This window comes from Pandoraea sp. E26 (assembly GCF_000681415.1).
GTDB lineage: Bacteria > Pseudomonadota > Gammaproteobacteria > Burkholderiales > Burkholderiaceae > Pandoraea > Pandoraea pnomenusa.
Genome location: NZ_AYXJ01000026.1, coordinates 1 through 114,382, shown reverse-complemented (window position 1 = coordinate 114,382; position 114,382 = coordinate 1). Strand labels below are relative to the sequence as shown.

At 65.6% G+C, this 114,382-nt stretch carries 105 protein-coding genes, 2 tRNA genes and 1 pseudogene (1 of these 108 cut by a window edge); 63 read left to right on the top strand and 45 right to left on the bottom strand.

The genetic code is table 11. The features are described from left to right. A protein-coding gene (groL, locus tag W930_RS0116430; protein ID WP_023594871.1) for a chaperonin GroEL crosses the window boundary here: on the top strand, window positions 1–287 show its final stretch. Its footprint begins 1,360 nt before the window's first position; only the last 287 of its 1,647 coding nucleotides appear in the window; the start codon falls outside the window, past its left edge; its stop codon occupies window positions 285–287. 142 nt (window positions 288–429) lie between these two features. Here the strand turns inward: groL and W930_RS27790 are convergent, their stop codons facing one another. Then, a complete protein-coding gene (locus W930_RS27790) occupies window positions 430–1,407 on the bottom strand; it encodes a LysR substrate-binding domain-containing protein (protein WP_048806420.1) in 978 nt (325 codons plus the stop codon). 102 nt (window positions 1,408–1,509) lie between these two features. Between W930_RS27790 and W930_RS0116420 the strand changes: the two genes are divergently transcribed. Next, complete coding sequence (locus tag W930_RS0116420; RefSeq protein ID WP_023871971.1) at window positions 1,510–2,721, top strand: nitrate/nitrite transporter; 1,212 nt, start codon at window positions 1,510–1,512, stop codon at window positions 2,719–2,721. Between the two features lie 125 nt (window positions 2,722–2,846). Here the strand turns inward: W930_RS0116420 and W930_RS27785 are convergent, their stop codons facing one another. After that, window positions 2,847–3,437 (bottom strand): MarR family winged helix-turn-helix transcriptional regulator, encoded by a 591-nt coding sequence (locus W930_RS27785; protein ID WP_023594874.1) that lies wholly within the window; start codon window positions 3,435–3,437, stop codon window positions 2,847–2,849. Between the two features lie 76 nt (window positions 3,438–3,513). Here W930_RS27785 and W930_RS0116410 point away from each other — a divergent pair, with 76 nt between their 5' ends. Next, a complete protein-coding gene (locus tag W930_RS0116410) occupies window positions 3,514–4,398 on the top strand; it encodes an EamA family transporter (RefSeq protein ID WP_369798661.1) in 885 nt (294 codons plus the stop codon). Between the two features lie 19 nt (window positions 4,399–4,417). Here the strand turns inward: W930_RS0116410 and moaC are convergent, their stop codons facing one another. After that, a complete protein-coding gene (moaC, locus tag W930_RS0116405; RefSeq protein WP_023871969.1) occupies window positions 4,418–4,909 on the bottom strand; it encodes a cyclic pyranopterin monophosphate synthase MoaC in 492 nt (163 codons plus the stop codon). A 349-nt stretch (window positions 4,910–5,258) separates the two neighbouring features. Here moaC and W930_RS0116400 point away from each other — a divergent pair, with 349 nt between their 5' ends. Continuing rightward, window positions 5,259–6,758 carry a M48 family metalloprotease gene (locus W930_RS0116400; protein WP_023594877.1) on the top strand — a complete coding sequence of 500 codons (1,500 nt, stop codon included), beginning with the start codon at window positions 5,259–5,261 and terminating at the stop codon, window positions 6,756–6,758. Between the two features lie 87 nt (window positions 6,759–6,845). On the opposite strand, the gene W930_RS0116395 is transcribed toward W930_RS0116400, so the two are convergent. The 5 genes from W930_RS0116395 to W930_RS0116375 all read right to left on the bottom strand — a co-directional run bounded on the left by W930_RS0116395 (window position 6,846) and on the right by W930_RS0116375 (window position 10,431). Next, complete coding sequence (locus W930_RS0116395) at window positions 6,846–7,505, bottom strand: DUF2946 family protein (protein WP_023871968.1); 660 nt, start codon at window positions 7,503–7,505, stop codon at window positions 6,846–6,848. Between the two features lie 26 nt (window positions 7,506–7,531). Beyond that, window positions 7,532–8,563, bottom strand: coding sequence for a YheT family hydrolase (locus W930_RS0116390; RefSeq protein WP_024788555.1), 1,032 nt, complete (start codon window positions 8,561–8,563; stop codon window positions 7,532–7,534). 16 nt (window positions 8,564–8,579) lie between these two features. Beyond that, window positions 8,580–9,035: a nuclear transport factor 2 family protein gene (locus tag W930_RS27780; protein WP_023594880.1), complete on the bottom strand. Its 456-nt coding sequence runs from the start codon at window positions 9,033–9,035 to the stop codon at window positions 8,580–8,582. Between the two features lie 59 nt (window positions 9,036–9,094). Continuing rightward, window positions 9,095–10,120, bottom strand: coding sequence for a lipopolysaccharide heptosyltransferase II (gene waaF, locus W930_RS0116380; protein ID WP_023871966.1), 1,026 nt, complete (start codon window positions 10,118–10,120; stop codon window positions 9,095–9,097). A gap of 113 nt (window positions 10,121–10,233) precedes the next feature. Next, entirely contained in the window at window positions 10,234–10,431 is a 198-nt protein-coding gene (locus W930_RS0116375) for a zinc-finger domain-containing protein (protein ID WP_023594882.1), read from the bottom strand. A 582-nt stretch (window positions 10,432–11,013) separates the two neighbouring features. On the opposite strand from W930_RS0116375, the gene W930_RS27775 reads away from it, so the two are divergent. From W930_RS27775 to fba, 5 genes are all read left to right on the top strand, one after another. Then, the gene (locus W930_RS27775; RefSeq protein ID WP_369798660.1) at window positions 11,014–11,829 is read left to right on the top strand and encodes an AzlC family ABC transporter permease; all 816 of its coding nucleotides are present in this window, start codon (window positions 11,014–11,016) and stop codon (window positions 11,827–11,829) included. Continuing rightward, window positions 11,826–12,149 (top strand): AzlD domain-containing protein, encoded by a 324-nt coding sequence (locus W930_RS0116365; RefSeq protein ID WP_023594884.1) that lies wholly within the window; start codon window positions 11,826–11,828, stop codon window positions 12,147–12,149. The genes W930_RS27775 and W930_RS0116365 overlap by 4 nt, the downstream gene beginning before the upstream one ends. A gap of 86 nt (window positions 12,150–12,235) precedes the next feature. Beyond that, the gene (locus W930_RS0116360) at window positions 12,236–13,441 is read left to right on the top strand and encodes a phosphoglycerate kinase (protein WP_023594885.1); all 1,206 of its coding nucleotides are present in this window, start codon (window positions 12,236–12,238) and stop codon (window positions 13,439–13,441) included. Between the two features lie 232 nt (window positions 13,442–13,673). Further along, entirely contained in the window at window positions 13,674–15,107 is a 1,434-nt protein-coding gene (pyk, locus tag W930_RS0116355) for a pyruvate kinase (RefSeq protein WP_023594886.1), read from the top strand. A 125-nt stretch (window positions 15,108–15,232) separates the two neighbouring features. Continuing rightward, window positions 15,233–16,297 (top strand): class II fructose-bisphosphate aldolase, encoded by a 1,065-nt coding sequence (fba, locus tag W930_RS0116350; protein ID WP_023594887.1) that lies wholly within the window; start codon window positions 15,233–15,235, stop codon window positions 16,295–16,297. A 30-nt stretch (window positions 16,298–16,327) separates the two neighbouring features. Here the strand turns inward: fba and W930_RS30490 are convergent, their stop codons facing one another. Beyond that, entirely contained in the window at window positions 16,328–16,471 is a 144-nt protein-coding gene (locus W930_RS30490; protein ID WP_155252875.1) for a hypothetical protein, read from the bottom strand. 221 nt (window positions 16,472–16,692) lie between these two features. On the opposite strand from W930_RS30490, the gene W930_RS0116340 reads away from it, so the two are divergent. The 5 genes from W930_RS0116340 (at window position 16,693) to W930_RS0116320 (ending at window position 22,043) form a co-directional block, all read left to right on the top strand. Beyond that, window positions 16,693–18,183, top strand: coding sequence for a hypothetical protein (locus W930_RS0116340; RefSeq protein WP_025250457.1), 1,491 nt, complete (start codon window positions 16,693–16,695; stop codon window positions 18,181–18,183). A 146-nt stretch (window positions 18,184–18,329) separates the two neighbouring features. Then, a complete protein-coding gene (locus W930_RS0116335) occupies window positions 18,330–19,220 on the top strand; it encodes a phosphoribosylaminoimidazolesuccinocarboxamide synthase (RefSeq protein ID WP_023871964.1) in 891 nt (296 codons plus the stop codon). Window positions 19,221–19,236: 16 nt separating this feature from the next. Next, entirely contained in the window at window positions 19,237–19,743 is a 507-nt protein-coding gene (gene purE / locus W930_RS0116330) for a 5-(carboxyamino)imidazole ribonucleotide mutase (RefSeq protein ID WP_023594891.1), read from the top strand. A gap of 41 nt (window positions 19,744–19,784) precedes the next feature. Next, complete coding sequence (locus W930_RS0116325) at window positions 19,785–20,978, top strand: 5-(carboxyamino)imidazole ribonucleotide synthase (protein WP_023871963.1); 1,194 nt, start codon at window positions 19,785–19,787, stop codon at window positions 20,976–20,978. Between the two features lie 3 nt (window positions 20,979–20,981). Further along, complete coding sequence (locus W930_RS0116320; protein WP_024788554.1) at window positions 20,982–22,043, top strand: L-threonylcarbamoyladenylate synthase; 1,062 nt, start codon at window positions 20,982–20,984, stop codon at window positions 22,041–22,043. 150 nt (window positions 22,044–22,193) lie between these two features. Here W930_RS0116320 and W930_RS0116315 read toward each other — a convergent pair whose 3' ends face one another. Both W930_RS0116315 and dacB read right to left on the bottom strand, forming a co-directional pair. After that, window positions 22,194–23,162, bottom strand: a complete 969-nt coding sequence (locus W930_RS0116315; RefSeq protein WP_023871962.1) for a sterol desaturase family protein — start codon at window positions 23,160–23,162, stop codon at window positions 22,194–22,196. 186 nt (window positions 23,163–23,348) lie between these two features. Then, the gene (dacB, locus tag W930_RS0116310; protein ID WP_024788553.1) at window positions 23,349–24,878 is read right to left on the bottom strand and encodes a D-alanyl-D-alanine carboxypeptidase/D-alanyl-D-alanine-endopeptidase; all 1,530 of its coding nucleotides are present in this window, start codon (window positions 24,876–24,878) and stop codon (window positions 23,349–23,351) included. A 528-nt stretch (window positions 24,879–25,406) separates the two neighbouring features. Here dacB and W930_RS0116300 point away from each other — a divergent pair. Together W930_RS0116300 and W930_RS0116295 are read left to right on the top strand one after the other, a co-directional pair. Beyond that, window positions 25,407–26,099 (top strand): response regulator, encoded by a 693-nt coding sequence (locus W930_RS0116300; protein WP_023871960.1) that lies wholly within the window; start codon window positions 25,407–25,409, stop codon window positions 26,097–26,099. Continuing rightward, on the top strand, window positions 26,099–27,526 hold the full coding sequence (locus W930_RS0116295) for an ATP-binding protein (protein ID WP_023871959.1): 1,428 nt from the start codon (window positions 26,099–26,101) through the stop codon (window positions 27,524–27,526). Before W930_RS0116300 ends, W930_RS0116295 begins: the two co-directional genes overlap by 1 nt. A 158-nt stretch (window positions 27,527–27,684) precedes the next feature. On the opposite strand, the gene W930_RS0116290 is transcribed toward W930_RS0116295, so the two are convergent. After that, window positions 27,685–28,086, bottom strand: a complete 402-nt coding sequence (locus tag W930_RS0116290; protein WP_023871958.1) for a hypothetical protein — start codon at window positions 28,084–28,086, stop codon at window positions 27,685–27,687. Window positions 28,087–28,395: 309 nt separating this feature from the next. Here W930_RS0116290 and W930_RS0116285 point away from each other — a divergent pair, with 309 nt between their 5' ends. The 7 genes and pseudogenes from W930_RS0116285 to W930_RS0116255 all read left to right on the top strand — a co-directional run bounded on the left by W930_RS0116285 (window position 28,396) and on the right by W930_RS0116255 (window position 39,108). After that, a complete protein-coding gene (locus W930_RS0116285; protein WP_023594900.1) occupies window positions 28,396–29,940 on the top strand; it encodes a DegQ family serine endoprotease in 1,545 nt (514 codons plus the stop codon). Between the two features lie 105 nt (window positions 29,941–30,045). After that, entirely contained in the window at window positions 30,046–30,492 is a 447-nt protein-coding gene (locus W930_RS0116280; protein WP_023594901.1) for a carboxypeptidase regulatory-like domain-containing protein, read from the top strand. Window positions 30,493–30,916: 424 nt separating this feature from the next. Then, window positions 30,917–31,708, top strand: a pseudogene (locus tag W930_RS31150) (ESPR-type extended signal peptide-containing protein); the annotation flags it as partial. 189 nt (window positions 31,709–31,897) lie between these two features. Then, complete coding sequence (locus W930_RS30155) at window positions 31,898–35,458, top strand: YadA-like family protein (RefSeq protein WP_235195549.1); 3,561 nt, start codon at window positions 31,898–31,900, stop codon at window positions 35,456–35,458. Window positions 35,459–35,540: 82 nt separating this feature from the next. After that, window positions 35,541–36,707 (top strand): DUF2827 domain-containing protein, encoded by a 1,167-nt coding sequence (locus W930_RS0116265; RefSeq protein ID WP_023871956.1) that lies wholly within the window; start codon window positions 35,541–35,543, stop codon window positions 36,705–36,707. Further along, window positions 36,700–37,857, top strand: coding sequence for a DUF2827 domain-containing protein (locus W930_RS0116260; protein ID WP_023871955.1), 1,158 nt, complete (start codon window positions 36,700–36,702; stop codon window positions 37,855–37,857). The genes W930_RS0116265 and W930_RS0116260 overlap by 8 nt, the downstream gene beginning before the upstream one ends. Before the next feature lie 87 nt (window positions 37,858–37,944). Then, the gene (locus W930_RS0116255) at window positions 37,945–39,108 is read left to right on the top strand and encodes a DUF2827 domain-containing protein (RefSeq protein WP_023594906.1); all 1,164 of its coding nucleotides are present in this window, start codon (window positions 37,945–37,947) and stop codon (window positions 39,106–39,108) included. 30 nt (window positions 39,109–39,138) lie between these two features. On the opposite strand, the gene W930_RS0116250 is transcribed toward W930_RS0116255, so the two are convergent. After that, window positions 39,139–40,164: an XdhC family protein gene (locus W930_RS0116250; RefSeq protein ID WP_023594907.1), complete on the bottom strand. Its 1,026-nt coding sequence runs from the start codon at window positions 40,162–40,164 to the stop codon at window positions 39,139–39,141. A gap of 287 nt (window positions 40,165–40,451) precedes the next feature. Between W930_RS0116250 and W930_RS27770 the strand changes: the two genes are divergently transcribed. From W930_RS27770 to W930_RS0116225, 5 genes are all read left to right on the top strand, one after another. Continuing rightward, window positions 40,452–41,069 (top strand): CoxG family protein, encoded by a 618-nt coding sequence (locus W930_RS27770; protein ID WP_023871954.1) that lies wholly within the window; start codon window positions 40,452–40,454, stop codon window positions 41,067–41,069. Beyond that, window positions 41,059–41,589: a winged helix-turn-helix domain-containing protein gene (locus W930_RS31145; protein ID WP_080685149.1), complete on the top strand. Its 531-nt coding sequence runs from the start codon at window positions 41,059–41,061 to the stop codon at window positions 41,587–41,589. Before W930_RS27770 ends, W930_RS31145 begins: the two co-directional genes overlap by 11 nt. A gap of 109 nt (window positions 41,590–41,698) precedes the next feature. Continuing rightward, on the top strand, window positions 41,699–42,346 hold the full coding sequence (locus W930_RS0116235; RefSeq protein WP_369798659.1) for a cytochrome b/b6 domain-containing protein: 648 nt from the start codon (window positions 41,699–41,701) through the stop codon (window positions 42,344–42,346). Between the two features lie 6 nt (window positions 42,347–42,352). Next, the gene (locus W930_RS0116230; RefSeq protein ID WP_023871951.1) at window positions 42,353–43,171 is read left to right on the top strand and encodes a molybdopterin-dependent oxidoreductase; all 819 of its coding nucleotides are present in this window, start codon (window positions 42,353–42,355) and stop codon (window positions 43,169–43,171) included. 59 nt (window positions 43,172–43,230) lie between these two features. Beyond that, window positions 43,231–43,521, top strand: a complete 291-nt coding sequence (locus W930_RS0116225; RefSeq protein WP_235195548.1) for a pentapeptide MXKDX repeat protein — start codon at window positions 43,231–43,233, stop codon at window positions 43,519–43,521. A gap of 159 nt (window positions 43,522–43,680) precedes the next feature. Here W930_RS0116225 and modC read toward each other — a convergent pair whose 3' ends face one another. The 4 genes from modC to W930_RS0116205 form a co-directional block, all read right to left on the bottom strand. Then, window positions 43,681–44,832, bottom strand: a complete 1,152-nt coding sequence (gene modC, locus W930_RS0116220; protein ID WP_023871949.1) for a molybdenum ABC transporter ATP-binding protein — start codon at window positions 44,830–44,832, stop codon at window positions 43,681–43,683. Continuing rightward, window positions 44,822–45,520, bottom strand: coding sequence for a molybdate ABC transporter permease subunit (modB, locus tag W930_RS0116215; RefSeq protein ID WP_023594914.1), 699 nt, complete (start codon window positions 45,518–45,520; stop codon window positions 44,822–44,824). The genes modC and modB overlap by 11 nt, the downstream gene beginning before the upstream one ends. 66 nt (window positions 45,521–45,586) lie before the next feature. After that, a complete protein-coding gene (gene modA, locus W930_RS0116210; protein ID WP_023594915.1) occupies window positions 45,587–46,390 on the bottom strand; it encodes a molybdate ABC transporter substrate-binding protein in 804 nt (267 codons plus the stop codon). A 332-nt stretch (window positions 46,391–46,722) separates the two neighbouring features. Beyond that, complete coding sequence (locus W930_RS0116205) at window positions 46,723–47,388, bottom strand: TetR family transcriptional regulator (RefSeq protein WP_023871947.1); 666 nt, start codon at window positions 47,386–47,388, stop codon at window positions 46,723–46,725. 478 nt (window positions 47,389–47,866) lie between these two features. On the opposite strand from W930_RS0116205, the gene W930_RS0116200 reads away from it, so the two are divergent. From W930_RS0116200 to W930_RS29215, 8 genes are all read left to right on the top strand, one after another. Beyond that, window positions 47,867–49,102, top strand: coding sequence for an efflux RND transporter periplasmic adaptor subunit (locus W930_RS0116200; RefSeq protein ID WP_023871946.1), 1,236 nt, complete (start codon window positions 47,867–47,869; stop codon window positions 49,100–49,102). Window positions 49,103–49,117: 15 nt separating this feature from the next. Continuing rightward, window positions 49,118–52,297 carry an efflux RND transporter permease subunit gene (locus tag W930_RS0116195; RefSeq protein WP_023594918.1) on the top strand — a complete coding sequence of 1,060 codons (3,180 nt, stop codon included), beginning with the start codon at window positions 49,118–49,120 and terminating at the stop codon, window positions 52,295–52,297. Window positions 52,298–52,300: 3 nt separating this feature from the next. After that, window positions 52,301–53,788 (top strand): AdeC/AdeK/OprM family multidrug efflux complex outer membrane factor, encoded by a 1,488-nt coding sequence (gene adeC, locus W930_RS0116190; RefSeq protein WP_023871945.1) that lies wholly within the window; start codon window positions 52,301–52,303, stop codon window positions 53,786–53,788. 285 nt (window positions 53,789–54,073) lie between these two features. After that, on the top strand, window positions 54,074–54,331 hold the full coding sequence (locus W930_RS0116185; RefSeq protein ID WP_023594920.1) for an acyl-CoA-binding protein: 258 nt from the start codon (window positions 54,074–54,076) through the stop codon (window positions 54,329–54,331). A gap of 364 nt (window positions 54,332–54,695) precedes the next feature. After that, window positions 54,696–55,085, top strand: coding sequence for a hypothetical protein (locus tag W930_RS30150; RefSeq protein WP_145929471.1), 390 nt, complete (start codon window positions 54,696–54,698; stop codon window positions 55,083–55,085). A gap of 38 nt (window positions 55,086–55,123) precedes the next feature. Continuing rightward, window positions 55,124–56,029: a PilW family protein gene (locus W930_RS0116175; protein ID WP_023594922.1), complete on the top strand. Its 906-nt coding sequence runs from the start codon at window positions 55,124–55,126 to the stop codon at window positions 56,027–56,029. Continuing rightward, window positions 56,008–56,628 carry a pilus assembly protein gene (locus W930_RS0116170; protein WP_036656015.1) on the top strand — a complete coding sequence of 207 codons (621 nt, stop codon included), beginning with the start codon at window positions 56,008–56,010 and terminating at the stop codon, window positions 56,626–56,628. The genes W930_RS0116175 and W930_RS0116170 overlap by 22 nt, the downstream gene beginning before the upstream one ends. Then, window positions 56,618–57,121: a GspH/FimT family pseudopilin gene (locus W930_RS29215; protein WP_023594924.1), complete on the top strand. Its 504-nt coding sequence runs from the start codon at window positions 56,618–56,620 to the stop codon at window positions 57,119–57,121. Before W930_RS0116170 ends, W930_RS29215 begins: the two co-directional genes overlap by 11 nt. 25 nt (window positions 57,122–57,146) lie before the next feature. Here W930_RS29215 and W930_RS29210 read toward each other — a convergent pair whose 3' ends face one another. The 3 genes from W930_RS29210 to W930_RS0116150 all read right to left on the bottom strand — a co-directional run bounded on the left by W930_RS29210 (window position 57,147) and on the right by W930_RS0116150 (window position 58,494). After that, window positions 57,147–57,692, bottom strand: coding sequence for a DUF3318 domain-containing protein (locus W930_RS29210; RefSeq protein ID WP_025250467.1), 546 nt, complete (start codon window positions 57,690–57,692; stop codon window positions 57,147–57,149). A 13-nt stretch (window positions 57,693–57,705) separates the two neighbouring features. Then, complete coding sequence (locus W930_RS0116155; protein ID WP_023594926.1) at window positions 57,706–58,089, bottom strand: phage holin family protein; 384 nt, start codon at window positions 58,087–58,089, stop codon at window positions 57,706–57,708. A gap of 96 nt (window positions 58,090–58,185) precedes the next feature. Further along, a complete protein-coding gene (locus tag W930_RS0116150; protein ID WP_023594927.1) occupies window positions 58,186–58,494 on the bottom strand; it encodes a YqjD family protein in 309 nt (102 codons plus the stop codon). Between the two features lie 205 nt (window positions 58,495–58,699). On the opposite strand from W930_RS0116150, the gene W930_RS0116145 reads away from it, so the two are divergent. Then, the gene (locus W930_RS0116145) at window positions 58,700–59,338 is read left to right on the top strand and encodes a peroxiredoxin (RefSeq protein WP_023594928.1); all 639 of its coding nucleotides are present in this window, start codon (window positions 58,700–58,702) and stop codon (window positions 59,336–59,338) included. Window positions 59,339–59,546: 208 nt separating this feature from the next. Here W930_RS0116145 and W930_RS0116140 read toward each other — a convergent pair whose 3' ends face one another. Next, entirely contained in the window at window positions 59,547–60,740 is a 1,194-nt protein-coding gene (locus tag W930_RS0116140) for an acyl-CoA dehydrogenase (RefSeq protein WP_023871941.1), read from the bottom strand. A gap of 233 nt (window positions 60,741–60,973) precedes the next feature. Between W930_RS0116140 and W930_RS0116135 the strand changes: the two genes are divergently transcribed. Continuing rightward, a complete protein-coding gene (locus W930_RS0116135; RefSeq protein WP_023594930.1) occupies window positions 60,974–61,822 on the top strand; it encodes an IclR family transcriptional regulator in 849 nt (282 codons plus the stop codon). A 94-nt stretch (window positions 61,823–61,916) separates the two neighbouring features. Here the strand turns inward: W930_RS0116135 and kynA are convergent, their stop codons facing one another. The 5 genes from kynA to W930_RS0116110 form a co-directional block, all read right to left on the bottom strand. Next, window positions 61,917–62,873, bottom strand: a complete 957-nt coding sequence (gene kynA / locus W930_RS0116130) for a tryptophan 2,3-dioxygenase (protein WP_023594931.1) — start codon at window positions 62,871–62,873, stop codon at window positions 61,917–61,919. 17 nt (window positions 62,874–62,890) lie between these two features. After that, window positions 62,891–64,144, bottom strand: coding sequence for a kynureninase (gene kynU / locus W930_RS0116125; protein WP_023871939.1), 1,254 nt, complete (start codon window positions 64,142–64,144; stop codon window positions 62,891–62,893). A gap of 82 nt (window positions 64,145–64,226) precedes the next feature. After that, window positions 64,227–64,901 carry an arylformamidase gene (gene kynB / locus W930_RS0116120; protein ID WP_023594933.1) on the bottom strand — a complete coding sequence of 225 codons (675 nt, stop codon included), beginning with the start codon at window positions 64,899–64,901 and terminating at the stop codon, window positions 64,227–64,229. 252 nt (window positions 64,902–65,153) lie between these two features. Then, window positions 65,154–65,600 carry a MarR family winged helix-turn-helix transcriptional regulator gene (locus tag W930_RS0116115; protein WP_023594934.1) on the bottom strand — a complete coding sequence of 149 codons (447 nt, stop codon included), beginning with the start codon at window positions 65,598–65,600 and terminating at the stop codon, window positions 65,154–65,156. A gap of 8 nt (window positions 65,601–65,608) precedes the next feature. Beyond that, window positions 65,609–66,127, bottom strand: coding sequence for a flavin reductase family protein (locus W930_RS0116110; RefSeq protein WP_023594935.1), 519 nt, complete (start codon window positions 66,125–66,127; stop codon window positions 65,609–65,611). A 160-nt stretch (window positions 66,128–66,287) separates the two neighbouring features. Between W930_RS0116110 and W930_RS0116105 the strand changes: the two genes are divergently transcribed. From W930_RS0116105 to msrA, 10 genes are all read left to right on the top strand, one after another. Further along, complete coding sequence (locus W930_RS0116105; protein ID WP_023594936.1) at window positions 66,288–67,337, top strand: M29 family peptidase; 1,050 nt, start codon at window positions 66,288–66,290, stop codon at window positions 67,335–67,337. Continuing rightward, window positions 67,334–68,143 carry an alpha/beta fold hydrolase gene (locus W930_RS0116100; protein ID WP_023594937.1) on the top strand — a complete coding sequence of 270 codons (810 nt, stop codon included), beginning with the start codon at window positions 67,334–67,336 and terminating at the stop codon, window positions 68,141–68,143. The genes W930_RS0116105 and W930_RS0116100 overlap by 4 nt, the downstream gene beginning before the upstream one ends. 19 nt (window positions 68,144–68,162) lie before the next feature. Further along, the gene (locus tag W930_RS0116095; protein WP_023594938.1) at window positions 68,163–69,407 is read left to right on the top strand and encodes an acyl-CoA dehydrogenase family protein; all 1,245 of its coding nucleotides are present in this window, start codon (window positions 68,163–68,165) and stop codon (window positions 69,405–69,407) included. Between the two features lie 172 nt (window positions 69,408–69,579). Next, window positions 69,580–71,163, top strand: a complete 1,584-nt coding sequence (locus W930_RS0116090) for a class I adenylate-forming enzyme family protein (protein ID WP_024788547.1) — start codon at window positions 69,580–69,582, stop codon at window positions 71,161–71,163. Between the two features lie 244 nt (window positions 71,164–71,407). After that, complete coding sequence (locus W930_RS0116085) at window positions 71,408–72,154, top strand: IclR family transcriptional regulator (RefSeq protein WP_023594940.1); 747 nt, start codon at window positions 71,408–71,410, stop codon at window positions 72,152–72,154. Window positions 72,155–72,191: 37 nt separating this feature from the next. Next, on the top strand, window positions 72,192–72,929 hold the full coding sequence (locus tag W930_RS0116080) for a transporter substrate-binding domain-containing protein (RefSeq protein ID WP_023594941.1): 738 nt from the start codon (window positions 72,192–72,194) through the stop codon (window positions 72,927–72,929). 109 nt (window positions 72,930–73,038) lie between these two features. Further along, window positions 73,039–73,707 (top strand): amino acid ABC transporter permease, encoded by a 669-nt coding sequence (locus W930_RS0116075; RefSeq protein WP_023594942.1) that lies wholly within the window; start codon window positions 73,039–73,041, stop codon window positions 73,705–73,707. Then, window positions 73,704–74,480: an amino acid ABC transporter ATP-binding protein gene (locus W930_RS0116070; protein ID WP_023871936.1), complete on the top strand. Its 777-nt coding sequence runs from the start codon at window positions 73,704–73,706 to the stop codon at window positions 74,478–74,480. Before W930_RS0116075 ends, W930_RS0116070 begins: the two co-directional genes overlap by 4 nt. Before the next feature lie 13 nt (window positions 74,481–74,493). After that, window positions 74,494–75,441 carry a formimidoylglutamase gene (gene hutG, locus W930_RS0116065; protein ID WP_023594944.1) on the top strand — a complete coding sequence of 316 codons (948 nt, stop codon included), beginning with the start codon at window positions 74,494–74,496 and terminating at the stop codon, window positions 75,439–75,441. A 160-nt stretch (window positions 75,442–75,601) separates the two neighbouring features. Continuing rightward, window positions 75,602–76,174, top strand: coding sequence for a peptide-methionine (S)-S-oxide reductase MsrA (msrA, locus tag W930_RS0116060; protein WP_023594945.1), 573 nt, complete (start codon window positions 75,602–75,604; stop codon window positions 76,172–76,174). 36 nt (window positions 76,175–76,210) lie between these two features. On the opposite strand, the gene W930_RS0116055 is transcribed toward msrA, so the two are convergent. After that, window positions 76,211–76,828 (bottom strand): hypothetical protein, encoded by a 618-nt coding sequence (locus W930_RS0116055; RefSeq protein WP_036656012.1) that lies wholly within the window; start codon window positions 76,826–76,828, stop codon window positions 76,211–76,213. A 654-nt stretch (window positions 76,829–77,482) separates the two neighbouring features. Then, entirely contained in the window at window positions 77,483–77,809 is a 327-nt protein-coding gene (locus W930_RS0116045; RefSeq protein ID WP_023594947.1) for a hypothetical protein, read from the bottom strand. A gap of 508 nt (window positions 77,810–78,317) precedes the next feature. Between W930_RS0116045 and W930_RS27750 the strand changes: the two genes are divergently transcribed. Together W930_RS27750 and fabV are read left to right on the top strand one after the other, a co-directional pair. Beyond that, the gene (locus W930_RS27750; protein ID WP_023871932.1) at window positions 78,318–79,856 is read left to right on the top strand and encodes an MFS transporter; all 1,539 of its coding nucleotides are present in this window, start codon (window positions 78,318–78,320) and stop codon (window positions 79,854–79,856) included. A gap of 93 nt (window positions 79,857–79,949) precedes the next feature. Further along, window positions 79,950–81,143 (top strand): enoyl-ACP reductase FabV, encoded by a 1,194-nt coding sequence (gene fabV, locus W930_RS0116035; protein WP_023594949.1) that lies wholly within the window; start codon window positions 79,950–79,952, stop codon window positions 81,141–81,143. 202 nt (window positions 81,144–81,345) lie between these two features. Here the strand turns inward: fabV and W930_RS0116030 are convergent, their stop codons facing one another. The 4 genes from W930_RS0116030 to W930_RS0116015 all read right to left on the bottom strand — a co-directional run bounded on the left by W930_RS0116030 (window position 81,346) and on the right by W930_RS0116015 (window position 86,870). Then, on the bottom strand, window positions 81,346–82,503 hold the full coding sequence (locus tag W930_RS0116030; RefSeq protein ID WP_023871931.1) for a DUF72 domain-containing protein: 1,158 nt from the start codon (window positions 82,501–82,503) through the stop codon (window positions 81,346–81,348). Further along, a complete protein-coding gene (locus W930_RS0116025) occupies window positions 82,500–83,711 on the bottom strand; it encodes a cyclopropane-fatty-acyl-phospholipid synthase family protein (protein ID WP_023594951.1) in 1,212 nt (403 codons plus the stop codon). Before W930_RS0116025 ends, W930_RS0116030 begins: the two co-directional genes overlap by 4 nt. 113 nt (window positions 83,712–83,824) lie before the next feature. Beyond that, window positions 83,825–84,472: a pyridoxamine 5'-phosphate oxidase gene (gene pdxH / locus W930_RS0116020; RefSeq protein ID WP_023594952.1), complete on the bottom strand. Its 648-nt coding sequence runs from the start codon at window positions 84,470–84,472 to the stop codon at window positions 83,825–83,827. Window positions 84,473–84,842: 370 nt separating this feature from the next. Continuing rightward, a complete protein-coding gene (locus tag W930_RS0116015; protein WP_235195547.1) occupies window positions 84,843–86,870 on the bottom strand; it encodes an AsmA family protein in 2,028 nt (675 codons plus the stop codon). Between the two features lie 52 nt (window positions 86,871–86,922). Between W930_RS0116015 and tcdA the strand changes: the two genes are divergently transcribed. Next, window positions 86,923–87,759, top strand: a complete 837-nt coding sequence (tcdA, locus tag W930_RS0116010; RefSeq protein ID WP_023871929.1) for a tRNA cyclic N6-threonylcarbamoyladenosine(37) synthase TcdA — start codon at window positions 86,923–86,925, stop codon at window positions 87,757–87,759. A 255-nt stretch (window positions 87,760–88,014) separates the two neighbouring features. Here tcdA and W930_RS0116005 read toward each other — a convergent pair whose 3' ends face one another. After that, window positions 88,015–89,667 (bottom strand): AMP-binding protein, encoded by a 1,653-nt coding sequence (locus W930_RS0116005; protein ID WP_023871928.1) that lies wholly within the window; start codon window positions 89,665–89,667, stop codon window positions 88,015–88,017. A gap of 412 nt (window positions 89,668–90,079) precedes the next feature. Between W930_RS0116005 and W930_RS0116000 the strand changes: the two genes are divergently transcribed. Both W930_RS0116000 and W930_RS0115995 read left to right on the top strand, forming a co-directional pair. Beyond that, window positions 90,080–90,156, top strand: a tRNA-Arg gene (locus W930_RS0116000). A 95-nt stretch (window positions 90,157–90,251) separates the two neighbouring features. Beyond that, window positions 90,252–90,328: transfer RNA gene (locus tag W930_RS0115995), tRNA-Arg, on the top strand. A gap of 74 nt (window positions 90,329–90,402) precedes the next feature. Here W930_RS0115995 and W930_RS27745 read toward each other — a convergent pair. From W930_RS27745 to W930_RS0115980, 3 genes are read right to left on the bottom strand one after another with little or no spacing between them, the layout of a single operon-like run. Beyond that, complete coding sequence (locus tag W930_RS27745) at window positions 90,403–91,959, bottom strand: efflux transporter outer membrane subunit (RefSeq protein ID WP_024788546.1); 1,557 nt, start codon at window positions 91,957–91,959, stop codon at window positions 90,403–90,405. Between the two features lie 5 nt (window positions 91,960–91,964). Next, window positions 91,965–93,566, bottom strand: a complete 1,602-nt coding sequence (locus W930_RS0115985; protein ID WP_051399214.1) for an MDR family MFS transporter — start codon at window positions 93,564–93,566, stop codon at window positions 91,965–91,967. Next, entirely contained in the window at window positions 93,544–94,872 is a 1,329-nt protein-coding gene (locus W930_RS0115980; protein WP_023871925.1) for an HlyD family secretion protein, read from the bottom strand. The genes W930_RS0115985 and W930_RS0115980 overlap by 23 nt, the downstream gene beginning before the upstream one ends. 102 nt (window positions 94,873–94,974) lie before the next feature. On the opposite strand from W930_RS0115980, the gene W930_RS27740 reads away from it, so the two are divergent. After that, window positions 94,975–95,727, top strand: a complete 753-nt coding sequence (locus W930_RS27740; RefSeq protein WP_024788545.1) for a CerR family C-terminal domain-containing protein — start codon at window positions 94,975–94,977, stop codon at window positions 95,725–95,727. Window positions 95,728–95,804: 77 nt separating this feature from the next. Here the strand turns inward: W930_RS27740 and W930_RS0115970 are convergent, their stop codons facing one another. Continuing rightward, window positions 95,805–96,893, bottom strand: coding sequence for a porin (locus tag W930_RS0115970; protein ID WP_023594960.1), 1,089 nt, complete (start codon window positions 96,891–96,893; stop codon window positions 95,805–95,807). 273 nt (window positions 96,894–97,166) lie between these two features. Between W930_RS0115970 and W930_RS0115965 the strand changes: the two genes are divergently transcribed. After that, entirely contained in the window at window positions 97,167–97,640 is a 474-nt protein-coding gene (locus tag W930_RS0115965) for an Lrp/AsnC family transcriptional regulator (protein ID WP_023871924.1), read from the top strand. 89 nt (window positions 97,641–97,729) lie between these two features. After that, window positions 97,730–98,917 (top strand): alpha-hydroxy acid oxidase, encoded by a 1,188-nt coding sequence (locus W930_RS0115960; RefSeq protein ID WP_023871923.1) that lies wholly within the window; start codon window positions 97,730–97,732, stop codon window positions 98,915–98,917. 80 nt (window positions 98,918–98,997) lie between these two features. On the opposite strand, the gene W930_RS0115955 is transcribed toward W930_RS0115960, so the two are convergent. Together W930_RS0115955 and W930_RS0115950 are read right to left on the bottom strand one after the other, a co-directional pair. Then, window positions 98,998–99,426 carry a hypothetical protein gene (locus W930_RS0115955; RefSeq protein ID WP_023594962.1) on the bottom strand — a complete coding sequence of 143 codons (429 nt, stop codon included), beginning with the start codon at window positions 99,424–99,426 and terminating at the stop codon, window positions 98,998–99,000. A gap of 133 nt (window positions 99,427–99,559) precedes the next feature. Then, a complete protein-coding gene (locus W930_RS0115950) occupies window positions 99,560–100,483 on the bottom strand; it encodes a LysR family transcriptional regulator (RefSeq protein ID WP_023871922.1) in 924 nt (307 codons plus the stop codon). Between the two features lie 306 nt (window positions 100,484–100,789). Here W930_RS0115950 and W930_RS0115945 point away from each other — a divergent pair, with 306 nt between their 5' ends. From W930_RS0115945 to W930_RS0115935, 3 genes are all read left to right on the top strand, one after another. Beyond that, window positions 100,790–102,118, top strand: a complete 1,329-nt coding sequence (locus tag W930_RS0115945) for an MFS transporter (RefSeq protein ID WP_023594965.1) — start codon at window positions 100,790–100,792, stop codon at window positions 102,116–102,118. 151 nt (window positions 102,119–102,269) lie between these two features. After that, window positions 102,270–103,049 carry a substrate-binding domain-containing protein gene (locus W930_RS0115940; RefSeq protein WP_023594966.1) on the top strand — a complete coding sequence of 260 codons (780 nt, stop codon included), beginning with the start codon at window positions 102,270–102,272 and terminating at the stop codon, window positions 103,047–103,049. Window positions 103,050–103,198: 149 nt separating this feature from the next. Continuing rightward, a complete protein-coding gene (locus W930_RS0115935; protein ID WP_024788544.1) occupies window positions 103,199–104,722 on the top strand; it encodes an amidase in 1,524 nt (507 codons plus the stop codon). 71 nt (window positions 104,723–104,793) lie between these two features. Here W930_RS0115935 and W930_RS0115930 read toward each other — a convergent pair whose 3' ends face one another. Together W930_RS0115930 and W930_RS0115925 are read right to left on the bottom strand one after the other, a co-directional pair. Further along, on the bottom strand, window positions 104,794–105,036 hold the full coding sequence (locus W930_RS0115930) for a DUF3820 family protein (RefSeq protein ID WP_023871920.1): 243 nt from the start codon (window positions 105,034–105,036) through the stop codon (window positions 104,794–104,796). A gap of 144 nt (window positions 105,037–105,180) precedes the next feature. Then, window positions 105,181–105,822, bottom strand: a complete 642-nt coding sequence (locus W930_RS0115925; RefSeq protein ID WP_023871919.1) for a LysE family translocator — start codon at window positions 105,820–105,822, stop codon at window positions 105,181–105,183. A 366-nt stretch (window positions 105,823–106,188) separates the two neighbouring features. Here W930_RS0115925 and W930_RS0115920 point away from each other — a divergent pair, with 366 nt between their 5' ends. The 3 genes from W930_RS0115920 (at window position 106,189) to W930_RS27735 (ending at window position 109,807) form a co-directional block, all read left to right on the top strand. After that, on the top strand, window positions 106,189–106,827 hold the full coding sequence (locus tag W930_RS0115920; RefSeq protein WP_024788543.1) for a cysteine dioxygenase: 639 nt from the start codon (window positions 106,189–106,191) through the stop codon (window positions 106,825–106,827). Window positions 106,828–106,886: 59 nt separating this feature from the next. Continuing rightward, window positions 106,887–108,500 carry a rhodanese-related sulfurtransferase gene (locus tag W930_RS0115915; protein ID WP_235195546.1) on the top strand — a complete coding sequence of 538 codons (1,614 nt, stop codon included), beginning with the start codon at window positions 106,887–106,889 and terminating at the stop codon, window positions 108,498–108,500. Between the two features lie 176 nt (window positions 108,501–108,676). Further along, on the top strand, window positions 108,677–109,807 hold the full coding sequence (locus W930_RS27735) for a glycosyltransferase family 9 protein (RefSeq protein WP_023871916.1): 1,131 nt from the start codon (window positions 108,677–108,679) through the stop codon (window positions 109,805–109,807). Between the two features lie 4 nt (window positions 109,808–109,811). On the opposite strand, the gene W930_RS0115905 is transcribed toward W930_RS27735, so the two are convergent. Continuing rightward, on the bottom strand, window positions 109,812–110,354 hold the full coding sequence (locus W930_RS0115905; protein ID WP_063598409.1) for a hypothetical protein: 543 nt from the start codon (window positions 110,352–110,354) through the stop codon (window positions 109,812–109,814). Continuing rightward, window positions 110,351–111,232 (bottom strand): winged helix-turn-helix domain-containing protein, encoded by an 882-nt coding sequence (locus W930_RS29205; RefSeq protein WP_023871915.1) that lies wholly within the window; start codon window positions 111,230–111,232, stop codon window positions 110,351–110,353. The genes W930_RS0115905 and W930_RS29205 overlap by 4 nt, the downstream gene beginning before the upstream one ends. Window positions 111,233–111,660: 428 nt before the next feature. On the opposite strand from W930_RS29205, the gene W930_RS27725 reads away from it, so the two are divergent. Then, the gene (locus W930_RS27725; RefSeq protein WP_023871914.1) at window positions 111,661–112,446 is read left to right on the top strand and encodes an acyl-homoserine-lactone synthase; all 786 of its coding nucleotides are present in this window, start codon (window positions 111,661–111,663) and stop codon (window positions 112,444–112,446) included. Here W930_RS27725 and W930_RS27720 read toward each other — a convergent pair. Both W930_RS27720 and W930_RS0115885 read right to left on the bottom strand, forming a co-directional pair. Then, entirely contained in the window at window positions 112,433–113,146 is a 714-nt protein-coding gene (locus tag W930_RS27720; RefSeq protein ID WP_081814401.1) for an autoinducer binding domain-containing protein, read from the bottom strand. The two genes, W930_RS27725 and W930_RS27720, sit on opposite strands and share 14 nt — an antisense overlap. A gap of 609 nt (window positions 113,147–113,755) precedes the next feature. Then, on the bottom strand, window positions 113,756–114,136 hold the full coding sequence (locus W930_RS0115885) for a DUF1801 domain-containing protein (RefSeq protein ID WP_023871912.1): 381 nt from the start codon (window positions 114,134–114,136) through the stop codon (window positions 113,756–113,758). Between the last annotated feature and the right edge of the window lie 246 nt (window positions 114,137–114,382).

Genomic DNA, 114,382 nt, shown 5'->3' with positions numbered 1-114,382 from the left:
TCGTCACGAACGGTGGTGAAGAAGCCAGCGTCGTGGTGGCCAAGGTCGTGGAAGGCAAGGGTAACTTCGGCTACAACGCTTCGACCGGCGAGTACGGCGACCTGGTGGAAATGGGTGTCGTGGACCCGACGAAGGTCACCCGCACGGCACTGCAAAACGCCGCTTCGGTGTCGGGCCTGATGCTCACCACCGACTGCGCCGTCGCCGAACTGCCGAAGGAAGATGCACCGATGCCTGGCGGCATGGGTGACATGGGCGGCATGGGCGGCATGGGCATGGGCATGTAAGTCTCGCGAGAGACGGCTTGACCGGGCGCCGCGAGGCGCCCACTGCCCGGTCGCAGGGCCCCGTGGTCTCGATCACGTCGGCCCGCGCCGAAACGGCAACGAGTTCTCCGGGACTCGTTGCCGTTTTTTTTCGCCTACCGAGCTACCGAGCCGGTCGGGTTGGCGTGCCGGGCGTTGCGGTATCCATACCCGCGCCGCCGATTGCCGGTGGCACCTGCGGCGTCGTGGCGGCGATCTGCGCCTGCATCCACTGCCAGAACGCGTGAATGGAACGCTCCCGCGGATGGTTCTCACGCCAACTGACGTAATACTCGAGGCTGGGCGGCACCTGAATGTCGCCGATCTGCACCAGCTCCCCGGACGCAAGTGCGTCTCGCACCAGCAAGCTGCGTGTGGTGGCAACGCCTTGCCCCGCGAGGGCCGCCCGCAGCAGCAACCCCGAATCGTCGAAGATCGGTCCGCGCGTGGGCTCGTGCGGCGGCAAGCCGGCCGCAACCTGCCAGTCTCGCCACGAGCGATAGGAAAAGCGCAGCATGGGCAGCTTTGACATATCGGCGAGCGTGAAATCGGGCACGCGCGCGATCAGCGCCGGATGGCACACCGCGATGACGTGGTCGTCGAGCAGCTTGCGCGTGACGAACCCCGGCTTCTCCACCCGCTGATGCCAGATACCCACGTCGACCGAATAGGGGTCGGGCGCCGGGATATCGGCATGGATCCGGACCACCAGATCGATATTCGGGTGTTGCTCGCTGAAGCATCCCAGTCGGGGAATGAGCCATTGTGCGGCAAGGTCGGTCATGACGCTGACTTCGAGCCGTACCGTCGCGAGCGACACGTCGGGGACCGTGCCGGCCCGGGCCTCGGTCATCGCTTCGTCGAGTTCCGACATCCCGATGCGCACGCGTTCGGCCAGCCGTGCGCCGACACTGGTCGGGATCATGCGCGCGCCAACGCGACGAAACAAGGCCGTGCCGAGCTGCTGCTCGAGCGAACGCATGTGATGACTCACAGCACTGTGCGTCAAATTCAATTCTTCTGCGGCCCGGGTAAAGCTCCGGTGACGTGCCGCCGCCTCAAGCGCACGCAGGGATTGGAGGGGGGGGAGGTGTTGGAACATGATGTCAAATTCTACTCACAATACGAGCGCAAAGGTTTCGTTGGCCTCATCGCCGCGTTGCGCCGACAATGCCTACCCAAGCAATTCAGCAAGGTATTGTTCATGTCGAAAGCCCTCCGGATTTTCGTGCTGTTCGCCTGCGGCTACTTCGTCTCGTATGTGTACCGCGGCGTGAACATCGGGTTCGCCCCCTTCATGACGCGCGAACTTGGCCTCTCGTCCGCCGATCTCGGCCTGTTGACCAGCCTCTACTTCCTCGGATTCGCCGGCGCGCAACTGCCCGCGGGCGTGCTGCTCGACAAATTCGGGCCCCGCCGGGTCGCCTCGCTCGTGCTGCTGCTGGCGGCCGCCGGCGCCGCCATGTTCGGGTTGGCGCAAGGCGTGGGCGCGCTCATGGTGGGACGTCTGCTGATTGGTGTGGGCGTCTCGGTGTGTCTTGGTAGTGCGTTCAAGGCGCTGGCGCTATGGTTTCCGGTCGCGCGCCTGCCGTTGCTCAATGGCCTGGTGATGGCCGTGGGGGGCATGGGCGGAGTGGTCGTCGGCACGCCGCTGACATGGCTGCTCGGCCTGACCGACTGGCGGATGGTGTCGTTCGGCTTGGCGGCGCTGACGGTGTTCATGTCGGCGGCGCTCTGGTTCGGCGCTCCCGAGAAGCCGGGTTCACACGCACAGGGCGGGCTGGCCGAGGCGCTGCAGGGCGTGCGGCAGGTGCTTGGCAGTGCCATGTTCTGGAAGGTGACGTCGCTGTCAGGAATGACGCAAGGCGTGTTCTACGCGATGCAGTCGCTGTGGATGGCGCCGTTCATGCGCGATGTCGAAGGCATGGGTGAGGCGCAGGCGGCCTCGCTGGTGTCCGTTGTCGGGCTCGCCATGATGGCCGGCAGCGTCGGCTTCGGCGCGGCGGCCCGTTCGCTGGAGCGACGGGGCCTGAGCGTTTTCGCATTCTCCGGCGTGGGCATGGTGTTGTTCGTCATCGTGCAGGTGCTGCTCATGCTGCGCACGCCCATTCCCCCGATGTGGCTCTGGGCGGCCTACGGGATCTTCGGCGGCACGGGCATTCTGTCGTACGCGGTGCTCGCCGAACACTTCCACGGCACGCTGATCGGACGCGTGAACACTTCGCTCACGCTCGTCGTCTTCGTGCTGATCTTCCTGTGTCAGGTAGGGGTGGGGGCCGTACTCGGCGCTTACACCGCTCACAGCGCGCAAGCTCACTTCTCGGCGTGGACGGCGCTCGTCGTACTGCAGGTGCTCGGCGCCGTGTGGTACTTCTGGCCGCAGCGCCAACGCGTGCGCGAGGTCGCCGCGGCCTGATGCCGCCATTGCTGTCTCCCTCGGGACAGGGCCCCGAACGGGCCCGCTCGAAAACGCAGAAGCCGCGCCCGGCATAGCGCCGCAATCGAGGTCGTGGAGGCCGGCCGCTGGGCGGCGTTCCTCAATCACTTTCCGGTTTCGAGCACCCGCAACCACGCGCTCAGGCCTGCCTCGATGTCGGAGAGCGTCGCATCGGGCAGGGGCGCGAGCATGCGATGCTCGTTGGCCACATGGGCCTCGACGGCACGTTCGATCAACGCGAATCCGGCATCCGTCAATTGAACCAGGGTGCTGCGCGCGTCGTCCGGGTTCGGCACGCGCGCGATCCAGCCCCGGGCTTCCAGGCGCTGCAATCGGTGCGTCATCGTGCCCGACGTCACCATCAGCGTGGAAAACAGCGCCGTCGGCGCCAGCCGATAAGGCGCGCCCGAGCGACGCAACGTTGCCAACATGTCGAATTCCCAGCCGCTCATGTCGAACGTCGCGAACGTGGCGTCGAGTTGCTGCTGCACCAGCGCCGCACATCGTTTGAGCCGTCCGATGACGCCCATCGGCGAGACGTCGAGATCGGGGCGCTCCCGGTGCCATTGCGCGAGGATGGCGTCGACGGCGTCGCCGTGACGCGCATGCGCCGACGATGCCGGGGCCGCCTCCTGCCCGGAAGGCGCGGCTTGCGTGACCCTGGTTGCTCGATTGCCCGTGGACCGATTCGTCATGCGTGACTCCAGTTATCTTGACTTCAAGGCAAAATGATAGCAAACTCCATTTATCTTGAATTGAAGATAAATGGCGATGACAACTTCCGCGACCACTTTGCCCTCGGGCGTGCGCTGGGCTGACGTTCTGCTGACGGCGTTTGCCCCGATGATCTGGGGATCGACCTACATCGTGACGACGCAGGTGCTGCCGCCCGATCGTCCCTTTACGGCGGCGCTGATTCGCGTGCTGCCGTCGGGCCTGCTCCTGTTGCTTTGCACTCGCCGTTTGCCGGCGCCGCGCGACTGGGGGCGTTTGCTGGTGCTTTCCGCGCTGAACATCGGCGCGTTCCAGGCGCTGCTGTTCGTCGCCGCCTATCGTTTGCCGGGTGGGTTGGCCGCCGTCGTCGGCGCGATTCAGCCGTTGCTGGTCATGGCGCTGGCATGGGGCGTGGAGCAGCGGCGCCCATTGGGGGCGACGGTCTGGGCGGCGGTGGCCGGCGTCGTCGGCATGGGCATTCTGTTGCTCTCGCCGGGAACGATCTTCGAGCCGGTGGGCATCCTGGCGGCACTGGCCGGCGCGGCGAGCATGGCGACGGGAACCTATCTCACGCGCCGGTGGCGTCTGGACATGCCCGTGCTGGCGCTCACGGGCTGGCAACTGATGTTGGGGGGGCTGATGATCGCGCCCGTGGCCTGGTTCGCCGACGCGCCGCTGCCGGGCATCACGCTGTGGCAGGCCCTGGGGTACCTGTACCTGTCGATGGCGGGCGCCTTGCTGGCCTACGCACTGTGGTTTCGCGGCATTGCGCGGCTGACGCCCGTGGCGGTGTCGTCGCTCGGTCTGCTCAGCCCGTTGACGGCGGTCGTGCTCGGCTGGGTCCTGCTGGGGCAGGCGATCCGGGGCTTCGCGTTCGTCGGGCTGGCGATGGTCTTCGCGAGCATTCTCGCCGTGCAGTGGACGGCGTCCCGACGCGCCTGAACGCGGCGCGCGCCGGCGCTCAGTTGCTTTCGAGATCCTGCGCCACCCAGTCGCCCGACTTGCCGCCGTGCTTTTCCAGCACGCGCACATCGGTCATCGTCATGCCGCGATCCACGGCCTTGCACATGTCGTAAATGGTCAGCAGTCCCACCTGCACGGCCGTCAATGCTTCCATCTCGACGCCCGTGCGACCGACGGTCTCGACCTGGGCACGGCAGTGAACGGCGTTGGCGCCGTCGTCGATCAGGAATTCCACGCTGACGCGCGTGAGGGCGAGCGGATGGCACAGCGGAATCAGATCGGCCGTGCGCTTCGCGCCCTGAATGGCGGCGATGCGGGCGATGCCGAGCACGTCGCCTTTCTTTGCCGAGCCGGTGCGAATCAGTGCCAGCGTTTCCGGCTTCATCCGGATGGTGCCGCGCGCGACGGCGATGCGATGCGTGCTGTCCTTGCCGCCGACGTCAACCATGTGGGCCTGTCCGGCGCTGTCGAAATGGGTGAGTTCTGCCATGAGTCGATGCTGAAAGAGGTCTGTCGCCACTGCCCTAGGAAAGGCTGACGGATGCCCGTGTCGCGAGCCTGAAGGCGGTCGTGTCTTGTCGTATTGGGAACGTTTGCGCCGTGGCGCGGAACGTCCATGTCTGGCTGCTATCATAGCAGCAGCCTCGAGTGATCAGCGCCACGCGGCGCCCATTTGCCATGACGCGTTCGTCACGTTCGTTCCGCGCCTTCATCCGCATGTTCAGCATGTCTCGCATGATCCCCGTGCTTCGTCTGTCGCGGTGCCGCGCATGAGCGTCATGCCGCCACGCGCTCGCAGCGCCTCCCGTGTCCGGTGGCCTCGCGCCGTCGCATGCGGCATGTTGCCCGTGATGACGGCGGTCACGTTCGCCGCCGCTGTCGTGCCGACGCAAGTCGCCGCACAGGCGCTTCCCACGCTGGGCCAGAGTTCCGCATCCGATCTGTCGCCCGCCATGGAGCGCAAGCTCGGCGAGCGCGTGATGCGCGAAATTCGCGCCGATCCGGATTACCTGTCCGACCTGTTGCTGTCCGATTACGTGAATGGCCTCGGCGGCAAGCTCGTGTCCGCCACGCGCAAGGTCGGCCTGGACGCGAGCCAAAGCTTCGAGTTTTTCGTGGTGCGCGACCCGGCGATCAACGCGTTCTCGCTCCCCGGCGGTTTCATCGGCATCAACACCGGACTGATCGTCGCCACACGCACCGAATCGGAGCTCGCCTCGGTCGTCGGCCACGAGACGGGGCACGTGCTGCAACATCACATCGCGCGAATGCTCGGCCAGCAGGCGCAGAACTCGTGGATCGCGCTGGGCGGCCTGCTGCTCGGCCTGCTCGCCGGGGTGGGCGCGCGCAGTTCGGATCTCGGCATGGGCATCGCGATGGGCGGACAGGGACTGGCCGTCGATCGGCAATTGCGTTTCTCGCGCGACGCGGAACGCGAGGCCGACCGAGTCGGTTTCCAGTTGTTGCAGGCGGCCGGCTTCGATACCTATGCCATGCCGACGTTCTTCGAGCGATTGCAGCGCGCGGACGCGATCAACGAAGCCGGCGTGCCCGAATACGTGCGCACCCACCCACTGACGACGGACCGTATTGCCGACATGCTCAACCGTTCGCGCAACGCGGGTTATCGTCAACCGGAACAATCGCCCGAATACCAGTTCGTGCGCGCGCGTTCGCTGGTACTGCAGCAGAAGTCGGCGAGCGACTACGCCACGATCGCCGACGCGCAACGCACCGCCATCCGCACGCAGACCGCGCCGAGCGTGGCGGGCGCCTGGTACGCGGTCGCCCTCGCCGAGTACAAGCAAAATCGCTGGGCGCCCGCCCGCGAAGCGCTGGAGAACGCCCGCGCGGCCTTTGGCGGCAGCGGTCCCGGCACCCCGAGTCTGGCGGTGCTCGCGTCGGACATCGCGCGTGCGTCGGGCCGGCCGGACGACGCGCTGCGCATCGCGGTGCAGGCACGCACGGCATTTCCGCTATCGCAGGCGGCGGACATGGCATATGCCGATGCGCTGGTGGCTGCTCACCGGATTCCGGACGCGACGAAGTTCCTGCAGGCGCAAGTGGAGCGTTATCGCAGCGAGCCGATCTGGTGGCGCGCCCTGGCCGGCGCGTGGGCGGCGGGCGGCAAGCGCGCCCGACAGCACGAAGCGCTCGCGGAGCAGTACGCGTTGCAGGGGCAATGGATGGCGGCGGTGAGTCAATTGAAGCTCGCCCGCGATGCCGGCGACGCCGACTTCTACGAACTTTCGACCATCGACGCCCGATTGCACGAGTTCCAGCGCCGGTACAAGGAAGACAAGGAAGAAGAGAAGGACTTCAACAAGCAGTTCGGGTGAGCGGCGCCAGCATCGCGAAATGCATGCCGCCGCCCGACGCACCTCGCGCGCGATGTCGCCCGGGCACGCTCAGTCGCCCGGGCACGCTCAGTCGCCCGGCGTGGCCGACGCTTGCGGATCTCGCTCGAAGCCATACGTCTGTGGCAACGTGCCCGCACGAACCGTCGCGAACGGCAGCGAGTCGCCGTTGCGCCAATGCAGGCGCACCGCCGCCCTGGCATCGGCCGTATCGTCGGCGGTCTCGGCCAGCTCGAACGCCTGCGGCAAGTCCGACACTTGCGTGAGCAGATCGATATCGTGATCGTGCAGCAGCGCCAGCGGCGCATTCGGCATGTCGGCACCCTCCGCGCGAACGGCGCCCGCGAATGCCACGTTGCCGTCTTCGTCGAGCAGGCACGCGCTCGGGACGAACGATCGGCCCAACTGATCGGTCAGCACCGGCGCGCCGCGGCCTTCATGGGCTGCGGCGTCCCATGTGAGACGCACGACGAACGGCGCATAGGCCAGCGACACGTAGACGCGTTGCGGCCCGTTCTGGAAGTACCAACGCCCGGCGTCGTCGCAGGCGTAATTGCGGGCGATGAATGCCAGCAGCGCTTCGTGACGAATCGGATCGCCCGCGGCACCCGCCGCCTGCGCCGCATCGTCGCGCATGCGCCACTGCCCGCGACGATCGAGCGCCAGCCAGCCGTAGCAGTGCGGTACGTTGGGCCACTTGGCCATTGCCTGTCGAACGATTTCATCCATGGGACATCCTCGCGGGGCGCACGCGCCTAAGCCGCATTCGGCAAGAATTGACGGAAATACTCGATGACCGTGTGCGGCATCCACGTCATGCCGCCCGGGAATGGCCCGCTCATGAAACCGACGTGCCCGCCATGCGCGGGTTGCAGCAGGTGCACGAAGCGGCCTACGTCGTCTTCGCCGGGCAACGCGCTCGCGGGCTGGAACGGGTCGTTGCGTGCATTGATGACGAGCGTCGGGACCTCGATGGCCGGCAGGATCGGCTTGCTCGACGCGCGGGTGTAGTAGTCGAACGCGCTGTGATAGCCGTGCAGCGGTGCCGTGACCACGTGATCGAATTCGCCGAGGTCACGCGCCGCCAGCATGCGCTCGCGATCGTAAAGGCCCGGATATTGATCGAGCTTGGCAAGTGCCTTCTTCTTGAGCGTGCCCAGAAAATTGCGCGTGTACACCATGTTGAAGCCGTGCGAGAGCGCGAGCCCCCCCGCGCGCAGGTCGAGCGGCGCGGAAATGGCGCAGGCGGCGCTGACGATGCCAGTGGCGTGCGCCTCGCGCTCGCCAAGCCAGCGCAGCAGGACATTGCCGCCCAGCGATACGCCTGCCGCGAAGATCGGGCCCGATGTGCTCGCGCGCAAACGTTGCAGCATCCAGTCGATCTCGGTGCTGTCGCCCGAGTGGTAGAAGCGCGGCGCGCGGTTCATGCGCCCGCTGCAACTGCGAAAGTGCGGTATCACGCCACGCCAGCCCTGCGCTTCGACTTCGCGCATCAACGTTCTGGCGTAGTGGCTGCCCGAGCCGCCTTCCAGTCCATGAAACAGCACGACGAGCGGTGTCGCAACGAGCGCGCCAGGCGCCGGCGGCGCCTTTTCCGAGGCGGGCGGGCCAACCAGCCAGTCGACGTCGACGAAATCGCCGTCGGGCGTGTCCCACGTCTCGCGCCGGAACTCGACGACCGGGCGGCGTCCGAGCAAGGCAGGGTAGATCGTCTGGCTGTGCCCGTCGGGCAGCCAACGCGGCGAGCGGAAATCCAGGGGAAGAAATGCCGCCGGGCGTGCCGTCATCGCGACTCCGGCCGGTTCAGTGCAGCCCGTCCGGACGCGCGTGCATCATCAGGCTGAACTGCTCGACGGCATGCGGCGGCAACGGGCTGGAGTGGATGTGGGCGAAGCGCCAGTCGCCTTGCTCATGCACCAGTACGTAGGTGGTATGAATGAGCTGGGCGGTGGTCTGTCCGGCGTCTTCCTTGCCCACGCGCATGGCTTCGGTAGCCGTGTGCACGACCGTGCCGACGGTGTCGTACTCGGTCGTGTCGAGCGAATCGATCAGCACCACGCTCTGCGTGAATTGGGCCACCAGGCCGCTGCGGATCTGCTCGAGGCCGTCCCAGCGGGTGCCGTCGGCGCGAATGTAGCTGACGAAATCCTCGTTCGCCCAGAGCGACATCGCACGATCCGTCTGCCCGCGGCGCAGCGCGTCATAAAAGGCCGTGATGGTTTCACTGGCGGCATCGAACAGGCGGACGAAACGTGGCATGAGGATTTACCGTTGAAGGTGACCGGATCGGGCTGAAGGCCGCACCACGCTGGATGGCATCAGCGCTGCGTGAGCAGGATGTTGCGAAGGTTCGCGAACACGTGCTCGGGCATCAACTCGTTGAGGCAACGCGTGTGGCCCAGCGGACATTCGCGGGCGAAACACGGGCTGCATTCCAATTGTAGCCACAGGACGTGCGCCTGGTCGGACAACGGCGGCGTGTGGCGCGGATCGGACGAGCCGAACAGGGCGATCTGCGGGCGACGCAAGGCCGCGCTCACATGCATGAGCCCCGAGTCGTTGCTTACCACGGCATTGGCACGCGCGAGCAGCGCACAGGCCTCGGCAAGCGAGGTCTGCCCGCAGAGATTGCGCACGAACGGGGCGTCTGCCGCGATTTGCTGGGCCAGCGCGCCGTCCTTTCCCGAGCCGAGCGCGATGATCTGCGCGTACGGGAACGAGCGGCGAACCAGTTGCGCCAGTTGCGCGAAGTGGCCGGTCGGCCAGCGTTTGGCGGGGCCGAACTCGGCGCCCGGACAGAACACGACGAGCGGTACGCGCAAATCGAGGCCGAAACGCGCGAAAACGCGGGCCGACTCGTTCAGATCGGTCTCGATGCGCGGCGTCGGCAGCGTTTCGGGCAGCTTGGCCCCCGGTGCGAACGCGAGCGCCGCGTAATGCCGCACCATCGGCGGGCGCTCGTCCTTGCGCGGATTGGCGTGACGCACGTTGAGCAGGCCGTAGCGCTGCTCGCCCTTGTAGCCGATGCGCAACGGGATGCGCGCCAGCCACGGAATCAGGGCCGACTTCAGCGAGTTCGGCAACACGTAGGCGGCGTCGTAACCCTCGTCGGCGAGCACGCTCGCGAGCCGGTAGCGCTCGAGCGGCTGCAACTTGCCGTGCGCGAGGTCGGTGGCGACGACGCGCGAAATCTCCGGCATGCGCTCCAGAACCGGGGCGACCCAGCCCGGCGCGATCGCGTCGATGGTCAGACGCGGATGCAGACGCTTGAGCAGGGTGAACAACGGCTGCGCCATCAGCGCGTCCCCAATCCAGTTGGGGGCGATCACCAAGGCTTTATGCATTGGGCGGAGACTCTAAACGTTAAGCGTGGCGATGAAACTGACGCACGACCGGCCAGTGCTCCGCGACAGCGGCGGATGGCACCGGGAACCGGCCGAGGCAGGGCGCTGCGGGCTCAGTGGTGACCCTTGAGCACGACACCGGCCTTCAGGCGATAGCGCGTGCCGCAGTACGGGCAGGCGGCTTCGCCGTGGGTGACATCGATGAAAACGCGCGGGTGGGCGCTCCAGGCTTCCATCTTCGGATTCGGGCAATGGACCGGGAGATCTTCGGCGCCGACTTCGACGACCGGCATTTGTTTGACTTCGCTCATGGGGTTCAGACCGTGATGGATATTCGGAACTCTGGGGATTGCGCGACCATGACAGGCGCAAAGCGCATGCCCGACCGTTCACCAAAAGACGCTATTGTAAAGCAGGCGCCGCCCTTTGCGGATGGCGCACCGCGCTTGGCGCCTCGCGGCAGGCCGCGTCCGACAGGCAAGTTACCGTGCGCGTGGCGCGCACGCGACACCGCGGCGCAGGCCCCGGCAAAAAGCGTGGGAAATCGGACGATATCGGGCGATATCGGACGTCAGCGTAGTAAACGAATATTTAACATGACTATAATGGTGCGTCGCCCGCCGCCAACGATGAATACAGTCAGGAGACTCTCCGGCAACCCCTGGCGGGCGCTGTGACCGACAGCGGTCATCTTGGGCGTGCCGGGCGCCGTCGGGACCGCTTCGCCCCGCCTTGCCACACCCTGCGCCGCTTGCCGCGGCGCTCGCCCCCAACCGACCATGCCAACGCTTCGTTTGCCAGCCGCCGAACGTGATGGGTTCGCGGCAGGTTTTCGCATCATTTCGCCACTTCTGCTAGCCATCTTCTCCTGGGGGCTCGTGACCGGGGTCGCCATGAGCAAGTCGGTCCTCACGGTACCCCAGGCCATCGGCATGAGCCTGATGCTCTATGCGGGCTCCGCGCAACTCGCGTCGCTGCCACTCTTTGCCGCGGGCATGCCCCTGTGGACCATTCTGCTCACGGTCGGCATCGTCAATCTGCGCTTCGTGATCTTCAGTGCCGGGCTACAGCCGCATTTCTCGTATTTGTCGTTGCCGCGCCGCATCGCGCTCGGCTACGTCAACGGCGATCTCGGCTTCGTGATGTTCATGAACCAGAATTTTGCGAGCGGTTACGTCCCGGGCAAGGAGGGGACGTATTACGGCATCACCCTCAGCAACTGGGCCGTCTGGCATGTGTCGTCGATCCTCGGCATCATGCTCGGCTCCCTCGTGCCCGATAGCTGGGGCCTGGGCTTTGCCGGCACGCTCGCGCTCATTCCCATGATGGTTCACACGATCACGAGCCGTTCCACGATGCTCGCCGTCGCGCTTGCGTCGGTGATCGGCGTGCTCGCATTCGACCTGCCATACCGGCTCAATCTTGTGCTCGGCGTGCTCGGCGCACTTGCGGCCGGCATGGTGTGCGACGACCTTGCGGCGCGCCATGCGAAGCGTCTGGCATCGACCAGGACCGCGAGCGGGGCGACCGGCATCGAAGTCGGCCCGCGCGACGACGCGCGGACGGTGGCGCCCGCCAGCGTGTCGGCCGTCGCGCCCACGGCGGCATCCAGCGTGGTGCCCGCCGATATCCCCTCGGGCAGGTCAGCGGTGGGGGCGAGCGCAACACATGTCGCGGATGCGCCGCGTCGCGACGAGGAGCGCTCATGAGCACCTTCGAAATCTGGTTCGCCTTCGTGGCGATGACGGCGATCACGATCGTCACACGCACCTTCTTTCTGTTGGCGGGCGAGCGTGTGACGTTGCCGCAACGACTCCAGCGCGCGTTGCGCTATGCCCCGGCAGCCGCGTTGGCGGTGATCGTGGTGCCCGAGGTGCTGCTGCTCGATCACCAGTTCGCGGTGCATCTGGGCAATCACAAGCTGGCGGCGGCGATCGCGGCCACGGCCTGGTTCGTCTGGCGGCGCAACATGATCGAAATGATTGTCGTCGGCATGGCCGTCTACACGCTTGGCCGGCTGTTTCTGTAGGCGGAACCCCGGAACCCCGAAATGGGCAACCCGGCGGTCGGATCAGTTAAAATGCATGTTTTTCCCACCATATATTCCGGATTCTCATGGCTTCCGTCGTACGTCTGACCGATTTGATCGCCCAGGGCCAGCTCGCTGGCAAACGTGTCTTCATCCGCGCCGACTTGAACGTGCCGCAGGACGACGAGGGCCGCATCACGGAAGACACGCGTATCCGCGCTTCGGTGCCGGCCATCCAGATGGCGCTCGACGCGGGCGCCGCGGTAATGGTGACGTCGCACCTGGGCCGTCCGACCGAAGGCGAATTCAAGCCCGCCGACTCGCTCGCCCCGGTCGCCGGCCGACTCTCGGAATTGCTCGGTCGTGACGTGAAGCTCGTGGCCAACTGGGTCGACGGCGGTTTCGACGTGGCGCCGGGCACCGTGGTGCTGTTGGAGAACTGCCGCGTCAACAAGGGCGAGAAGAAGGACAACGACGAACTGGCGCAGAAGATGGCCAGGCTGTGCGACGTCTACGTGAACGACGCGTTCGGCACGGCCCACCGCGCCGAGGCGACCACGCACGGTATCGCCAAGTACGCACCGGTCGCCTGCGCGGGCCCGCTGCTGGCCGCCGAGCTCGAAGCGCTGGGCAAGGCGCTGAACGCGCCGGCGCGTCCGCTCGTGGCAATCGTCGCGGGCTCGAAGGTCTCGACCAAGCTCACCATTCTCAAGTCGCTCGCCGACAAGGTCGATCACCTGATCGTGGGCGGCGGCATCGCCAATACGTTCATGCTGGCCGCCGGTCTGCCGATCGGCAAGTCGCTCGCCGAGGCGGATCTGGTGGGCGAGGCGAAGGCCATCATCGACGCCATGGCCGCACGCGGCGCCACTGTGCCGATTCCGACGGATGTCGTGTGCGCCAAGGAATTCAGCGCCACGGCCGAAGCGACCGTGAAGGCTGCTGCGGACGTGGCGGCCGACGACATGATTCTGGACATCGGGCCGCAAACGGCGGCCAAGCTCGCCGAGCAACTGGGCGGCGCCGGCACGATCGTGTGGAACGGGCCGGTCGGCGTGTTCGAATTCGATCAGTTCGGCCACGGCACCGAGACCCTGGCGCGTGCCATTGCGGCAGCCAAGGGCTTCTCGATCGCCGGTGGCGGCGACACGCTCGCGGCCATCGCCAAATACGGCATTGCCGACGACGTCAGCTACATCTCGACGGGCGGCGGCGCTTTCCTCGAATTCCTCGAGGGCAAGACGCTGCCGGCGGTCGATGTCCTGCAACAACGCGCCGCCGGCGCCCACTGATCGCGCAAACCCAGGTGGAGCGGGGCTCGCCGCCAGGTTCGATGGTCCGGAAAGCATTCGTGGACGGCCGTTTTGACCCGTTCATTGCGAACGTCAGAGATCGAATCAATCGATTTCGTACGGACAATACGAACTTTTTGGTTAACCTGCGGCGGGCTAAATGCGTTACAAACCTCTAAGCGCCAGCAATGTCGAACGCGCTGCTACCAAAGAGGATGAAGAGATGGATGTAATGAACCGCTCCACCAAGATCGTCGCCACCATCGGTCCGGCATCGAGCACGCCGGAAGTGCTCTCGCGCATGATCGCTGCAGGCGTCGACGTCGTTCGCCTGAATTTCTCGCACGGCAAGGCACAGGATCACATCGAGCGCGCCGAGATGGTGCGCGCGGCCGCGAAGGCCGCCGGCCGCGAAGTGGCCATCATGGCCGATTTGCAGGGTCCGAAGATCCGCGTCGGCAAGTTCGAAAACGGCAAGACCACGCTGGAAGCTGGCGCGAAGTTCATTCTTGACGCCGAATGCGAGCTCGGCAACGACGAGCGCGTCGGCCTGGACTACAAGGAACTGCCGCGCGACGTGAGCACGGGCGACGTGCTGCTGCTCAACGACGGCCTCATCGTGCTGATCGTCGATCGGGTGCTCGGCAGCGAGATTCACACGACCGTGAAGGTCGGCGGCGATCTGTCGAACAACAAGGGCATCAACCGCCAGGGCGGCGGGTTGACGGCGCCGGCGCTGACCGCGAAGGACATGGAAGACATCAAGACCGCGATGGCGCTGGGCGCCGATTACGTCGCGGTCTCCTTCCCGAAGAACGCCACGGACATGGAAATGGCGCGGCGCCTGGCGAACGTGGCGGGCGAGCCGTATGGCATCAAGCCGCTCATGATCGCCAAGATCGAGCGCGCCGAAGCGATTCCGGCGCTCGAAGAGATCCTGGCGGCCTCGGACTGCATCATGGTCGCGCGTGGCGACCTGGCCATCGAAGTCGGCAATGCGGCGGTGCCGGCGCTTCAGAAGCGCATGATCCGCATGGCGCGCGAGATGAACAAGACGACCATCACGGCCACGCAGATGATGGAGTCGATGATCCACAACCCGGTGCCGACGCGCGCCGAGGTGTCGGACGTGGCCAACGCCGTGCTCGACGGGACCGACGCGGTGATGCTCTCGGCCGAGAGCGCGGCGGGCAAGTATCCGGTCGAAACCATCGAGACGATGGCGACGATCTGCGTCGAGGCGGAGCGTTCGGAGACGGTGGAACTCGATCGCGACTGGCTGGACCAAACTTTTACGCGCATCGACCAGACGATTGCCGCCGGCGCGCTGTTTACCGCGTATCATCTTGGCGCGAAAGCGATCGTGGCGCTGACCGAATCGGGCGCGACCGCATTGTGGCTGTCCCGTCACAAGATTCACGTGCCGATTTTCGCGCTGACCTCGCAGCTCGGCAGTCACCGCAAGATGGCGCTGTACCGCAACGTGTATGCGATGCGCGCCGATGCGACGCTCGACCGCGATCACGCGCTCAAGCAGGCGGAGCAACTGCTGCTCTCGAGCGGGGTGGTCAAGCGCGGCGACACGATCGTGCTGACGGTGGGCGAGCCGATGGGGCAACCCGGCGGCACCAATACGTTGAAGATTGTCCAGGTGGGCCACGCATGATGCGTTGGGCCGCGCCGGGCGCGGCGAGGCGATTGCGCCCCGCCGCCGCCCGCGCGCCGTCGTCATGGGGGCGCCTCTGGATCGAAGAAAGATTTGCTTAGTTTTGTGATTCCAAGGAGAACATCATGCCCCTAGTCTCTATGCGACAGCTGCTGGACCACGCCGCCGAAAACGGCTACGGTCTGCCGGCCTTCAACGTCAACAATCTCGAGCAGGTTTCCGCGATCATGGCCGCCGCCGACGAAGTCGGCGCGCCGGTCATCATGCAGGCCTCGGCCGGTGCCCGCAAGTACGCCGGTGAGGCGTTCCTGCGTCACCTGATCTCGGCGGCCGTGGAAGCCTATCCGCACATCCCGGTGGTGATGCACCAGGATCACGGCCAGTCGCCGGCAGTGTGCATGGCCGCCATCAAGAGCGGTTTCTCGAGCGTGATGATGGACGGCTCGCTCGAGGCCGACGGCAAGTCGGTGGCGAGCTACGAGTACAACGTCGAAGTGTCGAAGAAGGTCGTGGAGTTCTCGCACTACATCGGCGTGACGGTGGAAGCCGAGCTGGGCGTGCTGGGTTCGCTCGAAACGATGAAGGGCGACAAGGAAGACGGTCACGGCGCCGACGGCACGATGACGCGCGAGCAACTGCTGACCGATCCGGATCAGGCCGCCGATTTCGTGCACCAGACCCAATGCGACGCGCTGGCGATCGCCATCGGCACCTCGCACGGCGCCTACAAATTCAGCCGCAAGCCGACCGGCGACATTCTCGCCATCGACCGCATCAAGGAAATCCACCGCCGCATTCCGAACACCCACCTGGTGATGCACGGTTCGTCGTCGGTGCCGCAGGAGCTGCTCGCCGAGATCCGCGAATTCGGCGGCGACATGAAGGAAACGTACGGCGTGCCGGTCGAAGAGATCGTCGAAGGCATCAAGCATGGCGTGCGCAAGATCAACATCGACACCGACATTCGCCTGGCCATGACGGGCGCGATCCGTCGTTACCTGTTCGAAAACCCGAGCAAGTTCGATCCGCGCGACTACCTCAAGCCGGCGCGCGAAGCCGCGAAGCTGGTTTGCAAGGCGCGCTATCTGTCGTTCGGCTGCGAAGGCCAGGCCGGCAAGATCAAGCCGATCGCACTCGAAAAGATGGCCGAGAAGTACAAGAGCGGCGATCTCGCGCAGATCGTGAAGTAATCCAGGGCGTCACGCGACGCACGGCGGCCGTCAGGTCGCAGGCCCGGCTCTCGCCAGCACTCGCTGGAACAGAAGCCGGGCTTTTTCTTTGGGCATCGGCAACTGGAACTTGCCGCCCAGTTCCGGGCGGATCGTGGCGGTGAGCATTTCCACGCCGTCGACGATCAGCGTCACGATGCAAAGCCACAACGGTGCCCGTATTCCGGAAGTCCGGGGCGGCGCGTCATGGCAGTCTCCGAAGCCTCCTTTTTTCACCTGCCCGCCGCGCGGCGGGCCACCCGGAGGTATCGATGCCCTTGAAATGCTTGCCCACGACTTTCACCCGGTGTCTCGGACTGTCACAACCCGGTGACTCGTCGCCATCCCCGGGGACTTCCTCGCGCATGGCGCGGGAAATGACGCGCGCCGGGCACGTGCTGCCGGACTCGGACGAGCCCGGTACGTCGCAATCGCCTATTTATGCGCGCGTGCGAAAGCCCACGCGGCTGCCCGCGTGCGCTGCGCGGGACCCGGCGGTGGCGTGCGGCGAGGCGGGCGCGTCGAGCGAGATCCCCAACCCGATCCGGCTTTGGGGGCAGTACGATCCCGCCCCCGACTGGGCGGCGCCGACCGATGCACAGGGTTGGGCCGACTTCTACAAGGTCAACACGGCCAAGCTCATCGACATCGACGGCAGATGCACGCGCTATGGCCTGATCGAACTGGGCGGATTCCGGTTCATCGTCGGCCCGACGGCCGCGTCGCGGGAGGCGGGCGCGCTCACGGCCATCCTCAAGGCGCACACCCAGATCGGTGCCGTGTTCTCCGTCGAGCCGTGGACGCCACCTGCGGATTCGCTGTCCGGCGCCCGAGGAGAGACCGGAAAATCCGATCGCCGTTCGGGCTACCAGGAGAAGCCCATCGGCGCTTACATCGCCCGCATTCAGCGCGCAAGCGATCCGGCCCGGACCGGCGCGGCGGCGCCATCATCGTCATCGTCCGGCGCGAGGCCGGTGAGTCTGGCGGGCGGACTGTCTCACGTGAAATTCATGGAGTTCGAGGGGATGGCGCATCACAATACGGTGATCGCGGGCCGCACCCTGTGGGAGGCCGGGCGCGGCGTGGCCGAATTCATGCGTCAGAATCCCGGCAAGATCGCGCTCGTCTGCTCGACGAACGGCATTGCGCGTCCCAGCGCGGTCATCGCCAGCGCCGCATTGCAGCTCACGAACGGGGACGCCGCGCTCCGGGCTGCGATCTCCGACGCGGTCGTCACGCAACGCTCGGAAGAAAGTGCACGTCACATCGACGCTGCCTCGGACAGCTTCGACAACATTGCCGAACTGGCCTCGCTCATCGCCATGCTGCGCAGGCCGGGCAGGGGAGACGAAGCCCAGGAGCGCAAGGTTTACCTGCTCATGCAGCGTCTCGAGACGCTCATGACCAAGCCGAACGCCGACGTTACCTGGCGCAGCCGCGAGGGGCGCTGCAAAGTGGCAGACATTTTCGAGGCGCATTTCGAACACGTGGCGCCATTGCTGGCTTCGGCGGGTCTGCCGATCGGCACGGCGCTGCTGTGGCTTGGCGGGGAGATGCGCGTGAGCGGTGTGCTCAGATTCCTCACGCCTGGCTACGTCGAGCGGCATCTCGACCGGATCTCGTTGCAGCCCATCGATCCGGAGGATCCGAACGCCGTGCGCCTGGTCTCGCTCGATGACCGCGACCTCGTCTGCGACAACAAATACTACGATGTCGCGTCGGTGGCGGATTGGTATCGGCAGTGCAAGCGGTCGGGGCGGGCCGACGGCATGACGAATCCGATCTCGCGCGTGCCCGTCATCGCGCTGCTCGTCCGGGCGTCGGAAAGGGCGCGGCTCGCGCCGCAGTTCCTGCCGTCGTCCGTCTGATCTTTTCGGATTTCACGGGGCGGCTCGCGCCCTGAACCCTGCCCGGCATCCCGCCGGGCCGACATCTTCGTGAAACGGCCCCCAACGCGCGTATAATTACGCCTTTGCCCTTCCTGATATTGGGTCCCGCCGTGACTACCCCCGCCCTGAACGCCCTGTACGAATCCTCCCTCAAGAGCCTGCCGCTGCTCTCGCGCGGCAAAGTGCGCGACAACTACGCCGTTGGCGACGACAAGCTGCTGATCGTGACGACTGACCGCCTCTCGGCGTTCGACGTGATCATGGGCGAGCCGATTCCGGGCAAGGGCCGCGTGCTCAACCAGATGGCGAACTTCTGGTTCGACAAGCTCTCGCATGTGGTGCCGAACCATCTCACTGGCGTGTCACCCGAGTCGGTCGTCGCCGCCGACGAAGTTGCACAGGTTGCCGGCCGCGCGGTGGTCGTCAAGCGCCTGAAGCCGATTCTCGTGGAAGCCGTGGTGCGTGGCTATCTGGCCGGCAGCGGCTGGAAGGACTACCAGGCCACGGGTGCCGTGTGCGGCGTGAAGCTGCCGGCCGGCCTGCAGAACGCGCAGCAACTGCCCGAGCCGATCTTCACCCCGGCCGCCAAGGCCGAGCTGGGCGAGCACGACGAGAACATCAGCTTCGACGACATGATCGGTCGTGTGGGCCGCGAGCTGGCCGAGCAGATCCGTGACATCTCGATCCGCCTGTACAAGGAAGCGGCCGCCTACGCGGCCACGCGCGGCATCATCATCGCCGACACGAAGTTCGAATTCGGCCTGGACGACGAAGGCAAGCTGCATTTGATGGACGAAGCGCTGACGGCCGATTCGTCGCGCTTCTGGCCGGCCGATTCGTACGCCGTGGGCAGCAATCCGCCGTCGTTCGACAAGCAGTTCGTGCGCGACTGGCTCGAAACGCAGCCGTGGGGCAAGACGCCGCCGGCGCCGAAACTGCCCGACGAGGTCGTGCAGAAGACGGCCGCCAAGTACCGCGAGGCGCTCGAGCGCCTGACCGGCCAGCAACTGGCCTGAGCGGAGCATCGGCAAGATGAGCGAGAAACAAGCCTTGGCCCCGCGCGTGGGCGTGGTGATGGGGTCCAACTCGGACTGGGAAGTGATGAAGAACGCGGCCGCCATCCTGGCCGAGTTCGGCGTGCCGTATGAGGCACAGGTCGTCTCGGCGCACCGCATGCCCGACGACATGTTCCGCTACGCCGAAGCGGCGCGCGAGCGCGGCCTCGTCGCGATCATCGCCGGCGCGGGCGGTGCGGCCCACCTGCCGGGCATGATCGCCGCCAAGACGACGGTGCCGGTGCTCGGCGTGCCGGTGCCGAGTAAATACCTGCGCGGCGAGGATTCGCTGCTCTCGATCGTCCAGATGCCCAAGGGCGTGCCGGTCGCGACCTTCGCCATTGGCGAGGCGGGCGCGGCCAACGCCGCCTTGTTCGCGGTCTCGATGCTCGCGGCCGACGACAAGGCGCTCTCGGACAAGCTCGACGCGTTTCGCGCGAAGCAGACCGAAGCGGCGCGCGGCATGACGCTGCCGGCACTGTAAAAGAAAAGATCGTCCCCGCTACTGTCAGCGCCTCACTCAAGATGAATTCTGCCTCCGCTGCGCCCATCCTTCCCGGCCAATGGCTGGGCATGCTGGGCGGCGGCCAACTCGGCCGCATGTTCTGTTTCGCCGCTCAGTCGATGGGCTACAAGGTCTGCGTGCTCGATCCGGACCCGCGTTGCCCGGCCGGCGCCGTGGCCGACCGCCTGATCGTTGCCGACTATCGCGACGAGGCGGCGCTGGCCGAGCTGGCCGCGCTGTGTCCGGCCGTCTCGACCGAGTTCGAGAACGTGCCGTCGCAGTCGCTCGACTACCTCGCGCAAACCACGACGGTGAGCCCTGCCGGGCGCTGCGTGGCGATCGCGCAGGACCGCGTTGCGGAGAAGCGTTTCATCGAGCGTTGCGGTGTGCCGGTGGCCCCGCATCTCGTCATCGAATCGAACGACGCACTCGCCGCCATTGGCGACGTCGCCATTTCGAGCGTGCTGCCCGGTATTCTGAAGACGGCTCGCATGGGTTACGACGGCAAGGGCCAGGTGCGCGTGAATACGCCTGCCGAAGCGCGCGACGCCTACGCCGCGCTGGGCGGCGTGCCGTGCGTGCTGGAAAAGCGCCTGGCGCTGGCCTTCGAAGTGTCGGTGCTGAGCGCGCGTGGCGCCGACGGCACGGTGGCCACCTATCCGCTCGCCCAGAACGTGCACATCGACGGCATCCTCGCGACCACGACGGTGCCGGCGCCCGACGCCGCCCCGGCGCTCGCCGACGCGGCGCGTGCGGCCGCGGCCACGATCGCGTCGCAGATGGACTATGTCGGCGTGCTGTGCGTCGAGTTCTTCATTCTCCAGGACGGTTCGCTCGTAGCCAACGAAATGGCGCCGCGCCCGCACAACAGCGGTCACTACACGATCGATGCCTGCGCCGCGAGCCAGTTCGAGCAGCAGGTGCGCGCGATGGCCGGCCTGCCGCTCGGCGAGACGCGTCAGCATTCGCCGGCGGTGATGCTCAACGTGCTCGGCGACGTGTGGTTCACGGGCGACGCCAAGGATCAGCCGCGCACACCCGCATGGCACGACGTGGTGGCGTTGCCGTCGGCACGCCTGCATCTGTACGGCAAGGAAGACGCGCGCGTGGGCCGCAAGATGGGGCACATCACGTTCGCCGGTGCCTCGCTGGACGAAGCCCGCGCGGCGTGCAGGAAGGCCGCGGCGAGCCTGAACATCGCGCTGGAAGACTGAGCCATGACGACCGCTTCGCCGCCGCAAGCGCCGCGCATCGTCATGCCGTCGGACGACGCCATCGAGCGGGCGGCCGAACAACTCGCCGCCGGCGAGCTGGTCGCGTTCCCGACGGAGACGGTCTACGGCCTGGGCGGCGACGCGGAGAATCCGGCGGCGGTGGCGGCGATCTATGCCGCGAAGGGCCGGCCGGCCAATCATCCCGTCATCGTGCACTTTTCGCCGGACGGCGATCCGGGCTACTGGAGCGACGACGTCACGCCTGCGGCACGCAAGCTGATGGACGCGTTCTGGCCGGGCCCGCTCACGCTGATTCTCAAGCGCGCCCCGCATATTCCCGACGCCGTCTCCGGTGGCCAGGATTCGGTGGGGCTGCGTTGCCCGTCGCACCCCGTGGCCCAGGCACTGCTGCGCGCATTCGAGCGGATCAAGGGCGGGCAGGGCGGCGTGGCGGCCCCGTCGGCCAATCGCTTCGGGCAGGTCAGCCCGACGGCTGCGCAACACGTGCGCGACGAATTCGCCGGATTGCCGGGCGTGACGGTGCATGTGCTCGACGGTGGCGAGGCGGCCGTCGGGATCGAATCGACCATCGTGGACCTGTCGCGCGGATTTCCGGCATTACTGCGTCCCGGACACATCACGCCGGAGCAGATCGCCGAAGTGCTGGGCGAGATGCCGCGTCTGCCGGGGCACGATGTCGACGCACCGCGTGCATCGGGCACGCTCAAGGCACATTACGCGCCCCGTACGCCGCTCTATCTGTGCGACGCGGCGCAGTTCGCGCCGGCGTTGGCGGTGCGTCCGCAGGGTGAGCGGGTGGCCGTGGTGGCGTTCGCGCCCACGCTCGCCGCATTGCCTGCCGACGTTGTCGCGTCGAAGGACGTTGTGCGGATCGTGCTGCCGGCAACGCCCGCGGCGCTGGCCACCGATCTTTACGCCATGTTGCGCCGCCTCGATCGCGCCGACGTCACGCACATTCTGTTCGAGCGCCTGCCCGACACGCCCGCGTGGGCCGCTGTGGGCGACCGCCTCGGGCGCGCCGCGGCGGCGTTCGAGCGCGCATAAGGCGAATCACGCGAATCACGCGTATCGCTCGAACGCGGCATACCTGTGCTGCCTGTCGCAGGGCGGCGTCCGCCACCATGTCACAACGCCGACGTCCACCCCACGACATCGCCCTGCGCTGATCCACGCCGCCTCGCCGGCGTGGGGGCGTCAAAGCCCTTTTCGCGAAGCGCCGGCCTCGCCGTCCTGGCTCACCCCTGCGACGTCACCCAGCTGTCCGAGGCCTCCCGCCGCTGCCGCATCCGCCAGCCCCCGAGCATTCGCCGGGGCACTTGACGTCTGCGCCGCTTGCCAGGCATGGCGCCACTCGGGCGGTCCGAAAAGCGCCATGGCCTTGTTGCGCCAGCCGGGCATCGTGACGACATCGCGCGCCATCGTGCGCCACTCGTGAAACGTCAGCGTGATCGGGTTGTGCGTGTGAATCGGGTCGACGATCCCGTACTCGCAGGGCTCGGCCTCGCTCTCCGGGACGTATGAGCCGAACATCCGGTCCCAGATGACGAGCACACCCGCGTAGTTGCGGTCGATGTAACGCGGATTGCGTGCGTGGTGAGCGCGATGGATCGACGGCGTATTGAGTACGTACTCGAGCCACCCCAGCTTCGGAATCGCCTGCGTGTGGACGAAGAACTGGAACGCGAGATTGAGCAGCACCACGCCAACGATCTGCGTGGGGGTGAAGCCGATGAGTGCCATGGGCGTCCAGAACAGCCACATGCCCGCCACCGGGTACATCAGGCTCTGCCGGAACGCCGTCGACAGATTGAGCCGTTCGGACGAGTGATGCACCACGTGCGCGGCCCACAGCCAGCGAATGCGATGGCTGGCACGATGGAACACGTAGTACAGAAAGTCCTGCACGACGAAGAGCAGCAGGAAGCCCAGCCAGCCGCCGGGCATCGTATAGAGGCGGTAGTGATCGTAAAGCCATGCATAGAAAGGCACGACCAGCAGCCATGCCAGTTTGTCGGCGCCCTGATGCATGAGTGCGAGCGTGGCGTTGCTCACGGTGTCCTTCAGGCTGTACATGCCGGGGCGGCGGCGCCAGTACCAGGCTTCGATGCCGATGCACAGCACGAATACCGGGGCGAGCGCCAGCAGGATCAACTCGACGTTCATGACCTCGCGTCTCCTCACGATTGGGTCATCTGAACCGGCGCCCCTTGCGTCTCGCTTGTCGTGATTCCCTGGCGAAGGTGGCACCGATGGAACGTCTATTCTGACGCGAATGCGCCCGGAGAACGCGCGCGTTAGAGGGAAACGTCAAATGTGGCGTCCGGGCGCGTTCGCCATGCGTGCGCACGCTCAGGGCGCGTGCTCGTACACCCAGGAAATGAGGGCGTCGTTGAAGCCGCGTGCGTTGCTCGCGCGCGGGTCGTTGACCAGCGAGACAACGACGTAGGTGTTGCCCGTGCGCGTGCCGACGTAGCCGGCCACGGCGGTCACGTCGTCCAGCGTGCCGGTCTTGATGTGGGCGTTGCCGGCCACGTCGCGATTCGTAAGACGGTTGCGCATGGTGCCGTCCACCCCCACGGTCGGCATCGACTCGACAAGCACTTGCCCGGTCGGGCTGTTGATGCCGTGTTGCAGCAGTGTCGCGAGTTCGGACGCGCTGATGCGCTCGATGCGCGACAGGCCCGAGCCGTTCTCGATGACGAGTCCGGGCATGGCGAAATCGTTCCTGTCGAGCCAGCGATCGAGGACGTCGCGCGAGCGGGCGATGCTCGCGGGGTGTTTGTAGTTATTGGCGGCGAGCCCGAGCGTGAGGAACAGTTGGCGCGCCATCACGTTATTGCTGAACTTGTTCATGTCGTGAACGACGTCGGCCAGCGTCTGACCTCGGTGGGTGACGAGCAAACGGGCACCCGGGGGCACGGTGCCGGTGCGCACATTGCCGTTGAACTGTCCGCCCGACGCCTGCCACAGCGCGCGAAAGCCGCCAAGGAAGAAGCGGTCGCGATCGGGCGCCGCCACGTTCCAGCCCTTGTCCTCGCAAGACGCCGGGTAATTGCCGGAGAAGCGCGCCACGTAGGCACCGTCCGCGGTTGTGCTGAGCGTCGGGTGGATGCGCGTGAGCCAGTCGCCGCAATTGCCCGCGGGCGACGACGCCATGTCGTTCGCCACTTGCAGATTCGCCAGCGGCGGCAGCACGTTCACGTCGACCGTACCGTTCGCGTTGCCCGCGAAGCTGAACGACATCGCCTTGAAGGAATACAGGAGCGGATCGGGCGCGACGTTGTAGGGGCGGTCGTCCTCGCCATCGATCGCACCCGTCGCGCCGATGTCCGAACTGTAGGCCGAGCGGTCGAGCACGATGTCGCCATTGATGTTGGTCACGCCGGCGTTGCGCAGCTCGGCCACGAACTTCTCCATCTCTTCGGGCACGAGCTTCGGATCGCCCGTGCCCTTGAAATACAGGTTGCCGTCGAGCGTGCGTCCGTCCGACGTACCGTCGGTGAAGGCCTGCGTGCGCCAGCGATAGTCCGGGCCCAGCGTATCGAGCGCGGCAATGGTGGTGACAAGTTTCATCGTCGAGGCCGGGTTGCGCGGCACGCCGGGGTTCATGGCGAGCAGGGGCGCCGCAATGCGGCCTCGCGTTTGCAGCGGATTGTCGACCTTCGCGACGATAACGCTCACGTTTGCGGCGGGCACCTTGCTCGCTGCAAGCGCGCGTGCCAGTTCGGGCGGCAGCGGCGTTGCGTGCGCGGCGGTGGCAGGCACCTTGGGCATCTTCGCGTGCTTGAGCGGCTTTGCATATACGGGCGCGCTCGTCATGACCGCACTCGTCGCGAGCAGCAGCGCGAGCGCCAGGGCGGTGCGACCGGTGCCGCTCATGCGAGCTAGGCGAGGACGGCCGCGGAGCGTACTCGCCTCGCGAAGCGCGTGCGTCTGGCGCTCGGGCGTCGCACTGTGCGGCATCGCGTGCGCGGATGGGACAGCCGCATGATGCGCATGGTGCGCATGGGGGACATCGGATGCATTGGGCGCGAGCAACGCGAAGGGTGTGCGGCTGTGCAGGCGTGAGGCGCGCATGGCGGGCGAGATTCTCCAATGTTGCGTGCTGCGTCCCGCCACACGGGAGTCGGGCCGCCGCGCAGGATGGGGGCGGGCGGCTCGGACGGCACTGTGCGGACGCAGCGGCGAAGCGATGAGGTGAGTCACTGCGCCGCGATGTGCGTCTGACATGCGCGGCGCCATGCGTGCCATTGTAAGACGGTCATGCAACGAACTGTCGCTACAATGAGTCGAAATCCCTTGAGTGTCACGCATAGGCAACAATCGGCGGGGCGGCGATGACCGCGTGTTCCCCGGATCCGACAGGCCTTCAGAGTGCGGACGACAGACGCTACCGGTGCCCGACCCATGCGAATCCTGTTGGTGGAAGACGATACGATGATTGCCGCTGCCGTGGTGAAAGGACTGCGGCAGGACGGTTGGACGGTCGATCACGTCGGCGACGGCCAGCGTGCACTCGACGCGCTCTCGATCGAAGCGTACGACGCGCTGCTGCTCGATCTCGGCTTGCCGCGTCGCGACGGCATCGACGTGCTGCGCACCTTGCGCGCGCGTGGCCAGACGCTGCCGGTGCTCATCGCCACGGCGCGCGATGCCGTGGCCGACCGGGTGAAGGGGCTCGACGCCGGCGCCGACGACTATCTCGTCAAGCCTTTCGATCTCGACGAACTCGCGGCGCGCCTGCGCGCGCTGGTGCGCCGCCAGGCCGGGCGCAGCGAGCCGCTGCTGCGCCATGGTGCCATCGTGCTCGATCCGGCGACCCGGCAGGTGACTTGCGCGGGCGCGCCCGTCGTGCTCTCCGCGCGCGAATACGCGGTGCTCGAAGCGCTGCTCAACCGGCCGGGCGCGGTATTGTCGAAGGGGCAGCTCGAAGAGCGCATTTACGGATGGGGGGAAGAAGTGGCAAGCAATGCGGTCGAGGTGCATATCCATGGACTGCGCAAGAAGCTGGGCGCCGATGCCATTCGCACGGTCCGCGGCGTCGGTTACATGATGCCCGCCGCATCCGTTGACGGCGCGCCGAGCGCGGGGGCGGACTGATGCGCTCCATTCGCCGCCGCCTGCTGGCCGGGCTGCTCGTCACGCTGTCGATCGCGTTGCTGCTCGCGGGCATCGCGATCTTTCGGCAGGCGCGCACCGAAGCCAATGCGCTGTTCGATTTCCAGCTACAGCAGATGGCGCTGTCGCTGCCCGCCGAGCCTTTCTCCAGCGTGCCGGGCGAGAACAATGGCTCGGATGGCCTGGTGATCCAGATCTGGAGTCGCAACGGCATCGAGCTGTACTACTCGCATCCGCGCACGCCGTTGCCGCGCCGCGCCGAACTCGGCTTCACGACGGTGCAGACGCCCAAGGGCGACTGGCGCGTGTATTCGGCGCTGGTCGGCGACAACGTGGTGCAACTGGCCCAACCGATGGTCATTCGCGACTCGCTTGCCGTGTCGATGGCACTGCGCACCCTGTTGCCGCTGGTGGTCGCGATGCCGTTGCTCGGGTTGCTCGTGTGGCTGGTCGTCGGACGCGGCCTCAAGCCGTTGCGCCGGGTGGCGAAGGCGCTCGACGCCCGCGCCCCCGGTGCACTCGAAGCGTTGCCCGAGACCGGGTTGCCGGACGAGGTGCGTCCGCTGGTGCAGGCGCTCAACAGCCTGCTTGGCCGACTCGACGACGCGCTGCGGCAGCAGAAGGCCTTCGTGGCCGACGCCGCGCATGAACTACGCACTCCGCTGGCCGCGCTGCAACTGCAGGTCCAACTGCTCGATCGCGCGCACACGGACGCCGAGCGGGCCGAAGCCATGCGCGATTTGCACGACGGCGTGCGACGCGCGTCGCACATGGTCGCGCAATTGCTCACCCTGGCGCGTCAGGCCCCCGATACCGCACGTGCGGCCACGGCGTTCGCCGACGTACCGCTCGCCCCGCTGTTGCGCGATGTCGTCGCGCATCATGCCGCGCTGGCGGTCGCACGGGGTATCGATCTCGGGCTCGACGCCCCGCAGGCGCTGGCGGACCTCAGCCACGTGCGCGGCGATGCCGACGCCTTGCAGACGCTTTTCGGCAATCTCGTCGACAACGCGTTGAAGTACACGCCGCACGGCGGCCACGTCGATGTACGGCTGGTGTCCGCCGCGCCCGGCGCGGGGACCGTCGTCGAGGTCGAGGATAACGGTCCGGGCATCGCGCCGTCGGAACGTGAGCGGGTTTTCGACCGGTTCTTCCGGGGTGGTGCGGCGTCGGCCCAGGAGGCTGCGCCGCCGAGTGGGGCGCAGCCATCCGACGCGAGCGACGCGTCGCACCCTGCCATGGGTGCCTCGCCGCCCGTGGAGGGTAGCGGTTTGGGCCTGGCCATCGTGCGCAACATCGCACAGGCACACGGTGCGCGCGTGGAACTGCTCGACGCGCGCACCGGACACGGACTGCGCGTGCGCGTGAGTTTCGGCGCGGCAGCGTCGGCCGTGCCCCCGGCGCTATGACACCGCAGCCATGACAGCCCCGCCGCGCCGCGCGGCGACGTCTGTCATGCAACGTTTGCCCCGCTCACGTGCAAGCGGGCGACGCCGCCGACGTCTGCTCGCTCACGTCCGCTTGCGCATGCCGACGCCTCTCCACGCCTCTCCACGCTTATCCGCGCTTATCCGCGCTGCACCGCCGTCACCTTGTCGTTCTCGATGGTCAGCGTGCGGCGATCCGGGCGGTAGTCGCGCGTCGTCGGCATGGGCTTGCCGTCCTGCATGCCGATCCGCCACGGGCATCCGCGCAGCATCGACTTCACCTGCGCGAGCGACTTGCCCATGAGCATCTTGTCATCGGGCCGATCTGCCGTGCACGCCTGCGTCGCGTCGCCCCGTGCGTTGCCCGGCATGGCGTCGGCGGCCGGGCCTTGCGTGCCCACGCCGTTGCCATTGCCCTCGGCGGCGAAAGCGGCGATCGAAAACGTCAGGCACAGGGCCATGCCCGCGCACCCGATCCCGCGGGCGACGTGACGCAAGGCTGCCGTGCGATAGTCCGGGACCGGTTTGTCGTTCGTATGCATCGTGAAACCTCCTGTCGACGAGAACGTGCGGTGCGGAATTGCACCACGAGGTCACCGTAGACAGCGGAAGGCGTCCAAGGCAAGTCGAACCGCGCGAAGGCCGCCTTCAAACATCTGCCGTCGTAACTCAGGGTGCACAATCGGACGTCGTTCGGTATTCAATGGGTGACATCCTGCATGGCCCTGCCGTTGGAGGACGATGTTGCGAGGCGCGGGCGGCGGCAGGCATTTTCGGTCTTAAGGTTGCCTTAAGGGAGCTTCTCTACGATCTGAGTCATGTCAAACGCAGTCGTCGGTAAGGAGAGACTCATGAGGACCTCGAAGCTCACTCGTACGTTGGTTGCCAGCGCGGTACTCGTCGCCTTGACGGGCGGGTACGTGGCCGGTCGCCAGCATTGGCAGGCCCCGCTGGCCTCGGAAATGGTCAGCGACGCCAACGCCGCCAATCCTGCCGCGGCCCCCGCCACGGTGGCCGCCAATACCCCGAACACCGCGCCGCGCATGCTGGTGCCGGACTTCTCGCAACTGGCGGAACAATACGGACCGGCCGTAGTCAACATCAGTGTGACGCACGATGCGAAACCTTCGGCCGCGCGCGGCTCGGCGTCGAGCCAGATGCAGATGCCCCCGGGCATGGATCAGAACGATCCGCTGTTCCAGTTTTTCCGCCACTTCTACGGCGCGCCGGGCAATGACGGCGGCGACGGTGGCGACGACAGCGCCAGTGCGATGACACGCAGTCTCGGTTCGGGCTTCATCGTGAGTCCGGACGGCTATATCCTGACCAATGCCCACGTAGTCGACGATGCGAGCCAGGTAACGGTGAAGCTCAACGACAAGCGCGAATACAAGGCGAAGGTCGTGGGCAGCGACAAGGCCAGCGATGTGGCGTTGCTCAAGATCGCCGCGACGAATCTGCCGACCGTGAAGATCGGCGATCCGTCGAAGACGAAGGCCGGTGAATGGGTGGTGGCCATCGGCTCGCCGTATGGCTTCGACAATACGGTGACGGCGGGTATCGTGTCGGCCAAGGCACGGGCGCTGCCGGACGAGAACTATACGCCGTTCATTCAGACGGACGTGCCGGTCAACCCGGGTAACTCGGGCGGTCCGCTGTTCAATCTGAACGGCGAAGTGATCGGCATCAACTCGATGATCTATTCGCGCACGGGCGGCTTCCAGGGGCTGTCGTTCGCGATTCCGATCGACATGGCGATGAAGGTGAAGTCGCAGCTCCAGCAGTACGGCAAGGTGAGCCGCGGGCGTATCGGCGTGGCGATTCAGGAAGTGAACCAGTCGTTGGCGAAGTCCTTTGGCCTGCCCAAGCCCACGGGGGCTCTGGTGTCGTCGATCGACAAGCATGGTCCTGCGGCGAAGTCGGACCTCAAGCCGGGCGACGTAATCCTGGCGGTCAATGGCACGACCATCGACGACTCGGTGCAGTTGCCGGAGAAGATCGCCGACATGCGTCCCGGACAGAAGGCGACGCTCACGGTCTGGCGCAACGGTGCGAAGCAGGACGTGAGCGTGACGGTCGGTGCGCTCAACGAAAAGAAGGACATGGCGAGCAACGACGATTCGGCCACGCACGGGCGGCTCGGACTCGCGGTGCGCGAACTCTCTCCCGAGGAGAAGCGCGCGGCGCAGGTGACGAACGGCCTGCTCGTGGCGCGTGCGGGCGGTCCCGCCGCACAGGCCGGGGTGGAGCCGGGCGACATCATCCTGTCGCTCAACGGCACGCCGGTGACGAGCGCCTCGCAACTGAGCGACAAGCTCAAGAAGGCTGGCAATAATGTCGCGTTGCTTGTGCAGCGCGACGGGCAACAGATTTTCATCCCGGTCGACCTCGGCTGACAGTCGGGCGAGGCGCCGCACGGGATGCCACGCACTACCTTGTGTGCCGGTGCATTGTCACCGGCAAGTTCCGGCATCGTGATTTCATGAAACGGGAGGTCGAACATGTGGCAAGCATGGCAACGCTGGTCGGTGGCAGCCGCCACCGCCGCAACACTGGCAGCAACGATGGGCGGCATATCGGTCGCTCACGCGCAGGGCGGCATGTTGCCGCCATCGATGCAGCAGGGCAGCGTCACGTACGTCTCGGGCGGTATCGACAGCGACGAGTCGGGGGCTTTCAAGCGCGAAGCGTCGCATTGGCCGCTGTCCATCGAGATGGCGGCCCGTGGTGATGGCGCGAACGAATACGTGGCCGACGCGCAGGTGCAGATCCTGCGCGGCGGCAGCACCGTGCTCGATACACGCGCGAAAGGGCCGTTCATGCTGGTGAAGTTGCCCGAGGGCGACTACACCGTGAAGGCGACCCATAACGGCAAGCCAATGACGAAGGACGTGAAGGTGTCTCCGAAGGGGCACGCCTCCGCGGTATTCCTGTGGCCGCACGACTGATGTGCCGATCGGTCGGGCACGCGAGGTGCCACGGGTGACGAAGTAACCCAGGCAGTACCACTCCGCAACGAGTGAGCGAGTTGCGCCGCCATGTTTATCGTGGCGGCGCTTTTTTTTGCGCAAACGCCGCGACACACGCAGGCGAATTCACATCGCGCCCGGATTGCGCCGATTCCCAAGGCGTCGTCGTAACGGCGCTCGCGTTACCAGTTCCGCTGGCACACGTGCGCGCAGCCTGGCTGCTTTCCCTTTCCAATCGCGCCAGGCGCGACATTCGTCAACTTTCCATCATGACTCGTCATCGGCGGCGGGGGATTCTGCGCTCCGAAGTCGCCGAGATAAGAGGACGCGTTCGCCAGTGAGCTCGATGCAGACCCGATCGACCGATTCGACAAGCGAACCGCGACGTTGATTTTCGAGCTTGATGGAGCGTGTGATGAACAAAACCTATCGTCTCGTTTTCAGCCGCAGGACAAACGCCTGGGTCGCCGTCGCCGAAATTTGCACGGGGCAGGGCAAGGCCGGCGGATCCCGGCGCGGGGCGTCATTGAAGCGGGCGAGTGTATTGCTCTGTGGGGGCGCGGCGCTATGCCTGGCGTCGCTCCCGGCACCCGCGCGGGCGAAGGCCGCCGACGGCAAGGCGCCCTGTCGTATCGACTGGAGCCTCGTCGCTCACGGATACGGCGCTGTCTCGGCCTGGGGGGATGAATGTCCCGGTCGTGGACATCATGCCGCGATGGTCGCCTTGAGGGGGGGCACGTTGGCTGCGACATATCACGACGACGCGTCGGGCGAGGGGGCTCGGGCGGGGACTGCGAGTCGGAACGATCCACGCAATACCGAGATCGGCTCGGGAGCGGTGGCGACGGGACAGGGCGCGATGGCGATCGGGGCGCAATCGAAGGCTGCCGGCGAGTACAGCATGACCCTTGGGGCGTGGAGCAAAGCTTCGGGCAAGTATGCCGCTGCCATCGGCTATGCCGCCACCGCATCACCCATTGGATCGGTGGCCATTGGCGATTGGGCGGTGGCCGACGAGGCGGTCGGTACACCGAGCGCCACGATCAACGGTCAGACGTATGCATTTGCTGGCGGTGCGCCCATGGCAACGATGAGTATCGGCTCAAACAGAGGCTTGCGCACCATCACCCGTGTCGCGGCGGGCAGGATCAGTTCGTCGAGCACCGATGCGACGAACGGCTCCCAGTTGAACGCAACGAACGTCGCGCTCTCGAGGATCGGCACCGATATCTCCGGCTTCAAGGCGTCGATGTCGACGGGAATGAGTTCGATTTCGTCCAGCCTGAGTTCGGTGGCTTCCGGCATCAGTTCGCTCTCGACGGGCAGTGCTCGCGATCTCGAGAATGCCGTGAAGTATGACAACGCATCGCGGGAGTCCGTGTCCTTGGGCAATGCTGTATCGGCAAAGCCGGTCAAGCTGACGAATCTGGCGGACGGCAGGGACGCAAGCGATGCCGTGACGGTCAGGCAACTCAGCGTGGCCTACCGAGGCTTGACGTCGCTATCCACGAGTACCGCTTCGCTGAGCGACGGCGTGATGTCGCTGTCCACAGGGCTGAGCCATGTCACTTCACTTGTGGCGGATACGGAAAACGTCATTCGATACGACGACGAATCGCAGGAGTCCGTGACATTCGGAAACCTGCTTTCCGTGAAACCGGTGAAGCTGACCAACGTGGCCGACGGCGCGCGCCTGAACGACGCCGTGACGGTCCGGCAACTGAGCCAGACAAACAGCGGCGTTGCATCGCTTTCGACCGGGGCGGTCGCGACCAACAAGAGTGTGAACTCGCTCTCCACCGGGCTCAGAAAGATGGTTGGCCTGACGGCCGGCATCGAGACGTCGGTGCAGTACGACGACGACACGCAGGGAGTGGTGACGTTTGGGAGCCGCGTGTCGGCGCGGCCCGTGATTCTGACCAACGTCGCGGAGGGCGTCAACGCGACCGACGCGGTCAATGTCCGTCAGATGAGTGCGACAAACAGCCGCGTCGGCTCGCTCTCTACCGGGATGGCGGCGCTGTCGAAAAACGTGGGATCGCTCTCGACCGGCGCTGTCTCGCTAGGGCAGGGGTTAACGTCGCTCTCGACGGGAGCGACGGCCCTCTCGGATCGTGTGACGTCCCTGTCCACGGGTTTGAGCAAGGCAACGGCACTCGCCACCGACGTCGAGCGCTTTGTGCAGTACGACACCACGCAACGTGCGCGTCTGACGCTCGGGGGGACATCGGCGCGCGCACCGGTGAAGCTGGGCAACGTTGCGGATGGAGAGACGCCGCGAGATGCCGTCAATTTCGGTCAGTTGGGTGAGGTGAGTCGCCATGTTGAATCCCTCTCGACGGGGGCAGTCGTGTTGGGGCAGGGCGTGACATCGCTTTCGACGGGGGCGGTCTCGCTGGGGCAGGGTTTGACGTCGCTCTCGACAGGAGCGGTCGTGTTGGGGCAGGGAGTGACGTCGCTTTCGACGGGAGCGGTCGTGTTGGGGCAGGGATTGACGTCGCTCTCGACGGGGGCAGTCTCGTTGTCACAGGGCGTGACGTCGCTCTCGACGGGGCTGAGCACTGTTGCCGCGCTTACGGCTGACATTTCCAGCTTCGCGAAATACGACAGCGACAGGCGCGACATGCTGACGTTGGGCGGAAAGAACCCGACGGCCCCGGTCGCCCTGACCAACCTTGCCGACGGCGTGCGGAATTCGGATGCGGTCACCGTCAGACAGTTGGGGGTGACCAACAGCAATGTGATGCGGCTCTCGACGAGCATGGCGACGTTCGAGATTGGTGTAGGTTCGCTTTCAACGGGTATGAAATCGATCGGCGGCACGGTCGAATCGCTGGTCTCGGAAATGGAAATCGCTGTGCAGTACGACAACGCGACGAAGACCAAGCTCCGGCTTGGCGGTCTGTCGAGAACGCCCGTCTCGTTGGGCAATGTCGCCGACGGGACCCGACCGAACGACGCCGTGAACGCGGCCCAGCTGGGAACCACGAACAGCACTGTGGCGTCGCTCTCGACGACCCTCTCCGGCCTCGTTGCTCCGGGCGCGGTGGTGCGGTCCGCCAACGGTCGAAGTCACCGAACCCTGGTCGCCGGTGGCGTGGCAGCCACTGGAGAACACAACCAGGACGGTGCGGTCACGCTGGCCAACGTGGCCGACGGCGAACGCGCCGGCGACGCCGTCAACTTCGCGCAATTGAGCGCCACGAACAGACACGTCGGATCGATCTCGACGAGTATCGACAAACGGGTGGGGGCGCTTTCGACGCGGCTGAACAAGATCGAGCGTCTTTCCCAGGGCACCGGCAATGGCGTGCAATACGACGACGGCTCCCATTCGAAGATAACGCTCGGCAACATAGTCACTTCGACGCCAGTCACGCTGACCAACGTGGCGGACGGCAAGAATCCGAGTGACGCCGTGACCTTTCGTCAACTGAGCACGACCAGAAGCAGCGTGGGCGTGCTCTGGAAGCGCATTGGCACGACGGACGAACAGGTAGGCTCGCTGTCTACCGGCATGACCAAGGCTGAAAAGCGGCTGACGATGCTCGAGGCAAATGCCGAGGACTATGTCGGCTACGATGGGCAGACCCGCGACACGCTCACGCTTGGCGACACGGTTTCCAGGCGCTCCGTGCGGGTGCGAAACGTTTCCAAAGGCGTTGAGTTGGGCGATGCCGTCAATTTCGCCCAGTTGAGCGAGACCAATCGCACCGTGGGGACGCTTTCCACGGGGTTGGTGCGCTCGGAACGCAAACTGAGGTCCCTCGCCGTCGATATCGAAAACAGCGCGCGATATGACGACGCCTCGCGCGGGATGTTGACGCTCGGCGGCACGGGCGCGTCCTCGCCGGTGGCGCTCGCGAACGTCGCCGACGGCACTCACCCGACCGACGCCGTCAATTTCCGGCAATTGAGCGAGACCAACCGCAATGTGACATCGCTCTCGACGGGGTTGAAGCAGATGGCGTCCGTCACGCCGGGGGACAGCCGTGCCGTGGTGTACGACGATTTGCGACGCGAGCGGGTGAAACTGGGCGGAGCCGCGGCATCCAAGCCCGTCGCGTTGACCAACCTCGCCGCGGGCGTCGCGTCGACCGATGCCGTCAATGTCAGTCAGTTGCAAATGACCGACAGTCGCGTGATGTCGCTCTCGACGTCGACGTCGACGGGCATCGGCGACATGTTGATCGCGATGAATTCGCTCGCCTCCCGCCTCAGCGCCTCTGTCGGCAGTCAGAGGCCCCCCACGGACGGCGACTCGGGCGGGGCCCTGAAGCAGACTGCGGAACCCGCGTCGAAGCAGGCGTCCTATGTCAGCGTGAACGACGGTGGCTCGTCGAAGGGCAACGCTCGCGGCGAAGGGGCGTCGGGATCCGGCGCGATGGCCATCGGGGTGGACGCGAGCGCGGTCGGTCAGGGCAGCGCCGCGCTCGGCGCAAGGGCGGCGACGCCGGGCGCGAACGCCGTGGCGATCGGCCATGCGGCCTCGGCCAAGGAAGCTGACGCGGTCGCGATGGGCGCGGGCGCGGTGGCCTCCGGCGCCGGTGCGGTGGCCATCGGGGCGAATGCCGTCGCGCAGGATCCGGGCACGGTGTCGTTCGGTGCTCCCGGCAGCGAGCGGCGACTCACGAACCTCGCGCCCGGCAGGCGCGCGACAGACGCGGCGACCGTGGGCCAGCTCGCGGGGGTGCAGGCAGGCGTCAATCAGGTCGCCAGGCGCGCCTATTCGGGCATCGCGGCGGCAACGGCACTCGCGATGATTCCGGAGGTGGACCCCGGCAGGCGCGTGGCACTCGGTGTCGGCTCGGCCACGTTCCAGGGGCAGGCCGCGGTGTCGATCGGCGCGTCGGTGCGCTTTACGGACAATCTCAAGGCGCGCCTGGGCGCGGGAATCAGCCGCCAGGGCAACACCTACGCCGCCGGCGTCTCGTACCAATGGTGACGCGCACGACATCCCCCGCGCGTGCGACGCCAGCGACACGCACCATGCGGCCGGCGGCCGAGGCGACATGGGGAGGCTGCCGATGAGCGCCATTCGATCCAGACACGCGGCCGGTCGCCGGCCGGCCGTCGGCATCTCGCTGTTCGCGCGAGATGCGCAGCAGATATGGGAGAACGGCATCCATCAGAACGTGGCCTTCCTGGCCATGATGCTAAAGGCCTGCGACCGCATCGGCCCCGTGTATTTCCTCAACGGCGGCGACGCCGGATCGCTTCCTCCCGGGCTTCAGTTGCACGACCTTGGGGTGCCGCTGGTCGCCCCGGCCGATGTCACGCACGAACTCGACGTCGTGATCCAGATGGGGGCGCAGTTGCCGCGAGAATGGCTCCGGCGGATGAAGGCGCTCGGTGCGCGGCTCATCGCCTGCTTCGTGGGCAACACCTACAGCGAGTTGTGCGAGACGCCGATCTTCGGCAAGCCTTCGGGGCATCTGTTCAACGGCAGTCCGTTCGACGAGGCGTGGATCCTGCGCAAATCGCAGTCCATCGATGCCGCGATCCTGCGTACGGTCATGCGAATTCCCGTCGTCACGATCCCGCATCTCTGGTCGCCGTACTTCATCGAGCGGCGCTGTCGCGAACTCGCCTCGCACGGCCTGCATTTCGGCTATCGGCCACGTGAGGGAAAGTGGCGTCTGTCGATTGCCGAGCCGAACATCTCGGTGGTCAAGAGCTGCCAGTATCCGATGCTCGCGGCCGACGCCTTCCATCGGCGACATCCCGGGGCGGTGGAGAAGCTCACCGTGGTCAACACCACGAACGTGCGCGAGCATCCGACGTTCGTCTATTTCGCCAACCGCCTCGATCTGGTGCGGCAACACAAGGCGGCATTCACCGATCGCATCGATCTTCCGTTGCTGCTCGCGCAGCATACCGATGCCGTGATCTCGCACCAATGGGAGAACGCGCAGAACTACCTCTACTACGACACCCTGTATGGAGGCTATCCCTTGATTCACAACACGCGAATGCTCGGCGACGCGGGCTACTACTACCCATCGTTCGACGCCGTTGCCGGTGCGGCGGCCCTTCGTGACGCCTGGGTACATTACGATGCCAGCCTCGCCGATTACCGCAGGCGCGCCGACGCGGTGCTGCGCGCGGTGTCGATCGACAACCCGGACAACTGGCAGGTCATCGCTGGCCGGCTGCTTGCGCCGACGGGCAGCGAGGGAGGCGTCGATGTCTGAGCGATCGAACCGCGCCGCGATGGACCGGCGCCTTGTGGTCGGCGTGTCGCTCTTCGTCAAGGGAAGCGGACAGTCGTTGTGGGAGAACGGCATCTTCCAGAACTGCCTGCTGCTGGTGATGCTGCTGCGCCGTTCGCCGTACGTGGCCGACGCCGTGATGGTCAACGGCGGCAACGCCGCGACGCCATCGCCCGACCTCATGCTGGAGGCCACGAACATCCCCCTGATCACGCTCGAGGCGGCGATGGCGCGCTGCGACGTGATGATCGAAATGAGCGCGCAACTCGACGTGGCGTGGATTGCCGCATTCCGCGAACGGGGCGGCAAGGTCGTGACGATGCGCGTGGGCAACGATTACGTGATCGACATCGAGCGCGCGATGTTCGGCAAGCCCCCGGGGTTTCTCTTCTCCGGGGCGACCTACGACGGTGTCTGGACGATTCCGGAGTTCGGCGTCACCTGCCGGAGCTACTTCGAATGCGCGTTGCGCACACCGGTGACGATCGTGCCCCACATCTGGCATCCGATGCTCTTCGACCGCGCACGGGCCGCGTTGGGCGAACAGGAGGCGTTCGGCTACCGACCCGGACGCTCGCGCTGGCGCGTGGCGATCTTCGAGCCGAACATCTGCATGGTCAAAACCTGCGTGATACCCATGCTCGCGACCGGACTGGCCTATCGCGCCGAACCGTCGTTTGCCGAGAGCGTGCTGGTGTGCAACACGCTGCATCTCAAGGAGCACGCCACATTCGTGCATTTCGCGCGCAGCCTCGACATCGTGGATCACGGCGTGGCGTCGTTTCAGGGGCGCTTCGCGCTCTTCGAGTTCATGTCGCGCCATGGCGACGCCGTGGTGTCGCACACGTGGGAGAACGCACAGAACTACCTCTATTACGAGTTGCTGTACGGCGGCTATCCACTGGTTCACAACTCGCCCTTCCTGGGCAAGTGCGGCTATTTCTATCCGGGGTTCGATTGCGAGGAAGGGGCACGCCGGTTGCTCGAGGCGTTTCGCACGCATGACGACAATCTCGAGCAGTACCGCCGGGACGCCCGCCAGTTGCTCGACGACGTCAGCATCGAGAACGCCGCGAACGTGAGCGCGTACAGCGAAGCCATTGCAGCGCTGTACCGGCCCGCCGGGGCCTGAGAAGCGCAGCGCGCGGCGTGCGATCGACGACGTATCGCAACTTCACGACGGCATCGACCGCCCGCACGGCGGCAGGGAGTGACAAACGTGACAAACGTGGCAAATCTGGCAAACCTGGAAAACGCGTCCAGGCTTCGCATCGGAATCACCATCGGCCTGCATCGTGCCGACGAGACGATCTGGAACAACGGCATCAAGCAGAACGCGATTTTTCTGGCCGACGCGCTCGCGCGCTGTGCGTCGGTGTACAGCGTGGCGCTGCTCAACACGACACCGGTGCCGCTCGGCGACACGCTGCCATGGTCGTTGACACGCTTCCCGACGCTGCCGTTCGAGGCGGCCAAGGACGACATCGATCTGCTGATCGAGCTCGGCGGCCAGATCGACGCCGATCAGACCGGCTACCTGAAGGCGCGCGGCGTGCGTCTGGTGTCGTATTGCTGTGGATCGGAGTATCTGCTCGCGGCGCAGGCGATGCTCTTCGATCGGCCTGCGTGGGGCGCCGGGTTGTTCGTCAATCAGCGTTATGACGCGATCTGGATGGTGCCGCAGGTCGCCGATGCGAACCGGCCGTTCTTCGAGGTGCTGCGACGCCAACGCGCGCATGCCGTGCCGTTCGTGTGGAGTCCGGTCTTCCTCGAGGCGTGCGCGAGCGCACAGCCTTGCGGGGGCGCCTACGCGCCGCACACCGAGCCCCGTCGCCTGAGCGTTATGGAGCCCAACGTCGACATCGTCAAGTTCTGTCTCTATCCGATCCTGATCGCCGAGCTGGCGTATCGCGAGCGGCCAGGCGCCATCGCACTGTTGCAGGTCACCAATGCACAGCGACTGGCCGAGCACAGCCCGGACTTCGTGGCACTCATGCATCAGCTGGATATCGTGCGCGAGCGCAAGGCGACTTTCCTCCCGCGCTACGACACACCGACGTTTCTGGCCGAATACACCGACGTGGTGATCTCGCACCAGATGGCCAATCCGCTCAACTACTTCTATCTGGAAGTGTGCTGGCAAGGCTACGCGCTGATTCATAACGCGGGCCTGTGCAGCGACCTCGGCTACTACTACCAGGGGAACGATCTCGGCGCGGGCGCCCGCCGGCTGGTCGAGGCGCTCGACCGGCACGACGCGGGTCTTGCCGCCTATCGCTTCGCGCAGCGGCAACAGATTCGGCGATACCTTCCCGAGAACACGGAGGTCGTGCGGACCTACGAAGCCTTGCTCGGCGAAGTCATGGCCGGACCGATCCGCTGAGCGGCCGCGGCGGCCGGCGAGATCGGGAGGCTATGCGATCGAGCGGCAACCGTCCTCGGCGGCGGCCTCGCGCGGCGGGGCGTCGGCGGTTCGCCGCGCGAATGTCTGCGTGACGGCGATCCCGTTCTTGATGGCCGTCATCTCGGCCAGGATGGCCACTGCGATTTCGGCGGGCGTGCGCGCGCCGAGGTGCATGCCGACCGGGCCGTGCAGGCGCTCGATTTCCGTGGCGCTCAGATCGAACAGCGACAGGCGCTCGCGGCGGCGCGCATTGTTGATGCGCGAGCCGATGGCGCCGATGTAGAACGCCGGCGACTTGAGCGCCTCGAGCAGCGCCATGTCGTCGAGCTTCGGGTCATGCGTGAGCGTGAGCACGGCACTGTGCGAGTCGAGTTGCAAACGCACGATCAGGTCGTCGGGCATCTCGCGCGAGAGTTCGGTGCCCGCGACCTGCCATTCGTCCGCATATTCGCTGCGCGGATCGCACACGATCACGTGATAGTCGAGCGCGCAGGCCATGCTCGCCACGTATTTCGAGAGTTGCCCGGCGCCGATCACGATCAGCCGATGGCGCGGGCCGTGCGAGGTGATGAGACGCTCGCCGTCGAATTCGACCGACGGCGCATGGTGGCCAGGCGCCATGCGCACAATGCCGGTCTTCATGTCCAGTTCGCGCACCACGAGGCGGAATTTGGCGATGCTGTCGAGCAGATCGGCGATGCGCGACGCTTCGCTCACGGGTTCGAGCACGAGTTGCAACGTGCCGCCGCAAGGCAGGCCGAAGCGGTGCGCCTCCTCGGCCGTCACGCCGTAGCTCGTGATCTGCGGGCGATCGTGCGGCCAGTCGCCGTTGCGGATGCGTTCGATGAGATCGTCCTCGACGCAGCCGCCCGACACCGAACCGACCATGTGGCCGTCTTCGCGAATCGCAAGCATCGAGCCCACCGGGCGCGGGGCCGAGCCCCAGGTGCGCACAACGGTCCCGAGCGTGACGAAAAAGCCCGCGCGGGTCCACTGTACGGCGGACTTCAGCACTTCCAGATCGACACTGTCCATAGCACGGTTCCTTCGCCGGTTCGCGAGCGGGGCGCGCTGCACAAAGGCCGCCGCTCGATGAGTTTCGGCGAGTATAGCGCGCCTTGGCTTGCGCTGTATTCCACGAGATACGGCGCCTGGCCGGTGTCGGCCTGACGCTGGCCGTCGGGCGAACTGCCGCACCCGCCCTCCGAGGCGGGGTAACTCGTGTCACAATAGTTCGCCGGCCGAGACGGTACGCAGACACCGGGTGGGCAGGCAGGGCCGAAGTACCGACGTGCCACCGCATGGCTTTGGGGAGGCAGGCTATGGAGCTGAAGGACAGCCGGCAACTGCCGGCGGCACGGGATGTCGTGTGGATCGCGCTGAACGACCCGGGCGTGCTGCGCGACTGCATTCCGGGCTGCGAATCGATCGAGCGCATCGACGACACGACCTGGACCGTGGTCGTGGGCGCCACGCTGGGGCCCGTGAGCGGCCGGTGGACCGGACGTGTCGCCGTGTCCGACGTCATCGCGCCAAGTACGTACACGCTGACTTTCGACGGGCTCGGCTCGTCGGCCGGACACACGCAGGGCAAGGCCGTGGTGACGCTGCAATCGCAAGGACCGATGAACACATTGCTGAAGTATGACCTGAAGGCGCGGATCGGCGGCGAACACACAACGCTCGATGCCCCGCAGATCGAGACGGCGGCCCGCAAGCTGGCCGACGAATTCTTCACCCGCCTGATCGCAGCGATCGCCCCTCACCACGCGCTCAATGACCGGGTGGCCGCCGACAGCGACGTGGCGGCGGCGCTGGCAAACGCCTCGGCGACACGCGATGCGCCGTCGACGTGCGGCAGATTCGCGCGCTGGTGGCCATGGGTCCTGGCGCTGCTGGTGCTGATCTTCATCGTGATGTGGGGCAATCATGCCAGCTGAGCGTCGTCGGCGGAAGGCGGACAAGACAACGCCGGTGTCGCCCGAGGCGCGCTCGCGCGATGCGCGTGCGCGCGAACTGCTCGCGAGCGCCGAAGCCCTCGAAGCGGCCGGCAAGCCGCCCGCGCAGCCGGGTGTGGCGGGCTACGACCTGCGTGTCCGGGTTCGCGACGGCGAAACTCCCGTGTTCGGGCCGGGGCGCCTCACGCTGCTGCGCGCCATCGAGGCCACAGGGTCGATCTCGGCGGCGGCACGTCGCATGGGCATGTCGTACCGGCGTGCATGGCTGCTGGTCGAGGCGATGAATCACGAGTTCCGCGAACCGCTGGTGACGCGCCATATTGGCGGCGTGTCGGGCGGCGGCGCGGCGCTCACGCCGTTCGCACAGAACCTCGCGGCGCACTACGACACCCTCATCAATGAAATCCGCTTGTTGCTCGACGCGCACGTGCCGACCTTCGATGCGTATCTGAAAGGCGACAGGACCGGCATCCCGGACGACGAGCCCCCCCGTGTCCGGTGACCGGGCGGGTGCGGAGTATCACGAAAACGTTATGACTTCGTGAGGACTTCGACACCGGCCCGAAGCGACACTGGCCCCATCGACGCGAAACCCCGCGATGGAGGTCACCATGTCCCAACCGACGAAGTCCGTACCGCCCGGCGGGGTGCCGTCAATGCGCGCCCCCGCACGACCGGGCCCGGTGCAGCCCGGCTGGCTGCGCCTCACCCACTGGCTGAACGTGCTGGCCGTGCTCGTGATGCTCACGAGCGGCTGGCGCATCTACAACGCGTCGCCGATCTTCGGCTTTCGCTTTCCCAATGAGATCACGCTGGGCGGCTGGCTTGGCGGCGCGCTGCGCTGGCACTTCGCCGCGATGTGGCTGCTCGCCGTGAACGGCGTGGTCTATCTGCTGATCAATCTCGCGAGCGCCCGTTTCGCCCGCCGCTTCTTTCCGCTGACCTTGCGCGGCGTTGCGCGCGACGCGCTGGCCGCGTTGCGTGGCCGGCTTTCGCACGACGATCCTCGTCACTACAACCAGGTGCAGCGCGCCGCCTATCTGTTCGCCGTGCTCGATCTGATGCTGCTCGTGGCGTCGGGGCTGGCCGTCTGGAAGCCGGTGCAGCTGGGATGGTTATGCGCCGCGCTTGGCGGCTTCCAGGGGGCGAGGCTGGTGCATTTCGTCGCGATGGCGGGCCTGACGGCCTTCATCGCGGTCCATGTGGCGATGGTGGCCCTCGTGCCTCGTACGCTGCGAACCATGTTGACGGGACGGTGAGCCGCCATGACCTTCAGGAAATCCCTTCAGCGCCTGCCGTCGGACAGCCCGGTCGTACGTGACGGCGAGGCCATCGTGCGGGAAGCGCGGGCGCGGGTGGCGCGTCATGTCGCGGAGCCCTCGCGGCGCGCGTTTCTCACGCGCACGCTCTCGCTGGGCGGCCTGGCGCTGCTCTCGGGGTGCTCGCTCGACGACAACGCCGGCGTGGCGTCCGCGCTCGACGGCATCTCGCGGTGGAACGACCGCGTGCAGGCCGCATTGTTTCGCCAGGACGTGCTGGCGCCGACGTTCTCCGAGTCGCAGATCACCCGCCCGTTCCCGTTCAACGCCTTCTATGGCATGGATGAGGCGCCCGTCATCGACGAGGCGGACTATCGGCTGGAGTTGTCGGGCCTCATTGCCGAGCGCGCGCCATGGCGGCTCGACGCGATACGCGAGTTCGCGCGAGTCCGCACGGCGGAGCAGATCACGCGCCACGTATGCGTGGAAGGATGGAGCGCGATCGGCCGGTGGGGCGGGGTGACGTTCGGCGACTTCCTGCGGCGCATCGGGGCCGACACGACGGCACGCTACGTTGGCTTCAAATGCGCCGACGATTACTACACGAGCATCGACATGCCCACGGCGCTGCATCCGCAGACGTTGCTCGCGCTGACCTACGACGGCCGCACGCTGCCGAGGGAATACGGCTTTCCGATGAAGCTGCGCATTCCCACCAAGCTCGGCTACAAGAATCCCAAGCATATCCGCGCGATCTTCGTGACGAACAGGTATCCGGGCGGATATTGGGAGGACCAGGGCTACAACTGGTTCGGCGGCAGTTGAGGCGCACGCCCGACTGCGCGACTGTGGTTCATACATTCAATCTCTGGAGGAGTACGACGATGAAGATGCCATATCTGGCGGCAGCGACGATGACCCTGGCCATGGCGCTCGGTACGGGCGCGGCGTTTGCTCAGGACGCCATGCAAAAGGGCGATGCCATGAGCAAGGGCGGCGCAATGAGCAAACCCGATGCCATGGGCAAGGGCGACGCCATGCGTAAGGACATGGACAAGAGCGGGAAGATGTCCAAGGGCGATGCCATGGGCAAGTCGGATGCCATGGGCAAAGGCGGCGCAATGAGCAAACCCGATGCCATGGGCAAGGGCGACGCGATGGGCAAGAGCCAGTAAGGCACGCTTGGCCGGTGTCCCCCGCGAGGCGTCGCAACGGGATTCGTTGCGACGCCTCGCGCATTCCGACGTCGCGAAGCGGGAATTGCGGGGCTGCGGGCGATCGACGCCCCGCCGCCGCGCTTCCGGGATTCGCCCCGCGCCGAAGGCATGCCCTCTTCAGCGTGTGAGCGCGACCGATTTGACGAGCAGGTAGACGTCGCGACCGGTGGTGAGCCGCAGTTGATCGGCCGAGAAGCGCGTGATGCGCGCGCGCAATGTCACGCCCGCATCGTTGTCCGGCATTGCCGCGTCGCCGAGCAGGGTGGCGCTGACTTCCACGGCATCGCCCAGGTCGCGCAAGGCGCAGACGCGCGCGCGCAGCACGTTGAGCACGCTGGTGTCGACCGGTGCGGCCGTCGCAACCGCGACATCGCGTTCCCGCACGAGGATGCGGCAAGTGTCGCCCACGTCGCCGCCCGCCCGCGGCACGCGCAGCCGTATCGCCTCGCGGGGTGGCGCATTGTCCGCGCCGGGTGTCGCGCAGACCGCCAGTTCCGTCAGGCCGTATCGGGCGTCGTGTGCGACGATGCGCGTCTCGAGCACCGTGCCGGGGGCGTCGGCGACGCCGTCGAGTGCGTCGCGGTGCACGTTGAGCACGTCGGCCGGGGCCCCCTGGGAGATCGTGCGGCCGTCCTTGAACAACACGACCTGGTCGGCCAGGCGCATGACCTCGTCGAGCGAATGCGTGACGTACAGCACCGGCAGCTTCAGTTCGTGACGGATGCGATTGAGATAGTCGAGGACTTCAAGACGCCGCGCGTGATCGAGCGATGCCAGCGGCTCGTCCATGAGCAGCAGCCGCGGGCAGGAGAGCAGCGCGCGGCCGATGCCCACCCGCTGCTTCTCGCCGCCGGACAGCGCGCCGGGGCGGCGTGAGAGCAAATGTCCAAGGTTCAGTACGTCGACGACATGCGCCAGGGCAATGGCTCCCGTGCCCGCGGCGCTCACGTCGCGGCGTCGCAGCCAGCGGCCGAAGAGCAGGTTCTGCCGCACGCTCAGATGCGGGAGCAGGCGTGCATCCTGGAACACATAGCCGATGCGTCGGCGCCACGCGGGCAGCGCAATGCCCGAGGCACTGTCGAAGAGCACGTCGTCGCCCACCACGATCCGGCCACTGTCCGGACGGAGCAGCCCGGACACGGCGTTCACCACGGTGCTCTTGCCGCTGCCGGAGGGACCGAACAGCGCCGTGACCCCCATGCCCGCCGCGAATTCGGCGTCGAGGGCGAATTCGCCGAACCGATGTCGAACGCGAACGTCAACCGTCATGACCGAGCGCCTTGCGATGACCGAAGCGGATGAGCACCTCGGACAGAATGAGCGTGGCCACGGCCAGCACCACGGAAATCGCGCAGAGACGCCAGACCATGGCGTCGCCGTCGGGCACCTGGGTGGCGGTGTAGATCGCGAGCGGCAGGGTCTGTGTCTGCCCGGGGATGTTCGACACGAACGTGATCGTGGCGCCGAATTCGCCCAGGGCGCGCGCGAAGGCAAGCACGAAGCCGTGCAGCACGCCAGTGGCGGTGAGTGGCAGCGTGACGCACAGGAACGTGAGGCAAGGGCCGGCGCCCAGCGTCTGCGCCGCCTGCTCGAGACGGATGTCGGCGGACTCCAGCGCTTGCCGGATGGCGCGCACGAGCAAGGGAAATCCCATCACGCCGGCGGCCAGCGCGGCGCCCGTCCAGCGAAACGCGAAGGTGAAGTGGAACCATTCGAACAGCACCTTGCCGATGGCGCCTTGCGCACCGAACAGCACGAGCAGTGCGAAGCCGACCACCACGGGCGGCAGCACGAGGGGCAGATGCAGAACGGCATCGAGCAGCGCCTTGCCGGGAAACTGCCGGCGGGCGAGCAGCCAGGCGGCGGCGTAGGCGAAGGGCAGGCTGCAAAGCGTGCCCCACAAACCTACGCGCAGACTGAGCGCCACGATGCCCCATTCTTCCGGGGTCAGACTCATGTCGGAGGGCGGTCGGGTGTCGGTCGGGGTGGGACCAGGGTAAGTTGGCGGATCTTATCAGGGTTGTCAGGGCCGGCTGAAGCCGTAGCGCTGGAATGTGGCCAGCGCGGCGGGCGATTGCAGGAACTTGAAGAACGGGTCGGCTTCGGCGCGATTGGCCTGCTTCGTCACGGCGACGGGATAGATGATCGGCGCGTGGCTGTCGGCCGGGAACGTGCCCGCGATGCGCACGCGCTTTTCGGCGTTGGCGTCCGTCTTGTACACGATGCCGTAGGGCGCTTCGCCGCGCGCGACCAGCAACAGGGCGTTGCGCACGTTGTCCGCGGCGGCAACCCTGCCCTGTACCTTCGACCAGACGCCGAGCTTCTCGAGTGCCGCCTTGCCGTAGAGGCCGGCCGGCACGTGGGCGGGGTCGCCCATGGCGAGCCTGCCGCCGCCGAGCTTCGCGTCGAGCTCGGCGCCGGTCTTCAGATCGACGTCGCCCGTGGTCGTGGCCGGGGCGATGAGCACCAGTTCGTTGCCGAGCAGGTTGCGACGCGTGCCCGTGTCGATCAGATCGTGTTTCTGCGCGTAGTCCATCCAGTCCTGGTCGGCCGAGATGAAGACGTCGGCCGGTGCACCTTTCTCGATCTGGCGTGCGAGCGTCGAACTCGCGCCGTACACGAGCACCGGCTTCTTGCCGGTTTCCCTGGTGTAGGCGGCGGACAAATCGTCGAGGGCGTTTTTCATGCTGGCGGCGGCGAACACCTGCTGCGCGGCGGCGTGGCCGGCAAACAACAGGCCCGCGCCGACGGTGGCCACGGTGAGCGCGCGACGCAGCATGGCGGCCGGCGCGTGGAACTTGAGGCTTGCGATAACGACAGCTTTCACGAAAGAGGTCTCCGACGTGGGATGGCTCAGCCGGCTACGCGAGGACGATGTCGCCCGATGCCGGCGCCTGGATGTGTCCGGCGGCAGGGCCGGAGCGCCGGTCCCATCTGAGCGGACGAAGCGTTGTGTAGTATTATATATAACGCTATCGCGCTGTACAGCGATATGCCATATCACGGCGCCCGAATGTCGTCCGACGCGGCAATACCGCGTCTCGATTCGAGAATTTCGGGACGTCGCGCACGTTCACGCACTTGTCGATTCGGCAACAAAAAGGCGCCCCGGAGCGGGGCGCCTGCTAATTAATATATGTACTGAATTCGGCGGCCGGTTCAGACCGTTGCGTTCTGCACGGCGGGGGTGCCGGGCCGCCGCATGGCGGGACTGGTTCGCAGCATGTCGAAAAAGCCGTCGACCACTGCATCGCATTCCACGCCGAGATCGTAGTCCGGCAGGAACAGCCAGTCCGACATCATGCCGACGACCAGCGCATGCAGCATGATGGCAGCGCGCCGGGTATCGAGCTGCGCGGGCAACTGGCCGCGCGCAATGGCGCGTTCCATGTCGCGCATGATGCGTTGCTTGCCGTCGGCGCAGGCCTCGCGCTGGCGCTCGAGCACGGAAAGCATCTCGTTCGTGTACTCGCACTTGTGGAACAGAATGTCCAGCACCCGGCGGCGGCGCTCGTTGCGAGCCGTTTCCTTGAGCACCAGTTTGCAGATTTCGTGCATGCGCACCATGGGGGCGCCGTCTTCCGGCTCGGCGCATTCCTCGTCGATCATGCGCTCCATCGGCAGACGGATGCGGTCCGTCATGGCATTGAACAGGTCGATCTTGTTCTTGAAGTGCCAGTAAATGGCGCCACGGGTCAGGCCGGCGGCTTCGGCAATATCGGCCAGCGACGTGCGCGACACACCCTTCTGTGCGAACACCGTCTCCGCGGTGTCGAGCAACAGATTGCGCGTCTCGATCGCTTCCTCTTTGGTTCTGCGGGCCATCGTCGTGTCACCGGAGCAGCGGAAAATTGCAGGATGTCTTGCGAAATGCGATGTAAACAGCGCCGCACTTTGGTGCGACGCAATGTGATTTACATACATTCATGAATGTATCTATAATAGCAGCCGCTTGCTCTATTGCACAGGGTACATTTAAGCTCCTTCCTCTAAGGGAAACACCTCACTGATCCGAGGGAGCGAATTGGCCGGTGGAGCGCCACCGGGCGCGACATTCGGATCACCTGTTATCCCGGAGCCTGTTCGACGATCTCACATGAGTGCCAGCGCGCGCGGTCACCGCCGCGCCGGGGACGTCCTTGCGGCCCGACTGCGGGCCAGTCTCCCAGGGCCCGCTTGCGCGGCCTTCCGGCACTCACCGACCCGCCTTCGTGCGACGGGATTGCGGACCGGCCTTCGCCGTCGCAATCGTCGCAACGTTCTGTCATTTTGTTTGACCGCATTCCATTTATCGGGGGCGTATATGCACGTCAAGAGAAGTTCACTGGGGATGGTCACTGCCGTAGCAATCGCGGTCATGACCCTGGCCGCATGCGGCAAGAAGCCGCAGCAGCCGCAGGCCATGGTGCCGGAAGTCGGCGTCGTGACGCTGCAACCCCAGAACGTAACACTGACGACCGATCTGCCCGGACGTACCTCGCCCTATCGCGTCGCGGACGTTCGCGCGCGCGTCGACGGCATCGTGCTCAAGCGCGATTTCACCGAAGGCGGTGACGTCAAGGCAGGGCAGCGTCTGTACAAGATCGATCCGGCCACTTACCAGGCCGCCTATGAGAACGCCAAGGCCACGCTCGCGAAGGCGGTCGCGAATCAGGCGTCGACGAAGCTGCTGGCCGATCGCTACAAGCAACTGGTGGCCGCCGAGGCCGTGTCGAAGCAGGATTACGACAACGCCGTGGCGGCAGCCCTTCAGGCCGACGCCGACGTGCAGGCCGGCAAGGCCGCCGTGGACACCGCCAGGATCAACCTGGGCTACACCGATGTGCCCGCCCCGATCTCGGGCCGTACCGGCCTGTCGCAGGTGACCGAGGGTGCCTACGTGCAGGCCGGCGCCGCCACGCTCATGACGACCGTTCAGCAGATCGATCCGATGTACGTCGACGTGACGCAATCGGCGGCCGACGGGCTGCGTCTGCGCCGCGCGCTGGCCGACGGCAAGCTGCAGAGCGCCGGCAAGAATGCGGCTGCCGTGTCGCTCACGCTGGAAGACGGCACGAAGTACCCGCTCGAGGGCAAGCTGCAGTTCTCGGACATCACCGTCGACCAGACGACCGGCTCGGTGACCGTGCGCGCCATTTTCCCGAACCCGAACCGCGAGTTGCTGCCCGGCATGTTCGTGCACGCCACGCTCAGGGAAGGGGTCAAGGAAGGCGGTCTGCTGGTGCCGCAGCAGGGTGTCACGCGTGACCAGAAGGGCCAGCCGACGGCGCTCATCGTGAACAAGGAAGGCAAGGTCGAGTTGCGCCAGCTGGTGACCGATCGGGCCATCGGCGATAAATGGCTCGTGAGCTCGGGTCTGGCGGCCGGCGATCAGGTGATCGTGGCTGGCCTGCAGAAGGTTCGTCCGGGCGCCCCCGCGAAGGCCGTTCCGGCACAGTTGCCGGGTGCACAAGCCCCTGCGGGCGCCAGCGCGCCGGCCGCGGCCGCCGCTGCCCCCGCATCGCAGGCCGACGCCGCCTCGAGCGCCAAAGCCCAATAACGCGGAGCCTCATTCATGGCAAAGTTTTTTATCGATCGCCCGATCTTTGCTTGGGTGATCGCCATTGTGATCATGCTGGCCGGCGCGCTTTCGATCCTGAAGCTGCCGGTCTCGCAATACCCGCCGATCGCACCGCCGTCCGTGCAGATCACCGCGACCTATCCGGGCGCCTCCGCGCAGACCGTGCAGGATACGGTCACGCAGGTGATCGAGCAGCAGATGAACGGTATCGATCACCTCGAATACATGTCGTCGACGTCCGACGGCTCGGGGACCGCCCAGATCACGCTGACGTTCGCCCAGGGCACGAACCCCGACATCGCGCAGGTGCAGGTGCAGAACAAGCTGCAACTCGCCACGCCGCTGCTGCCGCAGCAGGTGCAGCAGCAGGGGATCCGGGTGGCCAAGGCGACCAAGAACTTCCTGCTGGTGATCGGTGCTTACTCCGATGACGGCAAGATGTCCGACATCGACCTCGCGAACTACATTGCCGCGAACGTGCAGGATCCGATCAGCCGTGTGAACGGCGTGGGTCAGGTTCAGCTCTTCGGCTCGCAGTATGCGATGCGCGTGTGGGTCGATCCGCAGAAGCTCAACGGGTACAACCTCACCGTCATCGACGTCTCGAACGCCATTCAGTCGCAGAACGTGCAGGTCTCGGCGGGCGAGCTCGGTGGCGCGCCGGCGGTGAAGGGCCAGCAGCTCAACGCCACCGTGATGGCGCAGAGCCGTCTGCAGACGCCCGAGCAGTTCCGCAAGATTCTGCTCAAGGTCAACAAGGACGGCTCGCAGGTGCGTCTGGGCGACGTTGCGCGCGTGGAACTCGGCGGCGAGTCGTATCAGGTCGTCGCACGTTACAACGGCAAACCCGCGGCCGGTCTGGCCATCACGCTGGCCACCGGTGCGAACGCGCTGCAGACGGCCACCGCCGTCAAGCAGGCCGTGACGGAGCTCGAACCGTACTTCCCGGCCGGCATGAAGGTCGACTACCCGTACGACACCACGCCGTTCGTGAAGATCTCGATCGAGGAAGTGATCAAGACCCTCATCGAAGGTATCGTGCTGGTGTTCCTGGTGATGTATCTGTTCCTGCAGAACCTGCGGGCGACGATCATTCCGACAATTGCGGTGCCGGTGGTGCTGCTCGGCACGTTCGGCATCATGGGCGCCGCGGGCTTCTCCATCAATACGCTGTCGATGTTCGGTCTCGTGCTGGCCATCGGTCTGCTGGTGGACGATGCGATCGTGGTGGTGGAGAACGTGGAGCGGGTGATGGCCGAGGAGGGCCTCAGTCCGAAGGAAGCGACGAAGAAGGCCATGGGCCAGATCGTCGGTGCGCTGGTGGGCGTGGCGCTCGTGCTCTCGGCGGTGTTCGTGCCGATGGCATTCTTCGGTGGCTCGACCGGCGCCATCTATCGTCAGTTCTCGCTGACCATCGTGGCGGCCATGGCGCTGTCGGTGCTCGTGGCCATCGTGCTCACGCCGGCCATGTGCGCGACAATCCTCAAGCCGATCAAGAAGGGCGAGGTGCACGAGAAGCGTGGCTTCTTCGGCTGGTTCAACCGCAAGTTCGACAGCAGCTCGAAGGCGTACCAGGGACAGGTGGAGCGCATCCTGAAGCGCTCCACGCCGTTCGTGATCGTCTACGTGGTGATCGTCGCCGTGGTGGGCTTCCTGTTCGTGCGCATGCCGACGGCGTTCCTGCCCGACGAGGACCAGGGTTACTTCTTCAACCTCGTGCAATTGCCGCCGGGTGCGACGCAGGAGCGTACGCTCGACGTGATGAAGCAGGTCGAGAAGCACTACCTCGAAAAGGAAAAGGACGCGGTGCGTTCGATCTTCACGGTCACCGGCTTCGGCTTTAACGGCCGCGGTCAGAACGTGGGTATCGCCTTCACGATGATGCGACCGTGGGATGAGCGTCAGTCGTCGAACCTGAAGGTGCAGGCCGTGATCGCACGTTCGTACCAGGCATTCGCCAGCGTGAAGGACGCCATGATCTTCGCGATCAACCCGCCGTCGGTGCCCGAACTGGGTAACGCGGGCGGTATCGACTTCGAGTTGCAGGATCGCGCGGGCCTCGGTCACGACGCGCTCATGGCCGCCCGCAACCAGTTCCTGGGCATGGCGGCGAAGAACCCGAACCTCGCGAACATGCGTCCGAACGGTCTGGACGACACGCCGCAGTACAAGGTCGACGTCGACGAGGAGAAAGCCTCGGCACTGGGGCTGTCGATCGCCGACGTGTACACCACGCTCTCGGCGTCATGGGGCTCCTCGTACGTGAACGACTTCATCGACCACGGTCGTGTGAAGAAGGTGTACGTCATGGCCGAACCGAAGGACCGCATGTTGCCGCAGGACATCAACAAGCTGTACGTGCGCAACGCCAGCGGGACAATGGTGCCGTTCTCGGCCTTCGCGACCGGCAAGTGGATCTACGGCTCGCCTCGACTGGAGCGCTACAACGGTGTGCCGGCCGTGGAAATCCAGGGCATGCCGGCGCCGGGCAAGTCGTCGGGCGACGCCATGAAGGCGGTCGAGGAAATTGCCAAGCAGCTCCCGGCGGGTATCGGTCTGGAGTGGACGGGGCTGTCGTTCGAAGAGCGCATTTCGGGCTCGCAGGCGCCGGCGCTGTATGCGATTTCGATTCTGATCGTGTTCCTGTGCCTGGCTGCGCTGTACGAAAGCTGGTCGATTCCGTTCTCGGTGATTCTGGTGGTGCCGCTGGGGGTGTTGGGGGCGCTGCTTGCCGCCACGCTGCGGGGGTTGTCGAACGACGTGTACTTCCAGGTGGGTCTGCTCACGACCGTGGGTCTGTCGGCGAAGAACGCGATTCTGATCGTGGAATTCGCCAAGGATCTGCAGGAGCAGGGCCGCACGCTCATGGAAGCGACGATGGAGGCGGTGCGACTGCGTCTGCGCCCGATTCTGATGACGTCGATGGCGTTCATCCTGGGGGTGCTGCCGCTGGCGATCTCCAACGGTGCGGGCTCGGCGTCGCAGCATGCGATCGGTACCGGCGTGATCGGCGGTATGCTGGCCGCGACGTTCCTCGCGATCTACTACGTGCCGATCTTCTTCGTGCTGGTGCGCAAACGCTTCGCGCATGAGGATCTGGATACGGTGGAGCATCCGGAAGCGCGTCATGAAAACCCGGACGCAACCGACGGTCCCGCCAAGGAAGGAAACTGACCTATGAAGCACAAAGCATTGCCGATGGCCTTGGCGGCAGCGTTCCTGGCAGGCTGTACCCTCGCGCCGCACTATGAGCGGCCCGAGGCGCCAGTTGCCACGGCGTTCCCCACGGGCCCGGCCTACAAGACACCGGGAGCGGCGAATCAGAACGGCACCGCCGGCAGCAATGCCGTGGCGGCCGCCGATCTGGGCTGGCGCGATTTCTTCACCGACCCGCGCCTGCAGAAGCTGATCGAGATCGCGTTGCAAAACAATCGCGACCTGCGTGTGTCGATGCTCAACATCGAGGCCGCGCGTGCGCAATACCAGATTCAGCGCTCCGCGCTGTTGCCCTCGGTGGGGGCGGCAGGGCAGGCGTCGGTACAGCGGTCGCCGGCTGATCTGACGTCGTCCGGACGCGCGGGCATCAGCCGCAGCTATCAGGTCGGCGTGGGCTTCACGTCCTACGAACTCGATTTGTTCGGTCGGATTCAGAGTCTGAAGGATCAGGCGCTGGAGACGTACCTGGCGAGCGAGGATACGGCGCGGGCCGCGCACATCACGCTGGTCTCCGAAGTGGCTACGGCGTATCTCACGTGGCTGGCCGATCAGGAACTGCTCAAGCTGACTGAAGACACGCTCAAGAGCCAGCAATCGTCCTATGACCTGACCAAGCGCAGTTTCAACGTGGGTACGGCCTCCGGGCTGGATCTGCGTCAGGCGCAAACGCCGGTGGATACGGCGCGCGCGAATTACGCACAGTACACGCGTCAGGTGGCACAGGACGAGAACGCCCTCGCGCTGCTCATCGGTCAGCCGCTGCCGGCGGATTTGCCACCGGGGCGTCCGCTCGACGGGCAGGGGTTGCTTGCGGATCTGCCGGCCGGCCTGCCGTCGGATCTGCTGCTGCGCCGGCCCGACGTCACCGCCGCCGAGCACACGCTCAAGGGTGCCAACGCCAACATTGGCGCCGCCCGTGCCGCGTTCTTCCCGTCGATCTCGCTTACGGCGAGCGCGGGTACGGCGAGTGCATCGCTGAGCAATCTGTTCAAGGGCGGGCAGGGTGCCTGGTCATTCGCACCGACCATCACGCTGCCGATCTTCGCGGGCGGGCAAAACATCGCCAACCTCGAACTGGCCAAGGTGCAAAAGCGTATCGAGATCGCCAACTACGAGAAGGCGATTCAGACGGCGTTCCGCGAAGTCTCCGACGGGCTGGCCGCACGTGGCACGCTCGACGACCAGATCGCGGCGCAGGAGTCGCTCGTGAAGGCCAGCGACGAGAGCTACAAACTCTCGGATCTGCGCTATCGCAACGGCGTCGACAGCTATCTGAACGCGCTGGTCTCGCAACGCTCGCTGTACTCGGCGCAGCAGACGCTGATCGCCACGCGACTGGCACGCTGGACCAATCTCGTCACGCTGTACAAGGCGCTCGGCGGCGGATGGGAAGAGCGCACCGTTCCGGCGAATGCGGACGCGGCGTCGGCCCCGGCAGCCTCGTCGTGAGCGGTGACTGATCGCTTGTCATCTCGCATTATCTGAAGATCGAAACGCCCGGCAATCGCCGGGCGTTTCGCATTCGGGTGTCGCGCGAGGCGAGAAATCGACTCAGTTCCCGAGAGGTTTAGACGCGGCCTTCTACGCTCGCCCCTACCTTGGCTGCGGCTTCGTCGCTATCCTTATTTGCGTTGTATTCGCAACACCCCGAGCGTCGACGCCCGCGTATGACCCCGCGATCGCCGGGCCGCATGGGGCAAAAATAAGCTGACCGCATTTCCAGGGAGAGACACCATGAGCGATCTTCAAGCACGATTCGAAGCGGCGGTGGCCGAATCGAAGCAACTGCCTGAGCGCCCCGACAATCTGACGCTGCTGCGCATCTACGCCCTCTACAAGCAAGGCACCGAAGGGGATGTGACGGGCGCACGTCCCGGCATGACCGATTTCGTCGGCCGCGCCAAGTACGACGCCTGGGAAATGCTCAAGGGCAAGTCGAAAGAGGAGGTCCAGCAAGCGTATGTCGAGCTCATCGAAGGGTTGAAGGGATGAGTTCCCGCGTGTCGCGCCGGCCCGATTCGGCAATGACGCGATGCGCAGGCCCCCCTCGGCACGACAAATGGAAAGACGGCGACTTCGGTCGCCGTCTTTTTTTGGGAGTCCGTCCGCGAAGCGATATGGCGTACCGGGAAGGCGGTGATCCAAAGCGGTGGAGGTTTTGCGGTGCTGTCCGATTGGCGTGTTGTGGGCGGTGCGCGACGATGAGCCCGTCATCAACGAGACGAGGTACCGAACCATGCACCGCGATCGACTTCACGCCATACGCCGCGCCGCGCGCGGCAGGGATTGCACGCAAACGCGGCATGCGCTGCCGGGCCGCAGACTGCCTGTCGATCGACAGACCGGACCTGTGACGATGCGCGCAGACGCGCCGGGAGAGCGGGCACGGCATGGCCCGCATGACAGCCATGACAGCCATGACAGTCGTGACGGGCGCTGGCAGCGAGACACGCGACGCCTGTGGAGCGTACGCGTGCAGCGGCGCGGCATGACGCCGAATACGCGCGAGGGCGCCGTCGGGCCTGTCCGGCGTGGCAGACGTTGTCGGGGCTCGATGCGCGGCGCGGCGATGCTCGACGCCGTGTTCACGCTGGCGGCCCTGATGGCGGGGGCGCAAGGTCTTGCGCAATGGCAGGCCGCGAGCGGTGCGACGCCTGCGGCGGTGGCCGCGTCTTCCGGCATGGTGGCAATGGCATTTCCCTCGCATGAGGCGGGCGAAACCTCGCGCGAGGGTCGTGCGCGATGACGAGATACCGTGTCCATGCGCGAACGCGAGCGCATCGCATGATGGGATTCACCCTGCTGGAGTGGGTGCTGGCCATGCCGCTCGGGTTGCTGATCGTGATGGCCGCGATCGCAATCTATCTGGCCGGGCTGCGCCTGTGGCGGGCGCAGGCCGAGCGGTACGACGTCAACGAACGCGCCATGTTCGCGCTGACGCAACTCTCGCGTGCGGTCGCCATGGCGGGTTATCGCAATTGGGACCCGATGGAGGGGCGCATCACCGCACCCGACAAAGCGGTGCGCAGGTGGCCGCCATTACGCGCGAGCGCGGAATGTGCGGCGTCGGTCGAGACGTGTGCGCGGCGCGGTTGGCAAGGCAGCGACCTGATGGAGGTCCAGTTTCATGGGGCGGGGTACCCGATCGGTGGCAACGGTGCCGTGCAGAACTGCTCCGGACTGAGCGTCAAGGCACTGGGCTCCCCCGATGATCGTCACCTGAGCATCTTCTACGTGGCGAAAGGCGAGGACGGCGTCCCGTCGCTCTTCTGCCGCTATGGGGATTACGTCGGTCCGAGTTACCTGCGCCAGGCCCAGGTGCTGGTCACCGGCGTGGAGGCCATGTACCTCAGGCTCGGATTCCGCGTCGGAGGGAACGGGCCCTTGCGATGGTCGGCGCCGCTCAAGCGCCTGAGGGGCACACCCCCGAGGCCGCCGGCGGGCGAAGGGGGCTGGGACAACGTGGCTGCGGTGGCGATCTCGCTGGTCATGCGCGGCGCGCCGCGGCGCGGCGCCAAACCGACGACATCTCGCGTGGTGGAGGTGTTCGACAAGGCAACCGGAGGGCGCGAATACAAGCGGCTGATGAATGCGGGCGACGTTCATCTCCACGTATTCACGCTCCTGGCATATCGCCGCAACGATGGTGGCATTGGCGAGGAGGCAAAATGGTTGGCGTCTTCATGGTGATGTGGCTCGCCGCGTTGACGACGCTGGCGGCGTCGGGCATGCAGCACCGCCAGCTTGCCGATCGTTTCGTCGCCTACATGTACGACCGTGCCCACGCATTCACCGCGGCGAACAACGCGCTCGTGCTCGCACGTCATCGACTCACGCTCGGCCCGGAGGCGGCCGATATCGCCGCGGTGTCCGCATTCGACGGCGGTCCTCACGGTGTGATCGAAGCGAATCACCGGGGTGACATCTGGTTTCGCAACGACACGCCGAGATGGCGAACGGTCGATTGGACCCGCGGCGACACGGTCGTCGCGGTCAAGGATGCGCGCTACTTCATCGAACGCATTGCGTTCTCGGACTATCCTGCGCTCGACCCGACATCGCGTGTTGCCGCGATTCGACGATATCGCGTGAGCGCCATGGGCTGCGGGAAGCTCCCGGGCACCCGGGTCTATCTGCAGGCCATCTACGAGATTCGGCAACGGGACGAGGCGCGCCGATCCGGCATTTCCGAGTCCCGCTTCATCCCGAGGCGGCTGAGCTGGCGGGAGGTGACGGCGTGGCACGACCGGGAGACTCGCGCGGCACGCGAGCGTTGCGATGCGTCGTGACGGATTCACCTTGCTCGAATGCCTGGTGGCCATGGCGGTGCTGGCGATCGCGCTGTGCGCGGCGGCACCCTCGATCGAGGCCGTCCGCCGCCGGGTCTCGGTGGACATCACCGCGCGCGCCCTGCTGGCCGCCATGCAATCGGCCCGGGCAGAGGCATTGGCGCGGCATCGACGCGTCACGCTGGCGCCGGTCGACGGGAGCCGTCTGAGCAGTGGCTGGCTGACGTTCGTCGACGAGAATCTCAACGATCGATTCGATGCCGGGGAGCTATTGCTGGCGCGCTATGCACCGCTGCCCGATGGTGTGAGTGTCGAGGCCGATTGGGCGCTGAGTTTCACACCAGGCGTCGCCTTTGCGGAGAACGGGTTCATGCGAAAGCAAAAACGCGCCTGGATCCTGGGCACCGCGCGGGTAACGGGACATGGGCGGCGCATCTGCATTGTGATCAATGCCTACGGCCGCGCCCGGGTTCCCCGGCGCTGCGACGCTTGACGCGATCACCGGGGCCGCGAAACGGTCACATCAGCGGGGGAGTCCCCGTATCTTCGGCCTTGGTGTCGGCCTTGGCCTTGGCGCTTTCGGTGTGAGAGGCGCGAGTGCTCGTCGTGGTCGATGCGGTCCCCGACGTGCCTCGTGGCGTAGACGGTTTCGTCGACTCCTGCCACAGCTTGACGCCCTGCCAGGCGAGCACGCCCAGGCTGCCCCACTTGAGGCCGCGGCGAACCACGCGCCCGACGGGAGTGTGCGAGAGGCCGGTGAGGGCCAGCGAAGCCACGGAACTGACGAGCGGATAGCGCTCGAGCAATCCGCCGAGCTTGAGTCCCGACGTGGCGAGTCCACCCAGTCCGGAGAACTTGCCGAAACCGCCAGGCAGCAGGTAACGGACCCATCGGAAATTACGCAGGCGTTCGCGCGTGACGTGCGCGGCCTGTATCAGTTCGGCGCGCTCGACGGCAATGCGCGTGAGCACGAGCTCCTTGCGGATGGCAAGCAATTCATGGCGAGAGCGTCGCGACTGGTGCGGGCGACGCGGACGTTGAGAGCGGTTCGGTTCCAGCGGCACGGGCAGATCTCCTTCAGTCCGGACGCAGCGCGTCGCGGTCCTTTTCGAACTCGGCCAGTGTCGCCTCGAACGGCATCGGGGCATCGCGCAGAATGTTGCGCGCGCGCGCGGCGCACCACGCGGCAAGCAGCAGGTACACGATGAAGATGCCGGTCATGGCCTGAAGACGGTAGGTGTCCCAGAAAATGACGATCACGAGCGCGGTCAGCGAGACGAGAGCGAGAACACCGAACAGCATCGCGGCCAGACCCAGGAAGGCCACGCCCATCAGGCGTTCTTTCTCTTCGGTCAGTTCGATGCCGATGAGTTCGATGCGCGACTGTACGATCTCGAGCAACGCACCGGCGAGGCGCCGCAGCGAAGGCCGCGGCGGGGTCGTACGATCATTGTCGGTCATGGAGTGGGCTGGGCGGCCCGCCTGACCCGTCGCACCGGTCAGGCGGGCTCCGCCTTGGGCAAAGTAGGCGAGGAAGGAAACGTGCGTCGGCGTGGCTTACCGGCGGTTGAGCAGCAGACCGATCACCACGCCGATGCCGGCTGCGATGCCCACGGCTTGCCAGGGATGATCGTGCACGTAGTCGTCAGTCGCGCGAGCGGCCTGCTTGCTCTTCTCGACCACGACGACCTGCACGTCGGACGCTTTCTCCTTGGCTTGCTTGAGCAGCGCCAGGGCCTTGTCGCTCAGCTCGGAGGCGCGCTCACCGGTCGTGTTGGCGGCTTGTTTGAGCAGGTCTTCGGCGTCGGCCAATACGGTTTTGATATCGGTCATGAACTTCTCCTTGTTGGTATGTGCTTGCGACATTGTCGTTGCCCGTGGTGGGGAGGAAAATGCGAGGGGGGTATGACTGGTATCGTAACCCTTTCGCCGTGTCGTTGCCAGAAAACAACAGGCACGTTCCCGCTATATTTCGAAAACTTATTTACACCAAATTTTTTATTCGTTCTGGCTAAGCTTAGCATCCTTTAGTCTTTACCCACTGAGTTGAAGGTTCTCAAGGAGAGCGTAAATGACATTGCGTTTGGGCGACATTGCCCCCGATTTCGAGCAGGACTCGTCGGTTGGCAAAATCAAATTCCACGAATATCTCGGCGACAGCTGGGGCGTGCTGTTTTCTCACCCTGCGGACTACACGCCGGTCTGCACGACCGAACTGGGTCTGACCGCCAAACTCAAGGGCGAGTTCGAAAAGCGCAACGTGAAGGCCATCGCGTTGTCGGTCGACGACGCCGAATCGCACAAGGGCTGGATCAAGGATATCAACGAGACGCAGAACACCACGGTCAACTTCCCGATTCTGGCGGACGGCGATCGCAAGGTCTCGCAGCTGTACGACATGATCCATCCGAACGCCAGCGAAACCGTCACGGTGCGCTCGCTGTTCGTGATCGATCCGAAGAAGAAGGTGCGCCTGATCATTACCTATCCCGCCAGCACGGGCCGCAATTTCGACGAGATCCTGCGCGTGATCGACTCGCTGCAACTGACCGACAATTACTCGGTCGCCACGCCGGGTAACTGGAAGGATGGCGAAGACGTGGTGATCGTGCCCTCGCTCAAGGACGAGGCGGTGCTCAAGGAGAAATTCCCGAAGGGTTACAAGGCGGTGCGCCCGTACCTGCGCCTCACGCCGCAGCCGAACAAGTAATTCGTTCGGCGTTGCCAATGAGAAATGCCAGCTCGTCGTCCGAGCTGGCATTTTTTGTTTGTCGAACACTCCGATTGTCGGGTACGCGCCGTCGCCCGGGGGATTGACGGCCCGCAACGCGCGGCCTGAGAAACGACGCGTACCCGACAAGTCGCAGCGACCGCCCACGGTCGTGGACAGGCCCTGCGACCCCGTTCTTCCGAATCGATCAGAAGAACGCCTGGATGCCCGTCTGGGCGCGCCCCAGAATCAGCGCGTGAATGTCGTGGGTGCCTTCGTAAGTGTTGACCACTTCGAGGTTCACGAGGTGGCGCGCGATACCGAACTCGTCGGAGATGCCGTTGCCGCCCAGCATGTCACGGGCAAGCCGCGCGACGTCGAGCGCCTTGCCGCAGGAATTGCGCTTCATGATCGAGGTGATCTCGACCGCGGCGGTACCTTCGTCCTTCATGCGGCCCAGGCGCAGGCAGCCTTGCAGGCCCAGCGTGATTTCGGTCTGCATGTCGGCCAGCTTCTTCTGAATCAATTGGTTCGCCGCGAGCGGGCGGCCGAATTGCTGGCGATCGAGCACGTACTGACGCGCCGTGTGCCAGCAGAATTCGGCGGCGCCGAGCGCGCCCCAGGCAATCCCGTAGCGTGCCGAGTTCAGGCACGTGAACGGGCCCTTCAGGCCAGAGACGCCCGGCATGAGGTTCTCTTCCGGCACGAATACCTGATCCATCACGATCTCGCCGGTGATCGACGCGCGCAGGCCGACCTTGCCGTGGATCGCCGGCGCCGAAAGCCCCTTCCAGCCCTTCTCGAGAATGAAGCCGCGAATCTTCTCTTCGCCGTTCTCGTCGGCGAGCTTGCCCCAGACGACGAAGACGTCGGCGATCGGCGAATTCGTGATCCACATCTTGCTGCCGCTGAGCTCATACCCGCCCGCGACCTTCCTGGCCCGCGTGGTCATGCCGGCCGGGTCCGAACCGTGGTTCGGCTCCGTGAGGCCGAAGCAGCCGATCCACTCGCCGCTGGCGAGCTTCGGCAGGTACTTCTGCTTCTGCGCTTCGCTGCCGAATTCGTAAATGGGCACCATGACGAGCGACGACTGGACCGACATCATCGAGCGATAGCCCGAATCGACGCGCTCGACCTCGCGCGCGATCAGCCCGTAGGCGACATAGTTCAGACCGGGGCCGCCGTACTGTTCGGGAATCGTCGGGCCGAGCAGGCCGATCTCGCCCATCTCGCGGAAAATCGACGCATCCGTTTGTTCGTGACGAAACGCCTCGAGCACGCGCGTCGCGAGCTTGTCGTTCGCGTAGGCGGCTGCGGCGTCGCGAATCATGCGCTCGTCGCTGGTGAGCTGCGCGTCGAGCAACAGCGGATCTTCCCAATGAAACTGTGCGTTGCCTGCCATGACCTTTCTCCTCCGATGTTCTCGAAAAAATACGCGAATCCAATCGTCGTCGCCCGCCGGGGACCCCGGCCGTCACTGCCGCGCCCTGATCTGCCGGAACGGCTCGACGACTTGACTAAAGTTCCGCAATGCGGAACAATGTTCTGAAATCGAAGTTAGTTTAGCACTAAACTTTTTTGCCGGGCAACGGCCAGTGCGTGCACTGGCGCAAACCTTCTCGATTGGAGCGCGCGATGGTTGTGGTCAAAACATCCCTGTCAGCCTTCTCCGGTGCGCCGGCGCATGGCGTGCCGCCTTCGCATGACGAGCGCAAGTTCGTCACGGCGCTGGCCCGAGGTCTCGAGTTGTTGCGGGCGTTTGGCCCCGACGACGCCTTGCTGGGCAATCGCGACTTTGCCGCGCGCACGGGATTGCCGAAGGCCACCGTCAGTCGCCTTGCCTACACGCTGACCGAACTCGGGTATCTGCGCTACGACGCCGACCTGGGCAAATATGCGCTCGACGCCGGCGTCCTGGCGCTGGGGTATGCCTTCCTGAGCGGTACCGACATGCTCACGTTGGCGCGTCCGCACATGCGGGCGTTGGCCCGCGAGATGGGGTGCTCGATTTCGCTGGGCTGCCGCGAGGGCATCGACATGATGTATCTCGAGACGATTCGAAGCGATTCGGCGCATCTCACGCTGGGCCTTACGGCGGGTTCGCGTCTGTCGATGCTGACGAGTTCGATGGGGCGCGTCTATCTGGCGGCGATGACGCCGACCGAGCGCGAGACCATGCTCTCGGACCTGCACGATGCGTACGACGCCAATCCGGCGGCGCTGCGCAACGTCGGTTGGGACGCCCTGAAGGCGGGCGTCGACAAGGGGATCGAGTCGTACCGGCGGGAGGGGTGCTGCTACTCGTTTCGCGAGTGGCACGAGGGTGTGAACGCGGTGGCGGTACCGCTAAGAGACGTGAGGCAGAATCGATGGCTCGCGATCAGTTGCAGCGGGCCGTCGTCGTCGATTCCCGATGCCGTGTTCCGGGAGGAGATCGGGCCGCGGCTCAAGCAACTCGCAGCGCGTCTGAGCGGGCAGGCCTGACGGCGCAGGCGGACCAGCGCCGCTGCCTTTCGTGCGAGGCAACGGCGCCCACCCCGATCCAGGCGAATCAACGCCCGCGTGGATCAGGGCAGCATCACAACAGCGTGCGCACGTGCCACAGTTCGGGGAAAAGCACCACGTCGAGCATCTTGCGCAGATACGGGGCGCCGTTCGTGCCGCCGGTGCCCTGCTTGAAGCCGATGATGCGCTCGACGGTCGTCACGTGACGGAATCGCCACTGACGGAAAGCGTCCTCGAGATCGACCAGTTCCTCGGCCATCTCGTACAGCTCCCAGTGCTGCGACGGGTTGCGATACACCTCCAGCCACGCGGCCTCGACCGACTTGTCGTGAGGCGTGGGCTTCGTCCAGTCGCGCTCCAGGCGCTCCGGCGCAATCGCGAAACCGCGCCGCGCGAGCAGGCGCACTACCTCGTCATAGAACGAGGGCGCGTTGAGCGCGGCTTCGACCTGCTTGAAGAGGTCCGGGCGATGCGCATGCGGCTGTAGCATCGCCGCATTCTTGTTGCCCAGCATGAACTCCAGAATCCGGTACTGGTACGACTGGAAGCCCGACGAGCTGCCGAGCGACGGGCGCATCGACGAATACTCCGACGGTGTCATCGTCGCCAGCACGCTCCAGGCCTGCACCAGTTGTTCCAGAATGCGCGACACGCGCGCGAGCATCTTGAATGCCGGCGGCAGTTCGTCCTGATGCACGGCCGTGCGCGCGGCCTGCAGTTCGTACAGCGCCAGCTTCATCCACAACTCGCTGGTCTGATGCTGGATGATGAACAGCATCTCATTGTGATCCGTCGAACGAGGATGCTGGGCGTTCAGGATCGGATCGAGCGACAGATAATCGCCGTAGCTCATGCGCTTCGAGAAGTCGAGCGTGGCGTCGTGCCATTGCGTGGCGTTGGCGGACGTGGCCTGCGCGGCCGGGGCGTCCGCGCCCGAGTGCCCGAACGGACACCCGCCCTGAGCGGGCGAGGCTTCCGTGGTCGTCGAGGGCGTTTGCGGCGCGTCGTGCGGGGCGGTGGTCTTGCTCATGCTGCCTGACTCCTCTCTCAAGTCACCGCGCCGCGGCGATGAAACTCGGGCTTGTCCCACGATCCCGTGCTCAGCACGTCACGCAGAATCTCGACCGAGTCCCACACGTCGGCGAAACTCGTGTACAGCGGCGTCATGCCGAAGCGCATGATGCGCGGCTCGCGATAGTCGCCGATCACGCCGCGCGCAATCAGCGCCTGAATCACGGCAAACCCTTCGGGATGTTCGAAGCTCACTTGCGACCCCCGCGACGCGTGATCGCGCGGCGTCACGAGCGTGAGCGGGAATTCGGCGCAACGCGATTCCACGAGCTGGATGAACAGGTCGGTGAGCGCGAGCGACTTGCGGCGCAGCGCGTCCATCGACGTCTGCGCGAAGATGTCCAGCCCGCACTGCACCAGCGAGAGCGAGACGATCGGTTGCGTGCCACACAGATAACGGCCGATGCCGTTGTCCGGCGTGTATTCCGGTGTCATGGCGAACGGCGTGCGATGCCCCCACCAGCCTGACAGCGGTTGCCAGAACGTGTCCTGATGCTTCTTGTTGACCCACACGAACGCCGGCGCGCCAGGGCCCCCGTTCAGGTACTTGTACGTGCAGCCCACGGCGTAGTCCGCATTGGCGCCGTTCAGATCGACGGGCACCGCACCGGCGGAATGGCACAGGTCCCACACGGCCAGCGCGCCGGCCGCGTGAATCTCGGCCGTGCGTGCGGCCATGTCGTACATGGCGCCCGTGCGGTAGTTCACATGCGTGAGCAGCACCACGGCGACGTCGTCACCCAGGGCGCCCTGCAGGTCGTTGGGGGTGTCGACCAGGCGCAGCGAGTAGCCGTCGTCGAGCAAACGCGTGAGGCCCTGCACGATATACAGGTCGGTCGGGAAGTTGCTGCGCTCCGAGATGATCACCTTGCGCTGCGGTGCGCGACTGCGCTGCGCATCGAGCGCGGCAGCCATCACCTTGAACAGGTTGCTCGACGTGGTGTCGGTCACCACGATTTCGCCTTTACCCGCACCGACGATCGGCGCAAGGGCGTCGCCCAGCGCGCGCGGCAGCGCGAACCAGTCGGCCTCGTTCCAGCTGCGGATCAGCCCGACGCCCCATTCGGCCGCGATCACCTCCTGCGCACGCTTGAGCGAGGCGATCGGGCGAGCGCCCAGCGAGTTGCCGTCGAGGTAGATCACCCCCGGGGGCAGGTCGAATTGTGCACGCAGCGGGGCGAGCGGATCGGCCGCGTCGAGGGCCAGACAATCGTTGCGAGAAGATGCCATGGTTAGCGTTCAGTGATTCAGTGATTCAGTTGGTAAAGGCAAAAGAAATCGGGCGGAAGTCCGGCGAGCGGAACGTCGCGCGTTACAGCGTGCGCAGTACGGCACGCACCGGGCTTGCGTCGAGTCGCATGAACTTGAGCGGCAGTGCGATGAGTTCGTAGTCGTCGGCCTCGACGGCATCGAGCACGAGGCCCTCGAGAATCGCCATGCGGTGCGCGCGAATGCGATGATGGGCATCCATCGTCTTGCTCTGCTGCGGATCGAGCGACGGCGTGTCGATGCCGACCAGCTTCACGCCATGGGCGGCGAGCAGGTCGATGGTCTCGGGCGCCACGGCACAAAATTCGCTGTCCCAGTGCGCGAGCGGCGCCTGGGCGTAGGTGCGCAGCAGCACGCGCGGCGGCACGTCCCTCAGGTGCGGCGCCACCATCTCCGGCGTGACCAGGGGCGAGGCGCCCACACAGTGCACCACACGGCACGCTCCGAGGTAAGTCTCGAGGTCGACTTCGCCGATGCAGGCGCCGTCATCGTCGTAATGGCGTGGCGCGTCGGCGTGAGCGCCGGTGTGCGGCGAGAGCGTGATACGTCCCACATTGACCGGGCAACCCGGCCCGATCTGCCAGACCGGGGTCTCGGTGAGCGGCGTGTCGCCGGGCCATACGGGGGTTTGCGCCGATAAAGGTGCGCTGATGTCCCATACGCGGCGCTCACGCGCGCCGATCGTGCGGGGTGTTGCCGAAGCGGTGAAATCTGTCATACGCGAGCGCTTTATCGAGGCGATCCGGGGGAAGAAGAGTCCCAGATAGTGTAGGAAATTCCGCGCCGCAGGTGCTTGCGTATTCGACGAGTGTGTGCCGATGAATTGAAATTAAACCGACAATTTCAATGATTTTTTGGTCAATTCTTCGAGTGATTTTGAAATTGGTCGAATTCAATGCGACTTCGCGACTTCGCGACTTCATGACTTCGCGCGGTCGCGGATTCGGTGCGCGACGGCCGCCAGCCGCGCTTACGGGCGGTGGGTCATCTGCTCGATGAGTTCGCGCAGCGCGTCCTTGAGCAGTGCCGACTGGTCTTGTCCGAAGCGGGCCAGCAGGCTGGCTTCGTGGCGGCGGGCGCTGGCCAGCAGCGGCGCCACGTGCGCGACGCCCGCGTCGGTGAGCGAGACGAGCGATTGCCGGCGATCGGTGGCGCTCGCGCCACGCACGACGTCGCCCGCGGCTTCGAGCCGGTCGACGACCTTGGTGAGCGTCGGTTGCTTGGCCAGCACGATATCGGCCAGTTGATTGATGGTGCGCGCGCGTCCGTCGGAGAGCGTGGCGAGCACGCGCCACTCGAGCACGCCGAAGCCGGCGGCTGCCACTTCGCGATGGAATTCGTCGGAGACCAGCGTGCTCGCGCGCGCAAGCAGGTACGCCAGATAGTCGTCGACGAACGGCGCGCCGGCGGCGGACATGAGGCGACTCAGCCCAGCGACTGCGGCTTGTGGAAGCCGCCGGCATGGAAGATCAGCGGCATGCGCTCGGCCACCTCGGCATGCACGCCGCATCGCTCGACTTCGCCCACGAAAATGACGTGGTCACCTTCGTCGTAGCGGCTGCGGTTGTGGCATTCGAACCAGGCCAGCGCGCCGTCGAGCACCGGCGTGCCCGAGGCGGACAATGTATACGGCACGCCCGCGAACCGATCGCCCTTCATCGTGGCAAAGCGCTTGCAGATGTCGAGCTGATCAGCCGCCAGCACGTTCACGGCGTAATGCGAATTCTCGCGAAAGACCGGCATGCTGCCTGCTCGCGTGGCCAGACTCCACAGAATGAGGGGCGGCGTGAGCGAGACCGAATTGAACGAACTGGCGGTGATGCCGATGAGCGAGCCGTCGTCGGCGCGCGTGGTGATCACGGTGACCCCGGTGGCAAACTGACCGAGGGCATTGCGAAAGGCTGCGCTGTCGAAATCCGGCGCTGCGGCGCGTTTGGCGTTCACTGTCCCTGCACTCCCGTCCGGCAAATTTGATCGGGTTGATTTGTATGAATATTCATATACTATGGCACGAACAACAGATCGACAAGACGCGTGACGGCCGACAGTGCGCCACGGGGCGCAGCCCCTGGCGGGCGGGAGGGTCAAACGCTCAGGAGACGATATGCTGATCGAGCGAATCGAGCATAAGTGGATCGACGTATTTGCCGAGACCTTGCGGCGCTGCGACATACGACCCGGCGATGTGGTGGCGATTGTAGCCGAAACGCAATCCCGGCCTGTCAACGTGGAATTGGCGCAGCTTGCCGCCGAATCGCTTGGCGCAAGGCCCTTCCGGCTGGTCGTGCCCAGCCCGCGCGTGAGCGCACCTGTGCCGGTGCGCTCCACGGGCGCGAGCGACGCGCTCGGTCGGTTGGCACCGGTCGTCGCCGCGCTCAAGGCTGCGACGCTCGTCGTCGACTGCACGGTCGAAGGCCTGCTTCACGCCCCCGAATTGCCGGAGATTCTCGGCGGCGGCGCGCGCGTGCTGATGGTCTCCAACGAACATCCCGAAATCCTGGAGCGCTGCGCGACCGATCCGGCGCTCGAGCCGAAGGTGCGCGCGGCGATCAAGCGCTTGCGCGGCGCCGAGCAAATGCATGTGAGTTCCGGCGCGGGCACGGACCTTCGTATCGGCCTGCGCGACGCGCGTGTCGGCGGGGTGTGGGGCTGGTGCGCCAAGCCGGGACAGGTCGCCCACTGGCCCGGCGGCCTGGCCCTGGCGTTCCCCGCCGCGCACAGCGTGAACGGACAGCTCGTGCTGGCGCCCGGCGACATCAACCTCACGTTCAAGCAATATCTGCGCGACCGGATCGTCCTGAACATCGAGGACGACTACGTCGTGGCGATCGACGGCGAAGGCGTCGACGTCGACTTGATGCGCGATTACTTTGCCGCATGGGGCGATCGCGAAGCGTATGCGGTCTCGCATGTCGGTTTCGGCCTGAATCCGCGCGCGCGCTGGGACGCGCTCGCATGCTACGACAAACGCGATTGCAACGGCACCGAGCAGCGCGCGTTTGCCGGCAACTTCCTGTATTCCACCGGCGCCAACGAGGTAGCGGGCCGTCACACGCTGGGCCACTTCGACTTGCCACTGCGGCACTGCACGATTGCGCTCGACGGCGACGTCGTGGTGCGCGACGGGCGTTTGCAGGGCGAGTTCGCATCATGAGCCCGCACGTGCCTGCCTGCCGCGTGTCGGGTGCTGGTGCGCTGACGCTCGTGCTGCTGCACGGCATTGGCGGCAACCGCGATGTCTGGCCCGCGCAATTCGAGACCTTCGTCAGCGCGGGATACCGTGTCGTGGCATGGGATATGCCGGGCTACGGCGAGAGCGCGATGCCCGCCGCGCCGACGATGGCGTCGCTGGCGGACAGCCTTCGCGCGCTGCTCGACACGCTGGGGCCGTCGAGATTCGTGCTCGTGGGGCACAGCATGGGCGGGATGGTCGCACAGGAATTGATGGCGCGCGGCGAGCCCTTCACGCGAGACATTGCCGGGCTGGTGCTGTGCGGCACCTCGCCGGCGTTCGGCAAGCCGGACGGCGACTTCCAGCGTGAGTTCGTGCGCCAGCGCACGGCGCCGCTCGACGCCGGCAAGACCTTGCGCGAGATGGCGCAGTCGATCGTGCCCGGCATGCTTGGCGAGCCGGACGATGTCACGCGCGACGCTGCCCGCGCGCTCGCCGTCGATGCCATGGGCGCGCTCAGCCCCGAGGCGTATCGCACCGCGCTGCAGGCGTTGGTCGGCTTCGAGCAGCGCGCGGCGCTCGCGCGGCTCGCCGTGCCGGTGCTCCTCGTCGCGGGCGAACACGACACCAACGCGCCGCCGAAGGTGATGGCGCGCATGGCCGAGGCCATCACCGACGCCCGGGCGCGCGTGCGCTACGTCTGTCTCGACGGCGCCGGACATCTGATGAATCTGACGCATGCGGCGGCATTCGACGCCGAAGTGCGCGCTTTCCTCGCAACACTCTAGAACCCTCCAGGAGACTACCGTGGCCTATCAGCCCCCTTCGATCGTCGGCGAGCATTACCCGCTCACGGACAAGCAGCGGCGCTTGCTGGCGCTGGCCGAGCAGGTGGGGCGCGAGTCGCTCGCGCCACGCGCCGCGCGCTGGGACCGCGAAGCGTCGTTCCCGTTCGAGAACTACGACGACATGCGCGCCGCCGGCTTGCTCAAGCTGTGCATTCCCGAAGCGGACGGCGGTCTGGGCGCCGACTTCGCCACGTACATGATGGTTTCCGCCGAGTTGGGCCGCCACTGCGGTGCGACGGCGCTCACCTTCAACATGCACACGTGCTCGATGATGTGGACGGGGATTCTCGCCGACGATCTCGACATGACGGCCGAGCAACGCGCCGAGCATGCGCGTTATCGCGAGCACCACTTCGCCCGGGTGATCCAGGACGGTGCGATTTACGCACAGCCGTTCTCCGAGGGCAGCGCCGCGGCGGCGGGCAAGGCACCGTTCGGCACCACGGCCACCAAGGTCGAGGGCGGCTGGAAGATCAATGGCCGCAAGATCTTCGCGTCGCTCTCGGGGGCCGCCAACTACTACGGCGTGCTGTGTACCGAAGACAAGCCCGAGCTGTCGATGAAGGACACGTTCTACATCGCGGTGCCGGGCGACGCGCCGGGCGTGACCGTCACAGGTGACTGGGATCCGCTGGGCATGCGCGGTACGGTCTCGCGCACGTTGCTTTTCAAGGACGTGTTCGTGCCCGACGAGCTGCAATTGATGCCGCGCGGCATCTACCATCAGGCCGCGAGCCGCTGGCCGCACATGTTCATGACGCTCTCGCCGACATACATGGGTATCGCCCAGGCGGCCTATGATTTCACCATCCAGTACCTGCGGGGCGAAGCGCCCGGCATGGGCGCGCCGGTCAAGCGCCGCATGTATCCGACCAAGCAGATCGCCGTCGCGCAAATGCACATCCTGCTCGAGCAAACGCGCGCGCTGTTCCTGCGTGCATTGCAGGACGGCCGCGCCGATCCGGGCAAGGAAGCGCGCCTGCGTGCCTATGCGGCGCAGTACACGATCATGGAGAATGCCAACGAGCTGTGCCGGCTGGCCATTCGCACCTGCGGCGGACAGTCGATGCTCAAGACGCTGCCGCTCGAGCGCATGTACCGCGATTCGCGCTGCGGCGCCCTGATGCTGCCCTGGACGGCCGAGCTGTGTCTCGATCGCATCGGCCGCGAAGCGCTCTACGAACCGGGCGAGCGCGACGAGTAAGTCTTGCGGGCGCGGCGGTGCCTACGCTTCCTTGCGCATCCCTGGGCATCCCTGGGCATCCCCGCGCATCCCGACAGGCACCGAAATCGCCGAAGATATGTCGTCGCCGTGACGATCTGCCGCGAGGGATCGTCGCGGGCGCTGCATCGTTTTCCTTGTTACGGAGCACAAGTTGACGCCTTTCGTAGAAGCGCTCGTCCGTCACGCCCGCGCCACGCCTGAACGGCTGGCGTTGCGCTGCGGCGTTGGCGAGGAAGCCTTGACCACCGATTACGCGGCGCTGTGGCGACGCATCGAGCGCGTCGGCGGCCATTTGCGCGAGACCTGGCGCATCGCGCCGGGCGACCGGGTCGCGTGTCTGGGGCTGAACGACGAGCTGCAACTGGCGCTGCTGTTCGCCTGCGCACGCGCCGGCGCGATCTTCCTGCCGCTGAACTTCCGTCTGGCGGTGCCCGAGCTGGCCGCCATCGCGCGCCATGCGGGCATACGCGTGTTGTGGTTCGACGCCATGCATCGCGAAGCGGCCCGCCAGATTCGCGATCGGCTGGAACAGGACGCCGTCATCGAACTTCCGCCCCCGGCGATCGCGCCGCTCGAAGGGCTCATTGCGGTGCCGTCGGCCAAGCCGGTCGACTACCCCGACGTTGCCCCCGACGCCCCCGTGTTGCTTGCCTACACGTCGGGGACGACTGGCGAGCCGAAGGGGGCGCTGCACACCCAGGCCGGTCTGCTGGCCAACGCGCGGGCGAGTTGGTGGGCGCACGAAATGACCCCTGGCGATCACGTGCTGTCCACGCTGCCGATGTTCCACGTGGGCGGACTGTGCATTCAGACGTTGCCCGCGCTGCTGTGCGGCGCGAGCGTAACGCTGCATCCTCGCTTCGATCCGGCGGCCTGGCTCGCGGACGTTCAGCGGTACCGTCCGACGCTTTCGTTGATGGTGCCGGCCACCATGCGCGCCGTGCAGTTGCATCCGGCGTGGGCGTCGACCGATCTGTCTTCGCTGCGCGGCGTGATGGCCGGCTCGAGTGTGATCCCGCTCTCGGCCATCGACGCCTTTCATGCACGCGGCATCCCGCTGGGCCAGGTGTATGGCGCCACGGAGACCGGCCCGGTGTCGATCGCGCTGCGCTTTGGCGAGGCGAAGGCGCACTCCGGCGCCGTGGGTCGCGCATGCCCGGGGGTGGACGTACGCCTGGCCGACGCCGCCGGGCACGATGTCGCGCCGGGCGAGGTGGGGGAGATCCTCGTGCGAGCGCCCAACGTGATGCGCGAATACTGGCGCGCGCCGAACCACCCGTCGTTCGGCGACGGATGGTTTCATTCGGGCGATCTGGCGCGTTTGCGCGACGACGGCTGCTTCGAGGTCGTGGGCCGCAGCAAGGACATGATCATCTCCGGCGGCGAGAACATCTATCCGGCGGAAATCGAGAATGCGCTCGTCGACTGCCCGGGCGTGCTCGAGGCGGCAGTCGTCGGCGTGCCGGACGAGCAGTGGGGGGAAGTGCCTGTGGCCGTGATCGTGCCCGCGGCAACCGGTGTCGCGCAGGACGGCCCCGAATCGCCCGGCGTCGTGGCCACGCCGCAGAGCGTGCTGGCGTTTCTCGGCACGCGCATCGCGCGCTTCAAGTTGCCGCGACGCGTGGTCATGATCGATACGCTGCCCAAGAGTGCCCTTGGGAAAGTGCAGAAACCGATTCTCATCGGGTGGCTATCCGACACCCCCGATTCGCAAAACACAACCCACGGTCGCTAATCAGAAGTTTTATTCAGTTTTCGCTTAAAAGCGCCGAACACCTTGTCGCAACAAGGGTTCGGCGCTTTTTGCTGGATAGCTTCCGCGATGCATAAGGGAAAATCCCTATGCGTAATCTCCCAATTTGTTACCATCCCATGAGAATCGTATTTTTGAGTTTGGGAATTGCATCGCAAGATAGCGCCCATGTCGTCATCGGCGGTCTAGTCCGCTGATTTTTTTGCTTTCTTCTGTTTTCAAGACGATGGACACCACCGAAGCGCATTCGGTCTCCGAACGCGTGCTGCAGGTCCTTGTGACCGTGGCGCGTCATGGACGACCGATCGCGGCACGCGAGATCGCCGCGCAAACGGGTTTGCCGCTCTCCACGGTTTACCGCCACCTCGTCCCGCTCAAGAAGTGGGGCCTGGTGCAGGAGCATGCCCACGAGGCGCTCTACGAACCGGGACCGGTCGGCGTGCAACTGGCATGGGGATTCGATCACAACTCGCATCTCGTCACGCAGGCACGCGAGGAGATCGAAGCCCTCGTGCAGCGCACCGGCGAGACCGTCGGTTTGCTCGTGGCGGCCAACGGGCAGGTCGTCTGCCTCGACATGCACGAGAGCGAGCAATCGCTGCGCTGTTCGTTCGCCAAGGGGCGTGCGCATCCGCTGGTGCATGGCGCATCGGCCAAGGCGCTGCTCTCGTTCCTCCCGCCGGCCACGCGCGACACCCTGATCGGTCGCCAGCTCGCGGGCCAGCCGGTGGCTCAGGAGCGTCTGGCGGCGCAGATCGAGGAGATCCGCAAGCAGCGCTATGCGGTGTCCGAGAGCGAAGTCGACTTCGGCGTCTGGGGCGTGTCGGCCCCGGTGTTCGCCGCCAAGGAACGTCTGGAAGGCACCATCACCCTGATGGCGCCCGCCGTGCGTGTGGCCCAGCGCCACGAAGAGCTGATCCGCCTCACGGTGGCCGCAGCCGAGCGTATTTCAAATCGATTGCAGTACTTTTAACCGGTTATCCGACCGAGACTACACGAAGGAGTACCAGATGAAATTGCGTCACATCCTCTTCACGATGGCGCTGGCCGTCACCTGCTCGAGCAAAGTTTTCGCCGCCGACGACGTGCTGCGCGTTGCCACCGACGCGACGTTCCCGCCGTTCGAATATGTGGAAAACGGCAAGCGCACCGGTTTCGACGTGGAAATGATCGAAGCGCTGGGCAAGGCCATGGGCAAGAAGGTCGAATGGACGGATATCGACTTCAAGGGCCTGATTCCGGCGGTGCTGTCCAAGCGCGTGGATGTGGCCGCTTCGGCGATCTACATCACGGATGAGCGTCTGAAGGTCGTGAACTTCACGCACCCGTACTACACCGGCGGCCTGGCCATCATGGTCAAGGCGGACAACAACACCATCAAGGAACCGGCCGATCTCGCCGGCAAGAAGGTGTCGGTGCAGGTGGGTACGAAGTCGGTGCAGTTCCTGAAGGAAAACTTCCCGAAGGTCGAGCGCGTGGAAGTCGAGAAGAACGACCAGATGTTCGAACTCGTGAAGATCGGCCGCGCCGACGCCGCCGTGACCGGCAAGCCGGCAGCGCTGCTTTACGCGAAGGCCAACCCGAGCGTCAAGGTGCTCGACAAGACGCTGACCGTGGAGCGTTATGGCTTTGCCGTGCGCAAGGGCGACACCGAACTGACCAACGACATGAACAAGGCGCTCGAGAAGGTTCGTGCCGACGGCACCTATGCCGAGCTGGTCAAGAAGTATTTCGGCGCCGCGAAGTAAGCGCGCCGCGTACGTAACATCTGGCGGGCGGGCCGCGACCTCCGACGTGAGGGCGGCGCCCGCCGAAGCAATATCGCAATAAGGCAGTAGAGCAACTGACGGAGTACGCATGGAACTCGATTTTTCGCCGGTGTGGGCCAACTGGCAGGACCTCGCGCGAGGTGCGCTCGTTACCGTCGAGGTAACGGCCTGCGCCCTCGCGCTGGGCTGCGTGTTGGGTTTGCTGGTCGGCATGGGCCGCCTGAACCCGGCGCATCGCATTCGCTACGGCATTTGTACCGCCTACGTCACGTTCATTCGTGGCACGCCGCTGCTGGTGCAGCTCTTCATCCTGTTCTTCGGTCTGCCTCAGTTCAACATTCTGCTGCCGGCGTTCATGTGCGGTGTATTGGGTCTGGGCATCTACAGCGGCGCCTATGTCTCGGAAATCGTGCGTGGCGCCATCCAGTCGATCGAGCGCGGCCAGATGGAAGCCGCCCGCTCGCTCGGCATGCCCTATGGCCTGGCCATGCGCTCGGTGATCCTGCCGCAGGCGATCGTGCGCATGATCCCGCCGCTGGGTAACGAATTCATTGCGCTGATCAAGAACTCCGCGCTCGTGTCGCTGCTCACGATTCACGACGTGATGCACGAAGGCCAGAAGATCATCAGCGTGTCGTACCGTTCGCTGGAAGTGTATCTGGCGATCGCCTTTGTTTATCTGATTCTGACCGGCACCACCACGCTGCTGCTGCAGCGCGCCGAGAAGTCCCTGCGTGCCGGAGGTGCCGTGCAATGAGCGATGTGAAGAAAGAATACGGCGGCCCGATCCTCAAGATCGAGGGTCTGGGCAAGGCCTACGGCAGCCATCAGGTGCTCAAGGGCATCGACTTCGAAGTCGACGCGCGTCAGGTGGTGGTTGTCATCGGCCCCAGCGGCTCGGGCAAAAGCACGTTCCTGCGCTGCTGCAACGGGCTGGAGACGGCCGAGGAGGGCACCATCGAGATCGTCGGTCAGAAGCTCGTCGATCACGGCAGGATGATGGGCGAGAACGCGCTCAACAAGCTGCGCACCGACGTCGGCATGGTGTTCCAGTCGTTCAACCTGTTCCCGCACCTGACGGTGCTCGACAACGTCACGCTCGCCCCGAAGAAGCTGCGCGGCATGAAGAGCGCGGATGCCGAGAAGCTTGCCCGCGAACTGCTCGCCAAGGTCGGGCTGGCCGCCAAGGCCGACGTGTTCCCGGGCACGCTCTCGGGCGGGCAGAAGCAGCGCGTGGCGATCGCCCGTGCGCTCGCGATGCAACCGCAGGTCATGCTGTTCGACGAGCCGACTTCGGCACTCGACCCGGAGCTCGTGGGCGAGGTGCTGCAGGTAATGAAGGCGCTCGCGAACGACGGCATGACGATGCTCGTCGTGACGCACGAAATGGGCTTCGCCCGCGAAGTGGCCGACGTGGTTGTCGTCATGGATCAGGGCCGCATCATCGAAGCCGGTGCCCCCGACCAGATCTTCACCGCGCCGCGCGAGGCGCGTACGCGGGAATTCCTGCAGGCAGTCATCGCACGGTAAGGCAGGCAAACGTATGACAATCGATCGAGCGGTCTGGCAAGGCCGCGTGGATACCGGCGAGACCGGCCACACTCTCCGTCTGCACCAGGTGCTGCGCGACTACGACGCGGCGCAGGTGGCCGGCGGTGCCGTCGTGCTGGGCTTTTGCAGTGATGAGGGTGTGCGCCGCAATCATGGACGTCAGGGCGCCGTGGCCGGCCCCGACATGTTGCGTCGCGCGCTCGCGAGCCTGCCCGTGCAGGGCACGCCCGCCGTGTTCGAAGGTGGCAACATCGTCTGTGCGGACGATCGGCTCGAAGCGGCGCAAGCCGCGCTCGGCCATCGGGTGGCCGAAGTGCTCGCCGCAGGCGCGCGCCCGGTGGTGCTGGGCGGTGGGCATGAGATCGCCTACGGTACGTTCCTCGGGGTGGCCGAGCATTATGGCGATCGCCTGCGCGACGAACCCATCCTGATCCTCAACTTCGATGCGCACTTCGATCTGCGTGCACAGCCGACGGCGAGTTCCGGCACGCCGTTCTGGCAGATCTCGCAGTTGCTCGCGGGGCGTCAGGCGCCGTTCCACTACGCGTGCCTCGGCGTGAGCCGCTACAGCAACACCGACGCGCTGTTCGAGCGGGCGAACGCATTGAATGTCGATTACTGGCTCGACGAGACGATGCTTGCGCATCGGCTGCCGCAGATGTGCGAAGCGCTCGAGAAGAAGCTCGCGCAGGTCCGGCACGTGTACCTGACCATCGACATGGACGTGCTGCCGGGCGAAAAGGCGCCGGGCGTGTCGGCACCCGCGGCCCACGGCGTTGCGCTGGAGGTCGTGGAGGCGCTCATCGGCGTGGTGCGCCGCTCGGGCAAGCTGCGCGTGGCGGACATTGCCGAGTACAACCCGACGTACGATCGGGACGGCCTGACCGCGCGCGTCGGCGCGCGCTTGTTGCATCCGCTGATCACGCAGGCAGTCGCTTGAGCCGCATGAACGGTATGAATGGCATGAACGGCCTATAACGTTATTTGCGCCGTTCGCCGACGTTCTGCGCGACAATAAGGCGGGCCGATCGAACCTTCGATCGCCCGCCTTATTCGTTTGGTGCGCCGCCGCACGAACGCAGTCGACAAGCGAGGTCAAGATGACAGTGCAGACGAACTCCCCGCGTGATACCCGTACCGAAGTCGCCACGCTCGCCGGTGGCTGTTTCTGGTGCCTCGAGGCCTGCTACCAGCAGCTCGACGGCGTGACGTCCGTGGTTTCGGGCTACGAGGGCGGCAAGGTCGACAATCCGACCTACGAGCAGGTTTGCGAAGGCGAAACCGGCCATGCCGAAGTGGTGCAGCTCACCTACGATCCCGACGTCGTCAGCTTCGAGGAACTGCTCGTCGTGTTCTTCCAGATTCACGATCCGACGACCCTCAATCGCCAGGGCAACGACATCGGCACGCAGTATCGGTCCGCCATCTTCTATCACGACGAGGCCCAGAAAACGGCAGCCGAACACCTCATCGCCGAGCTGATGGCGGAAATGACGTATCCGCACCCCATCGTCACGCAGGTCGTGCCGGCGCAGACGTTCTGGCCTGCGGAGGCCTACCACCAGAACTACTTCCGCCAGCATCCCGACCAGGGCTACTGCGCCTATGTGGTCGCGCCGAAGCTCAAGAAATTCCGCGAGAAATTCGCTCGCCGTCTCAAGCCGGCGGCCTGAGGCCACGCCACGGTGGCCGGCGCGGCGCGCGCCGGCTCACAGGAGCGTGCAGGGGCCCGTCTGCATGGGGTCGATGGCCGCATCGAGCCTGCCCGGTCGAACCGCACGCCTCGCGCGTTGCGGTTCGCCACGCGCACCGCAGCGCACCAACTGCGCGGTGAAGTCGGACAGCGTGGTGTCGTCCACGTCCGTCAGCGAGAGTCCGATCGGCGGCAGCGCGGTGTGTCCTTCCATCCCGGCGGCACGGTAGTGGAAGGCGAGCACGGGGGCGTGGTCGCGTCGAATGCGCGCCGCGCAGGGGTTGCCCTCGTGCAGGAAGGCCAGTTCACTCTGCCCGGCGAACAGAAGCTCGGCGTCGCCCGGTGCATCGAGGTCGGGGAACGCGAAGCGGCCAATGGCCACGCTGCGTAAGCCCATGTCGTGACAAAGCGCCCTGAAACCGCCTGGCCGGAATTCGGGTTCGTCGCGCAGCAACGATGCCAGTCCGAGCGTCCTGAGATACCCATCCACATCGAGTTCCGCCGCGTTCGGGTGGAGCGCAAGAATGTCGCGCAGCATGGCGCGCAGTTCGGCGTTGCTCGCCCGATCCTCGGCGGCACATGCGCCAACAGGGGTGACGAGCGTAGCGAGCGCGCGCTCGAAATAGTCGCTCACCGGCACCGCCTGACATCGATAAACCGTCTTCCGGAATCGATCGAGCGGCGTCGGTGCGGTGCTTGGAGCGGTGGTTGCCGCGGTCGTCGATGGGGGCGTCGATGGGAGCGTCGGCGCGACGGTTGCTTCCGGCGTCAATGACGGCGCCGACGAGAGTATCGGTATCGATGTCGCCATGGGTATCGTTGGCGTTGGGGTCATGCCCGGCGACGTGGATGTCGTTCGCCGCGGTGAGATGGTGGTTGGCACGCGCGATGGCGATGGCATTGCGTGGACTCGATTTTCGATGCGCCGCAGGTCGACGAGGACCTCGGGAGGGGCAGTGCCGGCATCGGCGTCGTACGCCATCGCGCCGGCGCGCGACATGGGAATGGCCAAAGCGAGAAACGGCATGTTGCATACCTCGCGGGAGTCATGGGTGGATCGGAAGCCAGTGACGAAGCCCTTCGGCGCGGACGGAAAGTGCCCCGACCTGAAGGTGTCCCGTGAGTCAGGGCGGGACAATACGGCATCGGACGACACGCGACGGGGGCACTACAGGGCACGGCAAGGCACGACGGGACACGACGGGACACGACAGGACACGACAGGACCAGGACACGACGGATGACTACGGAGCCACCGTCGATCATCGCGAACTGGGCTGCGCCCTGGTCAGTCGATGACGCGAACAGGAGATCCTGCCGTCGCGGCAAATAGCACCAGACAAGGTTGATCCGCGTCCTGGGCATGGCCGCGCGCCGCGCCGGGACTGTCGAAGTAGAACGCATCGTCGGCGTTCGGCACGCGCGTCGTGACGATCTCGAAGCGGTGAGGGTCGAAGCGGATATCGAGGAATGTCCGGCTCTCGTGGAACCAGACCACGTAGCCCGAATAAGGCAACGCTTGGGGTAGGTCGGGTCGTGGGGTCGCGGCGGCGTGCAGCGGTGCGCAGGCCGGCGCGGGATTGCGATGGCCCTCGCGCTCCTGGCGATGTTTCATGGGTGGATCTCCTGAGAAGTGACGGCGACGCTTTCCGGAGCGTCGAGCGATGGTGAGGCCGTTGCTGGCGCGCGGTTTTCGGGAATGGGCCCCCGCCTGCCGATTCCCGGGACGCACTTCGATGATGCCCGGCCCATGCGGCGGCGGGCGCGTGCCGTATCCGAAAACGGTATCGGACGATGCCTCGTTGCAGCGACGACGAGCGCAGCGGCACTCGCCTGAATCTGCCTTGGCGTGGCGTTGAATTTTCGTCATGCCGGTCCGTGTTTCGTCCTGCCGGTCCGAAGACGTCGCCCGTGCACCCGGCCAGGTGCGCCTTCCGACGCGCTCGAGGGAGCGGGGAAGGGAGATGGAGAGGGACCGGCGGAGGGCGGCGTCCCGTGTCAGCCGATGCCCCCGGGACCATTCATATGTTCATTATTTTTCGCATAGAATGACGGCTTCCCTCCATGAAGTCTTCAGGTAGTTCCCCGTGCGCCCCCTGCCTTTTCGCGACGCGCTGATGGCCATGATCGGCATCGCGCTCGTCAACATGCTCGTCGCTCTCGACCAGACCGTCGTCAGCACCGCGCTGCCGTCCATCGTCGCCGAGCTCAAGGGGTTCGAGTACTACGCCTGGATCGCGAGCATCTATCTGCTCGCTTCCGTGGTCACGGTGCCCGTGTTCGGCCGCCTCGGCGACTATTTCGGCCGGCGCCGCTTCGTGATCGCGTCCGTGCTCACGTTCACCTTCGCTTCGCTGCTGTGCGGACTGGCACCGAACATGCCGTTCCTCGTTTTCGCGCGGGGCCTGCAAGGCGTGGGCGGCGGCATGATGGTGGGGACCGCCTTCGCGTCGGTGCCCGACCTCTTTCCCGACGCCCGCTCCCGCGTGCGATGGCAGGTCGTGATCACCACCGCCTACGGTATCGGCACGGCGGCGGGACCGTCATTGGGCGGCCTGCTCTCGGAGCATTTCGGCTGGCGCTCGACGTTTTTCGTGAACCTCCCGGTCGGTCTGGCGGCGCTCTACTTCGTGTGGCGCTACCTGCCGAAATTCCCGCCGGCACATCAGGGGGACGTGCGCGTCGACTGGCGTGGCGCCCTGTGGATCGGCGTCGTGCTGGGCGGCTTTCAGGTGTTCATCGAGAACGTGCCCGCGCATGGGGCGTCGCTCGGCAACGGGTTGCTGATCGCGGCGGTCGTGGCTGGCTTCTGGATGCTGCTACGTACCGAGCGTCGCGCCACGCACCCGATCGTTCCGCTCGACATGTTCCGGCATCCGCAGCTCGTGGTGCTCTTCACGCTCTCTGTGCTGATTGGCTTCGTCATGTACTCGCTGATCTTCTTCGCGCCGTTGCTGTTGCAGGGGGGCTTCGGCCTGAGCCCGCAGGCGGCCGGGCTGATCGCCACGCCGATCGCCGCCTGCATCGCACTGGGCAGCTTCATCAATACGCCGATCGTGGTGCGTCTGTCGCGGCCCACGAACATGCTGATTCTCGGTTTTTGCCTGCTGGCGGTGCCCTCGGCGGGCGTGGGGCTGGCACACCGGGATACGTCGCACGGCCTGCTGGCGCTGGCCATGGCGTGCGCGGGCATCGGCATCGGCTTCATTCTCAACAACATGAACGTGTTCGGTCAGGAGATTGCCGGGCGCGAGCGCTTCGGCATCACCACCGCGCTGTTGCAGTCGACCCGCATGGTGGGCGGCATGCTCGGCACAACGATCGTCGGCACGCTGGTCAATCACTGGTATGCCAGCGGCGTTGCGGGCGCCGTCTCTGCCTACGACGGCACGCCTGCCGCGCACGCCGTCGCGCGGGCGCTGGACCCGCGCATCCTGATCGACCCCGCGCTGCGCGGGGATTTGCTGATGGATCTGCGGGCCATGGGCATCGACGGTCTGCCGCTGGTCGAAACCGCCCGGCAAACGCTCGTGAACGCCGTTCACGCCGGCGTGCTGCTCACCGGCATTGCCGCCGTCGTGGCGGCGCTGCTCGTGCGCCGGATCCGGCAGATCCAGTTCCCGAAGCGGCGCGAGCGCCCGGCCATGGCGTCGCCGGAATAGGCGGGAATCCGGCAGTCCGGTCCCGACCTCGTTTACAATGCGCGGTGTTTGCCGGGTGAGCCGGCATCACCGAATTTTGTGAATGAGGTTTCCATGATCATCAAGCCACGCGTGCGCGGCTTCATCTGCGTCACCACCCATCCCGTCGGCTGCGAGGCCAACGTCAAGCAACAGATCGAGTACGTGAAGGCCCAGGGCCCGATCGCCGGTGGCCCGAAGAAGGTGCTCGTGATCGGCGCATCGACCGGTTACGGCCTCGCCGCGCGCATTACAGCCGCCTTCGGTAGCGATGCCGCCACCCTCGGCGTGTTCTTCGAGCGCGCGGGCAGCGAAACGAAGCCGGGCACGCCGGGCTGGTACAACACCGCCGCCTTCGACAAGTTCGCCACCGAGAAGGGCCTGTACGCCAAGAGCATCAACGGCGATGCGTTCTCCAGGGAAATCAAGGCCAAGACCATCGAGACCATCAAGCAGGACCTCGGTCAGGTCGATCTCGTCGTCTACAGCCTGGCCGCACCGCGCCGGACCCACCCGGAAACCGGACAGGTGTTCAACTCGGTGCTCAAGCCGGTGGGCCAGTCGGTCACGCTGCGCGGCATCGACACTGACAAGGAAGTCGTGAAGGAATCGGTGTTCGAGCCTGCCACGCAGGAGGAAATCGAGAACACGGTGGCCGTGATGGGGGGCGAAGACTGGCAAATGTGGATCGACGCGCTCTCCGAAGCGGGCGTGCTCGCCCCTGGCGCCAAGACCACGGCCTTCACGTATCTCGGCGAGAAGATCACGCACGACATCTACTGGAACGGCTCGATCGGTGCCGCCAAGAAGGACCTGGACGAAAAGGTGCTGAACATTCGCGCCAAGCTTGCCGCGAATGGCGGCGATGCCCGCGTGGCCGTACTCAAGGCGCTCGTGACGCAAGCCAGCTCGGCGATCCCGATGATGCCGCTGTACCTCTCGCTGCTGTTCAAGGTGATGAAGGCCAACGGCACGCACGAAGGGTGCATCGAGCAGATCTACGGTCTGTACAAGGACAGCCTGTACGGCGCCACGCCGCATCTCGATGAAGAGGGGCGCGTGCGTACCGACCAGAAGGAATTGTCGCCGCAGGTGCAGGGCGAAGTCTCGGCGCTTTGGGGCAAGGTCACGGACGAGAACCTGTACGAACTGACCGATTTCGCCGGCTACAAGCACGAGTTCCTGCGCCTGTTCGGCTTCGAGGTCGATGGCGTGGACTACGATGCCGACGTGAACCCCGACGTGCCGATCCCGCATCTCGTGGCGTAACGCCTAGCGCCGTAACGCGCGTAACGCGCGTACCGCCGTAAAGGCGCAACGAACGCGGCAGTGCGGCGGTACCGCGCGATTCGCGGTTCGGTTTGCGCCGCATCGTGACAATGGCCCGGGTCCGGCGATTCGCCGGCTCGGGCCATTGCCGTTTGGGTCGCAGGGCCCGGCGTTATGTCCGCCGATGCACTTGTGTCGGGCGTCAGCCGCCGCGGGTCAACTCGACGATGCGCTCGGCCAGCGCGCCGCACGACAGCGGCGACGACCCCTCGGCCTTGTTGTTGACGATCACATAGACGGGATGCCCGGCGAGCGCGTAATGCGTGGCCAGCGAGGCGAGCACGTCGCGCGTGAGTGGGTCGGGATCGACGATCCTGTCGAACGGGGCGTACTTGGCCTTGGCCTGCTCGTAGCGGTGTGCGCTGTTCAGATTCCATCGCACGACCAGCGGTCCGGCGCCGGCTTCGTCGAGCATCGCCAACGCCGCGGCCTGCCGCTCGACATGCGGCATGCGCGCGTGCAGTCCGATGCAATAGCGCACGCCCATCTGCCCGAGCGCCCGCATGAGACGTGGAGTGAGCAATGCGCCGTCGCGAATCTCCAGCGCGTAGCACGGCCCCGGGAGCGGATTGCCGTGCGCCGCCGCGATCGGCCCGGACGGCAGCGGCGGCAACGCGGCGAAAAACGCCTCGATGCGCTGGATCAGACCCGGCACGTCGCGCAGCAGCTCGTTCGGAAGCGGCGACACTTGAAAGACCAGCACGCCGGCTTTGGGTCCCAGGCCGGCCAGACACGGTGCCACGAACTGCTCGGTCGCGATGCGCGCGTCGAGAAAGCAGGGGTTGGCGCGCAGCCCTTCGCCCTTCTCGCCGCGCACGAGTGCGTCGGTGACCACGCTCGGCGCCTTGACGAGAAAGCGGAAGTCGTCCGGCACCTGCTGCGCATACTTCTGGTATTCGACGATCGACATCGGCTTATAGAACGACCGGTCGATTCCCACGCAACGCAGCACGGGATGACGCGCATAGGCGCTCAACCCCTGCCGGGAGAGCTTGGTGTCACTGTAATCGTCGTCCCACACGATGCCCCGCCACCCGGGAAACGACCATGACGAAGTGCCCAGGCGGATATTGGCGGGCAACTGCGCGCCCAGCGAGCGCATGGCGGACGTGACCTCGGCCGCGCCGACGTCGCCGCGGCGCGCTGCGGGCGTACGTCGCGCGGTGCCGTCGGCGGCCTGCGTCGGGGCGGTGGAGCAAGCGGCGGAAGGGGTGGGAGGGGCGGAGCCATCGATCTGCCCGGCACGCCTGCCTGGCGCGGGATCGTCAGGCGGGGCGCCAAACAGATCGAACTGACTCATTGATTCGCGTACATGTACCGGCGCGACCAGGGCAGACGCGTGGCCGATTGCCCCGCCTTGCGGCACACGACCTGGTAGATCGACACGTGGTCGTGTTCGAATGCGTACGCGCAACCTGCCAGATAGACGCGCCACACGCGGAAGCGCTCCTCGCCGGCGAGCTCGCGCAGGCGCGGCGCATGGGCCTCGAAGCGCTCGGACCAGCGTGTGAGCGTGCGCGCGTAATGACGACGCAGGCTCTCGACGTCGCTCGCCTCGAGCCCGCCGCGCTGCATCGCTTCGAGCGCAAGGCTGATGTGAGGCAATTCGCCGTTCGGGAAAACGTACTTGTCGATGAATTCGCCGCCGCCCATGGCCGTCTCGCCACTGTCCGGGTCGGTCGAGGTGATGCCGTGGTTCATGGCCACGCCGTCGTCCTTGAGCAGCGATGCCATTTTCCCGAAGTAGTCCTTCAGGTTCTTGCGCCCAACGTGCTCGAACATGCCCACGCTCGTGATGCGGTCGAACTGACCTTCCACGTCGCGATAGTCCTGAATGCGGATCTCGATCTGATTCTCGAGACCGAGCTTCTTCACGCGCTCGGTGGCCAGATCGAACTGATTCTGCGAAAGCGTCACACCTAGGCACTTCGCACCGAACTTCTGCGCCGCGCGAATCACCAGCGCACCCCACCCACAGCCGATGTCGAGCAGTGTCTGCCCCGGCTGCAACTGGATCTTGGTGAGGATGTGATCGATCTTCTTTTCCTGCGCGGTGTCGAGGTCTTCGTCGCCATGCTCGAAGTAGGCACACGAATACACCATGTTCTTGTCCAGCCACAGCTGATAGAACTCGTTCGACACGTCGTAGTGAAACTCGATCGAGCGTTTGTCGGACTTCTTGCTGTGATTGAAATGACGAACGGCGCGCTCGAGCGGACCGATGGTCGTGAGGCTGCTGCCGGCCAGGGCGTAACTCATGTCGATGACGTCGGCCAGCTTGCCCTCCACGTCGATCTCGCCCTTCACATACGCTTCTCCGAGATTGTCGAGGCTGGGGCTCAGCAAACGCGTCATGGCCGCCGGGCCGTTGATGCGCAGCGTGACGCTCGGGTTGTCGAAGGCGCCGAAATCATAATGCTGGCCATTCCAGAGCGCGAGGCGGATCGGCAGATTCGAGGATGTCTTGACGCCGCTGACCCAGTTTTCGAGTTTTTTCTCCCACAACATGGATGTGCTCCAAGTGTCACCAAAAAAACCTTCATCCGTACCGCACGGCACGGTGACGTCTCCTCGTCAAACGGGCGGGCAGGCGTACCGCGTCGGCGTCGCCGACACAACGATTACGGAGACAGGCGCGCTACGCGCCACGTTCCATCGGCAAGCCGGAAATACTTGATTCGATCGTGCAGGCGCGATTCGCGGCCTTGCCAGAATTCGATGCTCTCCGGCACGAGCCGGTAGCCGCCCCAGTGCGGCGGGCGCGGCGGGGCGTCGCCGAACTGGCGCCGGAAATCCGCTTCGCGCTGCTCGATGATGCTGCGATCGGCCACTTCGGCGCTCTGCACCGAGGCCCAGGCGCCCAACCGCGAGCCCACGGGGCGCGAGTGGTAATAGGCGTCGCTTTCCGCTTCGCTCACCTTGTCGACGCGGCCCTCGATGCGCACCTGGCGCTCGAGTTCGATCCAGTGAAACAGCAGACAACCGTATGGCGTGGCCGCCAGTTCCTGACCCTTACGCGACTCGTAATTGGTGAAGAAGGTGAAACCTTGCTCATCGGCACCCTTGATGAGCACGATGCGGGCGTCAGGCTTGCCGTCGGGCGTCACGGTGGCGAGTGTCATGGCGTTCGGTTCGGCCAGCTGGGCCGCGAGCGCCTGCTCGAACCAGCGTCGAAACTGATCGAACGGGCTGGGCGCCACGTCGGTCTCCGAAAGGGAGCCGAGGGCATAGTTTTTGCGCAGGTCCGCGAGAGAAAGCGTCTGGGTCACGACGATCGTTGTCGGTCTGTAGCGGTTGGGGGTTGCGAGACAGTATAGCGAAGAGTCAGCCAATGTGCGCACGTGGTGATTTGCCGCATCGCGCCGCGGACGGTTCCCCGAAAGCCAGACAGGGCGGGGATCTCACGCCATGTGCTTGATATTTAAGGAATGAAATATTTTTTGCCGCGTTGCCGTCGGGGCCTTCGTCGGCGGGCGGCGCGGCGTCGCCAAATCCCTCAGGCCGACAGGGGCATTGCCATCGATTCGCCGCCGCTGCAACGGGCGGCGGCCGGGGCGCGGGAAATGCCCGGGTTGCCCGCCGACCCGCCTGACCGGAGCGGCCACCGCGGTCACCGCGAAACCGAGGGCCGCGTGGGCATCATGGAGCCTCTCGATTCGCGCCGAAGGCGGGGGCGGACGGCGCGGGCTTGCCGGACGTCCTGCCCGGCGCCCGGGCGGTGCCGTTGGCGTCGGGCACCGGCTTGACCCTGGCCGGATTGCGGCTCGGCGGGCGCTGCAGGTGCGCGAGCAGTTCGCCGCAAGGACTGTCCTTGCCGGGGCCGAGCTCAAGCAGCGGGATGAGCGCGGTGTACGGGGCGATCACTCCCAGGGCGATGGCGCCGCCGGCGCGTGCCACCAGCGTTGGCACGTTCACGCCCACGTCGGGGTGCTTGAAGGTACCGCGCACGTAGAGGGGCGAGCGCAAGGTCAGCAAGCCGAAGTGCTTGGGTTCCGGACGGATCGTCAGATTGAAGTGCTCGCGCTTGAGATCGACCTGGCCCGTCACGCCGATGCTCGTGTCGTCGGTGTCGATCACGAACGTTCGCGCGTCCATCACACCGTCCTTCACGGCGAAGTCGGCCGCGGCGCAACGCATCTCGATCTGCTTGTCGCCGAAGAGCTTGGTGAGCACGATGTTGCCGACGTTCAGTCCCAGGTATTCGAGCATCAGCTTGCTGACCGAGCCGCGGTCGATCAGCGTCTTGATCTCGCCGTTCGACGACCCGGCCAGCGCCGCGATCGAGTTGCCCGTCGCGGTGAGCGCCGCGTCGCCGTTGACTTCGCCCACGCTCGTTTTCATCAGGTCGACGTCGGGAAGCAACTGCTTCATCTTCAGATGGCGCAGCGACACCTGCGAATCGACCTTCATCGGTTCGGTCTGGCCATCGAGCACGAGGTTGGACGTGATGCGCCCACCCGCGACACCGAACTCCAGCGGCTTGAGCGAGAGCACGCCGTCGTCGAGCACCAGGTGGGTGACGAGGTTGTCGATCGGCAGGCTCTTGTCCTTGATGATCTTGCGGCCGGTGAACTGTACGTCGGCGTCGATGGTGCGCCAGCGATCGGTCTTGAACGGGTCGACCGGCAGCACCTTGTCGGACGGCGGCGCCTTCGTCTTTGCGCTCAGGTCGCTGCCGCCCGACGGGTTCTTGCCGCCCACGACCGGGCCGAGGTCGACCAGTCGCAATTGATTCGACACCACTGCGCCCTGCAGCAGGTTGCGCGGCTGACGCTGACGGAAGACCAGCGTGCCCGACAGGTCGCTCTGGCCGACCTTGCCCTGGAAGCGCTCGTAGCGCCATACGCCCGCCGTGTGAAACAGATGGCCGTTCGTCTCGTAGGCCGGCGTCTCCGGCAGCAGCACTCCGGTAATCGGATAGAGGTCGGCCATGGTCGGGCCGGCAAGGCGCAGATGCATGTCAAGCGCGGAGAGGGTAGCCGGGTTGGTAAACGTGCCCTTTGCCGCGATCTGCGTGCGGCCGATGCGCACGCTCGCGTCGAGCGGATAGGGTTCGCCGGTGTCTTCGAGCGAGAGCACGTCGCCGCCACGCGCCTTGCCCGTCACGGCGACCTTGCGGAACGTGCCCTTGAGCGTGACGCCGATGCCGTAAGGTGCCTGGCCGTCGATGGTGGCGATGTTGGCGCTCACGTCCAGTTGTTGCGGCACGATGTTGGCGCGCACCACACCGTCTTCCAGAATCAGCCGGCCAATGCGCAGCTTCCATGGCGAAGGCTCGCCGTTGCCCTTGGCGAATGTCCAGTTGTTGCGCCCGTCGGCCTGCTCCTCGATGAGTACTTTCGGCGCGGAGAGCGCGACTTCCGGCAGCACCACGTGCTTGTCGAGCAGTGGCAGCCATTCGAGCGAGAAAGTGAGCCGGCCGAGCGTGATCATGTACGGCGCCTGGCTCCACGCAACATTGCCTAACACGATATCATTCGCGATCAGGCGAGGCCGCGGCAGCCAGCGCCCCAGTCCCGGGGCCTGCGCGTTCGGCGCCAGCCAGTGCAGCGAGAGGTCGCCCCGGATTTCAAACGGGCGTCCGGTCGCGGTGCTCACTTCCCGGTTGATGAAGGGCCGGGCGTAGTTCCAGTCAAACCACGTGATGAACGCCGCGAATGCCAGCACGGTGGCGACTATCGTGATCGCCAGCCATTTCAAGGACGTTACCCATCGCATCATGAACAGTACCCCGTCGATCGTTGTTGCTCCGGTGCCCGCCACGCCATCGGAGGTGGATTTTGACGCGAATCGCCGCTTCGGCGGGATTGCGCGCTTGTACGGTGACGACGGTCTCGAGCGTTTGCGCGAAGCGCACGTGGCCGTCATCGGCATCGGCGGCGTCGGCTCGTGGGTGGCGGAGGCGTTGGCGCGAAGCGCCGTGGGCCGGCTCACCCTCATCGATCTCGACAACGTCGCCGAAAGCAATACCAATCGTCAGGTGCACGCACTCGATGGCAACTTCGGCAAACCGAAAGTCGCCGCGATGGCCGAGCGGGTCATGGCCATCAATCCTGCCTGCCAGCTTACGCTTGTCGAAGACTTCGTGGAGCTCGAGAATCTCGACGCCATGTTGGGCGTTGGATTCGACTGGGTGGTCGATGCCATTGACAGCGTTCGCGTGAAGACTGCGCTGATCGCATGGTGCGTGGCGCATGCGCAGCGCCTGATCACCATCGGCGGGGCTGGCGGTCAGATAGATCCGACACGCATCCGCATCGACGATCTCACTCGCACGATCCAGGATCCATTGCTGGCAAAAGTGCGTGCGCAATTGCGCAAGCAACATGGGTTTGTCCGTGGCCCGAAAGCCAAGTTCAATGTGCCCGCCGTGTACTCCGATGAACCGCTTCGCTATCCCGAGGCCGTGTGCGCGCCGGGCGAAACGCCCGACGACGCCGCGGGTCCGCAGGGACTGAATTGCGCGGGTTTCGGCTCGAGCATGTGTGTGACAGCGACATTCGGCATGGCCGCCGCCGCGCACGTTCTCAAGGGCGTTACCCGGGTGCGCGCCTGACGGCAAAATTTTCCCAAGCCGTGTGCGTCGTGTCTGTAACTAAAGGTTACGGATGAAGGGGGGACGAGCAGGGGGGCATCGCGACCGACGTTGTCGCGGCTGTCGCGGCTGTCGCAAGAGACAAAAGAAAAACGGCCGGATCGGTCCATCGACGTCCGGCCGTGGTTCATGAGGTGCGATGTCCGGTGACGTGCCGCTCGCGCCGCTTTCACCGTTTCGTTATGCATGACGAAGCCATCGGACCTCGCACGATGATCAGCGAAGTTCGCGGCGCAGGACCTTGCCCACCGGTGTCTTCGGCAGTTCGGTGCGGAATTCGATCACGTGCGGCACCTTGTAGTTCGTCAGGTGCTGCCGGCAAAAGTCGATCACGATCTTCTCGCTCAGGTCCTGCGACTTCTTGACGATCACCGCCTTGACGGCTTCGCCCGTGCGCTCGCTCGGCACGCCCACGACCGCCGACTCCAGCACGCCCGGACACATCGCGAGCACGGCTTCCACTTCGTTGGGATACACGTTGAAGCCCGACACGATGATCATGTCCTTCTTCCGGTCGGTGATGCGCACATAGCCCAGCTCGTCCATCGTACCGATGTCGCCGGTGCGCAGCCAGCCGTCGGGCGTGATCGTCTTCGCTGTCTCGTCGGGGCGGTGCCAATAGCCTTTCATCACCTGCGGCCCACGCACGCAGATTTCACCTTCCTGGCCGTAGCCGAGCGCTTCGTTGGCATCGTTGCGGATGCTCACTTCAGTCGACGAGATCGGCAGGCCGATCGAGCCGTTGAACTCGCTGCCCATCGGATTGATACAGACGGCGGGCGACGTCTCGGTCAGGCCGTACGCCTCGATCAGCGGATGCCCGGTGGTCTTTTGCCAGCGTTCGGCGACCGCGCGTTGTACGGCGGCGCCGCCGCCCAGCGCGCACTTGAGCGAGCTGAAGTCGAGCTGATCGAAGCCGGGGGTGTTGAGCAGGCCGTTGAAGAGCGTGTTCACGCCGGTCACGAACGTGAACTTCCACTTGCCGAGCTCCTTGACGAAGCCGGGCATGTCGCGCGGGTTGGTGATCAGCAGGTTGAGCGCGCCCAGTTGCAGAAACACCAGGCAGTTCGCTGTGAGGCAGAAGATGTGATACAGGGGCAGGGCGGTGACGATGATCTCCTCGCCTTCCTCCAGACCGGAGCCGATCCAGGCGCGCGCCTGCAGCATGTTGGCGATCATGTTGCGGTGCGTGAGCATGGCGCCCTTGGCCACGCCGGTCGTGCCGCCGGTGTATTGCAGGAAGGCGATGTCGTCGTGACCCAGTTGGGCCTCGTCGTGCTTCGCGCGAGCGCCTCGCGCCAGGGCGGTGCGGAACGGCACCGCGTGCGCGATGTTCCACTCCGGCACCATCTTCTTCACGTGGCGCACGACGTAGTTCACGATCCAGCGTTTCGGGGCGGGCACCAGGTCGCCGATGGCGGTGGTGATCACATGCTTGACCGGCGTATTCGGGAGCGCTTTTTGCAGCGTGGCGGCGAAGTTTTCGATGACGACGATGGCGCCGCAGCCCGCGTCCTTGAGTTGGTGCTCGAGCTCGCCCGCCGTGTAAAGCGGGTTCACGTTCACCACGACCATGCCGGCACGGAGAATGCCGAAGACCGCCACCGGGTACTGGAGCAGGTTAGGCGACATGATGGCCACGCGCGAGCCGCGTTCGAGCCCGGGCAGGCTTTGCAGGTAGGCGGCAAAGTCACGCGACTTGCGCTCGAGTTCGGCAAACGTCATCGTCACCCCAAGGTTGGTGAACGACGGACGATTCGCAAACTTGCGGCAGCTTTGCAGGAACAGATCGTTCAGCGAACGGTACTGGTTGACGTCGATCTCGGCCGGCACGCCGGGCGGGTAGCTCTTGAGCCAGACTTTTTCCATGAGCGCCTCCTTGAATTTGGTTTTTATCGCATCGTCGTCGCCGGGGGAAGAGCCTGGGCGCGCGGTGCGTCATTTGATCGCATTGCTTGCGGCGAAGCGAGAGCGGGGGCCGCGCCCGGGCGTCTCGTTCCCGTTGCGGTCTCGCGTGCGCGGTGGACGCACTCGTCGTTGCGTTGCAAAAAGCCGTAGCATACCGTGCCGTCTCCGGTGCGAGCACATGGAAAGCCCTGATTTGATGCGGGTTTGCGTGGAGTGTTTGCTCTAGCGGCAAAGTCTTGCCAGTGGAGGGGATTCCGCGCTAATCCCGCATGGAATGACCGAAGCGACGGTCAAATCGGGGGTACGCGGCAAAAGAGTTGCAAAAAACACTTGCGTGACGGGGCGGTTTCTTACATAATTCTGTTCTCACAGCGCGGCTGTAGCTCAGTTGGATAGAGTACTTGGCTACGAACCAAGGGGTCGTGGGTTCGAATCCTGCCAGCCGCGCCATCTTATTTCGAGGGTCTCCTCACGGGGAGGCCCTTAGTTTTTCGGGAATGCCGATCAGCAGCAGGATCGTCTGACAGGTGTCTCGCGCAGTACGTGCGGCTGTAGCTCAGTTGGATAGAGTACTTGGCTACGAACCAAGGGGTCGTGGGTTCGAATCCTGCCAGCCGCGCCAACTCAGTTGGCAGAAACGCTCCAGAGGCGAAAGCTTCTGGAGCGTTTTTCGTTTGGGTGGACGAAAGCTGTCGCCTAGACGCCCGCAGGCCCCTGACTCGGCACGGGAGAAGGCGCCGCCGAAGCCGGCACTTGCGAAGTGTCCGACGTGTCCGACATGTGTGTCGTTTCCGGCCCGACCTGCCACCCCAGTCCCAGCGCCTTTTGCAGCGTGACGAACGACTTCAGCAACTGCGCGTCGCCCGCGACACGATCCTGTTCGGCCGAGAAGCGCGTGCGCTCGGCGTCGAGCCAGTCGAGCGTGCTGGCGGTGCCGGCGCGATAGCGCTGCCGGGTCAGCGTGGCCGCGCGCGTCGCCGAGGCTTCCACGCTGCGCAGGCGGTAGACGTTTTCCCGCTGATGCCCGTATCGCGCGAGCGCCACGTCGGCATCGCGCAGCGCGCCCAATACCGTGCTTTCGTACTTCGCCTGCGCCTGATCGCGACCGGCTTTCGCGCCGTCCACGCCGGCTTGCGTGCGGCCGAAGTCGAGCACGTTCCATTGCAGACGCGGCATCGCCATCCAACTGAAGTTTTCCTTGCGCACCAAATGGCCCGGATCCAGCGCCGAGTATCCGAGTTCACCCATGAGAGAGAGTTTCGGGAACCAGTTCGCGGTCTGCACGCCGATCTGGGCGTTCTGCGACGCGAGGCGGCGCTCGGCGGCGCGAATATCCGGGCGGGCCTGCAATAGCGCGGACGGATCACCGATCGCGACCTTGGCTGGCACGCTGGGCAAGGTCTTGGGCGCTTTGAGTGCCGCGTCGAGTGCGCCGGGCGCGCGGCCCGTGAGCAGTGCCAACTGATCGAGCGATTCGATGACATCGGCCTCGAGCGGGAGCACGCGCGACTGCGTTTGTTCCACTTGCGTGACGAGCCGTTCGACGTCGAGCTCCGACGCTACCCCACCCGCGCGACGCTGGCGCGTGAGATCGAGCATTTCCCCTTCGAGCTGCGCCGAATCGCGCACGAGTGCCAGGCGAGCCTGCTGATCGCGCAGTGCAACGTATGTCTGCGCCACTTCGGCGGCGAGCTGCACGTGTGCGTCGGCAAGGTCTTCCGAGGCGGCATCGGCGTCGGCGCTGGCCGCTTCCACGGCGCGGCGCGTTGCGCCGAAGAGATCGATTTCCCAACTGGCGTCGAACCCGGCGAGATACAGATCGAGCGGACCGCGCCCGCCGCCCCCTCCACGGTTTCCACCGTCTTCGCCAGTTTGTCCGCCGAGCAGGCTCAGATCGGGCGAACGCGTGCGCACCATGGTGAGGTCGACGCCGGCCTTCGGCAGCAGATCGGCCTGATGGCTGCGCAAGCTCGCGCGCGATTGACGCACCTTTGCCTGCGCCGCGCGAATGTCGGGACTGCGCGCGATGGCATCGTCGATGAGTGCCGTGAGCTGGGCGTCGCCAAGCGCCGTCCACCAACGTGCGACGCCGGGCGCATGCGCCTCGACGCCTTCGCCGGCGTGTGCGAAGGTGCCGCCTGCACGCAGCGCCTCGCCCGCGACCTCGGGTGCGCCGTGGTAGTCGGGGCCGACGGTACAACCGGTGACGAGCAGGGCCGCCGCGATGGCCAGCGTTCTGATGGGAAGGGTCATGTCGTTCAATGCCCGCCGGCACTGAAGCCGGTCGGTTGCTTGAGCATCAGGGCAAGCGGCACGCAAAGCAGCAGTGCAATACCCAGTGCGTAGAAAGTTTCGGAAAATGTGATCACGCTGGCCTGCCGTGCGATCTCGGCGGCAAGCTGCGCAGTCGCCTGAAGTTGCGCGTGCACCATGTCCCCCGATTGTGCGAAGAAGCCCGCCGCGTTGGCCGCGAGGTGCTCCTGGCCCAAGGGGCTGTTGGCGGTGATGGTCTCGCGCAGCATGGCGTCGTGATAATCGGTGCGGCGGTCGATCAGCGTGCCGAGCAGGGCCAGCCCGACCGAGCCGCCGAGGTTGCGGGCCATGTTGTACAACCCGGCGGCGTCGCCTGCATCCTGAGCGTCGACCGCCGCCATCGAGGCCTGGTTGAGCGGCATCATCGCGAGCATCTGTCCCACGCCGCGCAGCAGTTGCGACACGGTGAAGTCGTGACCCACGCTCTGGGCGGTGAGGTCGACGTCGAGCATGCAACTGCCGAAGAAGCAGAGCAGCCCGAGAATCACGAGCAGGCGAATGTCGACACGGCTGATGAGCCGCGGCAGGAACGGCATCATCAGAAAGGCGGGCAAGCCCGAGAGCAGCATGATGTTGCCCGATTGCTGTGCGTTGTAGCCCGCGATCGTCGCGAGAAACTGCGGCAGCAGATACGACACGCCGTACAGGCCCGCCCCTACCGTGAAGACGATGTAGATGACGCTGGCGTAATTGCGGTTGCCGAGCAGCGAGAGCTTGACGATCGGCTTCTCGGCCGTGAACTGCGCCACCAGCATCATGCCGATGCCGAGCACCGAGAGCGCCGTGAGCCAGATGATCATGTGCGAGTCGAACCAGCGCTCGCGCTGACCTTCCTCGAGCACCACGGTAAGCGAGCTCAGGCCGATGGTCAGTCCCACGATCCCCAGCCAGTCCGCCTTGAAGAACGCCTGAAGGTCGGTCGGCTCGCGCTCGAGGCCCAGCATGAGCAGCGCGACGATCGCCGCGGAAATCGGCAGGTTCAGGAAGAAGCACCAGCGCCAGTTGGCGTTCTCCGTCAACCAGCCACCGACCACCGGCCCGAGCAGCGGGCCGAGCAGCACGATCAGGCCGAACATCGCCATGCCCACGGGCATCTGATGACGCGGCAGGCGCGTACGGATGATCATCTGGGCGGTCGGAATCATCGCGCCGCCGGCAAACCCTTGCCCGACGCGTCCGACGATCATCTCCGCCAGGCTGCCCGATGCGCCGCACATCATCGAGAAGAGCGTGAAGAACACGGCGTTGAGCATCAGGAAACGTCGCAGTCCGAGCACGCGCGTGAGCCACGCGGCGAGCGGAATCATCACGATTTCCGACATCAGGTAGCCCGTCGAGATCCAGGTGCCCTCGGTGCCTGACGCCCCGATCTGCCCCTGAATCTGTGGCAGCGCCGAGTTCGTGATGGAGATGTCGAGCGTGGCGAGCAGGGCACCGAGCGCCCCGGCGGCCACCGCCACCCAGTCCGCTGCCGACGCATTGCGCGGCAGGGCGCCGGGCGTCGCGGCACCTGGCAGGCTGACGTCAGCCACGCTGCACGCCCCCATTGTGCGACGCGGACCCGGTGCCACCGGTGTTCGACGGCAGGCTCACGGCAGGCCCCACCGACGCGTCGAGCGGCGCGCTCAGCGAGAGCGTCGTCCGCGCGGCGTTGCTGCCTTGTTCCGCCTGCCTGGCCGGAGCGCTCCGCGCCGGTCGGTGGGTGTCGACGTCGGCCGTCACCGACAATCCCGGCAACAACACCGCGCGCAGGGATTCGGGCACGTCGAGACGAATGCGCACCGGAACGCGCTGCACGATCTTGGTGAAGTTACCCGTGGCGTTTTGCGCGGGAAGCAGCGCGAACTGCGCGCCGGTGCCGGGCGAGAGCGAGTCGACCACGCCGTGGATCGGCTCGCCCGGCAGCGCGTCGACGTGCACCGTCACCGGTTGCCCGGCACGCATGTGACCGACCTGCGTCTCCTTGAAGTTTGCCGTCAGGTAGACGTTCTGAACCGGCACGACCGTCAGCAGACGCGTGCCGGGTTGCGCAAACTGGCCAACGCGAACGGCGCGATCGCCCACGCGGCCGGCCAGCGTGCTCTTGACGACAGTGTCGGCCAGATCGAGCTCCGCCTTGCGGGCGCCGGCCTGCGCCACCGCCAGTTGAGCCCGGGCCTGCGCGAGTGCGGCATCGAGCGTATCGGTCTGGCGCTGGGTCGACTGCAGACTGGCCTCGTTGCTCTTGAGTGCGGCGTCGGCGCGAGTGCTTGCATTGCGCAATTCGGCCAGGCGCTCGTCCGTCTCGGCACCCGTAGCCACGAGTGGGGCGTAGCGCCTGACCTGACCGGCCGAATACGCCGCGTTGGCGCGTGCGCTGTCGAGTTCCGCCCGCGCCTGAGCGATGGTGGCGGCGTGCTGCGCGAGTTCGGCCTGTGCGCGGGCAACGTCGGCTTCACGGGCAACGACCGTCGCACGCGCCTCATCGTAGGCCGCCTGGTACTGACGGCTATCGAGCCGCACCAGCGGTTGGCCGACGCTCACCGTTTCGTTGTCACGCACCAATACTTCGGTGACGTAGCCGCCCACCTTCGGCGCGACGGTCATGCTGTCGGCCTGCAGATAGGCATCGTCGGTGGATTCGATGAAGCGCCCGACGAACCACCAATGCGTGCCCCAGCCGAGGCACGCCACCATGCCCAGCGCGAGCGCGCCGAGCAAAAGGCGTTTGCGGCGTGGGTTGCGCGGGGTTTGCGTTGGCCCGGGTGTGCGCGCGCTCGCCTCGGCGCCGCCGTCTCTGGCGGCGGGCGAATCGACGCCGTGCACGGCGCCATGCGTTGATTCCGCCGGTTTGACCTGTGCTGCCGTCGTCATGCGCGTTCCTCAGAATTATTCCAATTGGCAGAATTATTCCAGTTGATCGATTTATGTCAAGTGTTATATTTTTGACGAAAGTTTTGGCAAGCAAGGAGTGACATGACAGGGACTTCACGCGCCGGGCGCGCACGGAGTGCCGCTGCGCGCCCGCGCCATGCGGTCGACACGGGGTATCAGCGCGGTGAGGAAACACGCGCGAGGATTATCCTGGCGGCGATCAAGTGCTTCGGGGAATATGGATTCGCGGGCGCGTCCACGCGCGACATTGCCGCCGAGGCGGGCGTGAACGCGCCGGCACTGCAGTATTACTTCGACAACAAGGAAGGGGTGTACAAGGCGTGCGTGGAGTACATCGCGGACCTCATCCTTGGGCAGATGAGCGCGGCGATCGAAGCGGCCGAGCAGGTGCTGATCGATCCGGCCTCGACCGACCGGCAACTCATCGACGCGTTCCTTGAATTGCAGAACCGCAAGGCGGGCTTCATGGAGGAGGTGCCGGAGATTGATGGCTGGCACATGTTCATGGCGCGCGAGCAGGCGGGGCTGGGCCCGGAGGCGGGCTTCAAGGTGTTCCACGAGCGTGTCTCGAGGCGTCTGGCGGCGGTCGGCGCGGGCATCGTGACACGCCTTGCCGGCGTGGCGCCCGACGATGAGGCGATGCGCATTCGCGCCGTGTGCATCAGCACGTTGGGCATGGCGTTTCGCGTGATGCGTCGCTCGGTCGATTGCTCGATGGGATGGGGCGGCGAGCCGAACCCCGAACGCAATCGGATGGTGCGCGACGCCGTGCTTGAACAAACGCGCTATCTGCTCGAGCGCACGGTGCGGCAGCGCAAGGCGTCGGGCCGCTAGCGCGGCCGCCCGACGCGGGGCATGCGAGATGCGAGGGTGGGCTAGGGTGGGCGAGGACGGCCGTCCTCGCCGGACGCTCAGAAGATGTGGCGGATACCCGTTGCCACGCCCACCTGTGTCGAATTGCCCGGCAGTTCGATGCGCGCCGCACCACTTACCTTGTTGTAATCGACGGTGCCGTAGATCTGGGTGCGTCGGGACAGCGAGTACTCGGCGAGCAGCACATACGTATAGCGGCGGCCCGAGCCGGCATCGCCCGCCTGCGCGTTGATGTTCCTGATGTCGTCGAAATACGCCGCACCGGTGATGGCGAGGTTCGGCATCGCCTGCACGGTGGTGCCGAGATAGAACGTCATGTCCTTGCGCGGATTGTCATTCAGGTTGCCGGTGGCGACCGTGTGAGCCGGGTCGTTGAGCGTGCCGTCGAGCCAGCCGCTGCGATCGCGCCCGCCCATGTAGCCGACGAACACCCTGGCGATGGAAACGCTGTAGATACCGCCCAGGCCCCACATCTGCTGCACGCGTTTGGCGGCGTCGCGGGCCTGCTGGTAGACACCCGCGACCTGCAACGGCCCCATGGCATAGGCTGCGCGCGCGCCCCAGTAATTGCTGGCGGCCATCGTGCCGGCGGTATTGCCGAAGCCGTAGGTCGCGCCGACCGACAGGCCGCCGAACGTACCGGCATAGCTCACGGCATTGTCGACGCGCCCGCGCGTGATGTTGTACATCCACGAGTTGTTCGCATAGTTGCCGATCGTGAGCGGGTCGAAGTCGCCGTAGACGTTGAACGCCTCCGTGGCCTGACGGCCGAGCTTGACGGTGCCGTACTGGTTTTGCAGGCCGACGAACGCGTAGCGGTCGAACAGGCGCGGATTGTTCGTGAGTTGACCGTTCTGCGGATTGATGCCGGACTCGAGCTGGAAGATCGCCTTCATGCCGCCGCCCAGGTCTTCCGATCCCTTGAAGCCGAAGCGGCTGTTGGTCACGGCGCCGTTGGCGACTTGCCAGAGGGCGTCGTTGTTGGCGTTTGCGTTGGTCTGATAACGCACGCTCTGGTCGACGATCCCGTAAAGGGTGACCGAGCTTTGCGCTGCGGCGGCGGTACTGAAGGCAAGGCCGCAGGCGGCCGAGAGCACGGCCAGACCGGCCGGAATTGCGGACTTCATGAGTCTCCTTTGTTGTCTTGAAGACGTTCAGGGCGTGTTCAAACCTCCGCGTCCGCGATCGATTTCGCAGCGCACGGAGCGATTCGGCACGACAGCAGCCATCGCCGAAATCCGCCCGGAATGTCGAGGTGCCGAAATGCCGCCTGCGCCCGGCCGCCTGGGCCGGGGCCGCACACCAACGCAAAAACGGAACTTGCTTGCTATTTCTGTCGGAGAACTGGCGGCGGGTCGAAGGATCTGCCAGAATTCGGGAAAACTTGACGGATTCTGCCAATGAACCTCGACCTTGCCGATCTGCGCATTCTTCGCCATCTCGAACTCAACGGTCGCATCTCCAACCAGGAGCTTGCCGATGCCGTCGGCTTGTCGCCGTCGGCATGCCTGCGCCGGGTGAAGCTGCTCGAAGATCGCGGGGTGATTTCCGGGTATCGCTGCATCGTGGACGCACAGCATATCGGGCTGGAGTTCGAAGCGCTAGTGCAGATCACGCTGCGTCCGGACGTGGAACAGTGGCATGAAAAGTTTCTGGCGTGCGTGCAGAACTGGCCCGAAGTGGTCACCGCGCGCATCGTCACCGGCTCGGCCAATTACATCCTGACAGTAAGAGCGCGCAACCTCGCGCATTACTCCGACTTCATCGTCAATGAGCTGTACCGCGCACCGGCCGTGATGTCGATTCAGTCGAACATCGTGCTCAAGACGATCAAGAACGCGCAGTCGCTGGTCGACCTCGTCAGGCAAAAGTAAAAAATATAGAAGATATTAACTAATTCCCGTGGCGCGAGACATCGCGCGAGGGCAATCCCAGCAGAGCAGGACAGAAGAAGAGACGCAGCATGGCAGTCATTACGACCATCGAGGACTTGCGGGTTCTCGCACAGCGGCGGGTGCCGCGCATGTTTTACGAGTATGTCGATTCGGGGTCGTGGACCGAGTCCACCTATCGCGCCAACGCGGCGGATTTCGCCGGTATCGGGTTCCGTCAGCGGGTGGCGGTCAATATCGAGCATCGCAGCACTCGCTCGACGATGCTGGGGACGCCGGTCGCCATGCCGGTGGCGCTCGCCCCGACGGGGATGACCGGCATGCAGCATGCCGATGGCGAAATCCTCGCGGCCCGCGCGGCCGAGGCGTTCGGCGTGCCGTTCACGCTCTCGACCGTGTCGATCTGTTCCATCGAGGACGTGGCGGCGCACACGAAGGCGCCGTTCTGGTTCCAGTTATACGTGATGCGCGATCGCGACTTCATCGAGCGATTGATCGATCGCGCCAAGGCGGCGGGGTGTTCGGCGTTGATGGTGACGATGGATCTGCAGATCAGCGGCCAGCGTCATCGCGACATCAAGAACGGTCTGTCGGCGCCGCCGAAGCTCACGTTGCCGAACATCGCGAACATGATGACCAAGCCACGCTGGTGCATGGGAATGCTCGGCACGCGGCGTCGCACGTTCGGCAACATCGTGGGGCATGCCAAGGGCGTGGACGACATCGGTTCGCTCGCCGCGTGGTCGGCGGCGCAGTTCGACCCGTGCCTGTCGTGGAACGATGTCGAGTGGATCAAGAAGCGTTGGGGCGGGAAGCTGGTACTCAAGGGCGTGCTCGACCCGGAAGACGCGCGCGCGGCGCGCGATACGGGCGCGGATGCGATCGTGGTGAGCAACCATGGAGGGCGTCAGCTCGACGGCGCGATTTCGACGATTCGGGCCCTGCCGGACATCGTCTCGGCGGTGGGACGCGACATGGAAGTCTGGCTCGACGGCGGCGTGCGCTCGGGGCAGGACGTGATCAAGGCGCTGGCGCTGGGCGCCAAGGGCACGCTGATCGGTCGCCCGTTTCTGTATGGCCTCGGCGCGATGGGGCAGGCGGGCGTGCGTCGTGCGCTCGAGGTGATCGCCAAGGAAATGGACGTGACGATGGCGTTGACCGGACGCACGACGATCGACCGGCTCGATACGTCCATGCTCATCCCCGGCAGCTACCCGACGGGAATCGGGCCTTACCTCCCGGAGCCGGGCCGCCAGTGACCCGCCTGCCCGGCCTGCCCCGCGAAAATCGGGACGCGCCGGGCGCACGAGGTATATCGTCTGCGCCAGGCGCCGGCCGATCAATGATGATGGTGCTTGCGATGGCCGCGGCGCTTGCCGCGATAGTCGTCGTCGTACGAGTTCGAACGCGACATGTTGCCGCCGAGCGCGGCACCCGCACCGCCGCCCACCGCTGCGCCGATCAGACCGCCCGAGCGCCCGCCCATCGCGTTGCCCGCGGCGGTACCCGCGCCGCCGCCCAGTGCGCCGCCGAGAATGGCGCCGGTGCGCTCGCGGCGGTTCGAGGTGATCGCGCCGCCGGCGCCGCCGCCGACCGCACCGCCCACCACGGCGCCGGTGCTGCCGCCCAGCGCGCCGCCCACGGCAGCGCCCGCGACACCGCCCAGCGCACCGCCAAGGGCATTGTTCATATCACTGGCCGAAGCCGTCAGGGAAGTGGTGGCGGCCAGAGCGGCGATCGCCATCATCGGAAAAATTCGCTTGAACATGAGTCTCGATTTCCATTCGGATTGACGCGACGCAAGTATAAAGACGCGTCGGCCCCTCGCCGCGGTCCCATTGTTTCGCCTGACGTAAGACGGGTAACAAAGTGTTTCGGTGCGTGCATTCGTAAGGATTCGGCTATACGTCGTCATTGCCGCGCCGCCGCGTTCCCGCCTTCATCTCCGCCACGAAGCGGTACAGTTGCGCCGCGGCGGGCGAGAGCGGGCGGGCCTTGCTTCGGATCATGCCGACGCGCCGGCTCACGACCGGATCGATCAGCGGCACGCTGGTCAGTAACGGGTGGTCGCCGCCGGGCATGGCCATCGTGGGTACCGCCGCCACGCCCAGTCCCGCTTCGACCAGACCGAGCATGGTCGTGACGTGTTGTGTCTCGCAAATGCTCGGCGGCCGCTGCGGCAGTCCCGTCAGCGCCTGATCGAGCAGCAGCCGGTTGCCAGAGACCTTGCCCACCGTGATGTAGTCGTACTCGTAGAGTTCGCGCCACGTCACCCGCTTCTTGCCGGCAAGCGGATGGTCGCGGCGACAGGCCGCCACGTAGCGTTCCTGGAGCAATAATTTGAATTCGATGTTCGGCTCCTGACTGCCGATGAAATTCAGGCCGAAGTCCGCGTCGCCGTTGGCCACCGCTGCCAGCACTTCGTTCGCGCTGGCATCGAGCACCGAGATACGGATGCGTGGAAACGCCCGGTGGTAACGCGAAATGACCTGCGGCATGAAGTAGTACGCCGCCGATGGCACACAAGCGATGGTCACGTGCCCGAGGCTCGACGACGCCACATCGCGAATGCCGAGCAGCGCATTGTCCAGATCGTCCAGAATCCGCTCCGCATCACGGGCAAACGCACGGCCCACGTTGGTGAGCGCCACGCGCCGCGTGCTGCGCTCGAACAGCTTGACGCCCAGCGCCTCCTCCAGCTTGTCGATCCGGCGCGAGAGCGCCGGTTGCGAGATATGGATCGACTCGGCCGCGCGGCGAAAGCTCGAGAGCTGTGCCACCGCGCGAAAGGCCTGCAAGTCATTCAGGTCGAAATTGATCGCCATGTCGTAGGGACGTCCAGAATTCCGGGGTAAGGGTCGCGAGCGCGCCGGCCGGCATCGCGGCGCCCGACGGAGTGCCGCGCAGTGTAGCGTGTTACCGATCGGTAGGCGCATTAGCACTCTACGATTGATAGCCTATGCGCATCAATCCTTCCAAAACTTGCAATTCACAAGCGACGAACTTCCGGCGCAACATTGGCGCCTTCCAGAATGCGTCCACGGCGAAGAAAAGCGCCCCCGGCGAAGACGCAGAACGTCGATTCATTGACGGCCCGATCCTCCGGGCCGCAAGCAACACGGAGACAGCGCATGTCACAGCGCCCCAATGACGCCAATGACGCGGTTTCGCGTCGCCCCTCGAAAGCCGGCGCGGTCCTGCGCGTGACTGCCGGCAATTTCCTCGAACAGTTCGACTTCTTCCTGTTCGGCTTCTACGCCACCCAGATTTCCCGTGTCTTCTTTCCGACGAACAGCGAGTTCGCCTCGCTGATGCTCACCTTCGCGGTGTTCGGCGCGGGCTTCCTGATGCGACCGCTCGGTGCCATCGTGCTGGGCGCGTACATCGACAATGTCGGCCGGCGTAAGGGGTTGGTGACCACGCTGGCCATCATGGCGAGCGGCACGATCCTGATTGCCTTCGTGCCGGGCTACGAGACGATTGGGCTCGCCGCGCCGGTGCTGGTGCTCATTGGCCGACTGCTGCAGGGTTTCTCGGCGGGGGCGGAGTTGGGCGGCGTGTCGGTGTACCTGGCCGAAATCGCCACGCCGGGACGCAAGGGGTTCTACACGAGCTGGCAGTCGGCCAGCCAGCAGGTCGCCATCGTCGTCTCGGCGGCCCTCGGCTTCACGCTTTCGCTCACGCTCAATGCGCAGCAGATCGCGGCCTGGGGCTGGCGCTTGCCGTTCTTCGTGGGCTGCATGATCGTGCCGGTGATCTTCGCCCTGCGCCGCTCGCTTCAGGAAAGCGACGAATTCAAGCAGCGCAAGCGCCATCCCTCGCTCGGCGAGGTGTTCCGTTCCATGGCCGCCAACGCGGGCGTGGTCATCGGCGGCACCATGCTCGTGGCGCTCACGACCACGGCGTTCTATCTGATCACCGTCTACGCGCCGACGTTCGGCAAGAGCGTGCTGCACCTGTCGAGCGCCGACGCGCTGCTCGTCACGCTGTGCGTGGGCGTGTCGAACTTCATCTGGCTGCCGATCGGCGGCACGTTGTCCGATCGCATCGGGCGCCGTCCGGTGTTGCTGCTCTTCGCCGGTCTCACGCTCGTGTCCGCATACCCCGTGCTGACGTTCCTCGTGCAGGCGCCGAGCTTCTCGCGCATGCTCGTCGCACTGCTGTGGCTGTCGTTCCTGTATGGCATGTACAACGGCGCCATGATCCCGGCGCTGACCGAAGTGATGCCGCCGGAAGTCCGTGTGGCCGGCTTCTCGCTCGCTTACAGCCTCGCCACGGCAATCTTCGGCGGCTTCACGCCGGCGCTCTCGACCTATCTGATTCACGCCACGGGCGACAAGGCGGCGCCCGGCTACTGGATGAGCTTCGCGGCGCTGTGCGCGATCTGTGCAACGTTGATGCTCTATCGCCGCCGTGCGGGCGGCCAGCGCAGAAACCGCGCGGAACTTGCCGCCAGCTGATGCCGCGCACCTCGCCTCGCCGCCCGCGCTGCTTCGGCGGGGCGGCGTGCCCGAGGCAGATTTCCCTGTCCGACGCCGTCGCGCGTCCGTAATCCCCAAAAGCAAAATTCAGAGAGACAACACCATGAGAATCACTGCTGCCCAGGCTCGCATGCGTCGCCTGTTGACCGCCTTCGGCGCCGGCATTGCCGCGGCGACGCTGCTCGCCGCCACGCCCGCCGTCGCGGAAGAACTTCACGTGATGAACTCCGGCGGTTTCACCGCGGCGTACAAGGTACTGCTGCCCCGGTTCGAGGCGTCGAGCGGCGACCACGTTGACACCGCGTGGGGCCCGTCGATGGGCAAGGCGCCCGAGGCTATCCCCAATCGTCTGGCGCGCGGTGAAACGGCCGACGCCGTGATCATGGTCGGCTACGCGCTCGACGATCTCATCAAGGCCGGCAAAGTGCGGGCCGACTCCCGCGTCGACCTGGCGGACTCGCGCATCGGCGTGGTGGTCCGAGCAGGCGAGGCCGTGCCCGACGTGAGCACGCCCGAGAAGCTCAAGGCGGCGTTGCTCGCGGCGAAGTCGGTCGCGTATTCCGATAGCGCCAGCGGCGTCTATATCGAGCGCGAGCTGTTCAAGAAGCTCGGCATTGCGGAGCAGATGCAAGGCAAGGGCGTGATGGTGCAGAAGACGCCCGTGGCCGAAAAGGTCGCCGCCGGCGAGTACGCGCTGGGGCTGCAACAGGTCAGCGAGCTGCTGCCGGTCAAGGGCGTGAGCTTCGCCGGCAAGATCCCCGAGTCGCTGCAATCGGTCACGCGCTTCGCGGGCGGCGTGCCGGTCAATGCGCCGCATCCGGAAGAGGCGAAGAAGCTCTTGATGTACATGGCCGCGCCGGACGCGGCGAAGGACGTCCGGTCCACCGGCCTCGACCCGCTCGTGCATTGAGCGTCGGCGTGCGTGCAAGTCTCCTGACCCGATGGGGTTGGACGACGAGACAGGCATAATTTTCGCTCGGCAACCTTGGCGGGTTTGGCACACAATGACGTGTCAAACCACGGCGTCGCCAACGACGACGCCACGCCAAGGAGAGAGACATGGCCATCGCGCCAGCCACACCGTCCCCGGCCGCTCGCGCGGGCTGCACCGGCCCTCACGACGTCCCCGCGCTGGATGACATCGTCGCGCTCGATGCGCTGGCGCTGTCCGACGCCATCCACAAGCGCCGCGTGTCATGCCGCGAAGTGATGCAGGCATACCTCGCGCACATCGCGCGGCACAACCCCGCGGTCAACGCCATCGTGTCGCTGCGAGACGCCGCTGCACTGCTTGCGGAAGCCGACGCACGCGATCGTCAATTGGCCAGCGGCGAGTCGCTTGGCTGGATGCATGGCATGCCGCACGCGGTCAAGGATCTGGCGTCGTGCGCCGGGTTGCCTACGCGCAAGGGCTCGCCGTTGACCTCCACGGCGCCCGACACGCAGGACAGCATCAGCGTGTCCCGCATTCGCGCCGCGGGCGCGATCTTCATCGGCAAGACGAACGTTTCCGAGTTCGGTCTGGGCTCGCACAGCTACAACCCGGTGTTCGGCGCCACGCGCAACGCCTACGACACCTCGCGCGTCGCGGGCGGCAGCAGCGGCGGGGCGGGCAGCGCGCTCGCCCTGCGCATGCTGCCGGTCGCCGACGGCAGCGACATGATGGGCTCGCTGCGTAACCCGGCCGCATTCGGTAACGTGTACGGCTTCCGACCCTCGCAAGGGCGCGTGCCGTACGGTCCGGCGCCGGAAGTTTTCGTCCAGCAACTGAGCACCGAGGGACCGATGGGGCGCACGGTCGCCGACGTGGCGCAACTGCTCGCCACGCAAGCGGGCTATGACGCTCGCAGCCCGCTCTCGATCGCTCGCGACGCCTCGCACTTCCCCGCGTCGCTGCAACGCGACGTCAAGGGACTCAAGCTCGGGTGGCTCGGCGACTACGGCGGCCACCTGCCCATGGAAGACGGCGTGATGACGCTATGCGAGGCGGCGCTGCATGACTTCGCCGCGATGGGATGCGAAGTCGAAGGCTGCACGCCGGACTTCGCACCGGACCGTCTCTGGCAGACGTGGCTGACGTTGCGTCACTGGCTCGTGAACGGTGCACTGGGTGAGATGTACGCCGATCCGGCGCGTCGCGACAAGCTCAAGCCCGAGGCGCAATGGGAAGTGGAGGGGGGCAATGCGCTGCGCGCGGCCGACGTCTTTCGGGCGTCGGTCGACCGCAGCGAATGGTATCGCTCGCTGGCGCGCCTGTTCGAACGTTACGACTTCCTGCTGATGCCATCCGCCCAGGTGTTCCCGTTCGATGTCGATACGCACTGGCCGACGGCCGTGGCCGGCAAGTCGATGGATACGTATCACCGCTGGATGGAAGTGGTCATCGGCCCCACGTTGGCGGGTTTGCCGGCGATCAGCGTGCCGGTCGGATTCGACGCCCGGGGCTTGCCGATGGGGCTGCAGATCATCGGCCCGGCGCAGGCCGATCTCGCCGTGTTGCAACTGGCCCATGCCCACGAGCGACAGACGCAGTGGGTGAGCCGTCGCCTGCCGCCGATGCTCGCGGGCGCCGCGCAACGCTGAATCACGCTGAATCGCAGGGGCGCGTCGGACGGCACGGTCGATGCCGTGCGTGCCGGTCGCCGCCGCTCGGCTTACCGGCCGCGCGTCGCCCCGGCCTGCGCGCGCAGCGGGCGAAGCAGCTCGCCCAATGCGTTGTGGTCGATCTCGTGCATGAGCGCAAGCAGACGGCCGAGCTCGCCCGGGGGGAATCCTTCGCGGGCGAACCAGCTCAGATAGTTGCCCGGCAGGTCGGCGATGAGCGTGCCCTTGTGCTTGCCGTAGGGCATTGGCATGGTCACGAGGCGCATGAGCGCGTCGGCGTCGAAATCGGTCATGAAATGCGAGCGGGGCGGACGAAAGCCGACACGCTACCACATGCAGCGTCCGGGCATGGACGCGGGACATGCCCGAAGTCCCTGGCCCGCCCGCATGCGCCACATCACCCCCAAGCGTCGGACGCGCGGCATCCGTCCGGCGTGTCAGACGCGCGACATCAGCAGTTGCCAGCCCGCCGTGCCGAATACCACCGCGAGGCAGCCGTCGAGCCAGCGGCGAATGCGCAGGTAGAGGCGGCGTGCCGCGTGCGTCGAGAAGAGAACGGCATAGCCGCAGAACACCGTCATCCCGATGGCGGCGCAGCCTGGTACTACCGCCAGCGGCATGCCGCCGTTTGGCGGGGAGGACAGTGCGGCGACGGAAACCCACCCCAGCACCGCTTTCGGATTGGTCAGGTGAAACAGTGTGCCGCGCACGTACAGGCGTTGGAGCGACAGCCTGCCGTCGTCGTCGATCGGCACGAAATTCGACGCCTGGGCACCGCGCAGTGCCGCGCGTCCCGACTTGAAGGCCAGCCACAGCAGATAGGCGCCGCCGAAGAGCTTGATGGCGATCAGGAATTGGGAATAGGCGAGCAGCGTGGCCGAAATGCCCAGCATGGCGACCATCGCCCAGAAGAGCGATCCCGACATGACCCCCAGCGCGAACGTCAGTGCCGGCCTGCGCCCGTGGCTTGCGGCGATGGACAGGATCGCAAGATTGCTCGGCCCCGGGCTGGCCGCGTTGACGAAGTACGCCGTGAAGGCGATCAGCAGGTGAGCGGAAGCGGAAGTGGTGGCGGTCATGGCGGAACGCAGGCGGGCGTGGGATTTGCGCAGTGTCGCGGTGCCCACGTCGTCGCGCCATGGACAGTTCGTCGATTGGCGGCCGGGCCAGTTGCTTCGGAGCGAGGCCATGGGCGTCGATGGATCGGCGAAGTCGGAGAACCCGATGACGAGAATGCCAGCGGTGCGCTACAGTTCACGGTGACGGGAACTGCAATCCGGGCGCCGAACTCGCGTTGCAGGTCCCGGGCAATCACGGGCGCTCGCGGCACAATCCGCTGGAGCGTCATGACCGCGACGCGCCGTGCCGCTGCATCGCACGTCGCGGAACCGCACCATCCTGGGCGCCGCCGGCCGGCAGGCGCTCGCTGCTTTCCGGGACTCCGCATGACAGAAGCGTTGACCGGCAGCGTCCTCGACGACGACCTGCCGCAGCATCACCACGAGGCGCTGGCGCCGTTGCGCACCTTCGTGACCGAGTTTTCGCACCTGCTCGCGCGCCGTCCGCACGAGGCGACGCTGCTCGAAGCGGGGGCCGGTCTGCTGGCCCGCCTGGTCGAGCGCGACGATTGGTTGCCCGATGCGTTTGCAACGCCGCATCCCGAGCACTATCAGCAATTCCTGCTGCATTGCGACGCCGCGCAACGCTTTTCGATCGTGAGTTTCGTCTGGGGGCCGGGGCAGCGCACGCCGATCCACGACCATACCGTCTGGGGGCTTATCGGCATGTTGCGCGGCGCGGAGGACTCGCAACCCTTCGTGCTCGACGCGCAGGGCGTGCCGGTCGCGGCCGGGGCTCCGGTCCGTCTGGCGCCCGGCGACGTGGAGACGCTGTCGCCTCGACTCGGCGACATCCACCGCGTGAGCAACGCGTATGACGATCGCGTCTCGGTGAGCATTCATGTGTATGGCGCCAACATCGGCGCCGTGCATCGCAGCGTGTTCACGGCGTCGGGCGAGCGCAAGGGGTTCGTCTCCGGCTACGCCAACGCCCGGCTGCCGGCGCCGTGGGGCATGCCGCAGTAGTGTCTGGCAAGCGTTCGCCGTCAGATCCCGTTCAATACCGACACCTTCGGGGAATTGCCGTGTCCGTTCAATCCGATGTCACTTTTCCTGTCCTGAGTTACGCCGACGTGCGCGCCGCATTGCTGGCCCGCGAGGAAATCGCGCTGCTCGATGTGCGCGAGGAAGATCCGTTCGCGCAGTCGCACCCGCTCTGGGCCGCCAACATGCCGCTCTCGCGAGTGGAAATCGAGGCATGGGCGCGCGTTCCGCGTCGCGACACGCGCATCGTTCTCTACGGAGCGCATGACGGCGAGGATCTCGCGCCGCGCGCGGCCGACGTGCTGCGCAAACTGGGCTACACCGACGTCAACTTGCTCGCGGGCGGGCTCGACGGCTGGGTCGCCGCGGGCGGCGAGGTGTTTCGCGACGTGAACGTGCCGAGCAAGGCCTTCGGCGAGTGGGTCGAGAGCGTGCGACACACGCCGTCGCTCCCGGCGCAGGAAGTGCAGGCGCTGCTCGACGCCGACGCCGACATGGTGATTGTCGACGCGCGGCGTTTCGACGAATACCAGACGATGAACATTCCCGGCTCGACCAGCGTGCCCGGTGCCGAGCTGGTGCTGCGCGTGCGCGAGCTCGCCCCGGACCCTTCCACGCGCGTGATCGTGAACTGTGCCGGGCGCACGCGCAGCATCATCGGTACGCAGTCGCTCCTGAACGCCGGGCTGCCGAACCCGGTCGCGGCACTGCGCAACGGCACCATCGGCTGGACGCTGGCCGGCCAGACGCTCGAGCACGGGGCGGATCGCCGCCACCCGGCGACCGTGCGCGAGGCAACGTTGGCCGTCGCGCGCGAAGGTGCGCGGGCGGTCGCGGATCGTGCCGGCGTGCGACGTATCGCGTTGCAGGACGTGCCTTCGCTGGGCGCACCGGGCCGGACGATTTATCGCTTCGACGTGCGCACGCCCGAGGAATACGCGGCGGGCCATCTGCCGGACTTCGCCAGCGCGCCGGGCGGACAACTCGTGCAGGAGACGGACCATTGCGCGCCGGTACGCGGCGCGTGGATCGTGCTTGCGGACGACGACGGGGTGCGCGCCGACATGACCGGCTCGTGGCTCGCGCAGATGGGATGGACCGTGTACGTCGTGGAACCGCACGGCGCCCACGAACGAGACGCCCGGGGCGGTTGGCCGCTGCACACACCGAGCGCCCCCGACGTCGCCACCGTCACGCCGGCGCTGCTTGCGCGCTGGCTCGACGAGGCCGAACCGGGACAGCTCGAGGTGCTCGACTTCACGTCGGGCGCGAACTACGTCAAGCGCCATATTCCGGGTGCCTGGTTCGTCATTCGCGCGCGTCTGGCCGATGCCCTGCGCAAGGTCGGCCCGGCGCAACGCTACGTACTCACCTGCGGCTCCAGCCTGCTGGCGCGTTTCGCGGCCGACGACCTGCGGCGTCTGACCGATGCCGAGATCGTGGTGCTCGACGGCGGCACGCAGGCGTGGATCCAGGCCGGATTACCGCTGGAATCGGGTCAGACGCGTCTGGCCAGTCCGCGCGACGATCGGTATCGCCGTCCGTACGAGGGCACCGACAACGCCGCGGCAGCCATGCAGGCCTATCTCGACTGGGAGTTCGGCCTGGTCGAGCAATTGCGCCGCGATGGGACACATCACTTTCAGGTCGTGTAGACAGCGCCGCGCGGCGCCGTGTGCATGCGCCCGGCGCCGCGCGCCCTGCCTGATGTCGGGGCGGACGTGGCATACTCCCGATCTTCCGACGCCGCCGCCTGATGCGTCTGCCGGCATCGCACCTCCCATCCGGGGGGCCGTGCCGGCATCGCGGCCGACCCGCTTCCGATTCGACCATGCCATTGCAGCGCTTCATCGCCCGCCGACTGGGCGCCCTTACCAAGCCGAGCACCCGCATTCCCTATGCGTGGGTGTATCACGAGCCCGACGTCTTCATGCAGCGGACGTCGTCGCTTACCGTGGCCAAGAAATACCTTCACCGCCGTCTGCGGCTCGCGTTGAGCGGACAGGCCAATCGCGAGGTGCGCCATGTCGCGCCGAACGCACGGGTGTTGTGGATCTACGGCGGCAAGGCCTCGGTCGGCGACGCGGTCATGGACCTGTCCGGGCGCGCGCTCCTGCGTGATCGCGAAGGGCCGATCGACCTGCTCATCACGCCGGGCCTGAAGGCCGTCTTCGAAGGCGACGACATTTTCCGTCAGGTCTTCGACGATCCTGCGCGACTGAATCCGGCCGACTACGATGTCGTCGTGCTGCAGGAATTCAACTACCCGACGCTGCGCCTGAAGCGCAAACACTTTCCGTCGCTGCCATTCGCCTGCCTGTTCCGCTTCTTTCACGGTCCGGACCGCAACCAGACGCAGTTCAGTCTCGCGGCCGTCAACGACGTCTTTTCGCTCGGGTTCGGTCCGGATGCCTTGCTGGCGCGCGCCAAGCCATACCTGCGCCAGGAGTCCGACCTGCCGGAAAGCGTGGTGCGGCAACTTCCGGCACGCCCGTTCATCGTGCTCGCCATGGGCGGTGTCGAGCCGCGTCGCACTTACGCCCATTGGCGGGAATTCCTGCAGGCCTACGACATTGCCTATCAACCGGGCCTGCCGACGGGGGTCGTGCTGCTGGGTTCCGGCAATGGTGTCGACGCCGCCCGGGCGCTCATGGAAGCGAAATTCGTCCACCTGCGGATGGCGTCTTTCGTCGGACAGCTGACGCTTCGCGACGCGAAACGCCTGATCGCCAATGCGGCACTGTTCGTAGGCGCGGACGGCGGGCTGATGCACGTCGCGCATACCACGCCGACACCCAGCGTCACGCTCTTCGCAAAGGCCGAGCCACCGTATCTGCGCCTGACGCCGCAGTGCCGGTCCACGCCGCTGCAAACGGAATCGGACGTGAGCGCCGTCGATCCCGACGAACTCGCGAACACCGTCATCGATACGTTGCGCGCGGCGCCCGCCAGACTGCGCTGAGTCGCTAGCGAGCGCGCCCGGCGTTGGGCGCCGGCGCACAATACACGCGCGGCTGATCGTTGTAGCCGACGCTCGCGCCGTCTCCCACGCGCATTGCCTGAAAATAATCGGTGTGGCCCGGCTGAAAACCGCGATACACGAATCGATAGGCGACATCGTCCGGGGTGTCGTCGTTCGGCAACCGGCTTGCACGAAGCGTTTTCACGCGCAACCAATTCCTGAGCGCGAAGTATTCGAACTCGCTCGCCCGGTGCACCACGCTCAACGCGTCGCCCTGTCGCACCCGCCCGGTAAAGCGTGCCGTGCCTTTCCCGTCGCGATGATAATTCGACTCCATCGTGCCGAAGACCTGTACTCGCGTGCCGTCGGAAGTCCGCGTGTCGAATTCGATGGTGGACAGACACTGCCATTCGACACGGTCGTTCGGAATCAGCCACCACGCGGCAAACCACGGCAAGGCGGCCGCGGCCGCGATGCCCAGCCACAGAGTGCGCCTGGACAGGCGACGACGTGCAGATCGCGGTGGAGCGGGTTCAATACGGGTCATGATGTCGCATGGTCGATCAGCAGATAGGACAGGCAATCGGAGTCGGCACGCCCGATCGGCTCGCGACACAAAAAGTAGCTGAACACGTCGAAATTGCCCGCGCCGTTGATGTAGACATAGCGATCGCTCGCGTCGCCGATCGTGACGGGGGGAGTGCTCGCCAGTCGCGCGAGACGTTGCGTCACGAAATCCGTGTTCTCGCGATAATCGGGCGCCACGAAAACGCGGTTGCCCGGTGTGGCGTCGAGCGCGGTCCATTGCGCTGACTTGGCGTTCGTGCGCACGTCGCCTCGCAGCGAAGGGATCGTCCATGCGGCCAGTACGGCGCTGATCGCGGCCACGCTGACCCAGATGCCGACCGCCGGCCAGACCGACGGACCCTGGACACGCGTTGCAGTGCCGATCCCGTCGCCGGACGCAGGTGAATTTTCGACGCTGGAGGTTTCACTCTCATCGCGTGAACTTTGGGCAATTTCCCGGTCAGTTGTCGCATCTGTGCGGCCGTTTTCGACAGTCGTCGACGGGGGAGGGGGCGCCTCGACGAAAGGGCTCACGCGTGTCACGCCCGTTAGCCGATAGCCGATTCGGGGCAGCGTGACGAGCAATCCCGGGTCGGCGCCAAGGTGTTGCAACGCCCGGCGAATACGAACGATCGATTGACTGAGGTTGTTGTCCGTGACGACGGCCCCGTATTGCTCCCAACCCTGGGCGAGCAGCGTGCGCTTCGTCACAATCTCGCCGTCGGCCTCCAGCAGTACCTGGAGGCAGCGGCCCGCGGTCGCACCGAGCGATACGCTCAGCGCGTCATCTCGCCGGGAGACGAGAGCGAAGGTGTCGGTATCGAAACCCGCGATGTCACCGATAAGGAACTTGACCATAAATCGTCGCGAAGGCGTGGGACACCCTGGCGCAGTGTTGAACAGGAGCGCGACAGAGACCGGATCGTTCTGATGACGGAATTCGACGTCTATCGCGTTGCAGCATGTTACTCCCTGAGCGGTTGCGCGGGGACGGGGCCGGGATCGCCAAGTGTGCGCCTTCGATCACCACGGCGACACTGTCAACATTGGCAGCCCTTGGTCTTGGCCACCGTGATGGTCTCGTCTGCCGTCCAACGTCGACATGTGCACTCGCCCAATGCGGGGGGCGAGCGCAAGCCCGGGGACACCCTTGCCGAATCGCCTGGACGATGAGCGCTCCATGAATGAAGAACCTGTCGGCGTGCGCAACGTTGACCTGTCAACGTTGACAGTTTTCGCTGAATATTCGCGTGGATACGCTGCCTCCATCTACATGGAGGTATGCGATGAGAGTCGATGTTCAGAGAGGTGCCCAACTGGTCCCGTCCACCCGTTCCGAGATTGCGCGCTTTCGCCACAGGGTTTTCGTCGAGAAACTGGGTTGGCATGTTCAGGCCTCCTCTGTCTGTCCTCGACCGACGGAGGGTGAGGAGTCCGATGAATACGATCATGACGACACCGTCTACGTCACACTGCGCGGCCGGGAAGACGCCATTGTGGGATGCGCGCGTTTACTGCCGGCGAAGAACCGGTATCTGCTCGGTGACCATTTCCGACATCTCGTCGACGACCTCCGGGCCGCCGTCGATGTTGGCGACGCCGTCGAGGCCACAAACGCGTCGGCGGGTGCGAAATACGGCTGCGCGAGTCACGTGGTCGACACGCCCGTGTGGGAGCTGTCGCGATTCGCGTGGGATCAGCCGGAGCCGAACATGCCCAGGGGCGCCGGGCGCGAAGCCAGCCACGGAGCGCATGAACTCCTCAGAGCTGCGGTGTTCACGGCACGGGCCCTTGGCGCGCGGCGTCTGATCGGTGTGACCTTCGTGAGCCTGGCACGCTTGTTCGTGCGCATCGGGGTGCCGACACACAAGCTCGGTGCGGCCTATCGCATCGATGGGCGTTGGGTCGCTGCCTATCGCATCGACATCGACGCACAGACGCTGACCGCACTCGGCCTCTCGGGGGCGGCGCCGCAAGTCTCGCATACGGCGCCCTGGGGGGCGCCGTGCGAGGAGTCCGAGGTGATCCTTCCCGCGCGCGCTACCGCAAGCGAGTGCGTCAGCCCCACATGACCAGGCGAATCGCGCTCTGCACCTTGTTGCGGCAGCCGGTCTTGTCCAGGCAATTGAGGATGTGAAAGTTGACTGTGCGAGTGGAGACGCCGAGGATATCGCCGATCTCGTCGGCGGTTTTCCCCTCGGCCGTCCAAAGCAGCACTTCGCGTTCGCGCGCCGACAGCGAGTCGAAATCGAACGGCGGGTGCTGGGGGCGCAGCAGCCGGCTCATCGACTCGTGCGTGTAGTTCGCGAGTACACCGACACCGATCCGGAGCGACTTCAATTCCACGTCGTTCAGCGCGTCATGGGTCCGTCCGAAGCTCAACAGTCCGAACTCGCCGTGTGGGCCCCAACTGGAGCGGGCTACACCGTGCTTCAGACCAAAGTCATGCGCATCGCGCCAGAACGCGTCAGCGGGGATGAGCGTGGGGTCGCGCCATTTGATGAGGTATTGGCATTGCGTGCCGGCGTGCACCGTCGGATCGACCGCGAGATAGCCTCGCTCGCTGTACCGCGCCATCCAGCCGGCGGGGTAGCTGTCGAACACGCGGACTTCCGACTGGGTGGCGCTGCGGGGATGTCGAAAGCCGTACGAGCAATATTCGAAACCGATGCGTTGTGCGAACTCGTTGACGCGTGCAAAGAGAGTGTTCGCGTCATTTACTTCTCCACAGTCGTCGCGAATCGTTTCCAGCAAATGCATCAGAGCGGGCATGATGCCTCCCGAAGGCGCGGCACCTTGAAGACACCGGGCGGTCCGGTGTTTTTTGCCGCTCCGTCAGTTCCGTACGCGCGCACGACTTCTCCATGGCGATGTTGGCCACGGGCCCCGATGAAGGATGAAAGCGTCGGAATCGAAATTGAATAACTGCAACTGATGGTGAAGCTCACGCAGGCCGTCGAAACTGCATGCCACGACAATGCAGGAATTAAAGGCTACGTACCGGAACGGGTGACTTATGTCACGTGTAAAAAACTGAAATACTCGCTCCGATGCGATGAAGAATATCAACCGGATTTTGGTATTTCAATGAATGCATCTAAAATATCGAAAAACGGGACATCTCGATTTTCAAGATAATTTTTTGTTATTTTAAATGTATTGAAATCAATGGTTTGTGGAATATTCGACGTGAATCCCACGTGGTCGTGGCTGCTTGGGAAGCATTTTTTGTGTTGATGATTGGTATAAAAATTGTGTAAAAATTTCCAGATTTTTTAAATAAAGGTTTAAAAAAATCGAAGAGTTTTTTGGGTGATTTAAAATCGAATTGTTGTCGTTATTCGGTGGCGTGGTTTCGGCAAATTGTTTTTTGATTGAGGGTCAGGGTTGATTCGCCTTCATCGCGGCTCGAATGAGTTCGGTGAGTGCATTTGCGTCGATGGGTACACCTTGATGGAAATCGATGGCGCGGCGGGTATTACCTTCGAGGCTGGCGTTGAAGAGGCCTGAGGGGTCGGGAAGGGAGGCGCCTTTGGGGAAGGTCATCTTGACGGTGGTCTTATAGGTTTCGCCGGTGCAGAGGATGCCATTGCAGGACCAGACGGGGACGCGCCATTTCCATTCCTCGACGATGTTGGGGGAGGTTTGGGTGATGATTTGGCGGAGGTGTGCGAGGATGGTGCCGCGCCAGTCGTTCAGTTCGGCGATGCGGGCGTCGATGAGGGCGGCGGCTTCGGTGGCGTTGGGAAAGGATTTCTTCATGTCGCGGTCTCCGGAGGTGACACGATAGAGGAAGCGACATTGTAGCGGGGCGATTGGTGTGCGTAGGCGGGAGGAGGGAGGGGGAATGGGGAAGGGGGAAATACAGCGGGGGGAAATACAGCGGGTTGGGGGGTGGAAGGGGGAAGACGGACCGCGGTGCCTTTTCGAACCGAGTTGGGTCTATGTCTGAGGGGCGGAAAGGTGCCGCGGTCCGTCGGGGGGCGTGCAGTACCGGGGGGGGGGGGG

Coding starts and splice junctions, on each gene's coding strand:
- W930_RS0116360 (WP_023594885.1), top strand. CDS start 12,236: ATGGCTTCCGTCGTACGTCTGACCGATTTGATCGCCCAGGGCCAGCTC.
- W930_RS0116105 (WP_023594936.1), top strand. CDS start 66,288: ATGCTGATCGAGCGAATCGAGCATAAGTGGATCGACGTATTTGCCGAG.
- W930_RS0116235 (WP_369798659.1), top strand. CDS start 41,699: ATGTCCCAACCGACGAAGTCCGTACCGCCCGGCGGGGTGCCGTCAATG.
- W930_RS0115930 (WP_023871920.1), bottom strand. CDS start 105,036: ATGACCGATTTCGACGCCGACGCGCTCATGCGCCTCGTGACCATGCCA.
- W930_RS27780 (WP_023594880.1), bottom strand. CDS start 9,035: ATGCCACGTTTCGTCCGCCTGTTCGATGCCGCCAGTGAAACCATCACG.
- W930_RS0116225 (WP_235195548.1), top strand. CDS start 43,231: ATGAAGATGCCATATCTGGCGGCAGCGACGATGACCCTGGCCATGGCG.
- W930_RS27720 (WP_081814401.1), bottom strand. CDS start 113,146: ATGCCCGCTCTGATGCATTTGCTGGAAACGATTCGCGACGACTGTGGA.
- W930_RS0115885 (WP_023871912.1), bottom strand. CDS start 114,136: ATGAAGAAATCCTTTCCCAACGCCACCGAAGCCGCCGCCCTCATCGAC.
- W930_RS0116170 (WP_036656015.1), top strand. CDS start 56,008: ATGGTTGGCGTCTTCATGGTGATGTGGCTCGCCGCGTTGACGACGCTG.
- W930_RS31145 (WP_080685149.1), top strand. CDS start 41,059: ATGCCAGCTGAGCGTCGTCGGCGGAAGGCGGACAAGACAACGCCGGTG.
- msrA (WP_023594945.1), top strand. CDS start 75,602: ATGACAGTGCAGACGAACTCCCCGCGTGATACCCGTACCGAAGTCGCC.
- W930_RS0115920 (WP_024788543.1), top strand. CDS start 106,189: ATGACAGAAGCGTTGACCGGCAGCGTCCTCGACGACGACCTGCCGCAG.
- W930_RS27775 (WP_369798660.1), top strand. CDS start 11,014: ATGAGCAAGTCGGTCCTCACGGTACCCCAGGCCATCGGCATGAGCCTG.
- W930_RS0116150 (WP_023594927.1), bottom strand. CDS start 58,494: ATGTCGCAAGCACATACCAACAAGGAGAAGTTCATGACCGATATCAAA.
- W930_RS0116140 (WP_023871941.1), bottom strand. CDS start 60,740: ATGGCAGGCAACGCACAGTTTCATTGGGAAGATCCGCTGTTGCTCGAC.
- W930_RS0116030 (WP_023871931.1), bottom strand. CDS start 82,503: ATGAGTCAGTTCGATCTGTTTGGCGCCCCGCCTGACGATCCCGCGCCA.
- W930_RS0115955 (WP_023594962.1), bottom strand. CDS start 99,426: ATGTTCAAGCGAATTTTTCCGATGATGGCGATCGCCGCTCTGGCCGCC.
- W930_RS0116315 (WP_023871962.1), bottom strand. CDS start 23,162: ATGAACGTCGAGTTGATCCTGCTGGCGCTCGCCCCGGTATTCGTGCTG.
- W930_RS27790 (WP_048806420.1), bottom strand. CDS start 1,407: ATGTTCCAACACCTCCCCCCCCTCCAATCCCTGCGTGCGCTTGAGGCG.
- W930_RS0116205 (WP_023871947.1), bottom strand. CDS start 47,388: ATGGCCCGCAGAACCAAAGAGGAAGCGATCGAGACGCGCAATCTGTTG.
- W930_RS0115925 (WP_023871919.1), bottom strand. CDS start 105,822: ATGACCGCCACCACTTCCGCTTCCGCTCACCTGCTGATCGCCTTCACG.
- W930_RS0116115 (WP_023594934.1), bottom strand. CDS start 65,600: ATGTCCGCCGCCGGCGCGCCGTTCGTCGACGACTATCTGGCGTACCTG.
- W930_RS0116005 (WP_023871928.1), bottom strand. CDS start 89,667: ATGGAAAAAGTCTGGCTCAAGAGCTACCCGCCCGGCGTGCCGGCCGAG.
- fba (WP_023594887.1), top strand. CDS start 15,233: ATGCCCCTAGTCTCTATGCGACAGCTGCTGGACCACGCCGCCGAAAAC.
- W930_RS0116375 (WP_023594882.1), bottom strand. CDS start 10,431: ATGAGCGAAGTCAAACAAATGCCGGTCGTCGAAGTCGGCGCCGAAGAT.
- W930_RS0116075 (WP_023594942.1), top strand. CDS start 73,039: ATGGAACTCGATTTTTCGCCGGTGTGGGCCAACTGGCAGGACCTCGCG.
- W930_RS0116280 (WP_023594901.1), top strand. CDS start 30,046: ATGTGGCAAGCATGGCAACGCTGGTCGGTGGCAGCCGCCACCGCCGCA.
- W930_RS27740 (WP_024788545.1), top strand. CDS start 94,975: ATGACAGGGACTTCACGCGCCGGGCGCGCACGGAGTGCCGCTGCGCGC.
- W930_RS0116295 (WP_023871959.1), top strand. CDS start 26,099: ATGCGCTCCATTCGCCGCCGCCTGCTGGCCGGGCTGCTCGTCACGCTG.
- W930_RS0115985 (WP_051399214.1), bottom strand. CDS start 93,566: ATGGGGGCGTGCAGCGTGGCTGACGTCAGCCTGCCAGGTGCCGCGACG.
- W930_RS27785 (WP_023594874.1), bottom strand. CDS start 3,437: ATGACGAATCGGTCCACGGGCAATCGAGCAACCAGGGTCACGCAAGCC.
- modB (WP_023594914.1), bottom strand. CDS start 45,520: ATGAGTCTGACCCCGGAAGAATGGGGCATCGTGGCGCTCAGTCTGCGC.
- adeC (WP_023871945.1), top strand. CDS start 52,301: ATGAAGCACAAAGCATTGCCGATGGCCTTGGCGGCAGCGTTCCTGGCA.
- W930_RS0115905 (WP_063598409.1), bottom strand. CDS start 110,354: ATGACCCGTATTGAACCCGCTCCACCGCGATCTGCACGTCGTCGCCTG.
- W930_RS0116195 (WP_023594918.1), top strand. CDS start 49,118: ATGGCAAAGTTTTTTATCGATCGCCCGATCTTTGCTTGGGTGATCGCC.
- W930_RS0116200 (WP_023871946.1), top strand. CDS start 47,867: ATGCACGTCAAGAGAAGTTCACTGGGGATGGTCACTGCCGTAGCAATC.
- W930_RS29205 (WP_023871915.1), bottom strand. CDS start 111,232: ATGGTCAAGTTCCTTATCGGTGACATCGCGGGTTTCGATACCGACACC.
- W930_RS27735 (WP_023871916.1), top strand. CDS start 108,677: ATGCCATTGCAGCGCTTCATCGCCCGCCGACTGGGCGCCCTTACCAAG.
- moaC (WP_023871969.1), bottom strand. CDS start 4,909: ATGGCAGAACTCACCCATTTCGACAGCGCCGGACAGGCCCACATGGTT.
- W930_RS29215 (WP_023594924.1), top strand. CDS start 56,618: ATGCGTCGTGACGGATTCACCTTGCTCGAATGCCTGGTGGCCATGGCG.
- W930_RS27725 (WP_023871914.1), top strand. CDS start 111,661: ATGAGAGTCGATGTTCAGAGAGGTGCCCAACTGGTCCCGTCCACCCGT.
- waaF (WP_023871966.1), bottom strand. CDS start 10,120: ATGCATAAAGCCTTGGTGATCGCCCCCAACTGGATTGGGGACGCGCTG.
- W930_RS0116325 (WP_023871963.1), top strand. CDS start 19,785: ATGAATTCTGCCTCCGCTGCGCCCATCCTTCCCGGCCAATGGCTGGGC.
- W930_RS0116230 (WP_023871951.1), top strand. CDS start 42,353: ATGACCTTCAGGAAATCCCTTCAGCGCCTGCCGTCGGACAGCCCGGTC.
- W930_RS0116420 (WP_023871971.1), top strand. CDS start 1,510: ATGTCGAAAGCCCTCCGGATTTTCGTGCTGTTCGCCTGCGGCTACTTC.
- W930_RS0116135 (WP_023594930.1), top strand. CDS start 60,974: ATGGTTGTGGTCAAAACATCCCTGTCAGCCTTCTCCGGTGCGCCGGCG.
- W930_RS0116100 (WP_023594937.1), top strand. CDS start 67,334: ATGAGCCCGCACGTGCCTGCCTGCCGCGTGTCGGGTGCTGGTGCGCTG.
- kynU (WP_023871939.1), bottom strand. CDS start 64,144: ATGGCATCTTCTCGCAACGATTGTCTGGCCCTCGACGCGGCCGATCCG.
- purE (WP_023594891.1), top strand. CDS start 19,237: ATGAGCGAGAAACAAGCCTTGGCCCCGCGCGTGGGCGTGGTGATGGGG.
- W930_RS30150 (WP_145929471.1), top strand. CDS start 54,696: ATGCGCGCAGACGCGCCGGGAGAGCGGGCACGGCATGGCCCGCATGAC.
- modC (WP_023871949.1), bottom strand. CDS start 44,832: ATGACGGTTGACGTTCGCGTTCGACATCGGTTCGGCGAATTCGCCCTC.
- W930_RS0115940 (WP_023594966.1), top strand. CDS start 102,270: ATGCGTCGCCTGTTGACCGCCTTCGGCGCCGGCATTGCCGCGGCGACG.
- hutG (WP_023594944.1), top strand. CDS start 74,494: ATGACAATCGATCGAGCGGTCTGGCAAGGCCGCGTGGATACCGGCGAG.
- W930_RS0116390 (WP_024788555.1), bottom strand. CDS start 8,563: ATGACGGCACGCCCGGCGGCATTTCTTCCCCTGGATTTCCGCTCGCCG.
- W930_RS27770 (WP_023871954.1), top strand. CDS start 40,452: ATGGAGCTGAAGGACAGCCGGCAACTGCCGGCGGCACGGGATGTCGTG.
- W930_RS27745 (WP_024788546.1), bottom strand. CDS start 91,959: ATGACCCTTCCCATCAGAACGCTGGCCATCGCGGCGGCCCTGCTCGTC.
- W930_RS0115970 (WP_023594960.1), bottom strand. CDS start 96,893: ATGAAGTCCGCAATTCCGGCCGGTCTGGCCGTGCTCTCGGCCGCCTGC.
- W930_RS0115980 (WP_023871925.1), bottom strand. CDS start 94,872: ATGACGACGGCAGCACAGGTCAAACCGGCGGAATCAACGCATGGCGCC.
- W930_RS27750 (WP_023871932.1), top strand. CDS start 78,318: ATGATCGGCATCGCGCTCGTCAACATGCTCGTCGCTCTCGACCAGACC.
- W930_RS0116340 (WP_025250457.1), top strand. CDS start 16,693: ATGACGCGCGCCGGGCACGTGCTGCCGGACTCGGACGAGCCCGGTACG.
- W930_RS0116265 (WP_023871956.1), top strand. CDS start 35,541: ATGAGCGCCATTCGATCCAGACACGCGGCCGGTCGCCGGCCGGCCGTC.
- W930_RS0116185 (WP_023594920.1), top strand. CDS start 54,074: ATGAGCGATCTTCAAGCACGATTCGAAGCGGCGGTGGCCGAATCGAAG.
- W930_RS0116410 (WP_369798661.1), top strand. CDS start 3,514: ATGACAACTTCCGCGACCACTTTGCCCTCGGGCGTGCGCTGGGCTGAC.
- W930_RS0116025 (WP_023594951.1), bottom strand. CDS start 83,711: ATGTTGTGGGAGAAAAAACTCGAAAACTGGGTCAGCGGCGTCAAGACA.
- kynA (WP_023594931.1), bottom strand. CDS start 62,873: ATGAGCAAGACCACCGCCCCGCACGACGCGCCGCAAACGCCCTCGACG.
- fabV (WP_023594949.1), top strand. CDS start 79,950: ATGATCATCAAGCCACGCGTGCGCGGCTTCATCTGCGTCACCACCCAT.
- kynB (WP_023594933.1), bottom strand. CDS start 64,901: ATGACAGATTTCACCGCTTCGGCAACACCCCGCACGATCGGCGCGCGT.
- W930_RS0115960 (WP_023871923.1), top strand. CDS start 97,730: ATGGCAGTCATTACGACCATCGAGGACTTGCGGGTTCTCGCACAGCGG.
- pyk (WP_023594886.1), top strand. CDS start 13,674: ATGAACCGCTCCACCAAGATCGTCGCCACCATCGGTCCGGCATCGAGC.
- tcdA (WP_023871929.1), top strand. CDS start 86,923: ATGAACAGTACCCCGTCGATCGTTGTTGCTCCGGTGCCCGCCACGCCA.
- W930_RS0116320 (WP_024788554.1), top strand. CDS start 20,982: ATGACGACCGCTTCGCCGCCGCAAGCGCCGCGCATCGTCATGCCGTCG.
- W930_RS0115950 (WP_023871922.1), bottom strand. CDS start 100,483: ATGGCGATCAATTTCGACCTGAATGACTTGCAGGCCTTTCGCGCGGTG.
- W930_RS0116400 (WP_023594877.1), top strand. CDS start 5,259: ATGTTGCCCGTGATGACGGCGGTCACGTTCGCCGCCGCTGTCGTGCCG.
- W930_RS0116175 (WP_023594922.1), top strand. CDS start 55,124: ATGATGGGATTCACCCTGCTGGAGTGGGTGCTGGCCATGCCGCTCGGG.
- W930_RS0116145 (WP_023594928.1), top strand. CDS start 58,700: ATGACATTGCGTTTGGGCGACATTGCCCCCGATTTCGAGCAGGACTCG.
- W930_RS0116070 (WP_023871936.1), top strand. CDS start 73,704: ATGAGCGATGTGAAGAAAGAATACGGCGGCCCGATCCTCAAGATCGAG.
- W930_RS0116260 (WP_023871955.1), top strand. CDS start 36,700: ATGTCTGAGCGATCGAACCGCGCCGCGATGGACCGGCGCCTTGTGGTC.
- W930_RS0116300 (WP_023871960.1), top strand. CDS start 25,407: ATGCGAATCCTGTTGGTGGAAGACGATACGATGATTGCCGCTGCCGTG.
- W930_RS0116045 (WP_023594947.1), bottom strand. CDS start 77,809: ATGAAACATCGCCAGGAGCGCGAGGGCCATCGCAATCCCGCGCCGGCC.
- W930_RS0116365 (WP_023594884.1), top strand. CDS start 11,826: ATGAGCACCTTCGAAATCTGGTTCGCCTTCGTGGCGATGACGGCGATC.
- W930_RS0116085 (WP_023594940.1), top strand. CDS start 71,408: ATGGACACCACCGAAGCGCATTCGGTCTCCGAACGCGTGCTGCAGGTC.
- W930_RS0115945 (WP_023594965.1), top strand. CDS start 100,790: ATGTCACAGCGCCCCAATGACGCCAATGACGCGGTTTCGCGTCGCCCC.
- W930_RS0116395 (WP_023871968.1), bottom strand. CDS start 7,505: ATGGATGAAATCGTTCGACAGGCAATGGCCAAGTGGCCCAACGTACCG.
- W930_RS0116290 (WP_023871958.1), bottom strand. CDS start 28,086: ATGCATACGAACGACAAACCGGTCCCGGACTATCGCACGGCAGCCTTG.
- W930_RS0116285 (WP_023594900.1), top strand. CDS start 28,396: ATGAGGACCTCGAAGCTCACTCGTACGTTGGTTGCCAGCGCGGTACTC.
- W930_RS0116080 (WP_023594941.1), top strand. CDS start 72,192: ATGAAATTGCGTCACATCCTCTTCACGATGGCGCTGGCCGTCACCTGC.
- W930_RS0116155 (WP_023594926.1), bottom strand. CDS start 58,089: ATGACCGACAATGATCGTACGACCCCGCCGCGGCCTTCGCTGCGGCGC.
- dacB (WP_024788553.1), bottom strand. CDS start 24,878: ATGAGCGGCACCGGTCGCACCGCCCTGGCGCTCGCGCTGCTGCTCGCG.
- W930_RS0115965 (WP_023871924.1), top strand. CDS start 97,167: ATGAACCTCGACCTTGCCGATCTGCGCATTCTTCGCCATCTCGAACTC.
- W930_RS0115935 (WP_024788544.1), top strand. CDS start 103,199: ATGGCCATCGCGCCAGCCACACCGTCCCCGGCCGCTCGCGCGGGCTGC.
- W930_RS0116250 (WP_023594907.1), bottom strand. CDS start 40,164: ATGGACAGTGTCGATCTGGAAGTGCTGAAGTCCGCCGTACAGTGGACC.